This is a genomic window from Myxococcaceae bacterium JPH2, assembly GCA_016458225.1.
Lineage (GTDB): Bacteria > Myxococcota > Myxococcia > Myxococcales > Myxococcaceae > Citreicoccus.
Genome location: JAEMGR010000015.1, coordinates 1 through 113,896, shown reverse-complemented (window position 1 = coordinate 113,896; position 113,896 = coordinate 1). Strand labels below are relative to the sequence as shown.

The window sequence follows — 113,896 nt, the reverse complement described above, 5'->3', positions numbered from 1 at the left end:
CCTTCTTTTCTACGTCTTCGCTATGGACGAGCAAGGCCGCGCGAAAGGCTGTCACGAACGCTTCCGAATCAGCATCCAGCAGGGCTTTGGCACAAGCGGCGCGCTGCTCGTTTCCTGGGCCGCCCAGCGCCTCAAGGGACTCGGCGCACGCGAGGGCTGAGTCACGCGTTCCGGGGCCGACGAGTGCGCAGAGGAGCTGGGCTTGGGCGTGCTCCGTTCTGTACTCCTCGTCAGGAATCCAGCGCGTTTCGGAGAGTGCTGCCAGTTGTTCCGCGAGCGCCCAGTCTCCTGCGGTGAGGGCGCCCGCGAGTGGCGCGGTGTGTCGTGACGCAGGCATCGGAAGTCCCCTCGCACGCAGGGTCTTCAGCAGCCGTCGCCAGTTCTCTCCTGCCCGGCACAAGTTGAGGAAGAAACCCTGGGGGTTCCCATCCACCAGTAAGGTGGCAACCGCAATGACGTGGAAATGGACGCACAGTTCCTCCACGTCACGAATGAGGGACTCCCGGTTGGCGAGAGGATCAAATGAACGCAGCACCCGTTGGACGGCTCGCCCCGAGTCATTCCGCAGTGCAGCAAGTCGAGTCACCTCATTCTCCTCCGTGACCAGAGTGACTCTTATCCCACGGCCATTTCATTGTAGCCGTTGGCTGGAAGTGCCTTGAGCCCAGTCACGCCCGCCTTCTCGAGTGCTTCGAGGACGCGACCCGAGACGAGGATGAGTTCCATCATGTGCTTGGCGCGGAAGATGTCTGCCTTGGGGTCGATCTGGTTCTCGGTCAGCACCAAGTTTTTCATCCTCGCGATGTCCGTCTTCACGAGGTTGCTCATCCGATACTTCGACTTCTCCATGTCAATGGCGTCCTGGGCTCCGAGGACATTGAGAAGGCCATATCCGTCTGCGACGGGGTTCCATTGGTGGTCGCACAGTGTGACGGGGAGAAACTCCACGTTCTCCACCCTCAATTCGTCGAGCACCTGCTTCACACGGGGGGAGACGAGCAGCACTCCGACCGTATTGCGGACGAAGTCGTAGACCTTGCGTCGATCCGGGAAGTGGTCGGAGAAAGAGACCTTGCCGCCGGCCGGGAACTGCCGGCCCAGTGGCTCTCCGGTGCTGAACTTCCAGTGGGTTGGACTGTCCTTGGGAAGCGCATCAATGATGCCGCCGTCCGCTGACTCTGCTTTCAGGATCCAGTAATTCATGGGTGTTCGCTTCCTACCAGAGACTGCCCCAGTCGTATTGGGTCGTGCCGTCCTTGTTCGCGTAGCGGACGTGTTCGGAGCCGGCTCCGGTAAAGCGCACACCCGCGACCTTGGCCGCGACAATGGCCCGACTCAGCTCAACGAGAAATTCCCAGGAGTCCTCTTCAAGCGCCTTCAGCTCCTCGAACATCAATTCGGGGAGATTGCCATGGTCCTTGATGCTGTCGATGGTCTGTTGGAGCTTGGCGGATAACTTTCGCATTTCGTCCATGATCCGCATGGTGTAGGCGGCATGGTCGCTGGGGTGGCAGATGAGTGCGTGGACTGGCACGGCCCAGTCCTCGGACGGCAGGTTGATGACGTTGTGGCCGTGATTGATGTTGTACTCGGATACGAGAATCAGCCGAATCTGCTTGTAAGTGAAGGCGGGTTTCCCATCCTTCATCTCGTAATAGAATGCTGAACCCGGCAGCATGTGATGTGCTTCCCAGGGGTAGGGATGCTGCTGGGTATATGTCGGATTGAAGTTCTCCTTCGGCCCCCCGGGAAACTCCGCCCGCTCCTTCACCATGTCCCGGATTTCCTCCAGGTGGGCATGGCTGAAGTCGCGATATACGCCTCGCCCATTCTGCGCCTTGAGGTACAGATAACCCCGCCGCGCGTAGTTGTCCCCCTTGGCCAGGAGGCCCTTGAGCGGAGCATTCGGGTCGATGTGCCCATCCGCGGGCGCCGGAGGCTCATCCTTCTTTTTCTTCTTCTTCTCCTCTTTGGCCTTCGAACGCTTCTCGTCCTTGCGCTTGGCGTTGCGCTTGTAGATGTCGTTGAGCCGCTTGGCCAATTCCGAATTGGGTTCGTGACGAACTTCACCCGTACTCATGACTTTGCTCCCTTGTTGAGAGGGTGAGGCTCCGCCGACAGAAGGAATGCTGCGCGGCCAGCGTCGTCTGCACAAGACAGGACGAGGCAGGAGGTCGCGGGGGCATACCCGCGCTCCAGCCCACGTATGGCCAGGCAAGCTCCTACCGCGCCGGAGGCTGCTCCTACTTCGCCAAAACCGATGGCCGGATACCAAGTGGGGGGCGCGTCGAAGGCCGGCCCCAGCGCTCGCAATTGAAGCAATGCCATTCCCCACTCCCTCGCGCGCCACTCCTCACCATTGTGGTCACTCACCAGCAGAGGAGTTCCCTGGATGTGGCCGTCCACAGCTAGCGCATCGCGCGCGCATCCTGCCAGTGCTCGTCCATCAGAGGGTTTGTCTGCGCCACGTGAGAACGCCTCAACCCCCAAGCGGATCGCGCGAAGTTCCACGGCGGGCTTGTTGCGAGAGTCATTCACCGGGGGTTCCGTCGTGAGCAGGAGGGCCGCGCCTGCCTCGCCAGGGATAAGTCCGGTAGGGCGTGCGGGAGACTTCAGTCGCTGGTCGATGGCGAGCGACTGAATCGTGTCCTCCTCCACAAGGCAGTCGAGCCCCATGACCACGCAGGCCTTCATGCTCCGACGCATCAGTTCGACCTGTGCTGCGTGGAGGGCTTGAGTGAATGCGATGTGTCCTCCGCCAAAGAAGCGCAAGGGTCCCTTCCAGGAGAGTCCCAGGTTCCGCAGGCTCTGCGTCAGCACTCGCGTTCCCAGTCCATTCAAGCGGTCCTGGAGCGACTCGTCCAAGTCGCCGAGTTCAAGTCCTCGCTCGGACGGATCCGGGAGTGCGATGAAGAAGCCTGTGCTTGGTTCAATTGTCGCGAGGTCCACGCGCGAGCACAGATCCTTGAGTGTTTCACAGGTCAGCGCGACGAGTCTCCCGACGCCACTGAACCCGAACGTGGATATCGGCGCGCTGCAGATCGTGACCGGCTGCGGTGTATCGTCTCCTGGCTCCGCGACCTCTGCGTCGGGCGACTGCGATGGTTGAAAGAGATTGGCGCGAAACGCAGCGCAGGCGGGTGTGGCAGCACCGAGACACGAGACCATGCCCAATGCTTGGACGCGGACTCTCATGATCCTCGTCCCTCAACTACTCCTCGATAAGGTACCTCAACCATGGAGCACTTCCAGTGAGCGAAGGAACCGTGTCGTAGGAAGCCTCCGTGCGGTCTCCCATTGTGCGTGCTGGTCGCGCACCCAGACATCGAGATCGAGCACGCATTCACCCCGCGTCCGCAACGCGAGGGCCAGTGCCAATGGACGGCGGCGATACATGGAGCTCTCTCGAAGTGCGCCGAGGAGAGTCTCCTGCCCAAAGGGGCGTCCGAGCACATACCGAGTTGTGCGCTCGAAACGGCGGCTTTGAGTTCGCCACCAATGATCCGCCTGGGCTGCATCTGGATGGGGGAGATCATCCTCGGGGCTCGGTTCAGCGGGCTCTCTCGAGGTGCTCATTGCCTGTGGGTCCGGTTCGATCTCGGATGGCGCCACCTTCCATCCGGTCACCGTAGAGAATGCTTCGGCTGCCAGGGGCGCGAGCTCATCCGTCCGCATGAGGGCCAGTGCAGCCTCCGCAGCCTCTACGGTTCCTAGTAGCCCGAGTGCACGTAGGGCATGCCTCTGGAGCCCTGTGTCTTTCAGGGCATTGAGCACGGAGGCTTGCCCCGTTGGTCCTCCCATGATGGCCAGGGCATACAGTGCGAGTTCAGGGGAACTGTCGCGGGTCTCCACCCTGTGTCGACACTCATGCCAAGCGAGTTGCATGCCCGCGACGAGTCCCGCCTCCAGGGCAGAGTTTCTCACTTCGGGAAGTGAAGAACGTAGCCCCAACCTCAAGGACTCGTCCGACAATCGCGAAGGACATGTCCGCACGCAGCGGAAGGCTGAAGCTCGGATTCCCGGCTCCTCATGCGTCAACAGGGTGCGCAGTACGGGGCCGGGGTCTACTCGCCATGCTGCGAAGAGGTCGAGCACGGACATTGTCAGAAGAGCTGGCGTTGTCGCGGAATCCAGCAAAGGAAGCAGCCGCTGCTTCATGGACTCTGTGCCGATGAGTCTCAGCGCTGGGCGGAGCGCCATGCATGTCGCCTCGTCCCCCTCCAAGACTTGTTGAAGCACTGACTCGATGGATGCAGCCGGTGCGTCTTCCTGCATCAGCATCGCGAGGGTGGCAACCTCCACCACACCCGTTTCGTCGTGCAGGTCCAAGGCTGGCACCAGCAATCGGGCGGCGACCTTTCTACCTCCGAGTACCAGGGCGTCGACATGAGCGAGCAGTCTCCCTTCCAGCTCGGCCACCTCGTCGAGCACGTAGTCCGGACCCACGAGCGCGCGCGAACGCTGGCGCCACAGGAAGGAGCCCTCGTCGAGATGGGCTGCGTAGGTGTCCCAGGCGATAGGGAGCGCAAGATAGGGAGGCAGTGGCGCCATGATGCAAATCGAGGATGGGGGCTCGGTGGAAGAGCTGGTTGAAGGAGTTCCTGCTCGCTAGTTGATTTGAGTCTTGCCTCCCCGCAGGCGAAGTACTCGTCCAGCATCAATCTTCACGTCGTCCCCGCGGATGAGTACCTGGCCATTGCGTCGCAAGACCAGGCTCGCCTTGCCACAACGCAGGGAGATCTCGTCGGCGGTTTCGCCCACCATCTCGTCCAGAGAGAATCGTTTGCCATTGACGACCAGCTCGGACGTGCCCGTCTGAGGCTCGCTGAGCAGTTCATCCAGCAGGGGAGTCTCCGAAGGCTCCTGGACAAAGCCGAGGATGAGCGGGCGTGCGGGAAGTCCTCGCTCGAAGCAGAGGACGACCCCTTGGCGCTGCTGCACGGCCAGGCGCAGCGTGGCTGAATTCGCGGGCGTCGCCAATCGCGCATCAATCGGGCCTCGGTGGTTGCCCTCGAAGTCAACCTGCACGGCTCCTCTGGCTCCAAGTCCTGTGACCCAGCCCACGAGGTTCCCGAGAATGGGTTCATCCGTGTCGAGCGTGGCCTGCTGATTTTCCTGCTCACGTGAATGCATGTCCCCCTCCATCAGGATGCTGCAGGCGCCGCCTAGATTTCCTTGTCGCAGATCAGGCAGTTACACTTCCCCGACCCTTGGCCTACGGCGACCACGGGAGGTTGCATGACCGGCGACGGGGGCGTGTTCTTGTCGTTGTGTAGCATCAGGTCCATGGCGCGAGCGACGTTCTTTCCTTCGAATTGCACGTCGAAAGAGAAGTTGACGAACTCGGCTTTGCCTTGGGTCTTGGCTGAAACGACGCCGCCACCTGCGGTCCCCGCTTCATCGCCTGTGCTCGTGCTGAAGTTCGAGTCCTTCACGCACACGGGGTTGCCATCCACCGATACCTTCTTCGTGCCCTTGGCCGTATCCGACGACTTCGCGATGTTCGGATAAGGGAGGGGGATGGGCCCAGCTGGACTCGGTGTCTTGCAGACGTCTGGGAATGCGACGGAGACCCCACTTGAGTCTTGAGTGATGACGGAGAGCTTGTTGACTCCCACCGAGTTTGCCATGGCGGCTCCGGCGTTCTGTGGCTGGACAGGAATTTGAGTCTCGCATGAGGCCTCTCGGACGGGCAATCTGATGGTTCGGCTGGTCGTGTTTCATGGGCCGCGGTCGCGGGGTGGGTGCGCCGCGACATCTGCGATACGAAAGACTGCTTGGGGGGGGCGATGCTCAGTGCCGAAGCGCGAGCTCAGAGGCTTGTTCGGATCTTCTCCCGAACCGGTGGGGAGGGGCCGTCGACACGCGAGTTCGGTCACTTCCCGGAGGATGTGCGCACCCGGTTGGTCGAGAGTGCCTCTGTGCATGCTGGAGAGCTGCCTGTCATTGCGTTCTGCCGGAGCCCGGGGGAGTGGCTGCTCGTCACCACCGAGCGCGTCGTGCTGGACCGGGGACATGGCGTCACCTCCATCCGCTGGGAAGAGGTCGAGGATGCGACGACGGACGCCGCGCATGTCGGTGTCGCGCTGGGTTCGGGTGCTCAGGGGAAACTCGCCCTGAGCTGGCTGCGGATTCAGCGCCGCACGGGCGAGGACATCGTGATGGAGGTGGAGTCTGGGCCCGCGTTCTTTGGGCTCTGGAACGTCCTGAAGACCGTTGCCGCTCTGCGCAAGGCTTGAGCGGGCGGTGGCTCGGAATCCCTTGAGATTCCGGGGGCTTCTCCCAGGTGGGTTGCCAGGAGCGGCCGGGCTGGCGCTTGATTGAAATGCGACCGGCGCCCCGGGAGCTTATCAACTCAGGAAGGATGCCCCCGATGACCGCCCAGGAACGCGTCGAGCGCGCTGCCCGTGCCTCGCTCAAGGTCTTCCCCCTGCCCTCCGCTGTCTTGTTCCCCCACACCGTCATCCCCCTCCATATCTTCGAGCCTCGCTATCGCGCGCTCGTGAAGGAGGCCCTCGCCACCGACCGCGTCATGGCCATGGCGCAGCTCGTCCCCGGCTGGGAGGGCAACTACGAGGGAAAACCCTCGCTCCAGCCCATGCTCTGCGCCGGCGTCATCCTCTGGGATGAACAGGTCGAGGACGGGCGCTACAACATCCTCCTTCAAGGCATCAGCCGCGTGCGCTGCCTCGAGGAGCTGACCACCGAGCACCTCTATCGCGAGGTCCGCGGCGAGGTCCTCCCCGAGATGCCCTACTCGGGCCCCGAGGAAGAGCAGCTCCGTCAGGCCGTGTTCGAACTCGCCGGACGCGTGCCGCCGTCCTTCGCCGAGAACCTCCTGCCCGTGGCCGCGCGCGCCACCGGCGGCATGCTCGCGGACGTGGTCGCCTCCGCCGTCATTCCCGAGGCCGAACGCCGCCAGGAATTGTTGGAAGAGTTGAACGTGCGCCGCCGACTGGAGATGGTCCTCGAGGACGTGGGCGAACTCATCGGCCGCCTCCAGCCCATGCGGCCCAGCGGCCCGCTCAACTGACGGGGCGTGCCTCGGGGCTTGCCTCCGCGCCCGTCCCGGGCATTGCTGGGGCCCTCAACGTCAGCGACCGCCCGCTCCCTCGCGCGGCGGCATGAAGGAATCGACGCACCATGCGGCTCGTGAAGATTGGCATCGCCAGCGTCAACACCACCGTGGGCGCCTTCGCCCAGAACGTGGACCGGGCCCTCGCGCTCGCCCGACGGATGGCGGATGAGCAGGTGACGGTGGGCGTCTTCCAGGAGCAGCTCATCTCTGGCTACCCCGCCGAGGACCTGGTCCAGTGGCAGGGCTTCATGGACCACCAGTGGCCCGAGCTGGAGCGCTTCGCCAAGGAGACCGCCGCGTTCCCCACGGCGTTCGTGCTCGGCGTGGGCGTGCCTCACCAGGGCGTGCGCCTCAACTGCGCGGCCGTGGTCGCGGGCGGCAAGGTGCTGGGCCTCGTGCCCAAGGAGAAGCTGCCCACCTACAACATCTTCTACGAGGGCCGCACCTACGGCCGAGGCCAGCCGGGCATGGCGGAGGTCCATCGCGGCATCCCGCTGGGCGACTACGTCTTCCGCTTCGACTTCGGCGTGCTCGCCCCCGAAGTCTGCGAGGACATCTGGAGCGCGGATGGCCCCATGCGCCGCCGCACCTACTCGGGCGGCGAGCTGGTGGTGAACATCTCCGCCTCGCCCTTCCGCATCGGCTACGTGGAGACGCGCCGCGAACTCATCGCCACGCGCGCCTCCGACCATCAGTGCACCATCGCCTACGCCAACGCCGTGGGCAGCAACGACGGGCTCATCTTCGACGGCGGCGGCTTCCTCAACCAGAACGGCCGGCACGTGCTGGAGACGCCGCGCTTCCAGGAGGGCTACGCCTCCGCGGTGGTGGACCTGGACCGCACCGTGCGCCTGCGCGCCGAGGCCACCACGTGGCGCGTGGACCGCGAGGCCTGGTTGGCCTCGGGCAAGTCCCAGGTGCCCACGGTGGACTGCACGGGCGCGGTGCGTTCGCGCCGAGAGTCACTCACCTATCCCGTGCCGCCTCACCGCAGCTTCTTCTTGCCCGGCCCCGACACCCGCCGCTCGGCGCGCGTGGCCTTGTGTGAGGACGTGCTCGACGCGCTCGCCCTGGGCGTGGGCGACTACTTCGAGAAGACGCGCGCCTTCAAGTTGCTAGGCATTGCGTTGTCCGGCGGACGTGACTCGCTGCTGACCCTGCTCATCGCGCATCGCTACGCGAAGCGGGTGCGGCCCCAGAACCCGGGCTCGCTGCTCCAGGCCTTCTACATGCCCAGCCCGTACTCCAGTCAGCAGACGCGCGACGCGGCGGAGACCATCGCGCGCGAGCTGGGCGTGCCGTTCCAGGTGGTGTCCATCGAAGAGGCCTTCGCGCGCGAGCTCGCCGTCACGAAGACGATGCTCGGCGACACGCCCATCAGCCCCCTCACCGAGCAGAACATCCAGGCCCGCCTGCGCGCGCAGCGCATGTGGAACTGGAGCAACTCCAGCGGCGGCCTCTTCCTCCAGACGGGCAACATGAGTGAGAAGTCCGTGGGCTACACCACCATTGGCGGTGACCTCATGGGCGCGCTCGCCGTCATCGCCAACGTCCCCAAGACGGTGGTGATGTACCTCTTGGACTACCTGCTGGAGACGACGGGCCTGGAGGGCATCCGCAAGGTGTTGGCGAAGCCGGCCGGTCCGGAGCTGGCGCACAACCAGATGGGCGAGGAGGAGCTGATGCCCTTCCCCATCCTCGACGCGTGCTTCTACCTGTACGCGGGCGAGAAGCTGACGCCCTCGGAGATGCGCACGGCGCTCGCGGCCATGTTCCCGGAGGTCGAGGCCTCGCGCGCCGCGGCCTATGTGGAGAAGTTCGTCCGACTGTTCCAGCAGTCCATCTACAAGTGGGTGCAGTCGCCGCTGTCGCTGCACATTGGCAACCTGGACCTGGACCGCGAGCGCGCTCTGCAATTGCCTGTCGTCACCGGCAGCGGGTGGCTGAAAGACGCCTAGTTTTCGGCCCCGCCGTGCGCCCGCTCGCTGTGATGTCGGTCCCGCGCCACGTCTGACCGCCCGCCCCTCGGGCGAGCGGCCAGCGCTCATCCCTCGGGGCTGGGTGTGCCTTGTCGGATGTTCCGCCGGCAACAACCTTCTCGTCAGTCATTCGACGATGGAGGTCGGGATGAAAGCAGCGATTCTGTCGGGCGTGCTGGCGGCGCTCATGTATGGGTCGGGAGCGGTGGCCGCGGATTGTCCTCCGGGGCAGGTGAAAGCGGACCGCGCGAAGGATGCCGACAAGGTCGTGGCGCAGGCGCCCGATGTGGATGTCCAAGAGGACAGCCTCATCATCGAGCCGCAGGCGCAGGACCCATCCATGCAGCAGGACTCGGGCGTGGGTGGCAGTGGCAGCAGCGACTCGCAAGGGAGCAGCACCAGCAGTGCTTCCTCCAGCGCGATGCCGAGCGGCGCGAGCCAGGGCTCGCCGGGCACGATGTATATGAACGTGCCCTACCGGTGCGAGCCCGTGAACCAGAACTCGGGCGCTGGCGTGGGTGGCAGCGGCACGGGAGGCAGCGGCTCGGAGTTCCAGGGGAACAGTGGGTCCATTGCCCCCGCCCAGCCGATGATGCAGGCGCCGCCGCCGACGCCCCCGCCCCCGCCGCCGCAAGGCCAGTCGGAGAGCTACCCGAAGTCGCAGCAGGGGAGCCTCTCCGGTGAGAGCGGCACGGGCGGCAGTGGCTTGGCCCAGCCGCCTCCGGACTACCGGCCTTCGAACACGCAGGTCGTGAACGTGGAGCCGCCCAAGCCGGAGAAGGAGAAGAAGAACAAGGAGACCGGCGTCACGGTGCTCCTGGGCGCTGGTGTGGAGGGCTACACGGGCGCGCTGGCGCCGCAAATCCAGCCGGGCGCGACGGCGGGCGTGTCCGCGGCCATCCGTCCCAACTCGGTGCTGGGGGTGGAGGTCGGCTACACGGGCGCGCTCAACGACGTGAAGTCGCGTGACAACACCAACGTGGGCGTCAGCGGCCCGGACCTGGTCCGCAACGGTGGCCAGGCCGCGCTGACCCTGGCGGTGACTCCGGGCGCGTGGCAGCCGTATGTGCTGGGAGGGATTGGCGTGAGCAACTACCACTTCCGTGGCGGCCAGTCGCTGGGCTTCAAGGACGACACGGTGGGCAACGTGCCGGTGGGCGTGGGTCTGCGAGGCCATGTGGGCCACTTCACCGCGGACGCGCGCGTCAATTACAACCTCCTGTTCGACAAGCAGTTCGCCCCGGATATCTCCTCGGGCGGCGGTGACTTGAGCGGGGGTGGCAGCTACGCGGGCACGCTCAACCTGGGCGGTACGTTCTAGGCGCCAGCCCCGGCGAGTTCCCTGGTAGAGACAGCGGCGCGGTGCCCGGAATCCAACGGGGCCGCGTCGCTGCTCGCTTGGGAGCGGCGGCCGCCGAGACTCCGCGTTAGAGTGGGCCTTTCGGCGTTGAATCCAGAGGAGCCGCGAGCATGACGTTGAAGCTGGAAGACGTGAAGGTGGGCACGGGGACCGAGGCGACGGCGGGCAAGTCCGTCACGGTGCACTACGTGGGGACGCTGACCAATGGCTCCAAGTTCGACAGCAGCCGGGACCGCGGTCAGGGCTTCACGTTCAAGCTCGGTGCGGGTCAGGTCATCCAGGGCTGGGACAAGGGCGTGGCCGGGATGAAGGTGGGCGGTGTGCGCAAGCTCACCATTCCTCCTGAGATGGGCTACGGCGCTCGCGGCTACCCGCCCGTCATCCCGCCCAACTCGACGCTCCTGTTCGAGGTGGAGCTGCTCGAGGTCCGCTAGCACAGCCCCCGGGTTCCCCGGGAAGGAAGGTCCGTCATGGCGACGGTGGAAATCACGAAGGATAACTTCAAGGAGACGGTGTCGAAGGGCATCGTCATCCTGGACTGGTGGGCGGCCTGGTGTGGCCCGTGTCGCGCGTTCGCGCCCACCTTCGAGGCTGCGTCCGGCAAGCACGCGGACATCGTCTTCGGGAAGATTGATACGGACGCGCAGCCGGATTTGTCGGGCGCGTTCGCGATTCGCTCCATCCCGACGCTGATGATGTTCCGCGACGGCATCCTCCTGTTCGAGCAGCCGGGAGCGCTCCCGGCCGCGGCGCTGGAGGACCTGATTGGTCAGGTCCGCGCCCTGGACATGGATGAAGTCCGCCGCGAGATGGCCGAGCGACGCGCGAACGAGCCCCCCAAGGCCTGACGCGCTCCGAGACTCCCGCGGGCCCGGACGGTCGCGGGAGACTCTCCCTCTGACGCAACGCGCACCGCCGCTCCGGCCCTTCTTGTCTGGCCGCTATTGCGTGTTGTTGCGAGAAAGAGGATTGCTGGCCGAGCAGGGGATTCAGAAGATGGGTGCCGATGTCCTGGGCCCATCGGATGAGGTTCCTGTTCATGCGACTGCCGTCGTGGGTGTTGTGCGCCGTGGTGTCGGCTGTGTTCGTGGTACCCACGCTCGCGCACGCGGGCTCGTACCTGCGGGTGGTGAGCTGGAACCTGCGGCACGAGGGGTGGGCCGCGGAGCAGACCTATCTGGATGATGCCCAGCAGATCTGGAACCAGTTCGGCTCCACGAGCACGTCCAGCGCGGGTTGCGACGTCGTGTTCCTGCAAGAGGTGATGTACGCCTCGGCGGCGCAGGGCATCGCGCAATCGCTGACCCAGGTGTCGGGGGTGGCGTGGACGGCGGTGGTGACGCCGGCGCTGGGGCGCTCGTCCTACAAGGAGTCCTACGCGGTGCTGTACCGCGCGGACACGGTGGAGCTGCTGTCCTCCACGGTCTGGGATGACGTGGACGACGTGTTCGAGCGCGAGCCTCAAATCGTCAAGGTCCGTCACGTGCCCACGGGCGAGGACTACACGTTCCTCAACTGGCACACCGTGTTCGGCACGACAGCGGACCGCAAGGCGGAGGCCATGGCCATCCAGCCGGTGTTCGAGGCCGTGCAGTCCGAGAGCGGCACGGACCAGGATGTCATCCTCGTGGGCGACCACAACCAGGCGGGCACCGCGGCGGCCTGGGCTCCGCTGAAGGCCACGGTCCCGGCCGTGTCGTGCAAGCTGAACACGCCCACCACGCTCAACTCCTCGGGCGGCTTCGCGAGCGCGTATGACCACTTCTGGTTGCAGGACGCGTACGTGACGGAGTTCTCCAGCGCCGGTCGCGATTACGTCGAAGACACCTTGGACTTCGTGACGCGTGTCTCGGACCACGCGCCGGTGTGGATGTCTTTGTATTCCACCGGCGACACGGATTGAGGCGCGGTCGTCTCATCGCGCTGCTGAGTGTGGGGGTGGGCTTCCTGCTGCTCGCGGGATGGCTCGCCCTGCCTGTTGCTCGTCGCGCCGAGGGTGTCTTTCCGAGCGAGCCCTCGGCCCCGCCGGTCGCGACCGCGCCTTCGCCGCGCGTCGATGCGTCCGTGCCTTCGGGACTTCGCCTGCGCGCGACGTTGGCCGGAGACCATCCGTTCCGAGGTGAGGCGCGCTTGGGCGTGGCCTTCATCTCCGAGGCGGACCGGCTCACCTGGGAGCGCGCTCAGCGCGAGGGGGAGCGCGCGGGCCCGTCGCGGTTGGAGGAGCTGGCCAATGTCTCGACGTGGTCGCCCGTCGCGGTGGCGCCCACGGCGGGCGGTGGTCAGGTGGGGCCCGTGGACGTGCCTTCCGCGCCGCGCTACCGCGTGCTCGCGTGGGAAGAGGATGGGACTTCCTGGTCCGGGGACTGGATGTCGGGGGAGCCGCCGCGCTCGGGTGAGGTGGACCTGGGCGTGCTGCGCGCGACGCCGCCCACGGGTGTGCGGGTGCGGCTCTTGAGCACCCACGCCGACGCAGGGCCCTTCTCCCTCCGCGTGGAGCGCGGCGTGGATCCCCTGCCGGCCGAGGCTGAGCGGGCCAGCGCGTGGCTGTCTTTCGTGCGGTTGGCGGCGCCCGCGCTGGCGGCGGCGATGCGGGATGGCTCGCCGCTGCCTGTCTCGTCAGGGCAGGACGCGGTGCTCGCGCCGCTGCCCCCGGATCGACGGGTGCGCTTGTGGTTGCGGGCCCGCTCGGGACAGGAGGCGGGGCCCGTGGAGGTGCCGCTGCGCGAGGGCCGCATCGAGCCCGTGACGCTGGACGCGGACCGCCTGTTTCCCGGGGGCGTGGCGGGCACGGTGACGTTGCATGGCCGGGTGCTGCTGGGGGACTCGTCGCGCGCGCCGCCCGACGCGGTGGTGGAGCTGCCTGGAGGACGTACCCTGGCGGTGGCGTCGGATGGGCGCTTCCTCGCGCCGGAGCTGCCCGCGTGGCGGCCCACTCGCTTCACGCTGCGGGTGCCCGAGCCCTCGCGAGGCCGACCCGTGGCGCCCGCGCGCTGGGCCTTCACCTTCACCCCGACCGCTGGCCGCACGGAGGCGGAGGAGGTGTGGAAGGTGCCTGTGTATCGCTGGTTGCTCTTGCAACTGGATGGCTTCACGCAAGGACAGCTCGCGACGCGGACGCAGGCGCCCTTTCCCGTGTACGCGTTGCAGCGCCGAGACGAAGCGGGGGCGTGGCGTGACGTGGCGGCGGAGGCGTTTCTCCCGGAGCCCGAGGGCCTCGCGGTGTCGCTCACTTCGCCGGGGACATACCGAGTGCTCATCGCGACCTCGCCCGTGGCGGTGAGTCCGAGCCCGGCTGTCGCGCTCAACGAAGGGGACTCGGAGGTCGCGGTCTCACCTCGACTGGGAGAGGAGGGCGTGCCCTGCGAGGTGCAGGTCACCGAAGGAGGGCGGCCGGTGTACGGCGCCGAGGTGACCGCGGTGGGAGAGGTGGCCTCGCTGCCGCCGCTGCGCGGACACACCGACGCGGAGGGCCGATGGCGACTGGGCCGGGTGAAGGGGGGCGCGCTTCACGTGGAGGTGGGCGCGAGTGGACACGCGCCATGGGAGCGCGAGGCCGCGGCGGAGTGCCTGCGGTCCGGGCGCATCGAGGTGCGGTGGTAGAGGACCGGACTCGCGGTCCTCAGGCGGGGCTGGCAGCCAGCTCCACGCCGTCCGTCAACTCCACGGGGGCGGGAGGGGCCTCTTCGCACTCGGCGTTCTCGTTGGCGGCAAGCTCGTCCGCGCGAATCTTGTGTCCGAGCGCCTCCACCCACAGCTCCAGCATGTCCACCAGCGCGCTGCGCACCTCTCCGCCGAGGGGCGACAGCAGCTTGGCCATGCGCTCCTGGACGACGGAGTCTGCCTCGTCCGCGAGGGCGCGGCCCTTGTCGGTGAGCCGCACGCGCACGCGGCGCCGGTCGTAGCGCACCGAGCGCTCACGGCGCACGAGCTCGGCATCCTCCAGCCGGTCGAGCAGCCGGCTCAGGCGAGGCATGGCCATGCCTCCCAGGCGGTCCGCGAGGACGTTGACGGGCAGCAGGCTCTCCGCTCGGAGCCACCACAGGGCCTGCAGCTCCAAGGGCTCTACGTCTGCATGGGGCAGGGACGAGAGCGGACTGGCCAGCGCACCACAGCGGGCAACATCCACCAGCAGGTTGCGCAGCCGCGCCACCTGCACCCGCACTTCCGCCGAGAGTTCCGACATCTTCATGTCTCCATCTCTCGGGGGCCTGGGCTCCCCGCCGGCCCGCGGATGCCCTGGCGACCCGTATCGCGGGACTGGATGTCCCGCCCCTCCACAACGCCACATTCAAGGTGGCATATCGGTCCGACGGCCCAGGGGAGGGCCTCGGTGCCGCGTCAGCTTCCTGTCGCCTTCTTCTGCTGATGGACCTTCGCCTTGGCGTGAGCCTTGTCGAAGCCCTCGTAGAAGCGCAGCGCCTGCTCTCCCACCATCTGGATGTGCTGGTTGTTGAAGTAGGCGGTGATGGGCGCCGCGACGAGGGGCATGGCGCGTCCCAGCGTGGCCATGCCGCCGCGCTCCAGCATGATGGCCGCCAGCTTGCCCATCACCTTGGGTCCGGTGCGATGCAGCGGGCCCAGGCCGTTGGCGTAGCCGAACAGGTCCAACAGCTCGCCGCGCGCTCGCTCCGTCTTGAGGTTCGCCTTGTAGAGCGTGGCGACGTCCGTCAGGAGGACGAGCTGGAGGTAGGCCATGAACAGCAGGTCCGCGGGCAGCGACACGAGGCCGAAGACGCCGCTGATGCCGCCCACCATGCTGGCCAGGTTCTTCTTCTCGTCGATGAGGCGCTGCGCCAGCTCGCGCGTGGCCGCGGAGGGGTAGCGCTTCTCCAGGTTCGCCACGCGCACCTTGGCGCGCGCGACCTCCTGTTGGACCAGGTCCGACAGCCGCATCGACGCGAGCTTCTTCAGCTCAGCGGGCGACAGCTTCTTCATGAAGCGGAGTCGCTCGGTCACGGAATCGTAGATTGCCATGTGCCTCTCCTCGGAGCGCGGACGGTCCTTCTAGTAACCCCGCTCGGCCAGATAGAGGTCCACCAACGCGCCTTCTTCGTACCAGGCGTGCCGCATCTCCGCGTTGAACCAACGCGAGTCCGGCTTGGCGCTCCGCACCTCGAGCTTCACCATGTTGGTGTCAGTGTCGATGATGGCCGCGCGCGCCTTGCAGGCGGGGCCCACCTGCTCGCCATAGCCACCCTCGAGGCACACCTCGTCACCCACGGCGAGCCGGCGGGTGTACTCGGTTCCCAGATAGAGGGCTTCGTCACACGAAGCGCGCACGGAGGACTTGCCGTGCGCGGCACAGCGACTCGAGGCGGGCGCCTTCACGACGGGGATGTTCGTGGTGAGGGCATCCTCGTCGTTGGGGTCTCGTCGGAAGGACGAATCGTGAGTGCAGGCCGACAGCCACAGCGCGCCAGCGCCGACGCCCATCCACATCCGCCTCATCGAATCAGTGCCTCCGGGCCCGCGCCTGACGCGCGCCCTTCTGGAAGAAGAGAACGGCGAGGAGCATGGCAGACCCCTCGGGCCCGGCAAAGCACACAGGTTTTCAGGCGCTACGGCGGGCAGGACCGGGGACTTCCTCGGTGATGCCGTTGACCTGACGGTTCTTCGCGTCCACGAAGACGACGGTGGGCTTCCAACCGGCCAGCTCCGACTCCTCGACCTCCGCGAAGGTGGCGATGATGACGAGGTCGCCCGGCTGGTTCAGGTGGGCAGCGGCACCGTTGATACAGATAACACCGGAGCCCGCCTCACCTTCGAGTGCGTAGGTCTCCAGTCGTGTCCCGCGCGTGACATTCCAGATGGCAACCTTCTCGTACGGAAGGATGTCGGAGGCGCGCAGCAGGTTCCGGTCAATGGTGACCGAGCCCTCGTAGTCCAGGTCCGCCTGGGTCACGGTTGCTCGGTGAATCTTGGACTTGAAGAGGATTCGTCTCATGGTTGACACCCCGGTGGGCGCCGCAACGCTAACGGCTCCTGAAGCCGAGGACAACTCCGCAAGCGGGGGACTCCCCGCTCGCCTCGTCTCAGGTCGGGCTTTCTATTTAATGAAGTTGACCAGCTGGGTGAGGTTCAGGGGCACGGACTGGGCGTCGGAGGTCAGCCGGCCGTCCAGACGCACCTGTGTATTGCCGCCGGCTCGGACCGCCAGGGCGGCGGCCGCGGCGCGGGTCAGGTTGATGGTGAGGGGCAGGCGGACCTGGCGCGTCCCGCTGCCGTCGAGGGTGCCCAGGTTCCCGGTGGACAGGGTGCCGACGTCCGCGCCGGCGACTTTCAGGGCGCCGGTGATACCCGCGATGGGCAGCGCGAAACTGTTTCGGTTGGTGATGGCCAGGGGGAACTCGACCGTGGCGCTGGTGAGGCCCACCTGGGTGATGTGTGGCGCCTGGAATTCAACGTGCGGAATCTTGGGCACCTCGAAGGTGCCTTCCTTCTCCAAGGGGAAGGTCAGCACGCCGATGGGCGTCTGGATGCCCACGCTGCCCTGCGCCTTGTACGCGGCTTGATCCTTGTTGAGGAACGTCTCCACCACCGGGACGATGTCCGCGAACTTCACGTTGGCGGGGAAGACCAGCTCGCTCTTGCCGTGGGCCTTGAGGTCCAGGCCCTTGGGCGGCGAGCCCGCCACCACCTGCTTGCCCTCGACGAAGAAGGCGTAGCTCACCGAGGCGAGCTCCAGGCCGAAGCTGTTGGGGTTCTCCACCTCGTACACCAGGTTGACGGTGGCGTTGGACAGCGAGGCGTCCGCGAGCCGCGCGGTCTTGAAGCTGATGCGCGGCTTCTTGAACGCGTTCTTCATCAGGTTCTGGAGCGATGCGCAGCCGGCGAGCGTCGTGACGGCCAGAACGAACAGGACCAGGAGCGAGCGTTTCTTCATGGGCATGGGCGTACCACCGACGGACCGCGGTGGCTCGGGATTCAAGGGCAGGAGGCGGGGGCGGCAGGTGCGCGAGACGTGGGGCGATGCTATGCGGCGTGTCCCCGCTCCGCGATGGAGGTCGACGCCCGTGTCAGGTGGCATCAATTCGCACCCCCGCTTGCATCCACCTCGCGCCGCGCCCTTGGGTGTCTCGCATCGCCGGGGTGGAGGGCTGTGGGCGTTGGGGCTCCTCGTCCTGGGGGCCTTGGCGGTGGCCGCGTGCGCGCGCCCGTCGGGCAGCGTGGAGGGCGAGCGCCGGGTGCGGTTGACCCCGTGCCGACTGGAGGGCACCTCGGCGCCGGCCCAGTGTGGGACCTATGAGGTCTTCGAGGACCGGGCCGCGCGGACGGGGCGGAAGATTCCCCTGCACGTGGTGGTGGTGCCCGCGCTGTCCGCGGAGGCGGAGGCGGATCCGCTGTTCGTGTTGGCGGGAGGTCCGGGGCAGGCGGCCTCGCGCTCCGGTGTGTTGCCGGTGCTGGAGCAGATCCGCCGCCATCGCGACATCGTGCTCGTGGACCAGCGCGGCACGGGGGACTCGAACCCGCTGCGGTGTGACGCGCTCAGCGGCTCGCAGTCCTCGCTGGCCGCGCGCTTCGATGACCGCGGTGACGCCGAGGCCATGCAGCGCTGCCGCGCGAAGTGGGACGCGGACGTGCGCCTGTACACGACCTCCATCGCCATGGATGACCTGGACGACGTGCGCCAGGCGCTCGGCTATGCGCGGGTGAATCTCTGGGGAGTGTCTTACGGCACGCGGGCCGCGCTTGTTTACATGCGCCAGCATCCGGACCGCGTGCGCACGGCCATCCTCGATGGCGTGGCGCCCATGGGGCTGTATCTGCCGCTGTATGCCGCGCGCGATGGGCAGCATGCGCTGGACGCGCTGCTGTCTCAGTGTGAGCAGGATGTGACGTGCTCGGCGGCGTATCCATCGCTGCGTGCTCGCACGGAGGCGCTGCTCGCGCGCTTGGAGGCCGCGCCCGCGAAGGCCCGCGTCGCGCACCCGCTCACGGGTGTTCCCGAGGACTTCACCCTCACGCGCCGCGCCTTCCTCGCGGAGGTGTTCTCGCTCTTGTACAGCCCGGACCAGGCCGCGCTGGTGCCGCTGATGCTGGACCGCGCGACGCGCGAGGACTGGGCGCCGCTGGTCGCGCTGGCGCTGGGCGGCGGGCGCGCGTTGGAGAAGTCGATGAGCCCCGGTCTCTTCTTCGCGGTGGTCTGCGCCGAGGACGCGCCCTTCTTCACCGTGGCGGACGCCGAGCGCGAGGCGCGGGGCACGTGGTTCGGCGCGGACTCGCCGCGCTCGGTGCTGGAGGTCTGCTCGCGCTGGCCGAAGGCGACGCTGGTGCCGGGCTATCGCGAGCCGGTGGTGTCGGCTGTTCCCACGCTGCTGCTCTCGGGTGAGTTGGACCCCGTGACGCCGCCCGCGTGGGCCGAGGAGGCGAAGCGCACGCTGAGCCACTCGCTGCACGTGGTGGTGCCGGGCGTGGGCCACAACACGGTGGCCGCGGCTTGCGCGCGCACGCTCATGTCGGAGGTGCTGTCGCGGGGGAGCGTGGAGGGGCTGACCTCCACCTGCGGCGCGAATCTGAAGCGGCCTCCCTTCTTCACCTCGTTCGCGGGTCCCGTGCCCTGAGAACCGCTCGCCATGATTGAAGCCATCCATCTGCACAAGCGCTTCGGCGCCGTCACCGCCGTGGAGGACGTGTCCTTCACCGCGGCGGATGGCGTCATCACCGGATTGCTGGGGCCCAACGGCGCGGGCAAGACGACGACGATGCGCATGCTCTACACGCTGGTGCGGCCCGACAGCGGGACGGCGCAGGTGGACGGCGTGGACGTGGTGCGCGACCCCGAGGCGGCTCGGCGCGCGCTGGGCGTGCTTCCGGACGCGCGCGGTCTCTATCCGCGCCTCACCGCCCGCGAGCACGCGCGCTACTACGGCGAGCTGCACGGCCTGCGTGGCGCGGCGCTCGATGCGCGCGTGGCGGAGTTGGTGGAGCTGCTGGACATGAAGGACATCGCGGACCGGCGCACGGAGGGCTTCAGCCAGGGCGAGCGCGTGAAGGTGGCGCTGGCTCGCGCGCTGGTGCACGGCCCGCGCAACGTGCTCCTGGACGAGCCCACCAATGGGCTGGACGTGATGAGCACCCGCGCGGTGCGCGCGCTGCTGCGGCGCTTGAAGGCCCAGGGCTGCTGCGTGGTGTTCTCCAGCCACGTCATGCAGGAGGTGGCCGCGCTGTGTGACCGCATCGTCGTGGTGGCGCGGGGCCGCGTGGTCGCGGATGGCACGGCGGACGCGCTGCGGGCTCGCACGGGCAAGGACAGCTTGGAGGAAGCCTTCGTGTCCATCATCGGCAGCGAGCAGGGGTTGATGGAATGAGACGCCTGATCGGCACGGTCTTCCGCAAGGAGCTGCGGGACCACTTCCGCGACACGCGCGCGCTGGGGACCGCGGTGCTCTGGCCCTTGCTGGGCCCCGCCGTCTTCCTGGTGATGTTCAACCTCATGGCCTCCTGGTATCGCCAGGACCGTCCGCTGGAGCTGCCGGTGGTGGGCCGCGCGCACGCGCCGAGCCTCATGGCCTTCCTGGAGCGCTACGGCGCGCATCTGTCCGAAGCGCCCGCGGACTACGAGGAGCGGATCCGCGCGGGCTCGCTGGACGCGGTGCTGGTGGTGCCCGAGGACTACGCCCAGGACTTCTCGGCGGGCCACACCGCGTCGGTGAATCTGGTGGTGGACAGCTCGCGCAATCAGGCGCGCCACACCATCGAGCGCGCCCATCGTTTGCTTCAGGCCTATGGGCAACAGCTCGGCGGACAACGACTGTCCGCGCGCGGCGTGGTGCCCGAGCTGGCCGTGCCCGTGCAGGTGGAGGAGCTGGACTTGTCCACGCCCGAGCGCTCGGCGGCGAGCGTCCTCAACATGGTGCCGCTGTTCCTGGTGCTGGCCACGTTCGCGGGCGGCATGTCGCTGGCCAGCGACACCATGGCGGGAGAGCGCGAGCGCGGTTCGCTGGAGCCGCTGCTGCTCAACCCCGTGCCCCGAGGCGCGCTGGTGGCGGGCAAGTGGCTGGCCACGGTGTCGATGGCGTGTGGCGCGGTGCTGCTCAGTCTGGTGGCGTACATGCTCGTGGTGCGGCGGGTGCCCTTGGAAGACCTGGGCCTGAAGGCTCGCTTCGATGGGCCCGCCGCGCTGGGCATGCTGGCCGCGGTGTTGCCGTTGGCGCTGGCGGCGTCGGCGGTGCAGATGTGGGTGTCCACGTATGCGCGCTCCTACAAGGAGGCGCAGACGTACCTGTCCCTGCTGATGGTGTTGCCCATGCTGCCCGGCATGGTGCTGGCGCTGTCGCCGATGCAGAGCCAGACGTGGATGTTCGCGGTGCCCGTCTTGGGGCAGGAGCTGCTCGCGGGCGAGGTGATGCGCGGTGAGTGGCTGGGGCCTGTGCCCTTCCTCCTGGCGGCGCTTTCGAGCGGGGTGGCTGCATTCGTATGCCTGCGCTTCACGACGCGGCTCTTGTCGCGCGAGCGCATCATCTTCGGGCGCAGTTGAGGGAATTCGCGTCCGGCGCCGCACATTCTTGGGGAAGCGGCCGGGCGAGGAGGACTGTCCGGGCACATGCCCGAGCAGTAACTCCACGTGACAGGGTCAGGTGACTGGCCTCCAATGGTGGACAGATGACACTCGAATCCCACGCCATCCTTCCCGCTGCTCCCGCGTCCGTGGCCACGTCGCAGGGCGAGCCTCGGTTCGGCACGTACCAGGGCGAGCTTCCCGAGGTGGACCTCCCGCGACTGCTGGGCCCGTGGGCGCCCGCGCGCGTGAAGCGATTGCTCCGGCAGAAGCGGTGGCACTACGCCTTCGCGGCCACGCCCGAGGTGGCCGTGCTCTTCGCGGTGGTGGACCTGAGCTACTCGTCCAGCGCGTTCGCGGTGGCCGTGGACCTGAAGGAGCGCAAGCCGCTGTGTGACGTCAGCTTCCTGGGCGTGCCCGGCCCGCTGACGGTGGTGGGAGACAAGCCCGGCGCGGGCCTGGAGGCTTCCTTCCGGACGCTCGGGGGGCGCATGGCGGTGCGTCGGGGCGTGGACGATGAGCACTACCGCGTGGACCTGGACGTCAGCCGCCTGCGCACGAAGGGCATGCAGGCGTTCCGATGGACGGGCGAGCTGGCCGTGGCCGGTGGTCCTCCAGCGCTCACCGTGATTGCTCCCGTCGAGGGGGACGGGTTGGTGAACGTCACGCAGAAGCGCGGCGGGCTGTTGTCCTCCGGAACGTTGGAGGTGGCCGGGCGGCGCTTCTCGATGGACGGGGGCGTGGGCGGCATGGACTACACGCAGGGCTACCTCGCGCGACACACGTCGTGGCGCTGGGCCTTCGCGGCGGGAAAGCTGGAGGACGGGACGCCCCTGAGCCTCAACCTGGTGGAGGGCTTCAACGAGAGTTCCACCGAGGCCAACGAGAACGCGCTGTGGCTGGGTGACAAGCTGTATCCGCTGGGCCGCGCGCGCTTCGAATACAACGCGAAGGAGCTGTTGGACCCATGGCGTCTCACGACGGTGGATGGTGCGGTGGACCTGCGCTTCAGGCCGTTCTACGCGCACCGCGAGGACCGGAACCTGCGCCTCGTGGTGAGCCGCTTCGCGCAGCCGGTGGGCTCCTTCGAGGGCACCGTGCGCGTGGGCAATCGCACCCTCACGTTGTCCGGCGTTCCTGGCGTGACCGAAGACCAGGACATGCTGTGGTGAGCCCTCGGCTCAGGGCGCGCTGACCTCCACGGGGAAGAGCCGCTCGGAGGCGCGCAGTCCCTGGGCCGTGCGGGCCTCCTCTCGCTGGAGGTGGCCCGAGGTGTCCACAATGGCGCGCGTGGTTGTCTCGTGCGTGGTCGTGGTGAGCGCACGGGGGCCGCGGGGTGCGTCCTTGCGCAGCGTGAGCTGCACGGCGGCGGCGAGCGAGCCCTCCGGGCGATACACGTCGAGCACGCGCTCCGCGTCGCGCGAGGACTCGGCGAGCAGCTGTCGGGTGGCGAGGTCGGCGGGTTCGGCGGTGAGGCCTCGCTGGGTGGCGATGCTTCCCTGCACGGACTTCGCGCCCTGGCGTGCCTCGTACTTGTAGCCCTGCTTGGGGTCCTTGCGCAGCGTCACTTGAAGCGCGAGGACTCCGTTCTCCGCGCGGGCGGAGCGGTACTCGAGGAGCTGTCCCTGCGCATCCGCGAGCGCGGTGGTGGTGGTGTCCTCCGCGCGCAGGTCGCCCTCGGCGGCAGGCCAGAGGAGGCTGGTGGTGGACTGCGTGCGGTGTGGTGCGGCGGGCAGCGTGGGGAGGTCATCGCGGGTCCGCCACACGAAGCCCACGAGCTGGCCTTCGAGGCGCACGGCTTGGATCTCCTCCCACGGCTCGGGAGGACGACGCGGGCCGGGCACCTGGAGGGACGCGGCGAGGGCGGTGGTGATGCGGTGGAACGTGCGCGCATAGCCGGGCTCGTCGTGCGCGCAGAGCAGCGGGAGGTCCTTGTCCGCGTGCACCATCAGCTTGAGCTGTCCCGCGCCGCGCTCGCCTCCCTTCGTGGGGGCTTCGTAGTCCACGTCCAAAAAGAGCGCGGGCGTGTGCGCGACCTCCACCAGCTCCGTGAGTTCCATGTGCTTCACGGTGACGCCCGGGCCCTTCTTCACGGTGTCCGCCAGCGCGAGCAGGGCGCTGGCCGCGTCCAGGGGGCGCTCGTAGACGAAGCACACGAGGGGCGCGCTGGTGCCCAGCGGCACGGTGACCCGGACCACGCCTTCGCCGCGCGACAGGGTGGGAGGTGCCTTGCCTTCGACCTCCGCGATGAAGGTGCCCTCGGGCGAGGCGACGCGCTGGTGTGGCAGGTCGGGAAGCTCGCGCGCGGCGGGGCCCGTGGGCTCTGGTTTCGCGGGCGGGGTGGGGGACGTGGCTTCGACGACGGGCGCGGGTGTCGGCGCGGCGCTCGGCGCAGGAGCTTGCGTGGACGCGACGGTCATCCGCGTGGGCGCGGCGCAACCCGCGATGAGTCCCAACAGGAGAAGGGCACGCCACAGGCCGAAGTGAAAGGGGGCGCCAAGTCGCTCGCGATTCATCCGGGATAGCCCCTGTTCCCGCCCGTGGCGGAGGTGAGTGGTGAGGTCTCGGCGTTCGTGCCGGGGGGCGCAAGCTAACGCGGGAAGGCGTCAGCGTCATCGCGACGCCGCGTGCAGTCGCGGAGAGTGCGGGGGAGCAAGGAACCACGCGGGCATGGCGGCGGGATTGCCTGGCCCGAGGTCGGCGACGATGCGCCCGCGTGTTCAATGGGTGTGCTCGGGAAAGAGGAGCGGTGCTCATGGCACGGCCACACGACGGTGAGCGCGCGTGCTCGACGCGAGACCTCGCGAGGAACCGCGTGCTCAGCGCGCGGCGATGGGATGGGGCGTGAGCGAGGCTTGATGGCGAGCCCGCTGGGTCGTCACTCGTGACGAATGGACATGGGGTGCCGTGCTCTTCTTCGCGCCGCGACAGGCATCGTGAGAAGGGGTGAATGAATCCGCCGACACTGTGCCTGCTGTGCTCATGGCGTGGCGTCATGATGGCCACTGGGGGTGATGCGTGGTCCTGTCGCCGCGAAACGGTAGGCTGGCACCGCGCTCGCTGCTACGAGGCTTTCATGTCCTGTCCGTCTTGTGGTCAATCCTTGCCGTCGACGCCGAGCGAGGCGTGTCCCCACTGTGGTCATCCACTCGCTCCCGCGACGGGCATCGATGCCGTGGCGCCCATCGTCCAGGACGTGACCGAGGGCGCGCGTCAGGCAGCGGAGGCCACGGGGCGCGTGGTGGAGCGGGTGCTCGATGATCCGCGCCTTCGCGAGCGACTCCCGGGGGGGTCACTGCCATTGCTCGGCGCGGGGTTGGTGTCCACCGCGGTCGTGCTGCCGTGGGTGTTCGGACTGGCGTATGCCGTCCCCGCGCCCTGGGCCTTCGTCATGCTCGTGGGCAGCGCGATGCTCGTGGCTCGTGAGCTGCGCGCCTCGGGCCGTGCCTTGCCGGAAGCCATCGTTCGCATCGTGGACGTGGCGGAACACCGCGCCTTTCTTCCGCTCTTCACCGCGCTCACGCTCACGCATGCGTTCGTGCAGCTTGGGATGAGTCTGGCGTCGCTGTTGTGGCTCCTCGCCGCGGTCGTCCTCGGCTTCGTGCAGTGGCGCGCTTTCCGTGCCTCGCCCGCGTGGGCAGAGGAGGCTTCTCGCTCGCCCGAGGAAGTGCGCTTGCTGCGATGGGGGCTCGCGGGCGTCGCGGTGTGTGTCATGGCCTTGCTGCTCCCGTGGGGCACGGGCGTGGGCGTTCCCATCCCCGGCCTGCAGTTGCACAAGGAGCGCACCCTCTACGTGGGCCAGGACTTCAGCCACGACGTGGAGGACAAGGCCACGTGGAAGTGGGAGTCGGGCGCGGGGGGCTCGTGGCAGATCGCCATCCCGGGGCGGACGCGCCCCGGTGGTCAGTGGGTGGTGCTGAGCCTGCTGGCGCTCGCGATGCTGGTGTCCCTGCGCCGCGCTCGCGCCGCCGTGCCACCGCTCGTGCCGCTCCTGGTCGCGGGGGGCATCACCGTGTGGGGCCTGTTGGGAATGGCCTCACTGGTGGGCCCCTGGCTGTTCCTCGCGGGCGCGGTGCTCCTCAACGTCGCCGTGTGGCGTGACCGTCGCTAACCCGCGGCGAGGCGCGCGCGCCGTGACTCGACGATGGCTCGGAAGGAGCGACCGCGCAGCTCGTCCAGCGTGAGGCCGGTGCCGAGCACCTCCTCCTGCGTGAGCGCGCCGCAGCTCAGGCCCCGCAGGAAGAAGTTGAGCAGCCCCTGTCCGGTGGCCGCGTCGTCGAACACGTCTCCCAGCAGCGTCGCCTGGGCCGCCTTGTCCACGAAGGCCTTCAGGCGATGCGAGGCGGCGTCCAGTCCCTCCAGGAAGAAGGCATACACCGCCGCGTAGCGCACCGGGAGCTGCGCGGGATGCAGGTCCCACCCCTGGTAGTACGCGCGCTCCAGCGAGTGACGCGTGTGGCGATAGGCGAGCTGCCACGCGCGATGGACGGCCTCCGTGTTCTCTCGCTTCTGGGTGGCCAGCAGCTCGCCCTCGGCGGGCTTCTTGTGCGGACCCACGGGCAGGACGTTGGTGGCGCCGTCGGCCACCGCGACGCCCGTGCCCGCGAGCGAGACCTGCACCACGTCCCGCAAGAAGTTGCAGGCCGGGTGCAGCATGCCCTGGACGTGCGCGCTCACGCTGAGCGCCGCCGTGTAGTCATACACGCCCAGGTGCACGCTGGTGCATCGCCCCTTGGCGGCGGACACCAGCCGAGGCAGGTGCAGTCGCCCCGCGTGGTCGTACAGCGCCTGCGGGGTCTCCACCATCAGCTCCACGCCCAGCGCTCCGGGCGTGAGGTGGTGCGCGGACTCCAGCGCCTCCAGCAGCTCCGTCAGCGCTGCCACCTGCTCGGGCAGCGTCACCTTGGGCAGCGTGACGACGAAGGACGGCGGCACGCGTCCGGAGGTCCTCGTCACCAGCGTGGTGATGAACAGGTCGAGCGTGCGGGAGGCGCGCGCGAACAGCTCCTCGGTGAACGACTTCACCCGGATGCCGATGAAGGGCGGCAGGGTGCCTTGCATGAGTCCGCGCGCCATCTCCTCGGCGGCGGACACCGCGTGGCCGTCCTCCTCCGTGTCCGGGCGGTGCCCGTACCCGTCCTCGAAGTCGATGCGGAAGTCCTCGACCGGCTCGCGCTCGAGCTTGTCCACCACGCGCTCGTAGACGCGCTGGGCGAAGCGGCCCCGCTGCGGGAGGCCCAGGCTGTGGGCCAGCTCGGCGGCGTCGGGCGCGTACTCGCGCAGCGTCGCGAGCGCCAGGTCTCCCATCTTCCGCGCGGTCTCCGCGCGGAAGAGATGAGCGCCGCCATAGACGGAGTGCACCGGCTGGCGACGCGGCGAGTCCCCCGGATACGCGAGCGCGCTGGCGCGGTTGGCCTGGCGCAGTGCTTCGCGAGAGGGGACAGGGTGAGCAGGGTCGAGGGTGGTCTTCATGGGCGAGGAGCGGAGTGGCGCATCACGGCTGGCGCTTCAGCCACGCGGACACCTCGGTCGCCGCGCGCTCGCGCAGGGCCACGTCCTGGGCGAGGCGCTCCAGCGTCTGGCGCGTGGCCTGGTGGGCCTCGGTGATGGGCTGTGCGTCCAGCAGGGCGCGGGCCTGGTCGAGCTGCGTGCGCGTGCGCAAGAGGCCCAGGGCCTCCACCACGCGTCGCAGCAGCATGGGCGCGCCTCCCGCGCGGCCCACCACGTCCTTCCACTGCTGCTGCATGCGCTGCCACCACGCGTCGCGGCCGGTGCGGTTGGCCAGCAGCCCGGAGATGTAGCCCGCCGAGTCCTGCGTCTTCACCGTCTCCGTGAAGAGGAGCCCCTGCGCGCGCGAGGCCAGCGTGGCGTCCTCGAAGGCGGTGAGCGCCATCAGGTAGCGGCGCTGCGTCGCGGGGTCGGGCTCGGTCGGAACGCGCGCGAGGAGCTGCTCGAACAGCGCGGTGTCTCCGGCGCGGGCCACCATGCTGACCGCGGTGTCCAACAGGTTGGGCTCCAGCGCGTCCTTCTCGCCTTGGAGCATCCGCGCCACGCGGCCTCGGGCCTCGGCCACGGTCTCGGGGCTGCGAGCCAGTCCACCCACGGCGCGCACCAGCGCCGCGCGACGCAGCCGGTCCCGGTCGGACTCTCCGGCCGCGGGCTGCCACCCCAGCTTCTTCAGGCCGTCGCCCAGCAGGCGCTCCACCCAGCGGCGGAAGCGCTCCTGGTCGTCGCCTTCCACCAGCCGTCCCTCGACGTAGGCGAGCCGCCCCACCAGCTCGTCGAGGACCGCGTCGTCCTGCTCGCCGTGGTAGCGCCCCGCCAGGTCCAGGAAGTCCGACACGGACGCCTCACCCGCGCGCACGCGCGCCCACTGATCCGCGAGCAGCGAGATGCGCTCGGACGGAGCCAGCGCGGAGAGGTTCGCCGCCAGCCCCTTCATCGCGTTCGCGTCGTAGGCCACGCGGTAGAAGCCCGTGGCGCCCGCGTTGGCGCACAGCCAGCGCACCGGAGTCGCAGCGCCCTCCAGCGTCACCGTGGCCTGGGCGTCGCGCAGCAGCACGCGCTGCTCATGCACGCCCGCGGCATCCGCGAACCGCAGCACCACCGGCACCGGCCAGCGCTCGTCGCTGCGCATGCCGGGCTCCGAGTAGAAGCGCCGCTGCGTCAGCGTCAGCGTGCGACCCTCCACGCTCACGGACACGAGCGGATAGCCGCTCTGGCCAATCCACGCGTTGGCCAGCTCCACCACGGGCTGCTTCGCCGCGTCGCCCAGCGCGCTCCACAGGTCATTGGCCACCGCGTTGGCCCGCGCGTGCTTGCGCATGTACTGACGGATGCCGTCGCGGAAGGCGTCCTCGCCGAGGAAGCCTTCAATCATGCGCAGCACCGCGCCGCCCTTCTCGTAGGTGATGGCGTCGAAGTTCTCGCCCGCCTCGCCCGCGTTGCGCACCTCACCACGAATGGGGTGCGTGGAGCTGAGCGCGTCCAGGTGCAGGGCGCTGGCCTTGTGCGCGTCGAAGTCCAGCCACATGCGCCAGTCGGGGCGCCACTGGTCGACAATCTTGAACGCCATCCACGTGGCGAACGCCTCGTTGAGCCAGAGGTCGTCCCACCACACCATCGTCACCCAGTTGCCGAACCACTGGTGCGCCAGCTCGTGCGTCACCACCTCCGCCACGCGCTTCTGCACGGACAGCGGCGCGGTGGCCGGGTCCAACAGCAGCGCCACCTCGCGGTACGTGATGAGGCCCGCGTTCTCCATGGCGCCCGCCTCGAAGTCCGGGATGCCCACCTGGTCCACCTTGCCGTAGGCATAGGGCAGCCCGAAGTAGTCCTGGAGCCGAGGCAGCACGTGGAGCGCCACGTCCTGTCCGAAGCGCGTCAGGTGCGCCTTCTCCGTGAGGGCCCACGTGCGCACCGGCACGCCCTGCGCGCTCTCCGCGACAGTGCCCGACAGCGGGCCCACCACCAGCGCGATGAGGTACGAGCTGAGCACCTCCGTCTCCTGGAACGTCACGCGGCGCAGCGCCCCGTCCTGCTCTTCCTTCACCAGGGAGCCGTTGCTCAGCACCGTGTTGCCCGGGGGCACGCGCACGGTGAGCGCCCAGCGCGCCTTGAAGGCCGGCTCGTCGAAGCAGGGGAAGACGCGGCGCGCGTCGGCGGCCTCGAACTGGGTGGCCGCCACCTTGCCCGCCAGGTACAGGCCGCGCAGTCCCTCGGTGAAGCGCCCCGTCCACGCGACGTCCAGCGAGCCCGAGCCCGCGGGCAGCGCGTCCGTGAAGCGCAGCACCACCGTCTCGCTCTGCGGCATGACGTCGATGGAGGCGGGCTTGTGGGTCGCACCGCCGGCGCGGAAGGTGGCCTCGCTCACCTGCAGCGCGATGGCGTGCAGGATGATCTCGCGCGTGGGCTGCGCCAGCTCCAGGTCCACGGTCTGCTGCCCGCTGAGTGCCCGGGCCTCCAGGTCCAGCGTCAGGGTCGCCGCGTAGCGACGCGGGCGAACGGTGGTGGGCAGGCGGAAGTTCTTGTCTTCGGTCGGATGCGCCATAGGGAGGGGCAATCTAGCGCTGGCCGTGCCGGCTGCTCACCTCGCAAAGCGCGCCGGATGCAAAACACGCGTCCGGGGCCACCGAGGTGTCCGGCGCTACACGGCGCACCATCCCCTCGGGGCCCTGGGGTGGGACCTACCGGCGGCGTCGGGGGGACCGGCGCTCGCGCAGGAGCAGGCGCTGCTCGGCGGACGCGATGTGTCGCCGGGTGGCGGCCACGGCGTCGGGCGTGACGGAGATGGAGTCGATGCCCCAGTCCACCAGCGCCTCGGCGTAGTCGGGGTGGACCGAGGGGGCCTGCCCGCAGATGGAGGCCGTCATCCCCGCGCGCTGGGCGGCGCGGATGATGCGACGCAGGGCGTCCAACACGGCCGGATCCCGCTCGTCGTAGAGGGGGGCGCACCTCGAGCTGTCCCGGTCCACGCCGAGGATGAGCTGGGTCAAGTCATTGGAGCCAATGGACACCCCCGTGGCGCCCAGGCGCGCGTATTCGGGAATCCAATGCACCACGGAGGGGACCTCGGCCATCACCCAGAGCTGGAAGTGATGCCCGGGGCGCAGGCCGCTCTGGAGCACGAGGTCGCGGCACGCCTCCAACTCCCAGGCGGTGCGCACGAAGGGAATCATCAGGTGGAGGTTGTCCGAGCGCGAGCGCACGTCGCGCAGCGCCTCCAGCTCCAGCTTGAAGAGGTCCGGCTCGCTCACGTAGCGGAAGCAGCCCCGATACCCGATCATCGGGTTGGCCTCGGCGGGCTCGAAGCGCTCGCCGCCCTCCAGTCCTCGGAACTCGTTGGTGCGAAAGTCCGTGCTTCGGTAGATGACGGGGCGCGGGTGGAAGGCGCGGGCGATGGTGTCCAGCCCGTGCGACAGCCGCTCCACGAAGGCCCGTGACTGGCCGCGCTCCAGCAGCAGGCGCGGGTGTTTGCCTTCCAATGCTTCCAGCAGCAGGAACTCGGCGCGCAGCAGCCCCACGCCGTCCACGGGCAGCGCGCTCACCTCTTCGGCGCGCGAGGCCTCGCCCAGGTTGACGTACAGGCGCGTGCCGGTGACGGGCTCGACGCCGGAGGAGACCGGGGCTGTGCGCGGGGCCTTCGATGCCTCGGTGGCGCCCGCGCGGATGGTGCCCGTGCGCCCGTCCACCGTCACCACCGTGCCGTCGCGCAGCGCCGACGTGGCGGAGTGCGTGCCCACCACGCAGGGCAGGCCCAGCTCGCGCGACACGATGGCCGCGTGGCTCGTCATGCCGCCGCTGTCGGTGACGATGGCCGACGCGCGCCGCATGAAGGGCACCCAGTCCGGCGTCGTCATGCCCGTCACCAGCACCTCGCCGGGCTCCAGCTTCGGGCCCTCGTCGGGCGTGCGCAGCACGCGCACGCGTCCGCTGCCCACGCTGGGACTGGCCCCGAGTCCGCGCAGCAGCACCTCGCCCCCGCTCGACTTCGCGTCGGTGGGGCGTGCTTCCCCTTCCGCGGGAGCGCGCGGGCCCTTCGTGGTGACGGGCCGCGTCTGCACCAGATAGGTGTGGCCCTCCTCGATGGCGAACTCCAGGTCCTGCGGCCGGCCGTAGTGCTTCTCGGCGCGCAGACCCAGTCGGGCGAGGGCGCGCGCTTCATCCTCGGAGAGGCACGCCGCGTCGGCGCGCTCGGGCGGCACGGGGCGCATGCGCGTGACGCCGCTGTCCCGGTCGCGCACCAGCTCCCGCTCCTTGTGGGATACGACGCGCTCCTTCACGGAGAGGTCGCGCTTGTCGAGCACGATGCGGTCCGGCTCCACCTGTCCCGACACCACCGTCTCGCCCAGGCCCCACGCGGTCTCGATGACGACGCGCCCGGTGTCGCCCGAGGTGGGGTCCAGCGTGAACATGACGCCGGACTTCTCCGACGCCACCATCTTCTGGACGACGACGGCCACGAGCTGCTCGGTGGCGGCGAGCCCCTGCTTCGCGCGGTAGAAGAGGACGCGCGCGCCGAAGGCCGAGGCCCAGCAGTCCTGCACGCGGCGCAGCAGCTCCTCCGCGCCGCGCACGTTGAGGTGGCTGCGGAACATGCCCGCGAACGAGGACTGGGCCGCGTCCTCCACCGTGGCGGAGGAGCGCGCCGCGACCCAGGGAGAGGCACCCGAGTCCACCTTGCGACCCAGCTCGGCGTAGGCCTCCACGATGGCCGTGCGCACGGCGGGTGGCAGGGGCGCGCGACGCACGCGCGCTTGGAGCGTCTCCGCGGCGGAGTGGAGCGCGGCGGCATCATCCACGGGCAGCGTGTTCAGCTCCGAGCCGAGCGCCTCGCCCAGGCCGTTGTCGTGCACGAAGGTGCGGAAGGCCTCCACGGTGACGACGAAGCCCGGGGGGACGGGCAGGCCCGCGTGGGTCATCTCTCCCAGGTTGGCGCCCTTGCCTCCCACGGTGGGGGTGTCCCGGCGTCCCAGCGCTTCGAACCAGGCGATGAACCTCATGGTGGACCTCCCCAGCTGATGTCGCCAGCAAGGGATGGGGATGCGCGCGGCGCGCCACAAGCGAGGCGGCGCCCGAGGTGGGGGTGGGCTGCCGGCCTGCTCTGACAAAGCCTCCCAGGCGGACGGAGCATAGGTTGGAGCGGAGGAGGTGGCATGGAGGTCTTGCCCGGCGCATCCCGCGTGAGGGCCGCGCTGGGAGCGACCTGGGGACGCGCCCTCGCCCTGGGAGTCGCCTTTCTCGCTTTGCAGCGCATCAGCGCGCGCTTCCTCTTCGAGCCCCTGCGCGGCTCGGCGGTGTGGCTGCCCGCCGGCGTGAGCCTCGCCTTCCTGCTGCGCTCGCCCCTCCGCATGTGGCCGGCGCTCCTGACCGCCGTGCTGGGGGTGGAGTTCGGCATCGCCGTGGCGCAGGGCTTCCCCTCGCAGGTGGGCCTCTTGTGGGGACTGGGCAACGCGCTGCGCATGGGCCTGGGCGCGGTGCTGATGCGTCAGGTGCTGGGGACGCCCGTGCTGCTCATCCGGGTGCGGGAGGTCGCGGGCCTGCTGGTGCTGGGCTCGCTCGTCGCGGCGTTGCCGAGCGCGACGCTGGGCGCGCTCGCGTCCGTGCAGTGGTTGCAGTCTCCCTCGTTCTGGCGTGAGTGGGTGAGCTGGTGGCTCAGTGACGCCCTGGGCACCGTGCTGGTCGCGCCCGTGCTGCTGACGTGGTGGCCGCTGCGCTCGCGCGTGCCGCGGCTGGCCTCGGGGCTGGAGGTGGGGCTGGTGGTCGCGGTCGCGGTGCTCGTGACGGCGTTCCTCTTCCGTCAGCCCGCGAACGAGTCCTCGCCGGGCATCCTCGCCACGCTGCCCTACGCGGCGTTCCCCGTGGTCATCACCGCCGCGCTGCGCATGGGGCCGCGAGGCGCGGCGACGGTGGCCGCGATGATGGGCTCCGTCGCCATCTGGTACACGAGCCTGGGGCTGGGTCCCTTTGGCACGTTGAGCGTGGACAGCAATGAACAGGTGTTGTCCGTCCAGACGTTCCTCGCGGTGCTGACCTTGTCCGGGCTGACGCTCGCGGCGGTCGCGGCCGAGCGCAGTCGGGCCGAGAAGGCCCAGCGCGTCCTGGCCCAGGCCGGCGCGGTGTTGGGCGAGTCACTCGACTGGCGGGGCACGCTGCCGCGCGTGTTGGAGTTGCTGGTGCCGGAGCTGTGTGACGGCGCCGCCCTCTGGTTGATGCGACCGGACCGGACGATGGAGCCCCTGGCGAGCGCGGGCACGTGCTCCGCGCGCCCGCTGGATCCATCGCTGTCGGAGTTCAATCGTTCGTGGCGGGGACCGGGTGGCTCGGGGTTGGTGGCGCCGATGTGGACGGGAGGGCAGGTGGTGGGCGCGCTGACGGTGTGCACGGGGCCCGCGTCTCCGCCGTTGGGGCAAGGCGCGCAGGCGCTGGCGGAGGACCTGGCGCGCCGCTGCGCCCAGGCATTGGAGCGGGCGCGGTTGTTCGACGAGGCTCGCGAGGCCATCGCCGCGCGAGACGAGTTCATCGCCATCGCCGCGCACGAGATGCGCACGCCGTTGGCCGCGCTGACGCTGCGGGTGCACGGGCTGGAGGCTCGGCTGCGGCGGCCAGACGTTCCGGACGAGGTGCGGGACAAGGTGCAGCTGCTGGCGCGGCAGGTGTCGCGGCTCACGCAGTTGGTGGAGAACCTGCTGGACGTGGGGCGCATCAACACCGGTCGGCTGGAGCTGCGACGCGAGTCGATGGACCTGTCCGAGCTGGTGCTGGAGGTGGTGGAGCGCTTCCGCGACGCGGCGGCCCGCGCCGGCTGCGAGCTGCGCGCGTCGGTGGCGCCTCGGCTCATGGGGACGTGGGACCGGGCCCGGCTGGAGCAGGCGCTCACCAACCTGCTGGCCAACGCCATCAAGTTCGGCGCGGGTCAGCCCGTGGAGGTGTCCCTGGCGCGCGAGGGCGAGCGCCGGGTGCGGCTTCAGGTGTGCGACCACGGCATCGGCGTGCCGGAGGACGCGCTGGAGCGCATCTTCGGGCGGTTCGAGCGGGCCGTCTCCTCGCGGCGATATGGCGGGCTGGGGCTGGGCCTCTTCCTCACCCGGCAGATCGCCGAGGCGCATGGCGGCACGGTGTCAGCGAGCAGCCAGCCGGGCCAGGGCGCGTGTTTTGTCCTCGAGCTGCCGCTCGAATCGTGACGAGGCGGGAGGGAGGCGCTAGAGACAGGCCCCGATGGCCACCTCGCCGCCGGCGCGCCGGTCCAAGCCGGATTCTCGCCCCCCTTCCCAGGTCACCACCCGCAAGACGCGGACGGTGCGCCGTCGCTCGCAGACGCGCTGGGGACGCTGGCTGATGCTGGCGCTCGTGGTGCTGTTGGGCTTCGGGGCGCACGCCTACCTCACGTTGCCCGACGCGACGTGGCTGGCCGCGCAGAATCCGAAGACGACGGCGCTCATCGAGCAGCGCGCGGAGGAGGCTCGCGAGGAAGGGAAGAAGGCGCGCCGCCGCCAGCAGTGGGTGCCCCTGTCCTCCATCGCGAAGCACGCGGTGGACGCGGTGGTCATCTCCGAGGACGCCAGCTTCTACCTGCACGATGGCGTGGACACGGTGGAGCTGGCCCGCGCCGTGGAGGAGTCGGTGCGCAAGCACAAGCTGGGTCGCGGCGCGTCCACCATCACGCAGCAGCTCGCCAAGAACCTCTGGCTGTCCACGGACCGCAGCCTCTGGCGCAAGGGCAAGGAGCTGGTGCTGGCGCGTCGGCTGGAGGACGCGCTCACCAAGAAGCGAATCCTCACGCTGTACCTGAACGTCGTCGAGTGGGGCAACGGCGTCTACGGCATCGACGCGGGCGCGCGCGAGCACTTCGGCGTGCCCGCGGCCCAGGTCTCCGTGGCCCAGGGCGCCATCCTCGCCGCCATGCTGCCCGCGCCGCGCAAGCGCTCGCCCACCTCGGGCTCGCCCGCGCTGTGGCGCCACGCGCATCGCATCGTGACGCAGCTGGAGACGGTCCACCGCATCACCCACGCGCAGGCCGAAGAGGCGCACGGCGAGGTGGATCGCCTCCTGGGCCGCGCCCCGGCCGGAGCGGGTGACGCGGAAGAGCCTGTCGAGGAAGAGGGCTGAGCGCCTAGAGCCCGCCGACCTCCAGCGCGCCGCCGAGCCCGGGGAACTGCTTGGTGACGGTGGCGTGGAAGACGATGTCCTGGAGCTGGACGTTGACCGGCAGCGGCTCGAGCGGAAGTCCTCCCGCGCGCGCCACGGTGTTGTCGAGGATGAGCCACACCCGAGGCTTGCCCAGGGCCTGCGCGAGCGCGGGGCTCTCCAGGGTGAGCGGCGTGCGGGTGTTGGCCGCGAAGTCACGCGTGGGCAACAGCACCGTGGCCTGGTCGAAGTACGCGGGGCGGTTGATGTCCGTGTAGAGCACGGGCTCCGTGGGCGTGGCCTTGCCGGTGAAGGACAAGCGAGCCCCCAGTCGCAGCGTCAAGGTCTGGGTGGGGTTCACCACGGTGAGGGTGGAGGACACCGCGTTGACGGTGACGTCCACGCTGCGCGTCTCCTCGGGCAGGTCGATGGCCACCTCCGCGTAGACCGGGGCCAGCAATGACGTGACGGGCACCGATTGGTTGATCGGATCCGTCTGGACCTCGATCTCCGCGGAGCACGCGGACAGCATCAAGCACATCAGGGCGAGCGCGCGGGTCGTCATCGGAAGATCCAGGAGAGATCGATTACGGGGAGCACGGGTAGGTCCTTGCCCGGAAGCGCTGGGTCGCTGAGGTCCACGTAGGCCAGCCCCACGCCCAATCCCAGGTGCTCGCCGCCATACCGCACGCCGAGCGCGCCACGCGGCGTGTCGCCTCCCTTGATGCGCACGCCGCCCTCGGCGACGAGCGACCAGTGCCCCAGGAAGTTCCACGCGGCGGTGGCCGTGAGCGACAGGTAGTCCGTGTCAAAGGTGGCGTAGCGCGCCTCGCCTTGAATCAGCACCGAGCCCAGGCTCACGCCATAGACCGCGTAGAAGCTGGGGCCGGACAGCTCCGGAGAGAAGCGCTCGAGGGCCGGCTCCTTGGATGTGACGATGCTCGAGTACACCGAGCGGCCCACCAGGTGCGTGTAGCGCGCGCCGAGCACGAGCCGGTGCGGTCCGACCGCTCCTGACCAGCGCAGCCCCGCGTTGAGCGCGAGCAGCGCGTCGCCGTACACCGACGTGTCCACCGCGAGCCCCGCGACAAGCGGCAAGGCCGAGCGTTGGAGGCCGAGCACCGGCGCATCCAGCCCCTCGGCGGCGTCGGTGGTAAGCCAGCGCCCCACGTTGGTGCGCGGCTCCGCGAGCGCCTCGGTCGGGAGCCACAGCGCGCACCCGATGCACCACGACAGCACGGCCGCGCCACGCGCGCCGGTCATCCGGAAATGTCTCAAACCCCTCGCTCCTGGCTGGAGAGCCCTGGGTGTCCATACTGCGAGGCCCGGCGCGCCGGAGTCGTGCCCCCACCCTTTTGTTCATTGCCCAGCGCTGCGGGGAGCCAGCAGGTGGCCTAACGCCGCGCTGTCCGGAAGCCCTGCTTCAGGCCGAGCGCGCCCGCACTCCCGCTTGCGACGCGTGGAGCCGGCGCGTACCTTCCGCGCAAATATATGGGCTCCCATACAAAGCGAACGGAAGACCCAGCCGAGGTGCGCGCGGTGATGGATGGCGTGCGGCGGCTGGTGAGGCTGCTGCGCGTCTCCGCTCGGGCGTCGGAGCGGCTGGTGGGCATCAGCGGCGCGCAGCTCTTCGTGCTCCAGCAGTTGGCGGAGGGCGGGCCGTGCTCCATCAACGAGCTGGCCGCGCGCACGCTCACGCACCAGAGCAGCGTGTCCGTGGTGGTGACGAAGCTCATCGAGCGAGGACTCGTGAGCCGCGGAGCCTCCGCCGAGGACGGCCGTCGGGTGGAGGTGTCCCTGACGCCGGATGGACGCGCCGTGGTGCGGGATGCCCCGCCGATGGCGCAAGCCCGCCTCATCACCGGGCTGCGCGCCCTGGACCCCGCCACGCGCGCGGGGCTGGCGCGTGGGCTCACGGCATGGGTTTCCGAGCTGGGCCTGGAGGGTGACGAGGCCCCGCTCTTTTTTGAAGACGAGCCCCGTGCGCGGGGCAAGAGGACACGAGGTTCATCCCATGAAGAGGCCTGAGCTGGAGCGGGTAGAGGAAGGTCACGGAGAAGGGCCCGAGGCGCGGGCGCGCTTGCCGGTCGCGCCCTCCATGGGGCCCACGCTGGCGGATCAGCGCTGGCCTCGGGCCGTGGAGCCCGTGGATGGCCGCGTGGTGTTCATCAGCGGCATGGCGGTGCTGTTGGCGATCGCCGCGGGGCTGGTGGCCCAGGGCCTGGGGGCCCTCATCCACCTGTTCACCAACATCGCCTTCTTCGGGCGCTTGTCGACGGAGAACCTGTCTCCCGCGGACCACGCGCTCGGCCCGTGGGTCATCGGCGTGCCGGTGGTGGGCGCGGTGGTGGTGGGCTTCATGGCCCGCTACGGCTCGCGCGCCATCCGAGGCCACGGCATCCCCGAGGCCATGGAGCAGGTGCTCTACAACCAGAGCCGCATCCCGCCGCGCATGACGTTCCTCAAGCCGCTGTCCGCCGCCGTGGCCATCGGCACGGGCGGGCCGTTCGGCGCCGAGGGACCCATCATCGCCACGGGCGGCGCGCTGGGCTCGCTCTTGGGGCAGCTGCTGCGCGTGACGGCGGATGAGCGCAAGGCCCTGCTGGCCGCGGGCGCGGCGGCGGGCATGGCGGCGACGTTCGGCGCGCCGGTGTCGGCCGTGCTGCTGGCGGTCGAGTTGCTGCTGTTCGAGTACCGGCCGCGCTCGGTCATCCCCGTGGCGCTGGCCACGGCGACGGCCACGGGCGTACGCATGGCCTTCGTGGGCGGCGCGCCGGCCTTCGCCATGCCGGACCTGGTGGCGCCGTCGGGTCCCGCGCTGGCGTTCTACATCGTCATGGGCGCGGTGGTGGGCCTGGCCTCCATGGGCGCCACCAAGGCCGTGTATGCCATTGAGGACGCGTTCGAGAAGCTGCCGCTGCACTGGATGTGGTGGCCGGCGCTGGGCGCGGTGGTGGTGGGCGGGGTGGGCTGGTTCTCTCCGCGCACGTTGGGCGTGGGCTACACCAACATCGAGGACATCCTCTCTGGCCGCTTCGTGGGCTCGGCCATGTTGCTGTTCTGCGTGATGAAGTTCGTGTCCTGGTCCATCGCGCTGGGCAGCGGCACGTCCGGTGGCACCCTGGCGCCGCTCTTCACCCTGGGCGGCGGACTGGGCTCGGGGCTGGGGCTCCTGGCCACGCTGCTGGCGCCGCAGCTGGGCGTGGACGTGCGCATCGCCGCGCTGGTGGGCATGGCGGCCATCTTCGCGGGCGCCTCGCGCGCGCTGTTGGCCTCCGTCGTCTTCGCCTTCGAGACCACGCGTCAGCCCATGGGCCTCTTGCCGCTCCTGGGCGGGTGCTCGGCGGCGTACCTCGTGTCGTCGTTGCTGATGCGCCACTCCATCATGACGGAGAAGCTGGCGCGGCGGGGTGGGCGCGTCCTCACCGAGTACGGCGTGGATCCGCTGAGCCAGGCGCTGGTGAAGGACCATGCCGCGCGCCAGGTGGTGACGCTGGCCTCCGAGCGCACCTTGGAGGACGTGCGCGCGTGGTTCGGCTCGGGCGCGGAGGGCACCCGGCACCAGGGCTTCCCCGTGGTGGCGCCCGACGGCGCGCTGATGGGCGTCCTCACACGCAGGGACTTGCTGGATGGCGCGGTGCCCGGAGGCAGGCGGGTGGCCGAGCTGCTGAAGCGCCCGCTGGCGGTGGCCTTCGAGGACAGCTCGCTGCGCGAGGCAGCGGACCTGATGGTGGAGGAGGGCGTGGGCCGCCTGCCCGTGGTGCGCCGAGACGCCCCCACGCGCGTGGTGGGCATCGTCACCCGCAGCGACTTGTTGTCCGCGCATCGGCAGCGATTGGACAATGCGCGGCGGGTGGAGCAAGGCCTGAAGCCCACGCGCCCGTTGACGCCGCGCGCGACGCACGCGGGCTGAGGAGTCGCACCTCGTGGAGGACGCCATTCCATCCCGGCCGGACGTCGAGCGCGCCCGGGTGTTGTCGCTGCTGCGCCAGTACGGCTGGAACGCCACGTCGTTCCAGGTGCTCCAGCCCGGCTTCGCGTATTGGTTCGACGCGGCGGGCGACGGATGTGTCGCCTACGTGGACACGGGCGGCGCGTGGGTGGCGGCGGGCGCGCCCATCGCCGCGCACGAGCGGGTGCGCGAGGTGACGCTCGAGTTCCAGCAAGCCGCGCGAGACGCGGGCCGGCGCGTGTGCTTCTTCGCCACCGAGCCTCGCTTCGCCGAGCTGACCCAGGTGGAGCAGCTCTCCGTGGGCGAGCAGCCCGTATGGGACCCGGCGCGGTGGGAAGCGGTGGTGCGGGGCAGCCGGAGCCTCCGCGAGCAACTGCGCCGCGCCCGAGCCCACCGCGTCATCGTGCGTGAGGTCTCCGCCGAGGTGATGGAGGACGCGGCGCATCCCACGCATCGCGCGGTGGGGGCGTTGATGGAGCGCTGGTTGGCGGCGCGGCGCATGGCCCCCATGGGCTTCCTGGTGCGGCTGGCGCCTTCGGCCTTCGCACGAGAGCGGCGCGCCTTCGTGGCGGAGGTGGAGGGGCAGGTCCGAGGCTTCCTGTCCGTGTCGCCCGTGTACGCGCGCGACGGCTGGTTCCTCCAGGACCTGCTGCGGGACCCGAGCGCGCCCAACGGCACGGTGGAGCTGCTGGTGGACGCGGCGATGCGCGCGGCGGCATCCGAGGGACGTCGCTACGTGACGCTGGGCCTCGCACCCCTGGCGGGGCCGGTGCGGCCGTGGCTGCGATTGGCGCGGGCCTGCGGCCGTCCCCTGTTCGACTTCGAGGGGCTGCACGCGTTCAAGGCGAAGTTCCGACCGGACGCGTGGGTGCCCATCTCCTTGTCCTATCCACCCGGTGGGAGCGGGCCGCTGGCGGTGTACGACGCGCTGCGAGCCTTCGCCCAGGGCAGCCTCGTGCTCTTCGGGTTGGCCACGCTGGTGCGCCGGCCGCGCCTCCTCGTGCACCTGTTGGCCGTGCTGCTCGTGCCCTGGACGGCGCTGCTGGCCCTGCCGTTGAGTGCGCGTTGGTTCCCCTCCGCGTCCGTGCAGTGGGGTTGGGTGCTCTTCGATGTCGGGCTGGCCGCGGGGCTGTTCGCGCTCGTGCGTCGGTGGAGTGACCGGCTGGCGACCGCGCTGGGTGGGCTCACGGCGGCGGATGCGTGCCTGACCTTTCTCCAGGCCGCGGCCTTCAACGCCGCCCGCGCGCGAGGGCCCGGGGACTGGGCGGTCATCGTCGCGTCGGTGCTCGCGCCCGCCACCGCGTCCGGGCTGCTCTTCCGCTCGCGCGACCTGCGTTTGCCCGGCCGCTAGCGTCCCGGACGAGGGCCTGTAACAAGGCGTGATACAGGCCCGCATGGGATTGAGACGGGCCGCGCCACACGCGCCCGAGACACCTGTGCCTGTCTCACTCGGAAGCGCATGTCTCGCCGGGTGTTTCACGGCTTGGCGCGAACAGTGCAGTGAAGAGCCGCGACCGCCTGAAGAGAAACGCGAGCCACTGGGGGGCAGGGCTCACGGTTCTTGGAGGGCGGGGACGCTGGTTCTTCTCTCACCAAGAGGTATGACATGCAGTGGAAGCTGACCGGCCGCCTCATGACCGCGGCCATCCTGTCTCTGGCTGCGGGTTGTCAGGCTGGCCCCGACGATGCCAACACCAACCCTGAGATCGCGAACCAGGAGGCGAAGGCCGAGTCCTCCTGCGTCCAGCGGTTCGATGGTGTCTCTCATTGCGCGCTGGGCAAGGCGAGCGTGACCGCGTCCGAGAAGGGCGTGCTGGTCCAGGGGCTCGCGAGCGCGAAGTCCGACGGCGTTTCCAGCAACTTCGCCAAGGCCGTGCGTTGGTCGCAGACGTCCCAGGTTCGCCTCGAGGGCGACCAGGCCGCGCTGACCCTGGCTGCCCGCTCGGGTGACCAGGTGGTCAGCAGCCTCCAGGTCCTCCAGGGCAAGACGAAGGGCGAGGCGGTGCTGAAGCCTTCCTTCACGGGCGGCCCGGGCGGCTCGGGCTACATCATGAATGTCTATCACAACGGCACGCTGACGGGCTCGACCAGCCAGCCGGCGGGCATGGTCATCACCTTCACCAACTGGCGGGACTTCCTCAAGTGGATGGCCCTCCAGACGGACTTCTACCAGTTCGACGTGGACTTCCACTCCATCTCCAACCACGGCAAGGGCGCAATCGGCGCCTGCGCTTGGAGCGTGAAGACGGCCGAGCAGCCCTTCACGGTGAACATCGACGGCAAGGACATCGTCGGTGACGAGGTCGAGTTCATCGAGACCATCGCCCTGGGTGCGTATCCCTACCAGAGCTTCACGGGCATCGACGTGCGCGGCTCGGCCGGTGACATGAACATCACCAGCGAGTACGTCACGGCGGCTCGGTAATCCCAGTCATCGCGGTCTGAAGTCTCCGAGGTGCCGGGCAGGGGGGAGTCCTGCCCGGTGCCTCATGTCTGTTCATTCCCGGGAGGAACGCCGTGATGCGCGCCGCGTGGTGTGTGGGATTGCTCGCGCTGCTGGGGAGCGGGGCGGGCTGCCGGTCCGACGTGCTCGACCTGGGAGATATCCGCGCCTCGGTCGAGGAGGATGAAGCCCTCCTGGGCGGCGCCACCACGGTGGCGGACACGGGCATCAATTCCTTCGGGCGCTCGCCCATGAACCTGGACCCGTCCCGGTGGCCCTCGTTCTACGTGGGCAAGGGTGTCTTCGAGCGGGATTGGAGCGAGCCCCGCTTCGCGCCCATCCCCGTGGGGCCACTCTTCAGCGCCTCCTCCTGCATGACATGCCACGTGAAGGACGGCCGTGGACGTCCTCCGGCAGAGGCCACCGAGCGGCCTGTCTCACTGGTGTTTCAATTGAGCGCGCCCATGGGGGCGCTGCCTCACGAGCGATACGGCGGACAGCTCGATTCGCACGCCGTGGAGGGACAGGTCGCGGAGGGCTGGGTCGAGGTGACCTGGAACACGCGCACCGGTGCGTTCGCCACGGGCGAGTCCTATTCCCTGACCTCGCCGCGCTATCGCTTCATGGACGTGTCTCAGGGCGAGCTGGAAGAGGGCGCGCGTTTCTCGCCCCGGGTCGCGCCCGCCAATCCTGGATTGGGATTGCTGGAGGCCATCCCCGAGGAGATGCTCCTGGCGCGAGCGGACCCCGACGACGCGGATGGAGACGGAATCTCGGGGCGGCCCAACTGGGTGGAGGACGTCACCGAGCATCGGCCGCGCCTGGGTCGCTTCGGCTGGAAGGCGAACCAGCCGACGCTGCGTCAGCAGGTGGCGCACGCGCTCCTGGCGGACATGGGGATGACCACGACGCTCTATCCGCGCGAGCAGGGACACCGGGACGGCGTGGACGCGGAGGGCCCCGAGGTGTCCTCCGAGGACCTGGAGCGCCTGCTCTTCTACACGCGCCTCCTGGCGGTCCCGAGGCGCCGGGACGAAGGCGCGCCGAACATCCTGCGAGGCAAGGCCGTGTTCCGCGCGCTGCGATGCTCGGGCTGTCATGTGGACACGCCGATGGTGACCGGCGACGTGGATGGCTTTCCCGAGGTGTCGAAGCAGTCCATCCGCCCGTTCACGGACCTGTTGCTGCACGACATGGGCGAGGGGCTCGCGGATGGACGTCCGGATGGCGCGGCCACGGGCAGTGAGTGGCGCACGCCGCCGCTGTGGGGCATCGGGCTCACGGAGGCGGTGAGTGGGCATACGCGCTTCCTGCACGATGGTCGGGCGCGAAACCTGGAGGAGGCCGTGCTCTGGCATGGCGGTGAGGCGGCGAAGTCGCGAGACATGTATGTCCGTCTGTCTCGAGAGGACCGGAGCGCGCTGTTGGCATTCCTGGGCTCGCTCTGACCGTTCGATATGCCCTGTGCATCGGGCCGTTCATTCCTTGGGGCCCCGCATCCACTTCAGTGGGTCCTGGGAGCAAGGACATGACGCGAAGGCTCGTGGTGCTTGGGGGACTGGTGTTGGCGCTGGGGCTGGTGGGGTGCGCCAATGACCGGAAGATGCTCAAGGAGCGCACGAGCAGCTTCGTCGTGTATCACCAGGAACCCACCCAGGTGATGCACGCGGCGGAGAAGGTCCTGTCGGAGCAAGGCTATTCCTTGCTGCCGAGCACGGATCCGTACCTGCTCCACACGCCCTGGAAGATGAGCGGGAGCCACGACATGGGCGTGCGCTGGTCGAAGGCCATCATCCAGGGGTATCCGCTGCCGCGGGGCGGGATGGTGGTGCGGGCCTACAACATCACCGCGTTCTCCTTCGCTCGCCAGCAGTCCCTGCCCACCTTCCCGAGTTCCGGTCTGAACACGTCAACCGACGTGGCGAACCTGGGGCCGCGGGAACTCATCGCGGTGGAGCCTGGCATTCCGCGCTCGGCACACCCCACGCTCAATCGCTCCCTGGAGACCGAGTGGGAGATTCTCGAGGAGCTGGAGCCTCGGTTCACCGCGGCCGTGGACCGCGAGGTGGATCGCTACGTCGCCGCGCGAGAGCATTGAGGGTGCATGTAGCAAGTCTGGAGAGAGGGACTGTCGAGTTGATGACAGACAGATTCGAGACTGGGGTCTGAGGGTCCCACTCTGAGTCGAGGCTGACGTTCTCGACATACCTCTCCGAGGGGATTGGCCTTCGTGGTTCGACATGGCTGACTGTCTTCAGCGCGGGAGGGCGCATGAAGAACCGTCAGCCAGACACGGGGGCAGGGGAGGCACCGCGAGCGAAGCCGCCGGAGGAGCCGCTCGCGCACGCGACGCGGGATGGGCGCTTCCATTCGTTGTGGGAGCATCTCGAGGCGGTGGGGAAGTTGGCGGCGAGCCTGGCGCCTCGGCCGGACCTTGCGGGCGCAGCGCGAGCGGCGGGCCTCTGGCATGACCTGGGGAAGTACCTCCGGGACTTCCAGTTCCGCATCCGAAGCGAGAACGGCTTCGAGGCGCACCTGGAGAAAGAGGGAGAGCTGGAGCGCGACCACTCGACCGCGGGTGGCTTGTGGGCGCTGCGTCGGGATGCGCGGTGGCTGCCGCTCGCGCTGGCGATTCTGGGGCACCACTCCGGGTTGTCGGACCTGGCGAAGTTCAAGGCGCGCATCTCCAATCCGGAGAAGAAGGCACTGTTGGAGGAGGTGCTGAAGCAGGGGGTTCCCGCCGACCTGCTCGACACCCCGGTCGCTCTCGACATCCAGAAGTTGCTGTCGCTCAACAAGCTCCAATTGGAGATGTGGACGCGGATGCTGTTCTCCGTCCTCTGCGACGCGGACTTCCTGGACTCGGAATCGTTCTTCGACCCGGACAAGCACAAGAAGCGCAAGGTGGAGGTGACCCTCGCGCAGCTCGCGGGCCGGCTGCGCGCGTACCTGGACGAAAAGCAGAGCGGGGCACGGGACACCGAGGTCAACCGCGTGCGGCGCGAGGTGCTGAGTGCCTCGCTCTCGGCGGCGGCGCAGGCTCCGGGCGTCTTCAGCCTCACCGTGCCCACGGGGGGCGGGAAGACCCTCACGTCCATGGCCTTCGCGTTGGAGCACGCGCTGGCGCATGGCCATCCGCGCGTCATCGTCGCCATCCCCTACACCTCCATCATCGAGCAGAGCGCGGAGGTCTACCGGCAGGCCTTCGCAGGGCTGGAGTCCGGGCTCATCGAGCACCACTCCGCGATCGACCCCGAGCGCGAGACAGCGCTCAATCGCGTGGCGAGCGAGAACTGGGATGCGCCCGTGGTGGTGACGACCACGGTCCAGCTCCTGGAGAGTCTGTTCGCGAATCGCCCAGGAGCCTGTCGGAAGCTGCACCGCATTGCCCGCAGCGTCATCGTGCTCGATGAGGCGCAGACCCTGCCGCCGGGACTGCTGGATCCGATCCTGAGTGGGCTCCAGGCGCTCGTTGCGGACTACGGGTGCTCGGTCGTCATCTCCACCGCGACCCAGCCGGCACTGGGGCAACGGGCGGGATTGCCGCTCGGATTCCCTCACGTGAGGGAGCTGGTGCCCACGGAGCTGCGCGCCTTCGAGCGGCTGCGGCGCGTGAAGGTCTCCTGGCCGAAGCCCGAGGCCGCGCCCATGTCCTACGAGGCCCTGGCTGAGTCCATGGCGGGGGAGCGGGACGTCCTGGCCATCGTGCACCGTCGAGATGATGCGCGGAAGCTCTGTGAACTCGTGGACGCGCGATTGGGGAGCGCGGACACCGTGCACTTGTCCGCGCTCATGTGCCCCGCGCATCGCTCCGCGGTGATCGCGGACATCAAGGCCTGCAAGGCGCGCGGAGAGCCCGTGCGCGTCGTGGCGACCCAGTTGGTGGAGGCCGGAGTCGACCTGGACTTCGCCATCGTCTATCGCGCGCTAGGTGGACTCGACTCGATTGCCCAAGCAGCGGGGCGGTGCAATCGCGAAGGGCTCCTCGACGGGGTGGGAGAGCTGCGCGTCTTCGAGGCGGTGACTCGACCGCCCCGAGGTGTTCCCCAGGCGGCCCAGGATGTCACCCGCTCGTTGCTCGCGCAGCGGCCGGACCTGGACCTGTCTTCCCCTGAGAACTTCCGCCTCTACTTCGAGCGGCTCTTCGCGAACCAGAAGCTCGATGCCAAGGGCATCCAGGAGTTGAGAGCGAATCTCTCCTTCAAGGAGGTGGCGCAGCGATTCCAACTCGTCGAGAACGACTGGAGCGCCGCGCTGGTGGTACCCCATGAGGGCGTCGAGCCACACATCCAGGCCCTGCGCGAGTGGGGACCGTCCCGAGAGCGGCTGCGTGCCTTGCAGCGCTTCACGGTGACCGTGCCGCGCAAGGTCCGTGAGGAATGGCTGGCGGGCGGCATGGCTGAACTCATTCATGACACGGTGACGTTCCTGGGAACGGCGCACCGGTCTGCTTATGGCGAGCGCTTCGGCCTGGTCCCGGACCAGGTCGGTCTGCGCGACCCGTCATCCCTCATTCCCGCTTGAGAACACTTCAGGAGGCAGTGATGAGACCCGCTGCAAGCAAGCGGTTTCGTGTGCGCGCTGGAGGACCCATCGCGTGCTTCACGAGACCCGAGATGAAAGCCGAGCGCGTCAGCTACGAAGTCATGACGCCCTCGGCGGCCCGAGGTGTCCTGGAGGCCATCCTGTGGAAGCCAGCGATTCGCTGGCACATCCATGAGATCGCCGTCCTGGCGCCAGTGAAGTGGACCACCTTCCGACGCAACGAGGTGAACAGCCGAGCCACGGTGGGGAAGTTCGACTACGCGGCGGATGAAGACCGTGCCCAGCGCAACACCGTGGCGCTGAGCAACGTGGACTACGTCATCACCGCGTCGCTGACGATGGTCCCGGGCAAGGCAGGCCCCGAGGACAACGTCCGCAAGTTCGAGGAGATGTTCGAGCGGCGCCTGGAGAAGGGGCAGTACTTCCACGCGCCCTACTTGGGCTGCCGCGAGTTCGCCGCCCGCGTCGAGCCGGCGCCAGCGGACTTGCGCCCCGCCGAGTCCGAGCCGAAGCGCCCACTGGGGCTGATGTTCTACGACTTCGATTTCGGTGACGGCGAAGCCGCCGTGCGCCCGGTCTTCTTCGAGGCGTACCTGGAGCACGGCGTCCTGAAGGTGCCGCCCCGAGAGCAGGTGCTGGCGCTCGAAGGGAGTCACCCATGATGCTCGCGGCGCTCAATGCGTTCGCCCAGGCGCGCGGACTCGTGGATGACCCGCTGTACGAAACCAAGCCCGTGGACTTCCTCGTCCGCATCAACTCGAAGGGGAAGTTCATCAAGCTGGAGTCGCGACAGGATGAGGACGGACGTGGCGCCCCCATGTCCATTCCACGCTTGCCGATGCGTGCCGCCAACATCGCGGCGGGCTTCTTCGTGGACAACCCCAAATACGTCCTGGGCTTCGACAAGGATGATGGTGGCGCGGGGGCCAAGGCCAAGCGCGCGGAGAAGACCGCTGCTCGGCTGGCGGCGTTCCTGGTCCCTGTCCGGGCGGTGGCGGCCAGCACGGATGCTGCCGAGGTTCGGGCAGTCGCGGCCTTCCTTGAGAATGACGAAGCGCGAGCGGCGGTGCTCGCGGAGCGTCCCCTGGAAGAGTGGACGGGCTCGGAGCTTCTCGCCTTTGCCGTGGGGGATGCGACGGAGCCGGTCCATCAACTGTCCGCCGTCCGTGAGGAGTGGGCGCGCATCAACGATGAGAAGAAAGCCCAGGGGAGGACAGGGCGCTGCTTGGTGACGGGTCGGGAGGCTGTGCTCGCTCGACTCCACGAGAAGCTCAAGAATGTTCCCGAGGCTCAGGCAGCCGGCGCTTCGCTGGTGTCATTCAATGCCAAGGCCTTCGAGTCCCATGGCCTGGAGCAAGGGGACAACGCGCCCATCTCTCAGGACGCGGCGTTTGGCTATGCGATGGCGCTCAACTACCTCCTGAAGGGGACGGAGTCGCGCCGCTTCCGTCAGGGCATTCAGGTAGGGGATGACTCGGTGCTCGTGTTCTGGACGAACGCGTCCGAGAGCGCGGAGAGCCTTCTGCTCAGCTACATGGACCCCACCGAGGAAGACTTGAGGCGGGTCCTCGAATCGCCCCTCAAGGGCCTCGAGTCCATCGAACTGGATGACAAGCGCTTCTACGCGGTCACTCTCGCTGGCAACGCGGGCCGCGTGGTGGTGCGCGACTGGTTCGAGACATGCCTGGGGGACGTGGTCCGGAACATCCGGAAGTACTTCACGGACTTGCATATCGGTAACACGTCCGTGAAGCCGATCCCTGTCTGGAGGCTCCTCAGCGCGATCGAGGCGCCAGGAGGGCGTGGCCTCACGCCAGATGTAGCCACCCGCATGCTCGGGGCCGCGCTCCTGGGGCGTGCATTCCCCAGACAGGTTCTGGTCTCCGCGTTGGACCGCCTGCGACTGCCGCCAGGAAAACCCGAGCTGGAGCGCGAGCAACTGCGACTGCGCGTCTCGCTCATCAAGGCCTACCTGCTGCGCTTGCGAAAAGACAACCCCACTTCCCTGGAGGTCACCGTGTCATTGGACAAGACCCAAACGGCGCAGCCCTATGTCCTGGGCCGCCTCTTCGCCGTGCTGGAACGGCTGCAATCTGCCGCGCTGGGTAACGACCTGAACGCCACCATCCGAGACCGCTACTTCGGTGCGGCGTCGCGCAATCCCTTTACGGTATTCCCGCGCCTGTTGCAGTTGGCGGTGCATCATGCTGCCAAGGCGGACAACGGCAGGTGGCTGGAGCGAGTCCAGGGCGAGGTCATGGCGCTGCTTCCGGCTGAGCGCTTTCCGCGCATCCTTTCGCTGGAGGACCAGGGCCTGTTCGCGGTCGGCTACTACCACCAGCGCGAAGCCTTCTTCACCAAGCGCTCGCCCACCGAGGGCGGTGCGCCTCCCTCTGAATCCTGACATCCACTCGCTTCCCAAGGAATGACCATGAACGAGCTCAAGAACCGCTACGACTTCGTGCTGCTGTTCGATGTGCAGGATGGAAACCCGAATGGTGACCCGGACGCGGGGAACTTGCCGCGCATTGACCCGGAGACGGGCCATGGGCTGGTGACGGATGTCTGCCTCAAGCGCAAGGTGCGCAACTTCATCCAGCTCACCCAGGCGGGGAAGCCAGGGTTGGACATCTTCGTGAAGGAGAAGGCCATCCTCAATGTAACCATCGCGAAGGCCTACGAGGCACTGAAGGTCAACCTGAACGAGAAGCCGGAGAATGCCGAGGATGGCAAGAAGCGCAATGACAAGGGCACGGCTCAAGGCTCCGAGGTAGCCAAGGGCCGCGAGTGGATGTGCAAGACGTTCTTCGACGTGCGTGCCTTTGGCGCTGTGATGTCCACAGGAGCGAATGCCGGGCAGGTGCGGGGCCCAGTGCAAATCACCTTCGCTCGCTCGGTGGAGCCCATCGTCTCGCTGGAGCACTCCATCACTCGCATGGCCGTAGCCACTGAAGGAGAGGCGGAGAAGCAGGGCGGTGACAACCGCACCATGGGACGCAAGAACATCGTGCCCTACGGCCTCTATCGTGCCCACGGATTCATTTCACCGCACTTGGCGCGTCAGACGCGCTTCGAGATGCCGGACGTGGACCTGCTCTTCAAATCGTTTGAGCACATCTTCGAGCTGGATCGCAGCGCCGCGCGGGGACTCATGTCCATGCGGCAGGTCATCGTGTTCAAACACGCCTCCGATTTGGGCAATGCGCCAGCCCATGCGCTGTTCGACCGAGTAAGCGTGAAGCCCCTGCACGAGGGCCGGCCGGCACGCGCGTATTCCGACTATGCCGTCGCGGTGGACAAGGCGGGCCTTCCCGCGGGCATCGAAGTCATGAACTTGATGGGGTGAGTCATGGAGCGCGACACGTGGGTGACGCTGTCTGCGTTGCAGCACCTGCTGTTCTGTGAGCGGCAGGCGGCGCTCATCCACGTGGAGCGCATCTGGCTGGAGGACCTGCTGACTGCCTCAGGGCGGCTGCTGCACGAGCGTGTGGATCTGCCGGGGCACGACTCCCGGCGCACGAGTCGAGTGGAGCGCGCGGTGCTCCTGGGCTCGGATCGGCTGCGGGTGACGGGGCGCGCGGACCTCGTGGAGTACCTGCGCGATGCGACGACTCCCTCGGGATGGCGGCCGTATCCCGTGGAGGTCAAGCACGGCCGGAGGAAGTTGCTCGACGCGGACCGGGTGCAGCTCTGCGCACAGGCGCTGTGCCTGGAGGAGATGCACGGTGTGGAGGTTCCTGAAGGAGCCATCTTTTCGGGAGCGCAGCACCGGCGTCACGAGGTCCGCTTCGACGCGCCCCTGAGGCGCCTCACCGAGGAGTCCATCGAGCGGATGCATACCCTGCTGCGCACCCAGTCCGTGCCCACCGCCGTGCGAGCCCCGAAATGTGATGGCTGCTCCCTGGAGCCACGATGCTTGCCGCAAGTCACCGCGGGCCAGAAGCGAGTCCGCGATTACTTGAGGCAGCGAGTGACCGTGGAGACCTGATTCCTTTCCAGAAGGAGTGAGTGACCATGACGACCGCGCTCAACACCTTGTTCATCACTGTGGAAGGGACCCGACTGAATAAGGAGGGGGAGTGCGTGGTCGTCACCATCCAGGACGAGAAGAAGGCCGAGGTGCCCCTGCGGCATCTGCGCTCCGTGGTGTGTCTGTCGCGCGCCTGGCTCACGCCCGAGCTGATGGAGAGCTGCATCGAGTCGGGGATCCACGTGTCCTTCTTCGGGGTGACGGGGCGATTCCTGGCGAGGGTCGAGGGGGTGCCCGGAGGCAATGTCTTGCTGCGAAGGCAGCAGTTCCGAGCCGCGGACGATGCCGCGAGGACCCTGGAGCTGGCGCGGGCCCTCGTGATTGGAAAGGTGTCGAACGCGAGGCAGTTCATCCTCCATGCCCGGCGCGACGCGGAGGCCGCACACGCCTCGGAGCTTTCTGAGACAGCGAAACGACTGGCGATTCATCTGCGGACCCTGGAGTCGGTGTCGGACTTGGATGCGCTGCGCGGAGTGGAGGGCATCGCGGCGCGGGACTATTTCGAGGCGTTCCCCGCACTCCTCAAGAAGGGCGGCGCGGAGGGCTTCTCGTTCGAGGGACGGAACCGGCGTCCCCCGAGAGACCCCATGAACGCCTTGCTCTCATTTGGGTATGCGCTGCTGTTGCAGGACTGTGCGGGTGCCCTGTCGGGCGTCGGGTTGGATCCCGCCGTGGGGTTCTTGCATGAGGAGCGGCCCGGCCGTCTGTCACTGGCGCTGGACCTGATGGAGGAGTTCCGAGCGCCGGTGGTGGATCGACTCGTCTTCTCCTTGGTCAATCGTGGGCAGCTCAAGCCCGAGGACTTCCGGACAGAGTTCGCGGGGGCGGTGTTGCTGCGGGACGAGGCGCGCAAGGCGTTTCTGGTGGCATACCAGACCGCGAAGCAAGCGAAGGTGCGCCACGCGTTCCTGGAGCAGGAGACGACGTGGGGGATGGCGCCTCATCTTCAGGCGCTGTTGCTCGCGCGCACGGTGCGCGGCGAGTTGGATGCCTATCCACCGTTCGCCATGCACGGATGAAGAAGCTCACGGTCTTGATTTGCTATGACGTGCGCGTGTCGGACTCGGAGGGGCCGCGGCGCCTGAGGCGCATCGCGAGGGCCTGCCGAGACCATGGCGTACGAGTCCAGTTCTCCGTGTTCGAGTGCATCCTGGAGCCGAAGGACTGGGTGGTGCTCCGAGCGCGTCTGCTGAGCGAGTTCGACGCAGCCGGGGACAGCCTGCGGTTCTACTTCCTGGACGCGGATACGGCGAAGCGGACCGAGCACCACGGTGTCCGGCTGCCGCTGGATGTCGAGGGACCGCTCATCCTCTAGACTGCCCGGCGGCTCATGGAGCGCGCGCGAACCTCTGCCGGTGCGGGGTTCGTCGAGCGTTCGCGCTCATTGAAATCAACAATAGTCGTCAGGGGTTCCAAGAGAGTGGAGCCCTATTCCCGAGCGCCCGCAGCCTCAAAATTGGAGGTTCGCGGAAACCGGCCCAATTCGTCAGCAATCACGGTAAGTTGGTGAGGCAGAGTCGCTCCTCGTGTCCGCGAGGAGCGTGGGTTGAAACTCGAGATACCCGATGTTGTCGAAGAAGCTCGCACCGTCGCTCCTCGTGTCCGCGAGGAGCGTGGGTTGAAACGCGCCACGGCGGCAACGGACCTCGGCGCGGCGCTGTCGCTCCTCGTGTCCGCGAGGAGCGTGGGTTGAAACCTGGGCGGCCTCGCGCTCGGCGGGCGTCCGGATGGTCGCTCCTCGTGTCCGCGAGGAGCGTGGGTTGAAACACGAATGGCATCAATTGCCACTCACCACCGACCCAGTCGCTCCTCGTGTCCGCGAGGAGCGTGGGTTGAAACGACTTCGACGTGGACGAGCCGAAGTCACACAGCCCGTCGCTCCTCGTGTCCGCGAGGAGCGTGGGTTGAAACTCACCGTTCGGAACGCAGGTGATGGACACCGTCGTCGCTCCTCGTGTCCGCGAGGAGCGTGGGTTGAAACATGGATGGTTCCTTTCGTGATGGGTGAGGGGGGCTGTCGCTCCTCGTGTCCGCGAGGAGCGTGGGTTGAAACGAGTGACCTGTGACGGCGTGATGCTACGGATCAGGTCGCTCCTCGTGTCCGCGAGGAGCGTGGGTTGAAACGCGATGTAGTCCTGCGCCTTCGCCTGCAGCGCGGTCGCTCCTCGTGTCCGCGAGGAGCGTGGGTTGAAACGCCGCGCCGCAGCTCCAGCAGTCGCGCGCCGTAGCGTCGCTCCTCGTGTCCGCGAGGAGCGTGGGTTGAAACGCTCCCGCGTGCCCGGAGCTGCGCGAGCAGCAGGGTCGCTCCTCGTGTCCGCGAGGAGCGTGGGTTGAAACCGGCAAATGCCGGTGGGGTCGACCTTCGCCAGACGTCGCTCCTCGTGTCCGCGAGGAGCGTGGGTTGAAACAGCTCCAACGGCTCCATCATCCTGAAGCCGCACAGTCGCTCCTCGTGTCCGCGAGGAGCGTGGGTTGAAACCTGTGTTCGGAGGTCGCTCCGGGGCGCGTCGTGGTCGCTCCTCGTGTCCGCGAGGAGCGTGGGTTGAAACGGAACGTCGCAGATCAACGCGGAGGCAATGGCCAGTCGCTCCTCGTGTCCGCGAGGAGCGTGGGTTGAAACACACTGCGGGCACCCTCGGGGACAAGGGGGCTACGTCGCTCCTCGTGTCCGCGAGGAGCGTGGGTTGAAACTAGACCAAGTTGCATCCAGTCGTAAATTTCCCAGTCGCTCCTCGTGTCCGCGAGGAGCGTGGGTTGAAACTCGGCCGAGTACACGCTGAAGAAGCTGACCACCGTCGCTCCTCGTGTCCGCGAGGAGCGTGGGTTGAAACCAGCAGGTGCGCTCAAGAGCGTGCACGGGCTCAGTCGCTCCTCGTGTCCGCGAGGAGCGTGGGTTGAAACCCGATGGGCCGCCAGTTCGTCTCGGGGGGCCCGGTCGCTCCTCGTGTCCGCGAGGAGCGTGGGTTGAAACCTCGCCCGAGCGGGACGCGCATGGGGTCGTGGAAGTCGCTCCTCGTGTCCGCGAGGAGCGTGGGTTGAAACCCGATGGGCCGCCAGTTCGTCTCGGGGGGCCCGGTCGCTCGTCGTGTCCGCGAGGAGCGTGGGTTGAAACTCGGCCGAGTACACGCTGAAGAAGCTGACCACCGTCGCTCCTCGTGTCCGCGAGGAGCGTGGGTTGAAACCTCGCCCGAGCGGGACGAGCATGGGGTCGTGGAAGTCGCTCCTCGTGTCCGCGAGGAGCGTGGGTTGAAACGTAAGAACATGGCGAACATGGACATCACCGGCAGTCGCTCCTCGTGTCCGCGAGGAGCGTGGGTTGAAACTCCACGGGCTTGTAGCGCGCGTACTGGGCATCAGGTCGCTCCTCGTGTCCGCGAGGAGCGTGGGTTGAAACGCGGTCACGTTCGCTTCCACGAGGCTGGCGGTTGTCGCTCCTCGTGTCCGCGAGGAGCGTGGGTTGAAACGCGCGCCGCGGCACCGGGTTCGCCATCCTGCGGATGTCGCTCCTCGTGTCCGCGAGGAGCGTGGGTTGAAACGACAGCGCCTGACTCCCGCGCGGGAACAGCGACGGTCGCTCCTCGTGTCCGCGAGGAGCGTGGGTTGAAACTGCTCGAAGCACTGATGAATCAGGCCCTGATAGTCGCTCCTCGTGTCCGCGAGGAGCGTGGGTTGAAACCGGCAGAATGCTCAAGGACTTCCGAGCGACATGGTCGCTCCTCGTGTCCGCGAGGAGCGTGGGTTGAAACTGCTCGAAGCACTGATGAATCAGGCCCGGATAGTCGCTCCTCGTGTCCGCGAGGAGCGTGGGTTGAAACTGCTCGAAGCACTGATGAATCAGGCCCGGATAGTCGCTCCTCGTGTCCGCGAGGAGCGTGGGTTGAAACCGGCAGAATGCTCAAGGACTTCCGAGCGACATGGTCGCTCCTCGTGTCCGCGAGGAGCGTGGGTTGAAACTTGATATCGGCTGGCATCTTGGTTTGGCTCCATGTCGCTCCTCGTGTCCGCGAGGAGCGTGGGTTGAAACAGGAGGGGACCGAGGAGTAGTCCTTGACTCCATGGTCGCTCCTCGTGTCCGCGAGGAGCGTGGGTTGAAACTGATGAGTGGCTGCCAGTCGTGCGCGGAACTGGTCGCTCCTCGTGTCCGCGAGGAGCGTGGGTTGAAACTGGACTGGCTCCTTCACGGCCGATCGCCCGTGGATGTCGCTCCTCGTGTCCGCGAGGAGCGTGGGTTGAAACATCACCGAGGAAATGAGGCGACAGCTCCTCCAGGGTCGCTCCTCGTGTCCGCGAGGAGCGTGGGTTGAAACTTCGCCAGTCCCTCGTGCTGGTGAATGGCGCTAGTCGCTCCTCGTGTCCGCGAGGAGCGTGGGTTGAAACCGCGGAATATGCGGTGAGGCTCGCCAGAGGCCAGTCGCTCCTCGTGTCCGCGAGGAGCGTGGGTTGAAACCCACTGGCGACGTCCCCATCCCGTAGTCCTGGAGGTCGCTCCTCGTGTCCGCGAGGAGCGTGGGTTGAAACCTCGACATGCGCGGTGCGGTTGACGAGTTCATGTCGCTCCTCGTGTCCGCAAGGAGCGTGGGTTGAAACCAGGCTATCACCCAGGCGTTGGACTGGGCGGGGCGTCGCTCCGCGTGTCCGCGAGGAGCGTGGGTTGAAACCGCGGAATATGCGGTGAGGCTCGCCAGAGGCCCGTCGCTCCTCGTGTCCGCGAGGAGCGTGGGTTGAAACCTCGACATGCGCGGTGCGGTTGACGAGTTCATGTCGCTCCTCGTGTCCGCAAGGAGCGTGGGTTGAAACCAGGCTATCACCCAGGCGTTGGACTGGGCGGGGCGTCGCTCCTCGTGTCCGCGAGGAGCGTGGGTTGAAACCGTCGCGTCCAGGAGGAGCGAGACGAGGCGCGGCGTCGCTCCTCGTGTCCGCGAGGAGCGTGGGTTGAAACTCAACAAGTCATTCGCTCATTCCGCGCGACAACAAGTCGCTCCTCGTGTCCGCGAGGAGCGTGGGTTGAAACCTTGGCGAGTCGAATCTGCACGGCCAGCCACCCGGTCGCTCCTCGTGTCCGCGAGGAGCGTGGGTTGAAACAGTCCAAGAATCGTTGGGCGATGGGTGGTGGGAGTCGCTCCTCGTGTCCGCGAGGAGCGTGGGTTGAAACAAACCATGCGCCGGGCTGCGAATGAGCTGGGGCTGTCGCTCCTCGTGTCCGCGAGGAGCGTGGGTTGAAACCTGGACCGCGCCAAGGCCGACGGTATGACGGGAGTCGCTCCTCGTGTCCGCGAGGAGCGTGGGTTGAAACCGCCCGCTGCGTGGCGCGCATGAGCGGAAGAGTCGCTCCTCGTGTCCGCGAGGAGCGTGGGTTGAAACTTGGTCAGAACGCCTACGACCAAATTCAAAAGGGTCGCTCCTCGTGTCCGCGAGGAGCGTGGGTTGAAACCGCCCGGCGAGTAGCGCGAGCACCATCGGCGCGTCGCTCCTCGTGTCCGCGAGGAGCGTGGGTTGAAACGGGCTATGTTCCGGCTCTTGGTCGAGGATGGAGTGTCGCTCCTCGTGTCCGCGAGGAGCGTGGGTTGAAACCCCGATGCCTTGCGCCCGGAGGTGCTCATTGTGTCGCTCCTCGTGTCCGCGAGGAGCGTGAGTTGATACGTCAAGGCGCGACTGAGTGGTCGCTTTGTTCGTGGCTCCTGACGATGCGACTCAGGGCTTTGGGGCGGGTTGGGTCACCCGGTGGTACGTGATGGGCTTGTCTGGGGTGGCTTGCTGCAACTCTGCTGGCGTGGTGCCGTTCTTCACGTAGGTCTCGCTTCGGATGAACGAGTCCTTCCCGCCTAGGGACACCCAGAATGCGTGCTGGTGTGACTTGTCTTTGATCTGCAAGTTCGTCCCATCTCGGAAGACGAAGGACAGCTTGTCCGTGCTGCTTCCCTTCGCAAGCTGGAGGCGGGGTGTGTTGCCTTGCGGGCAATAGTGGTCCGCTACCAGGGCGTCGCCGTCCAGATGGTAGAGCGTCAGGGACTCGCGTCCGGGTCCGAGCGCCCAGGTCTCAACGAGCGTGGTGCCTCCCGCTGTGAGGCGGTACGTCACGCTGTGCGGTCGGCCGTCCTCGAACTTTCCTTCCCAGATCCCCACCAGGGTCGTCAGTTGGTGGAACGCCTGCTCCGCGTTCAATTGGGGCTCCGCGGCTTGCAGCCCCATCGGCGACAACAACGCCAGCATGGCGAACCAGGACCTTCGACTCGAACGCATCAGTTTCTCCTGGGCAGGACGGTTTGCCTGCGCTTCGCGGACCATAGGTTGAATGGCTTTCGTGTGCCTGTAGGTTCTTGCTTCAGATTGGGCCTGCGGGCTTGCTAGCGCTTTCGTCTCGGATTTGGGACGAGTGGTGGTTCCGGTTCGGTGAGGACTGTCAGGGCGTCTAGGAAGACTCGGACCTTGGCTGGGAGGTTTGTACGGCTTGGGTAGACGGCGTGAATGGCTCGCATCATCGCGGGCTTGGGGCCGAAGAGGACCTTCAGGCGGCCGTCTTGGACGGCTTCTCGGATGAGCGGGACTGGGACTCTCGCGATACCGACCCCGGCCAGCGCTGCCTCGCAGGCGAGTTCCAGGTCATTCAGCGTCAGGACCGGATCGATTCGAGTCTTCACTCCCGCGGCCTCCCATGTCTCGAACGCTCCGATGCCAATGCAGCGCGCGGAGCCGAGGTCCTTGGGGCTCGGGGTTCCGTACTTCGACAGGTAGCGGGGGCTCGCGACGAAGTGGAACGGAATCTCGGCGAGCTTCTTCGCCACGAGCGACGAATCGTCGAGTGGCCCGATATGAATCGCCAGGTCCAGTCCCTCTTCGATGAGGTGGATGCGCCGATTCGCCAGGACCAGCTCCACGCGCGCCTGCGGATGGCGGACCAGATAGTTCGCAATCACGGGCGTCAGAAAGCGCCGCCCGTAGAGCGACGGCGAAGCGATTCTCAGCAGTCCTGAAGGTTCATCCTGCCGCTGCTGTATTTCGCTGTTTGCTTCTTCGATCTGCGCGGCGATGGCGGAGCAGCGCTCGTAGTACGTCACTCCGGCTCCGGTGGGTCTCAGGCGTCGCGTCGTTCGTTCGAGGAGGCGCACCCCGAGCCGTTTCTCCAGATTGCCAATGCGCTCGCTGACGGTCTGTTTCGTGATGCCGAGCTGGCTCGCGGCTCGCGTGAAGCTCTCCGCTCGGACCACGGTGACGAAGAGCATCATGTCGGCGGGGGAGATCATGGTCGTCAAGTTTAACCTGACAATGTGTTCGGAGAAGGGCGCATTGTCAGGACGGCTCGGCCACGTCACCTTGGCGCTCGTTCAATCCCAGGAGCGTGCACATGAAGCTGTACTTTGCCCCTCGAAGCCGTGCGACCCGTGTCCGTTGGCTGCTCGAGGAGATTGGTGTGCCTTACGAATTGGCGCGCGTCGACCTTTCCCAGAAAGAGAACCTTGCTCCCGACTATCTGGCGGTCCACCCGCTGGGCGAACTCCCTGCCCTCGTGGATGGAGACCTCACGTTGCTGGGGCCCATGGCCTGCTGTCTCCATTTGACAGACATGTTCCCGGAGAAGGCCCTGTCCCCACGGTTGGGCACTCCAGAGCGTGCCCGCTATTACCAGTGGTTGGCGTTCGTGGACGGGGTCCTCGAACCCGTGGTGCTCGAGTTCTATTGGGACGCGCAATCGTCCGAGGACCCATCGGTAAGCCCGCGCTCGCCGGAGGAACTCGCGAGACACCGGGAGCGCTTGGTGAAGGTGCTCGACATGATCCTCGCGGGCCTGGGGGGGCGCGAGAACATCGTCGGAGCCTCGTTCACCACCGCGGACATCGCGCTCGCGTCCATTCTTCATCTCGCGAACAGGTTGATGCTGCTCACCCAGCATCCTCCTTTGGTGGAGTACGTCATGCGGCACGCCCAGCGCCCGGCTGTGCGGCGCGCGATTGTTTGAAGGCGCTGGCGAGATTCCTTACCGGGCTCCCTCCGCCGAGATTGTCTGTGCATGGGTCTCCAGCGCGAGGAGGCTCGCGGCGAGGTCCCAGCATGCGTAGCCCACGCTCTTGAAGACCACGGGCGCGTGCGGATGGTCGCGTAGGGGGGCGATGTCCTGGAGCGCACGCACTCGCTCCCAGTCCACATGGGCTTGGATCAGGTCCCCCGCTTCGTCCTTCACTCCGAAGAGCGTGTCCACGCGCAGGCGCTCGTGGTCCGCGGCGAGCCGCACCAAGCCTGAGGGCAGCTCTCGCATCTCCGGACGGAAGGCTCCGATGGCCGCGACGAAGTGCCGTCCTCGCCAGCAGCCCGCGTCCAGGTCCGGCAGCACGGGCGCATGGCTCGTGGTGGCGGTGACGACCAGCCCCACGCGCTCCAGGACCTCGGGGAGGGCGCTGGCTCGTGGCTCTACCTCCACGTGCGCCCCTTGCTCGCGCAGATGCCTCGCCAGGGCCTCCGCCGGGCCCGGTGAACGGGAGTGGATGACCACGCGCCTGGTGCTTCTCGCAGCGAGGAAGGCCTCCGCATGGGCTCGGGCCTGCACTCCGGCGCCCACGAGCAGCAGGTCATCGTCGGGCCTGGGTGCGAGGCGCTGGGCGGCCAGCAGCGTCACGGCGGCGGTGCGGCGCGCGGTGACCGTGGCGCCATCGAGCACCAGCCGGCGCGCTCCCGTGGCCGCATCCAATACGAGCACCTCGGCTTGGATGGCTTTGAGTCCTCGGGAGGGATTGTCCGCGTGCACCGTCACCAGCTTGGTGATGGCCACCCGCTCGTTCGTGGCGGGCATCACCAGCAACGTCCCGCCCGGCAGGTCCACCGCCAGCCTCGGCGGCGCGTGCGCGCGGCCCTCGCGCAGCTCCCCGAGCATCGCGTCGAGCGCGCGCACCAAGCCGGGATAAGGCAGACACGCAACGGTTTCAGCCGCGGAGAGCCAGGGCAGGGACATGCCCTTGAGTGTAGCGAACGCGCACTCAGGGAGAATGCCCGCAAAGACAATCGGCGCCGGCCTGCGAGGCCCGGCGCCGATGTTGTGCCACGACAGGGAAAGACTTCAGCCTGGCTGGCAGACCTGCCGGAGGATGTCGAGCGACTCGAGCGCCTTGCCCGCGCCAATCACGACGGCGGAGAGCGGATCCTCGGCGAGGAACACCGGGAGGCCCGTCTCCTCGCGCAGCAGCGTGTCCAGGTTCTTCAGGAGGGCGCCGCCACCCGCGAGCACGATGCCGCGGTCCGCGATGTCACCGGCCAGCTCGGGCGGGGTGCGCTCCAGGGTGAGCTTCACGGCCTCGACGATGCCGTTGACGGGCTCGGCGAGCGCGTCACGCACCTCGTCGCTGGAGACCGTCAGCGTGCGCGGCACGCCGGCCACGAGGTCGCGACCCTTGATCTCCATGGTCATGACTTCGTCGGTGGGGTACGCGGTGCCGATGCCCATCTTGATGAGCTCGGCGGTGCGCTCTCCGATGAGCAGGTTGTACTTGCGCTTCACGTACTGGATGATCGCCTCGTCCAGCTTGTCGCCGCCGATTCGCACGGACTTCGCGAACACGATGCCGGCGAGGCTGATGACCGCGACGTCGGACGTGCCGCCGCCGATGTCGACAATCATGTTGCCGCTCGGCTCCGTCACCGGCAGGCCCGCGCCAATGGCCGCGGCCATGGGCTGCTCGATGAGGTAGACCTCGCGGGCGCCCGCGTTCGCCGCAGCCTCACGCACCGCGCGCCGCTCCACCTCGGTGATGCCAGACGGGATGCCGATGATGATGCGCGGATTCACCAGCGTCTTGCGGTTGTGCGCGCTCTGGATGAAGTAGCGCAGCATCGCGGCGGTGATTTCGAAGTCCGCGATGACGCCGTCCTTCATGGGACGGATGGCCACGATGTTGCCCGGCGTCCTGCCGAGCATCTCCTTGGCCTCCTTGCCCACGGCGAGCACCTTCTTGCCCCCGCGCGAGTCCTGCTGCACGGCGACCACCGAGGGCTCATTGGACACGATGCCCTGGCCGCGGATGTAGATGAGCGTGTTCGCCGTCCCCAGGTCGATGGCGAGATCGCGCGAAAACAGGGTGTGAAGCCAGTCGAACATACGCGGGCGGAAACTTTCGAGGGGGCGGCGGAATTTCCCCTCAACGTGGGAAGAATGCGCGGGGCAAGGTACTACGCGCCGCAGCACGGAGGAAGAAAAGCCGAAACGCTCGGGGGATTCAGCCTGCTGGGCAACCAGGCCCGCCAGGGGCCGTGCTCCTTGTGGCTCTACAACGGGCGGCTCTACAGCAGGCGGCTCAGTGCATCACTGACGCGGCCTCGTCCCGAGCCGTGTCGCGCGTGCCCGCGACCTGCTCCAGGCACTCAGGCGGCGCTTCGGTCGGAGCCCACCCGGGCCCCGGGCCCAGCGGCAGCGCGGCGGGCGTGGGCCTCGCTGTCGAGCGGGTGGCGTAGAGCAGCGCGTCGCGCACGGGCTCGAACGCGAGCGCCGTGAGGTACCAGGCCGGGGCGTAGTCCAGACGCACCAGCCCGTTCACGTTCCAGCCGCTGTGGGAGTAGTCCCAGGGGCACCGGCCGAGCAGGCGGCGCAGCGTCCACCCGGTGCCGTACTCGGCCGCGTAGATGACGGCGGTGTAGGCGAGCGCCCTCACGGGCCGGGGCAGGTGCTTGAGCCGCTCGGAGACACCCTCCAGGGCCAGCGCCGTGAGGCCGTAGATGGGGTGCATCCACAGGTACGTCTTTGACGTGGCGCTCCGGTCCTTCTTCAGGGCCGCCCCCGCACCGGTGAAGAGGACCTCGAGCACCCAGCCTGCGCAGCCGTAGAGCAAGAATCGCGAGAGCACGGAGCAAACTAAGGCATCCCGTGTCTCGGGGCAGGCCTCCCTCGAAGCCATGGAGCCCGCCCCGGCGGTGTCGTCCAGTGGACGCTCGGGCGGGAGGGGCCCTCGCGACACCCGGGTGTCTAGCTTCGCTTCACCGAGTACTTCGCGATGGCGTAGAGGGCGCGCACGCCGTCCTTCCAGCCAATCTTCTTGCCCTCCTCGTAGGTGCGCCCGTGGTAGCTGATGGGCACCTCGAAGACGCGCCAGCCACCGCGAGCCACCTTGGCGGTGATTTCCGGCTCGAAGCCGAAGCGGTCCTCCTCCACGTTGACGTTGCGCAGGACCTCGGTGCGGAAGGCCTTGTAACAGGTCTCCATGTCCGTGAGGTTCAGCCCGCTCGTCATGTTGGAGAGCGTGGTGAGCAGGTTGTTGAGCACGGTGTGCCAGTAATACAGCACGCGCCGCGGCGAGCCGATGAAGCGGCTGCCAAAGACGACATCCGCTTCGCCGTCGATGATGGGCTGGATGACGCGGGGGATGTCGCGCGGGTCGTATTCCAGGTCCGCGTCCTGCACGAGGATGATGTCCCCGGTGGCTTCGGCGAAGCCCCGACGCAGCGCCGCGCCCTTGCCCTGGTTCTTCTCCTGGAACAGCACCCGCAGCTCGTTGCGGTTCTGCGGCGTGGCGCCCAGCATCCCCAGGCCCTGCTCGGACAGCTGCTGGAGGAACTCCCGGCTCCCGTCCTTGGAGCAGTCGTCCACGAGGACCAGCTCCTTGGGGAAGTCCACGGCAGCGCAGCGACGGAGGATTTCCGCCAGGGTGGGAATCTCGTTGTAAACGGGGATGACGAGTGACACGAGCATGATGTGCCGCCGTCTACCTGATTTCGCTACGGCGGGCGACTGTCCTGCGCTGGACCCGCGGATGGGGGGCTGGGCCTCGGGAGGGGGGCTGGGGGCGTCATGAATGTGGCGGTGGGCGCTGGATTTGCGTGGAATGTGCCCACGCTGGTGGCCGGTGGGCGGGGGCGAGGGGCCAGCCAGGGAGTGACCAGGGATGAGTCACCAGCTCGAACGCGCCAGCCAACTGCTGGGCCCCGGTGGAGGGGAGGGCGGGTTGGCCGAGGGAGGGGGGTTGTCCTGGCTGCTCGACGGCGCGTGGTTCATGCCTCACGGGCACTGCTACCTGTGGAAGCCCGAGCTGATGTGGCTGCACATCGCCTCGGACTCCCTCATCGCGGCCGCGTATCTGTTCATCGCGCTGTCGCTGTGGCGGTTGGTGCGCCGGGGGCGGTTGCCCTTCAGCGGAATGATTGTCTCGTTCGGGGTCTTCATCGGGGCGTGCGGCCTCACTCATGTGATGGAGGTCTGGAACGTCTGGCACTCCGCCTACTGGCTGTCGGGGAGCATCAAGCTGCTCACCGCGCTGGCCTCGGTGGCCACCGGTCTCTACCTGGTGCCGCTGCGCGGGCGCATCATGGATGTGGCACAGACTGCGCGCATGTCGGAGGACCGGCGCGCGCAGCTGGAGATTCGCAAGGCGGAGCTGGAGACGTTGTACGGGCGGCTGCAGGAGTCGGACGCGCACCGCACGGAGTTCTTCGCCAACATCAGCCATGAGCTGCGCACGCCGCTGGCGCTCATCCTGGGGCCGCTGGAGCGATTGATTCAGCGCGAGGGGTTGGCGGCGGCGGACCGCAAGGACCTGGAGGTGGTGCGGCGCAACGCGCGCGTGTTGCTGCGGCACGTGAACTCGCTCCTGGACGTGGCGAAGCTGGACGCGGGGATGATGCGGCCGGCCTATGCGGAGGCGGACCTGTCGACCCTGGTGCGCCTGTGCGCGGAGAACTTCCAGGGGCTCATCGCCGAGCGCGCGCTGAACTTCCAGCTGGACCTGCCGGAGGCGCTGCCGGGGCAGGTGGACCCGGACCAGGTCCAGCGCGTGGTGCTCAACCTGCTCTCCAACGCGGTGAAGTTCACCCCGCCCGGCGGCATCCTCCGGGTGGAGCTGACCGCGCGCGAGGGCGCCGCGCAGTTGGTGGTGGAGGACTCGGGGCCGGGCGTGCCGCCGGCGCTGCGGGAGATCATCTTCCAGCGCTTCCGCCAGGGCGCGCCGGTGGAGGCCAGCGTGCTGGGCGGCACGGGGCTGGGGCTCGCCATCGCGCGAGACTTCGTGGTGCTGCACGGGGGCCGCATCCTGGTGGAGGACCGGGCTGGAGGCGGTGCGCGCTTCGTGGTGACGCTGCCCTTGCGCGCGCCCGAGGGCGAGGACGTGCGCGGGCGCACGGAGCTGGATGCGAGGGCGCTGGGCGCGGTGGCGCGGGAGACGGCGGCGGCGACTCGGGAGCTGGGCGAGGATGCGCCGACCTCGCCCGAGACACCGGAGGATCCGCTCCGGCCCCGCGTGCTGGTGGTGGAGGACACGCGCGAGATGCGCCGCTTCGTGGCGGACACGCTGGCGGCGGACTTCCGCGTGGAGACCGCCGTGGATGGCGAGGAGGGGCTGAGCAAGGCTCGCGCCCTCAAGCCAGACGTCATCGTCAGCGACGTGATGATGCCGCGCATGGGCGGGGAGCGGCTGGTGCGCGAGGTGCGCGCGTTCGAGGAGCTGTCGGGCACGCCGGTGCTGCTGCTCACCGCGCGCGCCGACGATGCGATGCGCGTGGAACTCTTGCGTGCGGGGGCGCAGGACTACGTGGTGAAGCCCTTCGTCGCCGAGGAGCTGCTGGCGCGCGTGCACAACCTGGCGGTGATCAAGCGCACGCGCGAGGTGCTCCAGTCGGAGGTGTCCGAGCGCTCGGAGGACGTGGTGCAGCTGGCGCGCGAGGTGGGGTTGCGGCGCCGCCAGTTGGAGGTGGCGCTGGAGTCCACCAGCGCGGCGCGGGTGGTGGCCGAGCGCGCCAGCGAATCCAAGAGCACGCTCCTGCGGCTGGTGTCGCACGAGCTGCGCACGCCCTTGTCGGTGCTGCACCTGACGCAGCACGCGTTCCTGCGTGAGCTGGGGCCGCTGTCGCCCCGGGCCTCGGAGATGTTCGACCGCATGGGCCGCTCCGCCTCGCGTCTGCGGGACATGGTGGAGATGGTGCTCCAGTACACGCAACTGGAGGAGGGACAGCTCGTGGTGCGCCGCGGGCCGGTGGACCTGGTGGCGGTGGCCGAGGAGGTGCTCGAGGAGTGTCGCGCCGAGGCCGAGCGCAAGCAGCTCACCCTGGAGCTGGAGCGGCCTCCGGGGCCAGTGGTGCTGAGCACGGACGCGCGCATGGTGCAGCTCGTGCTGCACAACCTGGTGCTCAACGCGGTGAAGTATACGCAGCACGGCGGCGTCCGCGTCTCCGTGGAGGTCGTCCCCGATGTGCGCCGGTTGGTGGTGCGCGACACCGGGCCGGGGATTCCCGTGGAGGCCCAGACGCGCATCTTCGAGCCCTTCCAACACCTGGAGCCGCTCGACCACAAGTCCAAGCCCGGCGTGGGCCTGGGCCTGACGCTGGTGCGCGAGCTGACGGCGGTGCTGGGGGGCAAGGTGATGCTGCGCTCGCTGCCCGGTCACGGGAGCGTCTTCACCGTCGACCTGCCGTCGTGAGGGCGTCCCGGGCGTGCGCGCCCCGCGCTGGCCGCTGGTTCAACGCCCGATTGGAATCGTGGCGCGTGGGCCCCTGCATTCCTGCGTCTGTCGTGGAGTGAACGCGCGTCTGCTCGGCCTTCTTGGGTCAGCCGGGCGAGCGGGCCCCGGGAGGGGTGGCCTGGAGGAGGGGCGCGCTCCAGGTTGAGGGGGACGGAGGGGGTCCGATGGAACTGGAAGCATCGCCGTTCGAGCGTCGCTCCATCGTCCAGGGCATGCGCGTGCGGGACGAGGACGGCGCGTTGCTCGGGTACGTGGCCTTCATCGGGCAGGAGCACCTGTATGTGCGCCGCTGGCCGTTCTCGCGGCGGTGGGGCGAGGTGCCGCTGTCGGCGGTGCGTCAGGTGCTGGCGGGCACGGTGCGGGTGGAGGGGCGCGGCCCGGTGGTGATGACGCCCGCGCCCCCGGGGCTGCATGGGGAGATTCCCACCCAGACGTTCCCCGTGACGGTGGGACCGGACGCGTAGTCCGGGCGCGCACGCGGGTGCGGCGCGGGGGCCGGAAGTGTGATTCAAGAGGGCGACATGGCCTCCATTGAAGAGCTGTCGCAGAAGGTGTCCGCGGCATTCGCGGACCGCACGAAGCTGAAGGACCCGGAGTTCGTGGCCGCGGTCCGCGAGACCGTGGCGCGCCTGGACGCGGGCGAGCTGCGCGTGGCGGAGAAGGGCCCGGAGGGCTGGCGGGTCCACGCGTGGGTGAAGGAGGCCATCCTCCTGTTCTTCGCCGTGTCGGAGATGCGGGTGATGGAGATGGGCCCCTTCGAGTTCTACGACCGGGTGCCGCTCAAGAAGGGCCTGGAGCAGGCGGGCGTGCGCGTGGTGCCGCCGGGCACGGTGCGCTATGGCGCGTTCGTGGAGCGGGGCGCGGTGGTGATGCCCGGCTACGTGAACATCGGCGCGCGCGTGGGCGCGGGGACCATGGTGGACACCTGGGCCACGGTGGGGAGCTGCGCGCAGGTGGGCCGCCATGTCCACCTGTCCGGCGGCGTCGGGCTGGGCGGCGTGCTCGAGCCACCTACCGCGTCGCCTGTCATCATCGAGGACGGGGCGTTCCTGGGCAGCCGCAGCATCGTGGTGGAGGGCGTGGTGGTGGAGGAGGAGGCGGTGCTGGGCGCCAACGTGGTGCTCACCGCGTCCACGCAGATTATCGACGTCACGGGCCCCGAGGAGCGCGTCTACAAGGGCCGCGTCCCCGCTCGCAGCGTGGTGATTCCCGGCATGCGCGAGAAGCAGTTCCCCGCCGGCAAGTACATGGTGCCCTGCGCGCTCATCATCGGGCAGCGGACTGCCTCCACGGACCAGAAGACGAGTCTCAACGCCGCGCTGCGCGACTTCGGCGTGCAGGTGTGACGCGGAAATCCGCGGGCCCCCGCGCTCCCGTATAGCCCTCCGAGCGGGACGCCACCGGCCGAGACGATGATGCATCTGGACGACATGCTGCCCGGCTGGCTGCTCGGGACCCTGGAGCCGGAGGAGCGGCGGGCGGCCGAGCGTCACCTCGCGGGGTGTGGCGGGTGCCGCGCGGCGGCGGAGCGCCTGCGTCCCGTGGTGGACGCTCTCGGGGCGACGGTGGTGCCGGTGTCGCCGCCGTCTGGAGGGCTCGCGCGGTTGATGGGCGCCATGGAGGGGCCGGGCCGGCTGGCGCGCTTCGCTGGGCCCGTCGCGACCTTGTTCGACGTGACGCGGGAGCGAGCCACCGCGCTGCTCGCGTCGCTCGGTCAACCCGAGGCGTGGATGCCCGGCCCGGTGTCGGGTGTGGAGCTGGCGCCGGTCGAGCCAGGGCCGGGGCGCGAGGGGATGATGGCCGCCTTCGTGCGGTTGCATCCCGGCGCGCGCTACCCCCGGCATACGCACCTGGGGCGTGAGTGGAACCTGGTGCTGGAGGGGGGGCTGCGCGAGCAGGACGGGCGGGAGGTGTGGCCCGGCGAGGCGCTCGACAAGGCGGAGGGGTCCTCCCACGACTTCACCGCCCTCATGGGTCCTGCGTGCATCGCCGCCACGGTGCTGGACGGGGTGGTCCAGTTCGAGCCGGAGCCGTCCACGGCGCCCTGAGCCGCCGTTGCTCCTTCTGCGCCCGCGTCGGGTCGGGGTTATGGTCGGGGCCGCATGTCCCCCACCGACCTCGCCGCCCGCCTCGCCCACAAGACGCTCGAGTTGTGTCGCATCGCCAGCCCCATCACCCAGGAGGGGCCTCTGGCTGACCATGTCGAGCGCTGGGCCCTCGGGCACTTCCCGCGGGAGCAGGTGTTCCGGGTGGGCCACACGCTGCTGGTGGGAACGCTGGACGACCCGCGCCCCACGGTGGCGCTCATTGGACATCTGGACACGGTGCCGATGCACCCGAGCGACGCGGGCCGCGAGCCGCGCATCGAGGGCGAGCGCGTGTTCGGCCTGGGTGCGTCCGACATGAAGGGTGGGCTGGCCGTGATGATGGCGCTGGCCGAGGACCTGCGCCGCGACACGCTCCCGGTCAACATCGCCTTCCTCCTCTATGAGCGCGAGGAGGGGGCCTATGCGGAGAGCGGCCTCATCCCGCTCTATGAGAAGCGGCCGGACCTGGCGCGCGTGAAGTTCGGCATCGCGATGGAGCCCACCGACGGCGTCGTGCAGGTGGGGTGCGTGGGCTCGATGCAGGTGACGGTGCGCTTCACCGGGCGCAGCGCTCACTCCGCGCGGCCGTGGCAGGGCGAGAACGCCATCCACAAGGCGGGGCCGTTCCTCTCGGAGCTGCTCGCTCGCCCGCGCGTGGAGGTGGATGTGGCGGGCTTCCCCTTCTACGAAGTGATGAGCGCCACGCTCGCCAAGGGCGGCCGCGCGCGCAACGTCGTGCCGGACGTGTTCGAGCTGAACCTCAACTACCGCTTCGCGCCGGGCAAGAGCATCGCTCGGGCGCGCGAGGATGTGCTCGCGCTGGTGGCGGGCCGCGCCGAGGTGGAGGTCACGGATGCCTCGCCCAGCGGACCCGTGGCCGCGAGCAACCCGCTGTTCCAGAAGTTGATGGCCCTCACGGGGCTGCCCGCCGCGTCGAAGCAGGCCTGGACGGACGTGGCGCGCTTCGGTGAGTGGGGCGTGGACGCCATCAACTTCGGCCCGGGCGAGACGGCGCAAGCGCATCAAGTGAACGAGAGCGCGCCCATCCCTCCGCTCGCGGTTTCCTACGAGAAGCTGGCCGCGTTTCTGCGGGGCGCGACGTAGCGCGACGCGAGGAGCCGGAAACTCGGCCTCCGCGCGCGTTCGCCTTCTGACCTCCCGACGCGCGCGCATGGCGTGATTCGTCCGATGGTGTTCACCCGTGCGGGCTCACGTGCGCGAGTCGCGCGCGATGAGGCGTACCCTTCAGATGGTTTCACCCCTGGAGGATATGGATGACCGACGAGACGCGTTCCACGGATGCGAGCAGCACCTCTTCCACTGATGGCCTGGCGGGACTGCCGGGCGCGACGACTCCTTCTCGCCGTGGACGCGGCGCCACGCGGCGCAAGACGGGCGGCACGCGCCGCGCCACGAAGAAGACCTCCGCTCGGAAGAAGACGGGGGCTCGGGCCAAGCGCCCCGCGCGCAAGGCCACGGCGAAGCGCGGTGCCCCGGCGCGCAAGGCCAGCACTCGCAAGGCGACCACGCGCAAGGCCAGCACGCGTCGCGCCGCCGCGGGGAGGACGGCGCGCAAGGGCGCTCGCAAGAGCACGGCCAAGCGCGGGGCGCGCAAGAGCACGGCCCGCAAGTCCACGCGCCGCTGAGCGCGGGCGCGGCCTTGCCCCCTCGTGACGAGGCCCGCACGCACGGAGACGTGCTCACGTCACGAGGTCGGAGCCTCCGGCCTCTTGCCCATGCGACGAGCGCGGTGCACGCGGCCTCTTGCCCACGCGATGCGCGGCGCACCCGTCCTGATGCGCGGGGTGTCACGCGCCAGCGTGGCGGGTCGGGCTCAGTGCTTCACGCGCAGGAGGAACACGTCCGAGCGCGCGGGCGTCTGGTGGCCGGTGCCGAAGTCGGTGTCCCGGTCCGAGTGGCCAAAGAGGACCGCATCCCCATCGGCCAGCACCGCCATGGCTGGCACCGCCTCGAGTCCGAACAGCTCTCCACGCGCTATTGGCGGCTCCGCCAGATACAGGCGCGAGGCGAGTGACTGGCCCGTGGCGTCATAGCCGAGCGTGAACAGCTGCGCGGCGCCCAGGCCATCCTGGCTGGCCGCGCCGTTCTCCAGCATGGAGTACGTGAAGCCCGCCACCGTGGCCTCGCCCGTGGGCCTCACCGCGAGCGCGCCCACCTGGACGTCGCTGCCCAGGCTGTGTGCCCAGTGCTCGGTGCCGTCCGCGCCCACCGCGAGGACGAAGGCGCTGAGCCTCGGCGGCGGTCCCGACAGGTGGGCATCACCCCACGAGATGCCGCCGAGGAAGGCCCCCGCGGCGAGCACCTCGCCCGCGGCGCTCACGCCCACGCTGTCCACCGTGCCTCGCGCCGACTGGAGCACGCGGACCCACGCCAGCGTGCCGCTCGCGTCGTACACGGCGACGAAGGGACTGCCCTCCTTCTGCGCCACGGTGGACTGCGCACCGAAGTGCACCGGCCCTTGGCTGTTGCCCGCGACGATGGCGCGCCCGCTCGCGTCCAACGCCACCGTGGTCAGCGCGACGCCCGCGTCTCCTCGGTCCGGCTGTCCCACCATCACGGTGGCCGTGGCGTGACCGTCCGGGGTGTACGCCACCACGCCGGGACGCGAGGCGCGCGCCCCCCCGAAGTCCACTCCGCCCGAGGTGTTGAAGGCCACGCGAGCCTGTCCCCCGGCATCCACCGCGACGTCCACGAAGGTGACCGCCGCGCCTTGCGGCGTGCTCACCCACTGGAGCGTCCCCGTCGAGTCCAGCTTCGCGAGGAACGCGGTGTCGTGCAGGGGACCGGAGCCCAGGTCCACCGTGCCGTGCACGTTGCCCGCCATCAGCAGGTTGCCCGCGCCGTCCGCCGCCAGCCGCACGCGGATGTCCGCGCGAAGCGTGGGAGGTGTCGCGGGCACGCGCACCTCGAAGGTCTTCACCCAGCGGTTGGCGCCATCGGGTGAGCGTCGCGTGAGCACCAGTCGCACCGTGTCGTCCGACGGCTGGTGCGACTGGAGGCCATCCACGCCCTCCACGGACGCGGTGAGCAGGTCGCCCGAGGCATCCACCGCGAGGTCCTGGGCGAGGTCATCCTGCGGCGTGCCCTCGTGCACCAGCCACAGCGTGGTGCCGGAGGCGGGCAGCACGGGCGGCGGAGGCACGCCCACGGGCGGAGGCACCGACGGCGCGGGGGGGCCGTCCTGCGTGCCTCCCACGGGCGGTGGCGTCGTGGAGGGATCGCGGGTCGGCGGCGTGTCCGCGGGAGGTGTCTCGCAGCCCGAGCCCTCGCAGTCCTCCGCTCCGGGCGTGCTGGCCTGTCCGCCACATCCCCAGGTGGCCCCCACCATTCCGAGGATCGTCGCGCTCGCGACAGTCGTCCGCCATCGTCGGCCCAGGTGCATGGCATCCTCCTCGCTGCCCTGGACGTTCTCCACGCTGGAGGAGGCCCGCAACGCGAGGCCGCGCGGGTTGGCCGGCCGGTCGCCGATGGTGTGGCGACTCCCGGACTCCTGGGGCCTCGCGTCCCCCGCGAGGCAGGCACGCCACGAGGGCGGGGCGAGCGGCCCAGCGCGTCCGTCCGCCGTTACCGCCAGAACCCGATGGACAGGCCCACGTTGCTGTAGCGGCTGGCCATGTCGAACGAAGCGGTGAGGGACCAGTCCTCCCAGTATCGGAGGATGAACAGCTCGAAGCCGCCCGTCACATGGGGACGCGGATTGCGCCCCTCGAAGGGCGAGGGCTCCAGCCAGGTTCCCGCGCGCAGCCGCAGCAGCCCCACCAGCGCATCCCACTCCGCGCCCAGCCGCGGCTGGATGGTGGAGGTGGCGCCCACGCGCGAGGACTCCGCGGTGGAGGCGAAGGTGCGCACCGGCACCGCGTTGTCCACGCCGGAGATGAGGTCCACCTGCGCGGTGACGAGCCACCGGCCCGCGGGCGCGTTCGGAGACTCCTCATCCGGCACCGTCAGCGCATCTCCATCCACGAGCAACTGCCGCCGCGCCGCGGGGGCCAGCCGGTTGTAGTGGTGCGCGCCGTCGCCCAGTCGCCAGCTCGCGCCAATCGACAACACCGCGGGCGCCACCACGGCGGAGTAGAGCCTGCGTCCGGCGATGACCGGGAGCTGTCCCTCGTCGCGGCGCCAGTCCGCCACCACCTCTGGACGCACCGACACACCGATGCGGTACGGCCGCCCATGGGGCCGGTACAGCATGTCCACCGCCACGCCCGTGTCGCCGTAGCGCCAGGACTCATCGCCGAGCTGACTGAAGCTGGCCTGCGCGGAGAACAACCCGAGCGCGAGGATGAAGTCGTCCTGGCCAAAGGCCACCGAGCCCGCGAGCACCGACTGCGTGAGCGACACGCGCAGCCGCCCGCCCTCGCCCGCGCACGCGTCGGTGAGGCAATAGGCGGAGCGGGTGTTGCGCCACGAGAAGCCGATGCCGAAGCGCTTGTATTGCAGCGTCAGCGCGCCCAGAAGCTGCCGGCTCTCCACGGACTCGTCCGGCTGCCCGTCGTTGTCCACGTCGCGGCGCCGCGTGCCCGTGAAGGGCAGGTCCAACCAGGACAGCGTGACGCCTACGTCCCAGTCGCGGTCCAGCGCGGGCGCCCGTTGCGCCAGCGCCGTGAGGTTGCTGGGGAAGCCCGCGGCGCCCTCGGCGATGCCCACGTAGGCGCCGCCCAGGGCCACGACTCGCGCCGAGCCCAGCAGCGTGCCGGAGTTGAAGTACAGCCGCTCGGGGAGCGGCGTGGACGTGTCCTCTTGGGCCCACGCGGCGGAGCTGGCCGTGCACAACGCCAGCGCGCAGCCGAGCGCGCGCCATCCACCTGGGTGCCGACTCACTTCGAGCGCACCACCTCCGCGAAGAGGCGGTCCGCCTCGGCGGCGAGGTCCGTATCGCGGTGCGTGAGTCCTCCAGCATCATGCGTGACGAGCGCCAGCGTCACCTTGCGCCACCGGATGTCGATGTCCGGGTGGTGGTTCGCGGACTCGGCCGCGTGCGCGACGCGCTCCACGAAGGCGATGCCGGCGAGGAAGTCAGGCGCCTCGTAGGTGCGCCGGATCATCCCGCCCTCGTGCTTCCAGTCCGGATGCCGCGCGAGGAAGGACGCCAGCGCGGCGGGAGCAATCAACGAGAGGTCGTCGGTGGCCATGGGCGCTTTTTAGGGGAGCGTGTCCCGCGAGTACACCCACGTATCGCGTCTGCCGAGCGTGTCGAGGCCCCACACCCAGCGCGCATTGGCGTGCACGGACTCCGTGCGCAGGTCGGGGAGTGCCTCCAGCGAAAGTTCCGTGCGCGTTGCATCCCAACGGACCACCGCCGTCTGCGTGGGCCTGGAAGACGACGTGTCGTCGATGATGGGCGAGACGGGCCCGTTCTTCATGAGGGCCGGGTCTAACGAGAGCGCGAAGGGCAATGCGATGGAGGCCACCTCTACGAGCTGCCCCGCGCGAGCCTCCAACCGGCGCAGGGGGAAGGCCGAGCCGGACGAGTCCGGCACCGCATCGCGCAGCCACACCGCGCCCTCCTCGAAGCCCACCACCATCCCGCCGAAGCTCTGGCATGGACGCACCGAGCGGGACCAGTTGTCCCCGGTGCTCCGCTGGAACTCACACGCGAGCACGGTCTGCGTGCCCTGGTTCGGATTCCGCGACGGGCCCAATGCGAGGAGCTGGTCGTGGCCTGCGCGCAGCAGGAGCACTCCGGCTGGGGCCCCCGGGGGAGGGGTCTCGATGGGGTCCTGCCAGCGCGTGGTGGAGGTCTGCACCAGGCCCTGCGACTCCGTGAAGGTGATGCGGGAGAGGTTGGTGGAGACGAGCACCAGCAGTTCGTCCTCGCTCGCGAGCTGCATCGTGTCCGGTCCCAGCATCAGGGCCAGCGTGCCGGTGAGCTTCAGCTCCGTGCCCGTGTCCACGTAGCGCTTCACCTGGCGGTCATCCACCGTCCAGACCACGTCACCGGAGACGGACACGCGCAGGTCGTTGCCCAGCCGTTGATCCGTGCGGGTCCCCCGCAGCGCGAGCCCGTCGCAGAGCCAGGTGCCCTGGGTGGTTTGGGCGACGGTGTTGCACGCATCCGTCTCGCTGAGGCTCGCCACGGGATTGACCTGTGAGCGATCCGCCATCGCGAGCACGTCTTGTTGCAGCACTCCGCCCACGGGCGCGAACCGGATGATGACGTGGTAGTGCCCGGGCTTGGGCGGGACGAAGGAGACCTCCGCGTCAGGGCTGGGGATGATCAGCTTGGCCGTGGCGGGGACGGGTTGGTTGTCCGGCCCATACACCTGGATCTCCACGGACTCGGGGGACTGCGGAGCTCGGTCGGACCCGCAGTCGGCGGAGAGCGTTGCCTGGACGATGAAGGTGGTCTCGCGTCCCGTGCGGACCAGGGGCGAGTGCGCCGGCGGGCCGGGGGGCAACCCGAAGAAGCATGGGTCGGAGGGGTCGGGGCCCGTGCTGCATTCGCAGGCGGAGAGGGCCAGCAGCGTCAGCGCGGCGAGGCGCGCCCAGCCAAGGCGCTTCATGCGCGCTCCACCGCCTTGCGCCACTTGCTCAGATGCTGCTCACGCTGCGCGGCCTTCATCTTCGGCTTGAAGGTCTTGTCCGCCTTCCACGCGCGGCGGATGGCGTCCGGGCTGTCCCAGACCCCCGCGCCCAGTCCGCCGAGGAACGCCGCGCCCAGGCTCGTGGTCTCCAGGTTGCGCGGGCGCACCACCGGCGTGCCGAGCACGTCCGCCTGGTACTGCATGAGCAGGTTGTTGGCCGCCGCGCCGCCGTCCGCCTTCAGCACGGGGATGTCCCGGCCGCTGTCGCGCCGCATGGCGTCCGCCAGGTCATGAATCTGGAGCGCCACGCCTTCCAACGTCGCGCGCGCCAGATGCGCCACCGTGGTGGAGCGGTCGATGCCGGCGAAGAGCCCTCGCGCCTCGGGCCGCCAGTGCGGCGCGCCCAGACCCGCCAGCGCGGGGACGAACACCACGTCCCCCGTGTCCTTCACGCTGGCCGCGAGCGCCTCCACGTCCGGGGCCTTCTTGATGACGCGCAGGCCATCGCGCAGCCACTGCACGGCGGCGCCCGCGATGAACGAGCTGCCCTCCAGCGCGTAGTGCGTGGTGTTGCCCAGCTTCCACGCCACGGTGGTGATGAGGCCCGCGGTGGAGCGCACCGGCTGCGTGCCCGTGTTCATCAACAGGAAGGCGCCGGTGCCGTACGTGCACTTGGACTCGCCGGGCTCGAAGCAGGCTTGTCCGAAGAGGGCCGCCTGCTGGTCGCCCGCCATGCCCGCCACCGGCACGCCGTCCGGCAGGCTCCGCATGCCGCGCGTGGTGCCATACACCTCGGCCGAGGCGCGGATGCTCGGCAAGCACGCGGCGGGCACCCCGAGCAGCGAGCGCAGTTCGTCATCCCAGGTGAGCGAGCGCAGGTCCATCAACAGCGTGCGGCTGGCGTTGGACACGTCCGTCACGTGGGCCTTGCCGCCGGTGAGCTTGTAGACGAGCCACGTGTCGATGGTGCCGAAGGCCACGTCGCCCTTCTCGGCGCGGGCGCGCGCGCCCTTGATGTGCTCGAACATCCACGTGAGCTTCGTTCCGGAGAAGTACGGGTCCAGCACCAGCCCCGTCACCTCGCGCACGCGCGGCTCCACGCCCTTGGCCTTGAGCGCCTGGCAGATGTCGGCGGTGCGGCGGTCCTGCCAGACGATGGCGCGGCCCAGGGGCTTGCCGCTGTCGCGCATCCACAGGCCCGTCGTCTCGCGCTGGTTGGTGATGCCCACCGCGGCGATGTCCCGTCCCGTCAGGCCCGCGTCCTTCAGCGCCTTCGCGATGCACCACTCGCTCGTCGCCCAGATTTCATCCAGGTCGTGCTCCACCCAAGAGGGCTTGGGGAAGTGCTGGGTGAATTCCTTGTATGAGCGACCCACGACGCGCAACTGCTTGTCGAGGATGGAGACATGCGTTCCGGTGGTGCCCTGGTCCAGGGCCAGGACGTGGTGCTTTGCCTTCGCCATGCGGTGAACCTACTCCAAGCCACCGCCGGGCGGGACTCCCGGTGTGAGGACGTTCAGCGCGCGGGCACGAGCCCTTCCTGGCGCAGGAAGGCGACGGTGCGGGCCACGCCTTCGGTGAGCGACGTGGGCTGGAAGCCCAGCTCGCGGCGGGCCTTGCTGGCGTCCACGTGCGCATCCCAGAGCAGGAACGAGAGCTGTCCTGGCGCGATGAGCGGCGTGAAGCCGAAGCCTCGCGCGAGCGGCGCCGAGATGCCCGCGAGCGCATGCAAGAGGAACGCGGGCGCGGTGGGCGGAGGACGGCGTCCGGTGCCCGCGGCCTGGAGGATGGCCTCGGCGAACGCCGCGGGGCTCACGTGCGTGTCGGCCACGAGGTAGCGCTCGCCGTTCACGCCCCGCTCCGCCGCGGCGAGGTGCACGTCGGTGACGCCGTCCACGTAGACCACGGACACGCCGCCCGGAGGCAGCACCGGCGCCTGTCGGTTGAGGACCTGGAGGAACAGCGAGTTGATGGCGACGTGGACCGGGCTGGGGCCGTAGACCGCGGCCGGGTTGACGTAGACGACGTCGAGTCCGCGCTGGCGAATCACCTCGGCCTCGCGCTCCGCGGCCTGCTTGGAGCGCTCGTAGGCGGTGGGCTTGGGCGCGGTGTCGAGGTTCGTCTCCACGACGACGCCACCGCGCGGGGCGGCGAACACGTCCATGGTGGACGTGTAGACGACGCGACGCACGCCAGCGTCGAGCGCGGCTTGGAGCACGTGGACCGTGCCCTGTCGGTTGACCTGGTCGAAGAGGCGCTCGTCGCGCAGCCACTGCTCGGGCATGCCCGCCGCGTGGAAGACACACTCCACGCCCCGCAGGGCCGAGGGCAGCGAGGTGGGCTCGGTGATGTCACCGCGCACCAGCTCCACGTCGCCAGGCAGCAGCCGCGCGGCCTTCACCGGGTCCCTCACGAGCGCGCGCACCCGGTCTCCTCGCGCGGCGAGCCGGTGGGCGATGGCGTTTCCAATGAGGCCGGTGGCCCCGGTGACGAGCACGTCCATGGCGGTGTGGTCCTCCCCGAGGGCCGGGTTGTAGCACCGGGAGGGCCTCCGCGCGGTTGCCCGCGTCCGAAGCCGCGTAGTAACACGCGCGCTTCTTTCGAGCGGCGGGAGCGCCTCGCGGCAGTGCCGCTGGGGAGCCCGGCGTTCTCCTCCCCCGTGGGTATGACCGCAGACCGAGTCGCCCAGCTCTATCGCCTCTACGGCCCGTCCATCTACGCCCGGTGCCAACGGGTGCTGGGGGATGGCGCCGCGGCCGAGGACGCCACGCAGGAGACCTTCATGCGCGTGCTGCGTCAGCTGGAGAAGGCGCCTGATACGCGCACCGGCCTGCGGTACATCTACCGGGTCGCCACGCATTACTGTCTCAACCAGCTCCGCGACGCGCGGCTCCGCCCCGAGCCCCTCGCCGAGCTGCCCGACCTGCCCACCGGCATCAACGTGGAGCGCGCGCTGCTGGAGCGCGACTTCGCGGTGAGGTTGATGGCGCGGCTGCCCGAGAAGCTGCGCGCCATTGTCTGGCTTCACTACGTGGACGGTCTCGACCAGGGCGAGGTGGCGCGTACGCTCGATGTCTCGCGGCGTACCGTGGTCAACCGGTTGGCGGACTTCCACGAGCGCGTCGAGCGCTTCTCGCGAAAGGACCTCACATGAGCCACCTGTCGCAGCTCGACCTGGATGCACATGTCTTGCGGGCGCTGACGCCCGAGCTCGCCGCGCACGCCGAGGCGCACCTCGCCGCGTGTGCCGAGTGCGCCGCCGCGCTCGCCTCGCTTCAGGCCGCGCACCAGCGCTTCGACACGGAGGTGCTGCGTCGCACCTTGCCGGCGGTGCGCGAGCGCGGAGAGGCGCGCGTCGTCCGGAGCTGGAGGTGGTTGTTGGCGCCCGCGGCGCTTGTCGCCGTCGCCTCCGTGGCCGCGCTCGTGTTCCGCGGCCCGTTGGAGGGCGAGCCTTCGGATGCGTATGGCATCAAGGGCGGCGCGGTGTTGCGTGTGTACGCGAAGCGGGGCGCGCAGGTGGACGCGGTGAAGGACGGGGTGCGGCTGTCCGCGGGAGACGCGCTGCGCTTCAGCCTCGTGTCGTCCGGTGGGTTGCCCTACGTGCTCCTCGTCTCCCTGGATGGCGCGGGCGCGGTGAGCGTCTACTACCCCGCGCAGGGCGAGCTGAGCGCGGAGCTGCCCCATCGGGGCCACATGGCGGATCCGGTGGAGCTGCCCGGCGCCATCGTGCTCGACGCGGCCCAGGGGCCGGAGCGCATCTGGGCGTTGTTCTCCCGCGCGCCCCTGGCGCTCTCGGATGTGGAGCCCGCGCTGCGAGCGCTGCATGCCCGTGGACCGGAGGCCGTGCGCGCCTCGCGGCAGGTGGCCATCCCCGGCGTGGAGGCGCAGGACTCGTTCCTGCTGGAGAAGTCCTCGCCGTGAGGCAGGGGCTCGCTCCGTGGATCATCGCGACGCGGTGTCACCAGGCACGCGCGCGTCCGCGTAGCCGGTGAGTTCCACGTAGCCGTGCCCCTTCACGGGCTGGCCCTCGCGCGTCCCCTCCAGCGACACGGCGCCCTCCCAGTAGCGGAAGCTCAACACCAGCTCCTGGTCGGCCACCTTTGGCGTCACCGTCATGTCGAGGCGGAGCTTGGGCACCTGCACGCGCCAACGCGACGGATACGTGGCGCCGCGTGGACTGCGCCACGTGTCCAGCACGTCGAGCTTCACGTCCTCGCGCGTGAGCCGCATCGGCTCGCCCGTGGGCGGTATCCACAAGCCCGAGCTGAATGGATCCGCCGTGCCGTCCTCGCGCCGGAGCTGGTACTCCATCAGCTCGCTCCCGTCGGAGAACTGGAGCGAGAACCAGTCCCAGCCCACCTGCCCGGTACCGAGCGCGCTGGTGCTCCACTCGCGATCCATCCAACTGTCGCCCGTCACGGTGAACGACTCGCTCCCCACCGTCACGGTGCCCCGCGAGGGCATGCGCGGAAACGAGTAGTAGTACGAGGCGTTGCCTTTCTCGGGACCCTTCTGGCTGAGTCCCCGGTCTCCTTGCGCCACCGCGGCCTTGCCCGGCTCCAAGGTCAGCGCCAGGGACACGCCGTCCGCTTGGGCGCGCAGGTGCATGGGCCACGGCTCCGCGTCGCTCGCGCCACGGACCTCCCAGTCCTGAAGCCAGACATGGAACGGGCTCGCGGTGGCGCCGGCCAGCCCCACGGCCTCTCGGCTGAAACGCTCGGCGGCGTGGAAGCGGCCCGCGCTCACGTCCGTCAGCGTGAAGTGCCCCATGAACACCTGCCGCGAGCCCCAGGCGGAGTCTCGTGCGGGGGCCTGGGCCGCGAGCGCGCTGCGGAAGAGGGTGAACTGATAGCCGAACGCGCGCCCGTCGGCGGTCTCCAGATTTCCGGTCCAGTACCACCACTCGGCGCGGTACTCGGGGTGGGGACCGTGGTCCTCGGGAAAGTGGAAGGGCCGGGGTTCGAGCGCCCGCGCGAAGTCGTCCGCGCCCCCATCCGTTCCACCCAGGACACCCGCCACGGTGAGCGCGCGCGGGCGCGCTGTCTCCGCGACATCCGGCTCGCGCGTGACGAGGACCACCGCCACCGCGAGCCCCGCCAGCACCACCGCCGTCCCGATGACGAGTCCGCGTCCCTGGCTCACCCGTTACTCCTCTCGCAGCGCCAGCGCGGGTCGCGCCCGCGCCATCTTCCAGGCCGGGTACAGGCCCGCCAGCGCCGCCGCCACCAGCGCGAGCAGCACCGCTTGCCACAGCACACCTGGAGAAACCGTGAGCCGCAGCGTCCACCCGAAGGAGCGCTGATTGATGACGTGCACCAGCACGTACGCCAGCGCGCCTCCCAGCGGCACGGAGAACAGTCCCGCCAACAAGCCCATCAGCCCCGTTTGCAACGACACCATGCCCCAGAGCTGCCCAGGCGTGAGCCCCATGGCGCGCAGCACCGCGTACTCGCGCGCGCGCTCCAGTTGCAGCGCCATGAGCGCGCTCAGCACGCCGACGAAGGCGACGGCGATGGCGAGCAGCCGCAGCACCTGGGTGATGGTGAAGGTCCGGTCGAACACCTCCATGGAGGTCTGCCGCAGCACCCGATTGGCGCGCACCTGGAGCGCCTGGGTGCCCGCCGCGCGCTCGCGAACGCGTGACACCAGCGCGTCCACGTCCTGGCCCGGCTGCGCGTAGAGCGCGACGCCGCTGACGCCTCGGTCATCGAACCACCGCGTATAGGTGGCGCGGGGCATCAGCAGCGTCCCCACGTCCGAGCCATAGTCGAAGTACACCCCCACCACGTGGAAGGCATGCGGCCCTCGGTCCGTGGCCAACGTCACCGTGTCACCCAGGTGCACGTCGCGGTGGAAGCCGAAGGGCTCGGAGACGAGCAGGGCGTCGGGAGATGCATCCAGCTCGCGCCACACCCGCTCCGCGTCTCCTTCCTTGAGGCGATAGGGCCGATGCCCCTTGGCGAAGTCGATGGCCATCAGGTCCGTGGGCACGCCTTGGGCGCGCACCTGCGTCACGCGGATGCTGCTGCTCGTCTCGACGCCGGGCGTCGCGCGCACCTGCTCGGCCAATCCAGGCAACAGCGTGGCGTCCCCGCGTCGGGCGACCAGTGACGGCGGCGAGATGAACACATCGGCTTGCAGCGAGGCCTCCAGCCACGACTCCACCGTGCCTCGGAAGCTGGACACCATCAGGCCCACGCCCACCGTGGTGGCCACCGCCACCATCAGCGCCGCGAGCGCCACCGCGGTGCGCGACAGGCTCGCCGTCACCCCGCGCGCCGCCATGCGCCCCAGCGGACCGAAGAGGGCCCCGAGCGGCCGCGCCGCGCCCGCTGTCAGCTTCTCCGTCACCCAGGGCACTTCCAACGACGCGCCGAGCAACACCGCGAACAGGCCGGCATAGGCCGGAGTCAGCGCCTGCGTGGGCCACGCGAGCAGCCCCACGCCCACGGCCAGCACGCCCAGCCCCAGCAGCGCGAGCCCCGGCGCGCGTCGGCGTGAGGTGTCCTCCAACGTGGAGCGCCGCATCGTCGTCACGGGCGTCGAGCGCGCCGCTTCCCACGCGGGCACCAGCGCCGCCGCCAGGGTGGCGCCCAGGCCCAAGGCCAGCCCCTTCCCCAGCGTGAAGGGCGTGAGCGCCAGCCGACGCGCGTCGACCACGAAGTACAGGTCGTTGATGGTCTGCGTGACGAGCCCCAGCAGCCCTCGCGCCATCAGCACGCCCATCAACATGCCGGCCGTGGTGCCCACCAGCGCGAGCACGGAGGCCTCACCCAGCACCATCGCGAACAGCTCGCCGCGCGTGAGGCCCATGGCGCGCAGCCGTCCGAGCTGTCCGCGCCGCTGCACCACCGAGAACGTCATCGTGTTGTAGATGAGGAACATCCCCACCACGAGCGCCAGCAGGGACAGCGCGGTGAGGTTGGTGCGGAACGCGCGTGTCATCTGCTCCACCGTGCCCGCGCGCGCCGAGGGCCGTGTCAGCTCCACGCCTGGAGGCAGCGTGGCCGTCAGGCGCTGGGCCTCGGCCTCGCCGTCCGTCAGCCGCAGGTCGATGCGCGTCAGCCGGCCCACCTGACCGAGCAGCTCCTGCGCGGAGGACACATCCATCAGCACGAGCGACTCCAGCGCCCGCGCCGCGCGCTCGTCTCGCGGCGTCAGCAGCGCCACCACGTGCAGGTCTCGGCGCGTGCCCGCCACCGTCACCGGCAGCGTGTCGCCCGCGCTCAGGCCGAGCGCCCGCGCGGCGCGCTCGCCCAGCAGCACCGCGCCGGGTCGGGTCAGGAGCGCGGTCACGTTGCCCACCGCGCCGCCGCTGGCGAAGTCTCGGAAGGGAGCCTCCGCGAAAGGGTCCACGCCCAACACGGTGAGCGCGCGGCGGTCACCCAGGTCCGCCTGCACGGTGCCCTCGACGACGGGCGCGGCGAGTGGCGCATCCGCGCGCAGGCGCAGCGCGGTGTACACGCTCTCGGGGAGCCCGGACGTGCCTCCCACGAGCTGGTGCGTGGCTCGCCCCGCCACCAGGTCCGTCGAGCGCTCGAAGGCGCTCAGCGCGCTGCCGCTCGCCAGGTCGATGGACACCACCACGGCCACGCCCAGCGCGATGCCCAAGAGCGACAGCGCCGTGAGCCACGGATGCTTGGCCAGGTGGCGCAGGCTCGCGCGCCGCAGCAGGGCCTTCATGGCTGCTCCCGCCGCGCGCCGCCCGGTCGCTCGACCAGACGTCCCGCCTCCATCGTCAGCACCCGGTCCGCGCGCGCCACCAGCCCGGGCTCATGCGTCACGACGAGCGCGCAGGCTTGCCCCTCGCGCGTCAGTCCTTCCAGCAGGTCGAGCACGCGCTTGCCGGTGGTCTCGTCGAGGTTGCCGGTGGGCTCGTCCGCCAAGAGCAGCGGCGGCGCGTGCGCCAGGGCTCGGGCCACGGCCACGCGCTGTTGCTCACCGCCGGACAGTCGATCGGGAAAGCTGTCCGCGCGGCCCGCCAGCCCCACGTGCTCCAGCAGCGTCTTGGCCCGCTCGTGGGCGGACGCGCCGGTGCGTCCGGTGAGCTCCAGCGGCAGGCGCACGTTCTCCTCAACCGTCAGCGTCGGCAGCAGGTTGAAGGCCTGGAAGATGAAGCCCATGCGCTCGCGGCGGAGCAGCGTGCGCTCGCGCTCGCTCATCCGTCCCAGGTCGCGGCCCTCCACGCGCACCTCGCCGCGCGTGGGCAGGTCGATTCCGCTGATGAGGTTGAGCAGCGTCGACTTGCCCGAGCCGCTGCGACCGAGCAGCACCACGAACTCACCACGTCTCAGGTGGAGCGACGCGCCCGCGAGGACCTCTCTTACGGAGTCACCCTCCTCATAGGACTTGGTGACGTCACGCAGCTCGACGAGGGGTGCGGGCTCGGAAGGAGAGGTCATACCGGGCTCACGACATAGCCGATGCACCGCCCGTCGTCGCCTGAGGACGGTGCCCGTTTCCGGACGCGAGTTGGAGGAAAGAGCCCATCCGCCGACAGTCAGTTGCCTTCCAGGGGTGCTTTTTGTGCAGGCACGGTGCACTCCGCGTTTAATGGCGGAGGGGAAGGCCTCCGCACCGGGAGGGACGCGTGGACGATGCCCAGGGCGGGCGGCGGCAGTCGCCAGTCGATGAGCGCGAACGCATCCAGGAGCTGCTCGCGCAGCTGCCTGCCTTCTTCGCGTTGCATCGAGGCCCCACGCACCTCATCGAATTTCTCAGCGACACGCGGCTGGCGTTCCTCTCGCGAGGCGCCGCGCCCGGCGTGACGCTGCGCGAGGCCTGCCCGCAACTGGAGGGGCAGGGTTGGTACGAGGCCTGGGACCGCGTCTTCGCCACGGGCCAACCGCTGCACCTGCGTGAGGCCTCCGCGCGCCTGTGCCCCGAGGATGAAGAGCTGTTCTTCAACCTGTCGCTCCTGCCGCGCCGCGATTCCCACGGACAGGTGGAGGGCGTGCTGGCCTTCGCGGTGGACGTGACGGAGTTGGTCCACACGCGCCGCGCCGCGTGGGCCACCGCATCGTGGCGCACCGAGCGACTCCAAGCGATGACGGCCGCCCTCTCCGAGTCCCTCACGCCGGGGCAGGTGGCGGAGGTGGCCGCGCGCGATGGGGCCCTGGCGCTGGGCGCTGTCGCGGGCCTGGTGGTGGTGCCCGTCGCGGGCGATGCGTTCGAGCTGGCCGCCTCCCATGGCTATCCCGCCGGAAGCCTGGAGGGATGGCGGCGCATCTCCGCCCACGACAAGCTGCCCATGACGGACGCGGCGCGCACCGGAGACCTGGTGGTGCTGGGCTCTCAGGAGGAGATGGTCGCGCGCTATCCGCTGGTGGCCGCGGTCGCGCAGCAGGGCGCCGCGGGCGCGTGGGCCGCCATTCCGCTGCTGAGTGGGGGACGCTCGTTCGGCGTGTTGGGCTTGGGCTTCTCGGATGCGCGCGTCTTCGATGCGTCCGAGCGCGCCTTCCTCATGACGGTGGGCCGTCAGTGTGCCCAGGCATTGGACCGAGCGCGCCTCTACGACGAGGAGCGCGCCGCCCGAGCCGCCGCCGAGGCCGCCAGCCGCGCCAAGGACGAGTTCCTCGCCATGGTGTCCCACGAGCTGCGCACGCCGCTGACCTCCATCCTCGGCTGGGCGCAGATGATGCGGCAGGGGAGGCTGACGGACGAGAAGCTGCCGCGCGCATTGGAGGCCATCGAGCGAAACGCGCGAGCGCAGCGCCAGCTCATCGAGGACCTGCTGGACATCAGCCGCATCGCCAGCGGGCGGCTGCGCCTGGAGATGGGGCCGCTGGAGATGGCGCACGTGGTGGAGGCCGCGCTGGACGCGGTGCGCCCGGCCGCCGCCGCGCGAGAGCTGGAGCTGGTATCGCTGGTGGACGTGGACGGCGTGCCCATGTGGGGCGACCCGGATCGTCTCCAGCAGGTGGTGTGGAACCTGCTCGCCAACGCCATCAAGTTCACGCCCGCGGGTGGGCGCGTGGAGGTGTCCGCCCGCCGCCGCGAGAGTGGCGTTGAAGTGGTGGTGCGCGACAACGGCGAGGGCATTCCGCCGGACTTCATGCCCTTCCTCTTCGAGCGCTTCCGCCAGGCGGACACGGGCGTCAGTCGTCGCCACGGTGGACTGGGCCTGGGGCTGTCCATCGTGCGTCACCTGGTGGAGCTGCACGGCGGCACCGTGACGGTGTCGAGCGAGGGCCAGGGGCAGGGCACTGCCTTCAGCGTGTGGCTGCCGCAGGCGCGCACGGGCATCAGTCGCGGTGCGCAGGGGGTGGCGGACCTGGTGCTGCCGCCGTTCCCGGAGCTGGAAGGGCTGCGCGTGCTGGTGGTGGACGATGAGTCGGACGCGCGCGAACTCATGGCTGCGTTGCTCACCCGGGTGGGCGCGCAGGTGCAGCTCGCCTCCAGCGTGCACGAAGCCCTGGAGCACGTGCGGCGCTCGCCCCCCACGGTGCTGGTGACGGACGTGGGATTGCCCGGAGATGACGGCTACGCGCTGCTGTATCGCCTGCGCGAGCTGCCCTGGGATTCGGGCGGAGGCGTGCCCGCGCTGGCCATCACCGCGTTGGCGCGGCGCGAGGACCGCGACCGTGCGCTGCGCGCGGGCTTCAGCGCGTTCGTGGCCAAGCCGCTGGACGCGGTGGAGTTGCTCACGGCGGTGGCGCGTCTGGCGCCGCCTCTTCCTTCCAAGGGCTGAGCCCCGCGTCTCGCCACGCATCCAGGAACGTGCCCACCTCGTCGGACAGGCGTGGGCCGCTGGTGTCGCGCGGGATGATGTGGAACCCCTCGCGGAAGGAGATGAACCGCACCTCGGGCGCGCCCGTCAGTCGCCGCGCCAACCAGCGCCCACCCTCCGGATCCACCACGTGGTCCTGCTCGGCCACGGCCACCAGCACGGGACAGCGCACGCGCGTGGCATCGGGCCCCACACTGTCTTGCAGCGCGCAGACATCGCGCAGGCGCGCCACGGGGAAGGCGGGCAGGTGAGGCGCTGCCTCGCGCGCCACGGGGTCGCAGATGTCCGAGCCAGACTTGTCCGCCCACGGCTTCGCCCAGGCGAGCAGCGGCGTTCGCGCCAACTGCCGGATGACCGCCATGCGCGGGCCTCGGAAGCGCACCGCGGGCGCCACCAGGGCCAGGGCCGCCACGACCCCCGGGTGTCGTGCCGCGAGCCCCAGCGCCAGCAACGCGCCCACGGACAGCCCGCCCACGAAGATGCGCCGGTGTCCGTGCAGCGAGGCCAGCGCTGAATCCGCCGCGTCGCGCCAGTCCCGGTGCGTCACCTCCAGCAGCGCCTCGGGCGTGGTGCCGTGACCGGGGAGCCGAGGCGCCACCACGCGCAGGCCCCGCGTCGCCAGGGACTCGCCCAGGGGCCGCAGGTCCCACGGGCTGCCGGTGAAACCGTGCAACAACAGGCACGCGTCCGGGCCTCGCCCGAGGTCGAAGGGGGCCGTCTTGACGGGGTCCATGGCTCGGGCGGGCGCGCTCACCCCATGACACTGGCCATGGCCTCGCGCAGGCGCTATGCCGCCTGACACATGGCGGACACTTCGAAGCCCCCGGACATGCCGTTGCAGATACAAATCGATGAGGATGTGGCCAACGGCCAGTACTGCAACATGGCGCTGGTGAACCACACCGACACCGAGTTCGTGCTGGACTTCATCTTCGTCCAGCCGCAGCAGGCCAAGGCGCGCGTGCGCTCGCGCATCGTCACCAATCCCAAGCACATGAAGCGCCTGCTCTTGGCCATGCAGGACAACCTCCAGCGCTACGAGGCGCGCTTCGGCGCCATCGTGCTGGGCGAGGACGATGGTCCGGTGCATTGACGCGGTGCCCCCGCGCGGGCCCTTTGCCTGGAGCCGGGGTGCGGCGCAGACTGCGTCCACCGTGCTTCGCGCTCTCCTTGTCCTCCTCGCGCTCGTGTGCGCGCCGGCCGCCTCGGCCCAGTGTCTGGGTGACGGCGTGCAGCTGTTCCCCACGCCGGGCGCCGTCGTCCCCACCAACACGCGCTTCCTCTTGGAAGGCGTGGGCACCGCGCGCTCGCCGGTGTCGGCGCTGCCAGGGCGCACCGTGCGGTTGTCGGCGCCAGGGCACTCGGTGGAGCTGAAGGTGACGCGCGGCTGGGAGAGCAGCCTGGGCCGCGTCACCGTCGTCCTCCAGTCCTCCGAGCCGCTTCAGCCCGGCAAGCGCTACGAGATGCACCTGGACAGCGTGTTGCCCAATGTCACGCTGCTCAACGGCCGAGGCTCGGGCCTTCCGGGGTGGCTCACGGGCAAGGGGCCGGACAAGAGTCCGCCGTACTGGCAGAAGAAGCCCGCGGTGTCGGAGGGCTTCTTCCGCCGCTCCGCCCAGGGCATCTCCCGCTTCGTGAAGCTCAACCTCGCCCTGCGCGAGGAGAGCCCCGCCTACCTCGTGGTGAAGCTGACGCCGCGCCGCGCGGGCATCGCGCCGCAGACCTACGTGCTGCCCGTGGTGCACGGCAACGCCGCGTTCCTCGGCCACGAGTCCTGCGGTGGCGCCTTCGCGCTGGAAGATGGGCGCAGCTACCGAGCGCGAGTAGATGCCTTTGACGCCGCGGGCAATCCAGCGCCTGGGACGGCCTCCGTGGACTTTGAAGCCCCTTCCGCTCAGACCGCCCAGCAGTAGCATCCACGCCCGTCACGACTGGCATGGGGAGACGTGCATGACGGTGGACGTGGAGAGCCTGAAGACGCGCATGTCGGCCTTCATCCACGCGCTGCAGGACGACATCTGCGGCGCGCTGGAGCGGCTGGATGGACCGGGTCGCTTCCGCGAGGACGCTTGGACTCGCCCGGGTGGTGGTGGCGGACGCAGCCGCGTGCTGGAGGGCGGCGCCGTGATTGAGAAGGGCGGCGTCAACATCTCCGTGGTGCACGGCGAGCTGGAAGAGGCCTTCGCCAAGCGGCTCCAGGGTGAGGGGCGCACCTTCTGGGCCGGCGGTCTCTCGCTGGTGCTGCACCCGCGCAACCCGCATGTGCCCACGGTGCACGCCAACTACCGCTTCATCCACCAGGGCGGCAAGGCGTGGTTCGGCGGCGGCGCGGACCTGACGCCCTACTACCTCCAGGACGAGGACGCGGCGCACTTCCACCGCGTGCACAAGGCCGCGTGCGACGCGCACGACGCCACCTACTACCCGCGCTTCAAGCAGGCCTGCGACGCGTACTTCCACGTGCGCCACCGAGGCGAGGCGCGCGGCGTGGGCGGCATCTTCTTCGAGAACATGGGCGGCGACCTGGAGAAGGAGTTCGCCTTCGTCCAGGAGTGCGGCAAGGCCTTCCTGCCCGCGTACCTGACCATCGCCGAGCGCCGCAAGGACACGCCCTTCACGGAGGCGCAGCGCTACTGGCAGGAGATCCGCCGCGGGCGCTACGTGGAGTTCAACCTCGTCTACGACCGAGGCACCATCTTCGGCCTGGAGACGCAGGGGCGCACCGAGTCCATCCTCATGTCGCTGCCGCCGCAGGTGCGCTGGCTCTACGACTACCACCCGGAGCCCGGCACCCCCGAGGCCCGGCTGGTGGAGGTTCTTCGTCAGCCGCGGGAGTGGGCCTGATGGAGCCCGTCGCGGCGCCCCCTCCCTCCACGCGGAGCCGGCGCCTCCTCGTCGTCTTCGGATTGGCGGGGCTCGTCCTGGTGGCCGCGGTGGCGGGCTTCCTCGCGAGCCACGCGTCCTCCGTCTCGCCCGAGCAGCTCGCGAACGAGGCGCGCGTGCAGGTGCTGGCCTTGTGCGACGGGGTGCAGGCGTTCCGCGACGAGCACGGCAACTACGTGACGGCGGGTCCCCTGCCTCGCCCGGTGCCCCAGCACGGCGAGGCGGTGGCCTTCCCGAGCGACGACGAGGCCTTCCGGCGCATCGGCTTCAACCCCGGGCCGAGCGTGCACTTCCAATACGAAGTGACGGTGCAGGAGAGCCCGGTGGGGGAGCCCGAGGTCTCCTGCGTCGCGCGCATCGACACGAACGGAGACGGGCACAACGCCGTGTACCGCGTGCGGTTGGATGCCAACGGGATGACCAGCCCCGTCGAGGTTCAACACGAGGGCGAGTAGGCCCTCGCGCTCAACTGGCGATGGAGCCTCGGGCCGTGCGCAGCAGACGCACGAGCCCACTCCGGGCCCGAGCCCGCTCCTCGCGATTCTCGTCGTCCAGGTCGCGCGCCATCAGCCACGACGACACCATGGCCTGGGACGCGGCCTGGGCGCGGCGCCAGGGGTCGGTCTCCTCGTCCATTTCGCCTGTCTTCACCGCGGCCCACACCTCGCAGAGCTGCGCGGCCGCGTCCGCGAACGCGGCCACCGCGGGCTTCTTGTCGAGGATGTTCCGGTTGACGAGGTCCCCCAGGGCGCCCGCGCTGATGTGCCCCTGGCGAGGGCCGCCGCCTCGGGCCTGGGCGAAGAGGTCGGGAACCTCGCTGGCGCCGGGGACCTCCATCGCGCACAGGCGCAGCCACTCCAGGCAGACCTCGAAGGCATCGTCCTCGGGGAAGCGCGCCGCGAGCCACCCCAGCAAGGGGAAGAGGGGCTCGGCCCGCTGCCACGCGTCCTCGGCGGACTCGAACGTGATGCCGTTGTGGCGGAAGAGGGCGAGCAGGGCTTCGTCGACGGAGTCGTTCGGTGCCATGTGCCCCGTCTATCATCTGGAAGGGCGGGGCGCGCCACGCCTCAGGTGTCGCGGCGAAGCGCTTCGAGTGGGGACACCCGGGTCGCGGCGCGGGCGGGCCACCAGCTCGCGGCGAGTGCGACGACGAGCAGCAGCGCGGGGGCGCCCACGAAGATGAGCGGGTCGTGCGGGGCGACGCCGTAGAGCACGGCGCTCAGCGCGCGAGACAGGACGCCCGCGGCCACGAGCCCCACTCCGAGCCCGATGCTCGCGAGCCCCAATCCCTGGCGCACCACACCGCGCAGCAGGTGCGCCGGGGTCGCGCCGAGAGCGCCGCGAATGCCCAGCTCGCGCGTGCGCTGCGAGACCCAGAACGCGAGCAACCCATACAGCCCCACGGCGGCCAGCACGATGCCCAGCACCGCGAAGGCGCCCAGGAGCCCGCTCAGCACGCGCATGCGCGCATCGCTGTCCGCCACGACGTCGTCCAGGGTCCGCACCTTGAGCAGTCGCAGCTCCGGGCTCGTGGCGCGCACCTCTTGCTGCATCCGCGCGAGCAGCTCCGGCGCGGGCAGCGAGGACTTCACCGCGAGCTGGAGGCTCTTTCGCATGTCCTGTCCCAGCGGCAGGTAGACGTCTCCGGAGCGCTCCTCCGTGCGCGCCCCCATGGGCACGTCGCCCACCACGCCAATCACCTCGCGAGCCACGGGCGGACCGCCGTCGCTGTCCGTGTCGAGCAAGAGCCTCGCGCCCACGGGCTCCTGCCCCGCGAAGTGCCGCTGCGCGAAGGACTCGGAGACGAGGACGACGGGCGGTTGATCCGCGGTGTCCGTCGCGCTCATCCAGCGCCCTCGCTTCAGGGGCAGCCCCAGGGCCTGGAAGTAGCCCGCATTGGCCACGAGCAGCCCCACGCGGGGCCGCGCGCCCTCGGGCGCCGGCGTGCCTTGGACGCGGACACCGGTGGTCTCGCGCCACACCTCGCCGGAGAACGGCAGCGCGCTGGTGATGCCCACGGCGCTCACTCCGGGCACGGCCTCCAGCCGAGACGTCAGCTCCTGGGCGAGCACCGGGGCGCGTGACGCATCGGGGAGCCTCTCCAGCGGGAAGAACACCTCCGCGACGGTGACCTGCCGAGGCTCGAAGCCGAGCGGAACGTCCTGGAGCTTCCAGAGGCTGCGCAGCATGAGCCCCGCGCCCACCAGCGGCACCATGGCCAGCGAGAGCTGCGTGACGACGAGCACCGAGCGCATCCAACCCACGGATGAACCGCCCGAGGCCCCCAGGTTCCGAGGACCGAGCACCGTCCCGCCCCGCGACGCATGGAGCGCGGGAAGGATGCCCACGAGCATCGCGGTCATCAGGGACGTCACGGTGGTGATGCCCAGGACGAGGGGCTCCTTGTCGGGGCCGGTGACGAACTGCGGCGGGATGAAGGCCTGGAGCAGTCCGCGCCCCCAGAGCGCGATGAGCCACCCGAGCGCGCCGCCGAACAGGGCCTGGAGCCCGTTCTCCACGAACACCTGCCGGACGAGCTGCGCGCGGGTCGCTCCCAATGCCACGCGGACCGCCAGCTCGCGCAGCCGCGTGCTGCCTCGGGCCAGGAGGAGGTTCGTGAGGTTGGCGCAGCCGAGCAGGAGCAGCAGCAGGGCCACGCCGCTGGCGATGTGGAGCTGCGTGCGGGACTGCTCGACCCAGAGCGCGTGAAGGGGCTCCACGCTGATGCCCGTCATCGTCACCCCTGCGACGTGCGGGGTGTCCATCGCGAGGGACTGGAGCTCCGCCTGGGCCTGCTTCAGCGAGACACCTGGGCGCAGACGTCCCACGACGCGCAACACGCTCTCTTGCTCGCGCAGGAGGTCCAGGGCCAGGGGCTTCCAGACCTCCACGTCGGGCTCGAAGCGGAAGTCCTCGGGCAGCACGCCCACGATGGTGTGCGCCACGTCGTCGAGCAGCAGGTGTCGTCCGAGCACCGCGGGGTCGCCGCCGTACAGCCGTTGCCACACCGCATGCGTGAGGACGAGCTCCCGGTCACGTCCTGGCACCTCCAGGTCCGAGCCCCAGAGCCGGCCCAGCGGCGGCTGGACGCCGAGCATGGGCAAGAGCCCCGCGGAGGCCCTCCCCACCGTCAATCGCGCATCGACCCCGGCGCCGCCGAGGACGCGCTTCTCCGCGCGCAGACCCTCGATGCCCGAGACACTCCGGGCTCGCTCGCGCCAGGCGCTCCACACGGGCGAGGTGACGCGCGTGCGGTCCTTGTGAGGACCCGCGCCCGCGCCCGGGGTCGTCGTCTGGAAGAGGCGGACGAGCTGGTCCGCGTCCGGGTAGGGCAGCGGCTGCCAGAGCACCGGATACACCACGCTGAAGACCGCGGACGTCGCGCCGATGGTGAGCGCGAGCGTGAGCACGACGACAGCGGTGAAGGCCCGCTCCCGAACCATCGAGCGGAGCGCGCGGCGGACTTCCATCCAGAGCATGGGTCTCGGTCAGCGTGGCAGGGGACGCGCCACGCGAAGCAACGAGAGTGCCAGGGGAAGCGGCCCCCGCGATAGACACAGCGGGCACTTCAGGGACCCGGTGCGCGACCGGAAATGGGAACCCGTCATCCCATTTCTGGGCGCTCGCGCCGTCGGCGGTCGCAGACGGAGTCATGCCCTCGCGAGGGCGGGTGGGGCTCAGGGGCTCGGAGGGGGCGGCTTCGCGCTCTGGCCGAAGTCGGCGCCTCGGAGCTGGAGGGCGCAGTCCACGGGCGGCGCGTGGGTCGGGTCGCGGAGGAAGGCGAGGGTGATGCTCCGGCCGCAGAGGTTGAAGCCCGCGCCGTGGCTCAGTCCGCGCATCTCCACGAAGTACGCATGGGGCATGTTCTCCAGGAGCTGGCGTCCCCAGTCCGGCGGCGTGTCGGGGTCGAACTCACCCGCGTAGATGAGCGTGGGGATGTCACTGCGGACGAGCTCCTTCATTCGGGCGGGCGCGGGGGAGACATTCCAGACGCGGCACACCTCGGTCGGCACGGTGCGCCCGTCGATTCCACCCAAGCCCATCGCGGGCGAGAGCTGCGCGGTGGCGCGGGCCACGTTCGCGAACGGATTCTCCTCCGCGCACGTCACGGACAGGCGCAGGCCCCACGTGAAGCTGGACGGGCCCTGCGTGTCCTTCACCAGCGCGGCCAGCTCCTCGGGATGGCCCGAGGCGGCGCGGGAGATGATGCGCGGGAGGCGGGGAATCGTGTCGCGCTGGTGCAATCCGGTGGCGAGTGCATCGGCCACCTGCGCGCCACGAATCTCCAAGGGGCGTCCTCCCGAAACGGACAGGTCCAGCCCGAGCGCCAGCGGTCGCGTGTCCGCGCTGGAAATCAATCGTGCGAACTGCGCGCGGAGCTGCGGATACGCGGCGCCGCACTCCGGATCCGCCGCGCAGCCATCGAACACGAGGTTCAGCGAGCGCATCAGGTTGGTGGCCGGGTACTCATCGAACACGACGTTGGGCGCGAACACCGAGTCCATGATGGCGCTCTGGATTCCCTCCGGGTGGCGGCGCATCAGCTCCAGCATCGGCCGGGCTCCGTACGACAGGCCCATGAGGCTCCACTTCTCGATGCCCAGCGCCCGCCGCAGGTCCTCGAGGTCGTCGGCGATGGCCTCCGTCGTGTATCCGTCGAGGTCCACGCCCGCGCCGGTGAGGGTCGCGCGGCAGCGCCCCGCCGCGCCCACCAGCGCATCGACGAGCTTCTTGCCGCGCAGCCGGCCCGCGGACGCCTCGGCGGTGAGCGCGTTGATCTCCGGGCACTCCAAGTTGGGCTGCGCGTGCTTGCCGCCTCGCGGCTCCAGGAGGATGAAGTCGTGCTCCTCGACGATGGGGTTGGTCTTGCCCGAGCGCTGGCGATCCACCGCGCTGACGCCCGGTCCTCCCGGGAGGAACACGAACGGAATGCCCGGCTTCTCGGCGCGGCTGCGCAAGCGCATCACGGGGAGCTGGATCATCCGGGACGCGGGCTTGCCTCGGTTCTCCGGAACGCTCAGCACGCCGCACTCGATGGGCTCGTCCTTCGCGACCTCCTCACCGCAGGCGGTGCGCTCGTAGCGGGAGGCCCGGGGCTCCGAGGCGGGAGGCGGAGTCGCGGTGGACAGGGACAGCATCAACAGCGCGGACGTGGCGGCCTGAATCATGGCGCCGTTAGAGCAAGAGCGCGCATGGGGGTCCAATATCGGCTTTGATGCCTGTGATAACGAAATGCTCTCACCGACCCTCGACTCCCGCCGCCTCGCGTACTTCATCGCTGTCGCGGAACTGCTCCACTTCCGCAAGGCCGCCGAGCGCCTCCGGCTGGCTCAGCCCGCGCTCAGTCAGCACATCCGTCGCTTGGAGGAGGAGCTCGGCTGTCAGCTGTTGAAGCGAGACCGCCGACGCGTGGAGCTCACGCCCGCGGGGGCCGCGTTGCTCGACACCGGTCGTCGCGCGCTCGCGCAGCTCTCCCACGCCGCCGATGCCGCGCAGCGCACCGCCGCCAATCAAGTGGCGCTGCTGCGCGTGGGCTTCCTCAGCCCCGCCGCCTTCGCGCTCGTGCCGGAGGTCCTGCGTCTGCTGCGTCAGGCACACCCGGATGTCCACCTGGTGCTCCGCGAGGCGGACAGCGTGACGCTGCTGGAGGAGGTGCGGCTCGGGCAGCTCGACGTGGCCTTCGTGCGCGGCCCCATTCCAGCGCCGGGCATCCGCGTGGACACGCTGTACGAAGAGCCGCTCGTGGTGGTGTTGCCCTCCAGCCACCGCCTCGCGCGCCGAGCCCGCGTGCCGCTCGCGGAGCTGGCGGACGCGCCGTTCATCGGCTTTCCGCGCGAGCCTGTCCCGCCATTGCATGACGCGATGATGGCCATGTGCGCCACCGCGGGCTTCGCGCCGACCTTCGTCACCGAGGCGAGCGAGTGGTACACCATCGTCAGCCTCGTGGTGGCCGGCATCGGAGTGGCCATCCTCCCCGAATCCGTCCGCACCTTCAGTCGCAAGGGCGTCGTCTACCGCCCGCTCCAGGGAGAGCAGCGGCATGTGGCGCTGACCATCGCGCGCCCCCTCGCGCCGCCGGGTCCGGCCCTGCGCGCCTGTCTTCAGATTGTCTCGCGGCTCACCGGCGTCCGGCTCTCGTAGCGAGGGGTGGTTGGAACTTCGCGCAACGGGCGCCGCAGGCTCGGCGAGAATGGGGACATGGGACACGTCGGTGAGGTGAAGGGGCCGCGAGGTCGGCCGGGCGAGCCTCGGCAGGGCTCCGGCGCGGACGGTCCTTCCGATGGGCGTGTGTCCACCGGTGAACAGGGCAGGTCCGAGGACGGCGGCGCTTTCCGCGGGCCCCAGTCGGGCGGACCGGGGCGCTCGCCACGCGGGCAGGGTGGCCGTACCCTCGGGGGCGACGGACCCCAGGACGGCCGCACCCGTCCCGCCACCGAGGCAGCTCCCATGTCTTCCCGCATCTCCGAGGGCGCTCGCGGCGTCCGTGTCTCGCAGCCGGGGGAGTCACCCGCCACGCCGCGTCCCCGAGGAGGAGGCGCACCGACGGGGGAGCCGCAGCCCGTTCCCGATGGCTTCCTCCTGTCGAAGTCCGGCACGCCCGCCTCCCGCCCGGCGCTGGGCGCCACCGCGCGCGAGCCCGTCCTGGACGTGCGCGAGCTGCTCCCGCCCGGGCTGGAGGGACTGGAGGGGCAGGAGTCGTTGGCGAGCCGCTTCGCCTCGGACTCCGCGCTGCTGGCGCCTCGGCTGAGCCCCGCGTCGCTGCCGCCCTCGGAGCGGGTGGCGCGCCTGTGGTCCTTCTTCGCCGCCTACGCCGAGGCCGCCGCCGCGCACCCACCCCAAGACGAGGCGCGCGCCGCGTTTCGCGAGGCGCTGGACGACCAGGGCTTCGCCACCTTCCACGACGCGGACACCGGGCAGGATGGCGTGACAGCGGCGCTGTGGGTGCTCGACGCGGACAGCCCCGAGGAGGCTCGCCAGCGCGCGGAGACCGTCCGGTTGGAGCCGCCCCCCGAGGTGCTGCGCTCGGAGGCGGCCTTCGTGCCTCAGAAGGACGCGCCCCCCACCGAGGAGCTCGCCCGGGAGCGCCCCGCCGCCGAGCAGCGAGGCCCCGAGCGGTTCGAGACGCCCGGCCTCACCGCGGGCCAGCTCGCCGCGGCGAACCTCGCGCGGGGACTGGGCGCATCCGTTCCGTTGGAGCGCCGCGACCGCTTCGATGCCTCACCGTCGCCCGCTGACCCGAGTGAGCGACGAGGCAGCGCTCGCAAGCTCGGTGGCCCCATGCTGTGGAACGTGTTGCACCGCTTCCGCGCCGGCCCGGAGGAGGACGGGGCGGTGGCGAAGGCGCAGTGGGAGCGCATGGCCTTCGGGGCCATGCTGGCGCTCGTGGGCATCGCCCTGGTGGCGGTCGCCCTCATCAGCAGCCTCTAGGGTCCCCCTCGACGCAGCCCTCGGCTCGCCCTCCAAGGTGCCAGGGGCATCGTGGAGCGGGGCCGCGTGATTCGCTTGGGAGACAGCAGGCTTGTGGTACGGTGCCGCACAAGTTGGCCACCGACGACCTCACACTCGTCAAGCGCGTCCGTAGCGGGGACCAGCGCGCTTTCAAGCTCCTCGTCGAGCGCTATCAGCGCAAGGTGTATGCCGTTGCGTTGGGAATGCTGAAGGACAAGGAGGAAGCGATGGACGTCTCCCAGGAGGCGTTCGTCAAGGTCTACAAGTACCTGGACCACTTCAAGGGCGACGCCTCCTTCTATACGTGGCTCTACCGCATCACCTCGAACATCTGCATCGACGTGCTGCGCAAGCGCCGCGGGGGTGGGGGAGACCCCATCGAGTTCGATGAGACGCAGGCGGTGGACCTGACCGAGGCGCGCATCGGCGCGCTGGGCAGTCGGCTGGGGACCAATCCGCAGAAGAGCGCGCTCCGAAAGGAGCTGGCCGAGAAGATTCAGGAGGCCCTCGCCACGGTGCCGGAGAAGCACCGCGCCATCCTCCTGCTGCGGGAGATCGAGGGCATGTCCTACGAGGACCTGGCCCGCACCCTGGACATTCCCAAGGGGACGGTGATGAGCCGCCTCTTCCATGCCCGCGCCAAGGTGCAGAAAATCCTCAGCGATTACCTGGAATTGGACGAGGCGAAGAGCGGGGTCGGCGGTGAGTGAGAGGGCGTCGAATATGCGGGGAGCGCCCCCGTCTCACCGCGGCACCTTCACTGATTCTGCAGGGTGAATCCATGGCCGGAAATCCCGCGTGCGAGCGCTTCATCCCGCTCCTGTCCCCCTACATCGACGGAGAGCTTCCCGCAGCGGAGCGCGTCACCGTCGAGCGTCACCTGACGGCATGCCGTGACTGCACGGGCCGCGCGGCGGACCTCCGCGCGGAGTCGGGCCTGTTGCGCGTGGGCCTGGACCTGGCGGTGGACGATGTCGACTTCAAGGACTTCGCCCAGAAGGTGATGGCGCGGGTGACGCCGGAGAAGCCGCCGCTCCTGGAGCGGCTCAAGCTGGCGCTCTCCGAGATGTTCCTCTACCAGCGCACCGCGATGCTCTCCTCGCTGGCCACCGCGGCCGTGCTGGTGCTGGTGGGCCTGCCCCTCCTGCTCTCGCAGCGCGCCCCGGTGGGTTACGCCGGCGAGCGCATGACGGTGAAGGCCATCCAGCCCTACGCGGGGGCCCACGTCGCGCCGGTGGTGATGGAGACGGACAACGGCGGCTCCATCATCTGGATGGTGGACGAGCAGGAGGCCCCCGACGCGAACGGCGCGGGCGCCCGGCAGCCGCGCGACGAAGCGGACACCGAGGAGCTGGGCATGGAGCCGGACACCCAGGCTCCGGGTACGACGCAGGCGAAGCCCGCGGGCCCCGGGACGCCGCGTCCCACGGGAGGAGCACTATGAGAATGCACTTGGTGGCGGGCCTGGCCCTGCTGGGCGCGCTGGTGCTGGTGCTCGCGCCCGGCGCGGCTCGCGCTCAGGACGACAAGGTGAAGGTGCAGGTGGAGGTGGTGCTGGCCTCCAACAAGGGCACCGCGGTGGAGCCCGCCGAGCTGAGCAAGATGAAGGAGACGTTCCAGAAGCAGAACTTCAGCTTCACCTCCTTCAAGCGCCTGTCTCAGGAGGTGCTGGAGGTGGGCACCGACAAGGCCACCGAGGTGAAGCTCCCCAACGGGGTGAACGCCTCGCTGAAGCTGTTGGCCATGAAGGGCGGCATCGCCACGGTGCGCGTGGACATCCCGCGGCAGTCATCGCTGGACGTGGAGCTGGGCCGTCAGGGCTCGGTGTACCAGAAGGCTGGTCGGCACGTGGGCGGCGAGCTCATCCTCGTCCTGTCCCCGCCGCCCAAGTAGTCCACGTCCCGCTCGCGGCCCGCGCCTCGCCGCTGTTGGCGCGCGCGCCCCGGGACGTGTCGTTCGCGTCTCACTTCCATGCCCGAGGCGTCGCCTCCCTGTCGGGGACGTGACGGCGCTTGCGCCTGGAGGCCCTGAAGAAATGCCAGTCCTCCGACGGCCCTGGGCGGGTCGGTCCACGCCACTCCCTGCGAGCACGCGGGGTTGGCTACCGGCACGGGCGTTGCTCGATGCCTGGGCCGCAGGGCGGCAATCCTCAACCCAGGGAGAAGCGAGCATGGCGAAGGCTCAGCAGGGTGGTCAGGTCATTCGTCGGAAGGCCCGGCAGGTGAAGCTGGGGACGGCGCGGGCGATGACAGGGGCGGGGCGGCGAGCGCGGCGGGTGCAGGTGACGTTGGGGGACCTCATCGCGGCGGCCTTCGACACCGTTGGCGACGAGGCGCGCAAGGTGGCGCAGGTGGTGTCGTCCCGTGACATGACCGTCGCCACCGGCAAGCACATCGTGTTCGTGGGGTGAAGCGCGGAGGCGAGCCTGCTTGCCTGGTTGCGAGCAGGGTGTGGCGCGGCCTCCCACACGAAGGATGCGTTCAGCTTCTTCGTTGCTCCAGAGGGGCGGGTAGAGTGCAGGTCAATGACTGGCGCCGCCCCCTTCATTGCCCTCCTCGCGTTGATTCACACCCAGTCCTCCTCGGTGCAAGAGCTCCCCAGCGAGCCGAGCGCGCCCTATCCGTCCACGCCGGTGGCGGAGAGCGGGCCCAGTGAGAGCCCGAGCTGGCCCAGTGGGCCCAGTAGCGACTCCAGCGAGCCCCGCGGAGGCTCCAAGGGGGGCCTCGGCTTCCGCGCGCTGCTGGAGGTGGGGCCATTGAGCTTCCCGTCGGGAACGCGGGGCGGGAAGCAGGACCTGTTCGCCTACGCCTATCCGTCGCTGGGCGTGGATGGCGGCGAGGACTTCGCGTTCATGCTCGGCGCGCCGCTGCGCTTCCGACTGATTGATGAGGCGCCGAAGCAGAAGGACCAGGACTACGGCGCCTATCTGCGGCGCGAGGACTGGGACGAGCGCAGCGACTACGGGCAGGTCGTGCGCCTGTTGCGCATTGGCAGCGAGGATGGCCGCGGCAGCCTGCGCATCGAGCCGTTCCTGGAGGAGTCCCTGGGGCGCGGCTACCTGGTGAACCGCTACGACAACCAGCTCTCGGCGGACTACCACCCCGCGGGAGGCACGCTGGCGTTCACCGCGGGCCCCGCGCGCGTGGAGTTGCTCGCGAGCGACGTGCTGGCCGCGCGCATCTTCTCGGGCGAGCTGCTGCTGGACATCGGCCGCCTGGTGAGCAGCAACGAGCAGCGTTTCGATCGCTACCTGGTGCGCGCGTCGGCGGCGCATGACTTCGGTGAGGCGGGCGGCATTACGCCCGAGGTGACCCTGGCTTCGATCGCAGGCGAGGTCGCCATGTACAAGGGCGAGCGGCTGCGGGCCTGGGTCCTGGTGGCGGGCGGCGGGCGCCTCAATGGCGATTCACAGGACCTGGGTGGGCTGCTCGGGCTCGCCTTCGAGGGGACGTTCAAGGGGACGCAGATCAGCACCACCATCCAGGGGCGCCGCCAGGGTGGTGGCTTCCGGTTCGGCTTCTTCGGCGCGGGTTACGAGCTGGCGCGCTTCTCCGCGCAGGGCCTGTCCCAGGAGCCGGCGGCGCGCGAGGACCTGCCCGAGGACTTCTCGGGCTACCTGGAGGTGTCCATGGCGCGTGGCTCCGCGACGGACTCCACCGAGGTGGTGGCGAGCGGCTCGGTGGAGTACTTCGCCTTCGGCCGCACGGACGCGGACCTGTCGCTGAGCTTCAGCACGCCCGGGGGCAAGTCGCGAGGCATCGCGCGGGTGGTGGTGATGGGACTGGGCTCGGCGCCTCGCTACTCGGTGGGCATCGAGGGACGTCAGCGCATCCTCCCCGCGCTGTACCTCTGGGCCGCGGGCAACACGGTGCACTTCCCGCAGCCGGATGGGACGCTGGTGCGCGGGGTGAGCGCGGGCGCGGGCGTGGGCGTGGACTTCGCGCGCCACTGACACCATGGGCCGCATCCAGGCGATTCGCGCAGCGGTGTCCGCGGGCTCGCTGCGCACGTGGCGCCCCGCGCTCCTTCCCGGCGTGGAGGTGACTCGCGTGGAGGAGGACGTCCGGCTGTGGGCGGGACACTCCACGCGCTACGCGCTGCTGGCGACGGACGCGGGCGCCTTCGACTTCTGGTACCGCAAGCGCGTCTGGACGCAGGGGCCGGGGCGGCTGAAGCTCAAGCAGCCCGGCGAGGTGCACCGCGACCTTCGCGTGCATGCCCCCGTGACGGCGCTGTCCCTCTCGTTCGAGCCCACGCTCGTGGAGAACGCGGCGCGGATGTTGGGCCTGCGCGCACCCCTCGCGTTCCGCGAAGTGCTCACGCGAGGCACAGGACACACCGAGGCCGCGCTGGTGAAGCTCCGCGCCGTGCTCTCGGATGCGGACGTCGGGCCGCTCGAGGCGGAGTCGGCGCTGGCCGAAACGGTCGAGGCGATGCTGCGCGAGTACGCCGAGGAGGCTCCCTCGGAGACGGGTGACGCGCGTCATCATCCCGCGATGCGCCGCGCGCGGGACTTCCTGCACGCGCGCTTCACGGACGCCGTGGGCTTGGAGGCGCTGTCGTCCGCGGTGGGGCTGAACCGCTTCCACCTGCTGCGCCAGTTCCGGGCGGAGTTCGGTCTGCCGCCGCACGAGTACCTCACGCACCTGCGCGTGGCGCGGGCCCGCGTGCTGCTTGCCCGGGGGCGTCCCGCGGGCGACGTCGCGCTGGAGGTGGGGCTCTACGACCAGAGCCAGCTCAACCGCCACTTCAAGCGCATCGTGGGCCTCACGCCGGGCCAGTACGCCCGCGCACGTCAATAACGCCCAAGCGGCGCACGCCGCGGCCCGCCTATCTCCGGGAGCGCTGGACTCTCGCGCCGCGTCGTTCGCGCGGCCGCGCTCTCCGAGGTGATTCGAATGCGTGCTTCCCTGTCCGGGCCCGCGTGGCTCGTCTTCTGTTGCGTGTCCCTCTCCGCTCTCGCCGCGCCGCCTGCCACTCCCGCGCCGCCCCGCACACCGGTGCAGGTGACCTGGTTGGGACACGCGGCCTTCGAGGTCGTCTCGCCCGGAGGCACGCGGCTTCTCATTGACCCGTGGCTGAAGGAGAACCCCGAGACGCCGCCCGCCTGGAAGGACGTGACGCGCTTCACGCGCGAGCGGCCCACCGCCATCCTCGTCACCCACTCGCATGGTGACCACGCGGACGACGTGCCGGCGCTCGCGTGGATGACCGGTGCGCCCGTGGTGGCCACCGGCGAGCACCTGCGCGCCATGAAGATCCCCGAGGCGCGGCAGCACAGCGTCAACGTGGGGGGCACGTTCCAGCTCGGAGATGTGACGGTGAACGTGGTGCCCGCCATGCACTCGAGCGAAGCCGGAGGCCGGCCCCTGGGCTACGTGCTCACGTTCGCGGATGGGCGCTCGCTGTACCACACGGGGGACTCGTGGCTCTTCGGGGACATGGCCCTCATCCAGGAGCTGTTCCACCCCGACATCCTGCTGCTCAACGTGGGCGGCGGTCGCTGGGGCATGAACCCCAAGACGGCCGCGCTCGCCGTGCGCAAATACTTCCGGCCCTCCCTCATCATCCCCATGCACTTCGGCACCTTCGAGCCGCTCTCCGAGGAGCCCGAGGTGCGCGCCGCCTTCGCTGGAGACTCCCGGCTGCGCGTGCTCACCCCCGGACAGCCCGCGTCGCTGTAGCCCGCTCGCGGCAGGGCCTCTTGACTACGGCTGTAGTCACGCGTACTTTTCGCCGTGACTACAGATGTCGTCACGCGAGGCCCCGATGAAGAAACCCGTGGGAGAGCAGGAGCTGGCGGTGCTCCGGCATGTGGCGGAGCACGGACCGGCGACGGTCGGCGAGGTGGCCGAGCGCTTCGGTGAGGCGCAGGGGCTGGCGCGCTCCACCATCCTGACGATGATGGAGCGGCTGCGGCTGAAGGGCTACCTGACGCGCCGCAAGGTGGAAGGGGTCTTCCAGTACGTCTCGCCGGTGCCCGCGGGCGAGCTGCTGCGGGGCGTGGTGGGGGACTTCGTGGAGCGGCAGCTCTCCGGCTCCCTGTCCCCCTTCGTCACCTATCTGTCCGAGGCCGAGGATGTGACCGACGAGGAGCTGAAGCAGCTCCAGGACGTCGTGGCGCGGCTGCGGCAGAAGAAGCGGAAGGAGTGAGCCATGGGCCTGCTCTGGGAAGGGTTGTGGCGTGCGTCGTGGCAGGGCGCGGTGTGCGCGCTGCTCGTCTGGGCGGTGCTGCGCGTGGTGCCGAGCCTGCCCGCCTCGCTGCGCGCGGGGCTGTGGTGGTTGGTGGCGCTGAAGTTCGTGCTGTCCCTGGGCTGGCCGCATCCGGTGGCGCTGCCCCTCTTGTCGGCCGAGCCGACTCCCGTCGCGAGCCCGAGTCCTCAAGGCGCGCAGGGGGAGGCGCCCGCTGCGCTCCATGACGTGTCGCCGGGCGCGCGCGTGGTGACGCGGTGGGAGCAGGGCACGAGCGCGGATGCGCCCGTCATTCCCTTGCGCGCGGGCGGCGCGGTCTCGGCGCCTCGGATGGGTGCGACTCCTCCGACAGCCTCGGGCATGGCGTGGGGCATGGCGCTGCTGCGGGACGTGCTGGGCCTTGCGCTGCTCGCGTGGGCCGTGGGCATCGCCTGGCAGGTGCGCATGCAGGTGAATGCGTGGCTGCGCGTGCGGCGCATGTGCCAGCGCGCGAGGCCGCTCCAGAACGCGGAGCTCGCGGAGGAGTTGGAGTTCCTCTCGGCGGAGGCGGGCCTGCGCGCATCGCCTCGGCTGCTCGTATCGGACGAGGTGGCGAGTCCGTTGGCGGCGGGGCTCTGGTCTCCGGTCGTGGTGCTCCCGTCCAAGGCGGTGCGCTCGTTGCCGGTGGAGGTGCTGCGCATGGCGCTCGCTCACGAGGTGGCGCACTTGCGACGCGGGGACCTGTGGTTGGGTTGGGTGCCGGCCCTCGCGGAGACGATCCTCTTCTTCCATCCGCTCGCGCGCCAGGCGGCCCGCGAATACGCGCTGGCTCGCGAGGAGGCCTGTGACGCCGAGGCCCTCCGCCTCACGGGCGCCGAGCCCGCGGACTACGGCGATCTGCTCATTGCCTTTGGAGTCACACGGGCTCCCGGTACCGCGGCGGCGAATGGCGCCTCCGCTCATCTCCACGCACTGCACAGGAGGCTTCGCATGCTCGAACACGTCGATGTGGTCGTCCCTCGTTCTCGCCGGTGGTTGAAGGGGGCACTGGGATTGTTGGGCGCCGTGGCGCTGGTGCCTGTCACCGTGGTCGCCCGACCCGCGGAGCCCACGCCGGCTTCCACGCGGACCCAGGCGACGCCGGTCGTCGCGGTGAGTCCGACCGCGCCAGTGGCTCCGGTGACGCCGCGTGCGCTCACTGCTCCCATGACTCCGGCCACGCCGCGTGCGCTCGTGACTCCCGTGACCCCGGTCACCCCTGTGACTCCGCGCGCGCTCGCCGTTCCCGTGCCTCCGGCCCCTCCGCGTCTCGCGATGGCTCCTCCGCCGCCGGTGCCTCCTCGGGCGGTGGTTCCGATGACGGCGCCCGTGCCGCCTCCCGCGCCTCCGGCGCCGCGGTACCCGGTCGATGACGACAACGAGGACAGCTACGTCCTCATGTCCGATGGCCACATCAACATGTCGGGCTCCTCGGACGACGTGAACCTGGCGCGCACCTTCAAGCAGCCGGGCAAGGACCTGCTCTACGTGCGCCGCGGCGGCAAGTCGTACCTCATCCGCGACAACGGCATCATGAAGCGGATGCGCGACGCGGCGGTGCCCTCGAAGGAGCTCGCGGACGCGCAGTCCGCGCTGGGGGACAAGCAGGGCGCCCTCGGCCGACAGCAGGCGGAGCTGGGCCAGCAGCAGGCCGCGCTGGGTGAGCAGCAGGCCGCCGTCGGCGTGAAGCAGGCGGCACTGGGACACAAGCGCGCCCTGCTCGCGATCGAAGAAGCGTCCGTCGATCAGCTCTCCGACGAGCGCGAGCGGGACCGCCGGCACGCGGAGCTCGCGAAGAAGGAGTCGGAGCTGGACCAGCAGGAGGCGGCGGTGGAGCGCGAGCAGTCCAAGCTGGGCGAGAAGCAGGAGGCGCTGGGGCGTGAGCAGGAGAAGCTCGGCGAGAAGCAGGAGGTGCTGGGGCGTGAGCAGGAGAAGCTGGGCGAGAAGCAGGAGGCCATGGGCCGCGAGCTGAACCGGAAGACGTACGAACTCATCGACGAGGCGATCCGCCAGGGCCTGGGCGAACCACTGCCCACCTGACGACGAAGTCTCGCATCCGCGTGACGCCTGACGCGGGCTTCTCCTATACCTTCGGGAGAGCCCATGCCGTCGGAGGTCGTCACCATGTCCGTCGCCGTTCCGCGGTCCACTTCCAGTCAGGCACTCGAAACCGTGGTGCGCCGAGTCCAGGAGGGCTCGCGCGCGTGGGTGAAGCGCGGCCTGAAGGAGAAGATCGCCCTGCTGGAAGAGCTGCGCCGCGCCTACGGCGTCATCGCCGAGCGGAGCGTGCGCGCGGCGTGCGAGGCCAAGGGCATCGACCCCGCGAGTCCCCTGGCGGGCGAGGAGTGGCTCTCCGGTCCGCTGCCGGTGCTGCGCAACCTGCGCCAGCTCGTGGACTCGCTGAAGGACGTCCAGCGGCACGGCGCGCCCGTCATCCCCCGTTCGCGGCTGCGGACGCTGGATGACGGGCGGCTCGCCGCGCGGGTGTACCCGATGAACGCGCTCGACGGGATGCTCCTGCCGCGCAACGTGGGCGAGGTGTACTTCCAGCCGGGCGTCACGGCGGACAACCTGCGCGAGCACCAGGCCTCGTTCTACCGCAAGCCACACGGCGGTCGGGTGTGCGCGGTGCTGGGCGCGGGCAACGTCAACTCCATCCCGCCGCTGGACTGCCTCTACAAGCTCTTCGTCGAGGGCACCGCGTGCGTGCTCAAGATGAACCCGGTGAACGGCTACCTGGGGCCCTTCCTGGAAGAGGCCTTCTCCGTCCTCACGAACCAGGACGTCTTCGCGGTGGTGTACGGCGGCGCGGAAGAGGGCGCGGCGCTGGTGCACCACCCCGCGGTGACCGAGGTCCACATCACCGGGAGCGACCGGACGCACGACGCGCTCGTGTGGGGACCTCCGGGGCCCGAGTCCGACGCGCGGCGCGCGCGCAACGAGCCGCTGCTCAACAAGCCCCTCTCCAGCGAACTGGGCAATGTGTCCCCGGTGGTGGTGGTGCCCGGCCCGTATTCGGAGGGCGAGCTGCGCTTCCAGGCGAACGACATCGCGGGCATGGTGTCGAACAACGCGTCGTTCAACTGCAACGCGGCCAAGCTGCTGGTGCAGCCCGCGGGGTGGGCGAGGCGGGGGCAGCTCGTGGACGGCATCCAGGCGGGCCTGGGCCGCGCCGCCGTGCGCCGCGCGTACTACCCGGGCGCCGAGCTGCGCTGGAAGCAGTTCACCGAGGGGCGCGGCGGCCTGCGGTTGGTGGGCTCGGCGGGCGAGGGCGAGCTGCCCTACGCGCTGATTCCCGGCGTGGATCCAACCCATCTGGACGACCGCGTCTTCCGCCAGGAGCCCTGGTGCACGGTGCTGTCCGAGACGGGCCTGCCCGGGGGCGATGACCCGGTGGCCTTCCTGGACGCGGTGGTGCCCTTCCTGAACGAGAGGGTCTGGGGCACCCTCAACGCGACGCTCATCGTCCACCCGAAGACGCTTCAGGACGCGCGGGCTCGGGCCGCGGTGGAGCGCGCGGTGCGCGAGCTGCGCTACGGCACGGTCGCCATCAACACCTGGCCCGCCGCCGGCTACGTGCTGGGCAGCCTGCCCTGGGGCGGCCACCCCTCGTCCACGCCCCAGGACATCCAGAGCGGGCTGGGCTGGGTGCACAACACCCTGATGCTGGAGGACATCGAGAAGGCGGTGCTGCGCGCGCCCCTGACGAACCTGCCGCCCCCGCCCTGGGTGCCGGGGCACCGCGGGGCGCTCGACCTGGGGCGTCGGCTGGTCCAGTTCGAGCTGGGGCCCTCCTGGCTGAAGGTGCCGGGCATCGCCGCCGCCGCGCTGCGGGTGTGAGGGGCGGGCGGATGGCGGGTGAAGCGGCCAGGGCGCGCGCCGCCGAGTAAGCGGCGCGGCGGGAGCGTGGTAGGTATCGCGGCATGGCATCGATGCACGCGCGAGAAGGTGGCCGGCTCTTGCAGATGGGTGTGCCTCAGGAGGCCGTGAAGGCCTTCCAGAAGGGCCTCTCCATCGACCCCCACGACGTGGACTGTCTCCTGGGGCTCGTGCGCACGCACCTGAGCACCGGGGCCGCCGCCGAGGCCGAGGCCGCCGTCCTGCGCCTCCTCAAGGTCAAGCCGGACCACGTGGAGGGACAGGGGCACCTGGCCATGCTGCGCGCCCAGGCGGGCAACGCCGAGGCGCTGGAGGCCCTCAAGGTGCTGGCCGCCGCGCCGGACGCGGGCTACTTCGAGCGCTTCAACCTGGGCTCGCTCCTCTTCGAGCGGGGGGACCTGGCCGGCGCTCGGGCGGCCTTCGCGTCCGCGCTGGAGGTGGTGCCGGGCAGCGCCCACACCCACTTCGAGCTGGGGCGCATCGGGATGCAGTCCGGGGACCTGTCGTCCGCGGTGACGCACTTCCAGAAGGCCTCGGAGCTGGCGCCCCAGGAGGCCATGCCGCTGCTCATGCTGTCGCGCGCGCACGCGGCGCGGGGCGACGTGGGGCTCGCGCTCCAGACGGCGACGCAGGTGCTGGACAAGGCCCAGGGCGCCACGCAGCGCGCGGCCTTGGAGGACCTCTTCAAGCTGTACCTCGCCGCGGGCAGCCCGGATGGCGCCAAGCGCGCGGTGCAGGAGCTGCGGCGCCTGGAGCCCACCAACGTCAACTACGTCTACCTGCACGGCGTGGCGATGATGAGCGCGGGCCAGGGCGCGGAGGCCAAGGCCCTCTTCGCCGAGGCGCTCCAGGGCGCTCCGTCGAGCTGGCAGGTGCGCCACGCGCTGGCGCAGGTGTGCACGGCGCTCGGCGAGCGCGACATGGCGCGCTCGCTCCTGCAAGAGGTCGTGAGCGTCGTGCCGCGCGAGCTGGGGCCGGCCAATGACCTCGCGGCGCTCCTGATGGCGGAGAACGCGCACGCGCTCGCCCTGCCGGTGTTGGAGCGGGCGCTGGCGGCGCATCCTCGGGACGCGGGCACGCACCTGAACCTCGCGCGGGCCACGCAGTCGGTGGACGCCGTCACCGCGGCCCACCACGCACGGCAGGCCCAGGCCCTGGGCGACAGCGACATCCAGGCGCAGGCAACGCAGCTGCTCGAACAACTGGGCGCCTGAGCGCGCGAGTGCCTCAGAGCACGCGTCTTCGATGCGGCATGAGCTGATCCGCGCGCCGGAGTTCCTCGGGCGTGGCGCGCGGTGCCCTGCTTCGCGTCAGCGGCCGAACAGGCCGCGGCGCTTCGTCGTCGGCGCGTTGCTCTGCGCGCGCGTCAGGCGCTGCCCGAGGATGCGGCTCATCTCCAGCGCCACGGAGGGGTTGGCCATCACCACGCCGCGGAAGTCCTCGCGGCCCACCGCGGCCAGCTCGCACGCGGTGGAGGCCACGGCGGTGGCCGTGCGGGGCTCTCCGGTGAGCAGCGCCAGCTCGCCGAAGAACCCGCCCGAGGGCACGGTGGACACCGTCTGTCCCACGTTGTCCTTGAGTGCCACCTCGCCGGTGAGCACGACGTAGAACGTCTCGCCCGCGTCGCCTTGGTGGAAGATCTGCTCGCCCGCGGCCTTGGGGAGGAACTCGGCGCCGCGCGCCACGGCCTCGACCTCGTCGTCGCTGAGCGGGGTGAGGAAGTCCACCTTGCGCAGCGTCTGCGCCAGCGAGGACGTCACGCCGGTGCCCTGCACGGGCTCGTAGGTGAGGAACTCCACCGCCTGCGCCACCTGCGCCCGGCGCGCCACCAGGATGGCGGTGTGGCCGCCGCGCAGCACCGTGCTGCCCTCCGGGAGCGCCGTCTGGCCCTGCGAATCCAACAGCGCGATGAAGATGCACTCGCGAGGAAACCCCGCCGTCGCGCGCACCTGCGCCACCGTCTGCCCGGCCACTCCGGCGCGCGCGGGGATGGCCAGCTCGAAGAGGAGCGCGTCGCCGCTCGTCAGCGGCAGCGAGCCCGCGACCTGCGGAAAGTCGATGGCGGTGGTCATCTTCGCCACCACCACGTCCGCCTCGGCCACCAGCTCCTTCACGCCCGCCATGCGGTAGGCCTCGCGGTAGCTGGTGTCCAGCATGCGCACCATGACGCGCGCGCTGGACACGGAGCGCGCCAGCATGGCGAACGCCAGGTTCTCCGAGTCGCGCGCCAGCACGCCCGCCGCGATGTCCGCCGAGCCAATGCCCGCGGCCTCCAGCGTCTTGGGATTGGTGGCGTCTCCGCACACCGTCACCACGCCCACCTCCTCGAAGAGGCGGGTGCACGTGGCCGGGTCCCGCTCGATGACCGTCACCGCGTGCTGCTCGTCCACCAGCCGCGCGGCCAGCACGCTGCCCACCCGACCGCCCCCCGCGATGACAATCCTCATGACGCCTGCTCCTTCTTCGTGTCCGAGTCCGAGCGGCCGCGCAGCACGTGCTCCAGGTCGAGGATGCGCTCGTCGAGCTGCCCGAGCATGTGCTCCGCGGTGGCCTCGGGGATGAGGCCGTTGCGCCGCGCGCCTTGAAGCGCGGTGCGCTCCGCGTCGATGAGCCGCCGACGCATGGCCAGCAGGTCGCGCGCGCCCTCCGCGAGGTGCTGCTCCCCGATGCGACGCAGCTCCCGCTCCGCGCGCGCGATGTTCACCTGGTACTCGCTGCGCAGGTGCTCGTAGGCGCCGCGAGGCAGCAGCCCCTGCGAGTGCAGCGCCTCCAGCTCCACGTGCGCGGCGCGGCTCGCGATGAGCCGACCGCGCTGCTCCGCCATGGCCAGCGCCACCGCGTCCTCCTGGATGAGGCCCAGCTTCTTGAGCGCGCCCGTCAGGAGCAGGCCCTGGCCCACCAGCGACACCAGCGTGACGCCGAACGAGAGCGCCACGAGCTGCTCGCGCGCGGGCGTGGACTCCGGCATGCCGAGCGCCAGACCGATGGACAGCGCGCCCTTGATGTTGCCCACCAGGAAGACGTGCTGCCAGCGCGGCGGGATGCCCTCCGCGGGCCGCAGCCAGCGCAGCAGCAGGAAGGGGATGTACACGCCCACCGCGCGCCCCACGAAGACGCTGAGCACCGCCAGCCCCACCTCGGGCAGGTAGCCGCGCAGGTCGCCCGGATGCGTGGTGAGTCCCACGGAGAGGAACAGGAAGGTGTTCACCCCGAAGGCGACGTACTCCCAGAACGTGTGGATGGAGAGCTGACTCTGCGGCGTCACGTCGCGATGCAACGTCACGCCCACCGCCAGCCCGGAGGTGACGGCGGAGATGGCGCCGGACAGGTGCAACTGCTCGGCGAGCACGTACGAGGCGAGCGCCACGGCCGTCGTCACCATGATGTCCGCCAGCGGCTCCTCGGTGCGGCGGATGATGAACGCGCCCAGCATGCCCAGGGACAGGCCCACCACGGCGCCGCCCATGGATGCCAGGAGCATGCGCGCGCCCATGGACGCCAGCGTGGGCGGTGCGCCTCCCGCCACCACGGCCGCGATGGCCGAGTACGCCACCAGCGCGGTGCCGTCGTTGAAGAGGCTCTCGCCCTGCACGATGCCGGACAGCCGCGCGGGCACCGGCGCCTTGCGGAACGCGTAGAGGATGGAGACGGTGTCCGTGACGGACAGGATGGCGCCCAAGAGCAGCGCGGGGCCCCAGTCCAGCCCCACCAGCGCGTGCAGCATGCCGCCCGTCGCGCCGATGGCCAGCACCATGCCCAGCGTGGACAGGAGGCTGATGGGCGCGGCGTTGGCGCGGATGCTCGCCAGGTCCGCGGTGATGCCGCCCTCGAACAGGAGCAGCGGCAGGCAGACCAGGAACACCACCTCCGGGTTCAGAGGTGGCACGCCCGGCAGCAGGTGTCCCACGGAGATGAGCAGCCCGCCCACCACCAGCGCGACGTTGTAGGGCACGCGCACGCGCTTGGCCGCGATGGCCAACGCGATGGCCGCCACCATGAGGCCAATGAGCAGGGGCATCTCGAGGAGCACGACCCCAGCGTCTCAAATGGAGTCGCGCGGCGCACCCCTCAAATCCGCCGCGAGCGCACGGCCGGGCGGATGCCCCCCGCGGTGTTCGTCAGTGGTCGCCCGCGCGCTTCTCACCTGCCTCCACGCGCAGGGCCAGCCGGTTGCCACGCGGCGGCAGCGGGCAGGTGGCGAAGCGCGTGAACGCGCAGGGCGGGTTGTACGCGCGATTGAAGTCCAACGTCACGCGTCCGTCCTTGTCCGGCAACTCCGCGGAGAGGAAGCGGCCCGCGCCGTAGGTGGTGTCGCGGTTGGTCTCGTCCGCGAAGATGATGAACAGCTGCTTCTCGCCCTCCTCGATGACGGGCATGAGGCGGTACTCCTTGCCGTTCACCGTGAACACCAGCGTGCCCGGCGACTGCATCTCCTCCACCATGCCCAGCACGTTGGGGACGGCGAGCGTGTGGGGCGCGGCCGCGGGCTCCAGATGCGCCTGCACGCGCCACGCGGCGCTCGGCTCGTACGTGGGGATGCCGTGGAACGCCTTGCGCGTGGGCGCCTCCGAGTCCTTCACGCGCACGCCCAACCGGTCTCCGCGCTTGATGACCTGGAACGTGACGCTGCCCACCTTCAGCACGTCGGGCTCGCCCTTCGCGTCCGACTGGAGCGCCCCGCCGGTGAACGGCTGTCCGTTGCGCGTGAGCGTCACGCCCGGCGCGGGCTGGAAGGTGACGGCCTCGCCCGTGCGCGTGAAGGTGCCCACGCGAGCCGGCGTGGACGCGGGGAGCGGCACCGCGCTGTTCGCCGCCGAGCCAGCGGTCTGCTCGCCCTCCTTCAGCCACGACAGGCCCACGAGGGTGAGCCAGCCATCCTCCGAGGACAGCCGCTGGATGCGGGTCTCGTTCCAGGCGCGCGTGGACGCGACGACGTCTTCAACGACGGGGGCCGCCGCCTTGGGCGCGGGAGGTGGAGGGGTCTTCTTGGGCGGCTGCGGGGTGGCGTGGAGGGACAGGGCGAGAGCGAGGGCGAGGGTGCTCATGGGAAAGGGGCCTCGAGGCGAGAGGGACCGACCTGCGGCTTCCTGTCTAACAGGGCGGCAGGTGGGTTGCAGGGGAGACTCGGGCGTGCGATGGCCGGAGCCGAGCGTGAACCTGGACCTCCAGCCGGCGCGGACCCCCAGCGCCTTTCGCAAGCTCGCGCTGGGCACGTGGCGCACGCCGCGCGACCCCAGCGCGTATGCGTCGTTGGAGGTCCGCATGGAGCGCGCGCTGGCCTTCATGGCCGCGCGGCGGAGGCACTCGGGCCCGCGCCTCACCGTGACGCACCTGGTGGCCAAGGCCGCGGCGGACGCGCTCGCGCGCTACCCCGAGGCGAACGTGCTCCTGCGCCACAACCGCCCCTGGCTGCGCCGTGACGTCGGCGTGTGCGTCATGGTCGCGCAGCCCGCCGAGGGCACGGGCCGTGTGGACCTCACCACCGCCACCGTGCACCGCGCGGACGCGATGTCGCTGGAGGCGATGGCCGAGCAGCTCGAGGCGCGCGTGTCCGAGGTCCGCGCCCGCCGGGACGCCGTCATCGAGCGAGGCAAGCGCCGCTCCTCGCTCATCCCGGGTTGGCTGATGGGGCCGGCGCTGCGGCTGCTGTCCTTCGTCTGGTTCGGGCTGAACGTGGACCTGCGCGCGGTGGGGATGCCCCAGGACCCCTTCGGCTCGGTGGTGGTGACCAACCTGGGCTCGCTGGGGCTGGAGCGTGGCTATGTGGCCATGGCTCCGTACACGCGGGTGCCGCTGTTGCTCGCTCCCGGCGCGGTGCGCGACGAGCCCGTGTTGGAGGACGGCGCGCTGGTGCCGGGCAAGCTCATGACGCTGACGTGCACCTGGGATGCGCGGCTCATCGACGTGACGCTGGCCGCGCGCGTCCTGCGACATCTGGGCGAGGCGCTGGAGGACCCCGAGCGCGCCTGGGGTGCGCTCGGCCTGGAGCCGGGGTAGAAGAGGGGACAGCCGGAGGCGCCGCCATGCCCGTGGATACCAATCGCCGCGTCAGCTCATCCCGTCCCGTGGGCCGGGTGCTGGGGGGACAGGATCGCTTCGAGAAGGAAGGCGTCGAAGGGCCTCCAGAAGGCGGGCTCGCGGCGACTCGACGCGAGCGGCTGTCGGGCGGTCCTCCGTCGCCCGCGGGCGAGGAGAGCCCCTTCGCCGCGAAGCTTCGCCGGCTGTCGGATGGCGCGGCGAAGAAGCCCGACGGCGGACGCTGAAACGCGCGTCGGCCGCCGAGGCGGACCCCGGCGGCCGGTTTCGTCACGGCGCTCGCGTCACCGTGGCGCCACGCGCTGCGGGGGCAGCACGAGCACGCGGGTCAGGTAGTTGTCCCCGCTGGCGGTCAGGTTGTACGCCGCGCGCACCTGACTCCCGGGTGGCAGGCCCTGGATGAGCGGCGAGCCCTGGCTCGTGCGCAGGTCGTAGATGGCGCCCGACTCACTGTCGCGCAGCGCCAGCCGGTCCCTGCCCACCGCGGCCACCTGGCCCTCCATCACCACGCTGGCCACCACCGTCTTCGGGCTGGCCTTCGCCGAGCCGGCCGAGCTGCCCGAGCCGCCCGTGCCCGCGTTCTCGCGTCGCAGAGAGGTGACCTCCTGCTGGAGCGAGTGCACCGTGGCCCTCAGCTGGGAGACCTCGTGCTGCAGTGGCTCTAACTCGGTCGCCCCTTGCCGCAGCGCCACCGTGGAGTCGGCGCGAGTGCTCGCGGCCTCGGCCCGACCCCCGCCACCGCTCGTCCCCGAGCCGCCCGACGTGCCGCCACCGCTCGTGCCGGTGCCGCCCTGGCCCGTGCCTCCCGGGTTCACCGTGTCCTGTCCATCCATGCTCGCGGGCGGAGTCCCGGTACTTCCCGTGCCGGTCGAGTCATTGCCCAACGTGCCCGTGCTGCCCGAGCCGCCCGTGCCACCGCCGGTGGTGCCCGTGCTGCCCGTGCCGGTGCTCCCGCCATAGGTGCCCGTGGAGCCCGGGTTGCTCGTCCCCGTGCCGGTGGTGCCCTGCGTGCCACCGCCCGGCGTGGTGCCCGTGCCGGTGCTCGTGCCCGTGGACCCGGCGCCGCCCGTGCCGCCATCCGTCGTCATGGACGCGCCCGAGCCGCCGGTGCCCACGTCCATCCCAGAGGCGCCTGAGCTACCCGTGGAGCTGGGAGGCGTGGAGATGGAGCCTCCAGTGGTGTCGCCCGTCGAGGAAGAAGTTCCCGTCTGGCCGGTTCCTTCTTGCGTGCCGGTGGCGCTCCCTCCTTGGGGCGCGGCGGAGGCGTGGGTCGCGAGCACGAAGCTGAAGGCGAGGGCTGCTGCGATGAGGGTGCGGCGCATGGTCGGCTCCTTTCCAGCGTTTCCAGGCGCAAAGGTGCGGACACGGATGGGTGGGACAACCCAAGGGCGAACGGCCTGGGCATCGGAAGCCCGGTGGCCTGCTCCGGCTGGATTCCCGCTGCCCGGCCGCTGTGGTGTGCTGCCCCGCATGCCCGCGCGCGGCGAGCGTGGGGAGGAGTGGCGGTGAGTGGACGTGACGGCCCGGGGGCGCAGAGGCGCGCGGCGCGTGCGCCGGGACGGCTGTTCGCGCTCGCCCAGCTCCGCGCATGGTCGCTGACGGTCGTCTCCGCCGCCGCGCTGGGCCTGCTGCTCTACGTCGTCTCCTCCAGCCTGCCCTTCGTCCTCGTCCCGCCCTCCAGCGATGTGAATCTCGGCGTGCTCAACCGCTGCCTGTCCCGGGCGATGGGCGAGAGCACGCGGCTGGGGTGGGCCGTCTCGCCCGATGCCTCGCGCGCCGCGGTGTTCGGTCCGCGCGTGGTGGTGGTGTGTGATCGCCAGGGCGGCCTGTTTCGCGAAGAGGTCCCCGGCGCCACGGCGCTCACGTTCGATGGCGCCCACCACCTCTGGGTCGCGGCGGGCCACCGACTGCTGCGCGAGGAGCGCGGCGCGCTGCGCCCCGTGGGTGACTTCTCGCCGCCGGTGTCGCTCGCGGGGCATGCCTCGGGTGTGCTCGCGCTGGATGCCTCGGGCCAGCTCGTCTCCGTGTCTCCCGAGGGCGACGTGCTCGGCCAGGTGATGTTGCCGGGGCCTGGAGGTCGGCTGTCCGTGGGACCCGGTGGCACGCTGGCCGCCGTGGTGTGGGGCGGCTGGGTGCTGGCCTACGAAGCCCGCACGCTGACGCCCCTCCTCCCCGAGCACGCGCCGCCCTGCCCGGTGGAGTCCCTGTGGTGGCTGGATGCGCCGTCCGAGGTGCTCGTGGCCTGCGTCGCGGGCACGTCCCCGGACGCCGGTGCGCCCGAGTCGTCCTTCATCCTGGATGTCCGCCTGGGCACCTCGCGGGTCGCTCCTTCACGACCGCGCGCCCCTGCCCGTCGCCTGCTCGGCCGCGCGCTCTACGTGCATGCCTGCGACGGGTTCCCCTGCACGGCCCCCGCGCCCTGATTCCCCAGGACAAGGCGTCCTCCTTCCGGCTGTTGCACCGAGAGTCGGAGGGCGCTCCATGGAGATTGTTTAGCTCAAAGCAGTTGGGTGAATTGCGGGGCTTTTGAGTCGACAAGCCCGCGTACTTCCTGGAGATTCAGGCAGCCCGTCCCTCCGCTGCGCATCTTCGCAACGTACATCTCCGACCCGAGGTTTCAGCCGTGGACGAGAACAAGGCTGGCAGGACTTCCCCTGGAAGGAAGCGCGCCGTCAGAGGCGTGGGCAAGGGGGCTCCTCATCCCCTCCAGGCGCTGCTCACCGCGCTGCGGGCGGTGCACGACGGGGACTTCGGCGTGCGCCTGCCCATCGAGTCGGGTGACCCGGTGATGGGCGAGATTGCCCGGGCCTTCAACGCGCACGTGGCGCTCAACGCGCAGCTCACCCAGGAGATGGTGCGGGTGGCGCGCGTGGTGGGCCGCGAGGGGCGCATGGCGGAGCGCGTGTCGCTGGGCGACGTGCGCGGCGACTGGGCCACCAGCGTCCAGTCCATCAACGCGCTCATCGGCGACCTGGTGCAGCCCACCACGGAGGTCGCCCGCGTGCTGGTGGCGGTGGCCGAGGGCGACCTCACCCAGAAGATGGCGCTGGAGATTGACGGCCAGCCCGTCAAGGGCGAGTTCCTGCGCATCGGCACCACCGTGAACGCGATGGTGGATCAGCTCAACTCGTTCGCCGCCGAGGTGACGCGCGTCGCGCGCGAGGTGGGCAGCGACGGCAACCTGGGAGGACAAGCGGTCGTCAAGGACGTGTCCGGCGTGTGGAAGGACCTCACGGACAACGTGAACTTGATGGCCGGCAACCTCACGGCCCAGGTGCGCAACATCGCCGAGGTCTCCACGGCGGTGGCCAACGGAGACCTCTCCAAGAAAATCACCGTGGACGCCAAGGGCGAGGTGCTCGAACTCAAGAGCACGCTCAACACCATGGTGGATCAGCTCCGCGGCTTCGCGTCCGAGGTGACGCGCGTCGCGAAGGAAGTGGGCACCGACGGGAAGCTGGGGGGACAGGCGGACGTGCGGGGCGTGTCCGGCGTGTGGAAGGACCTCACGGACAACGTGAACTTGATGGCCGGCAACCTCACCAGCCAGGTGCGCGGCATCGTGCGCGTGGTGACGGCGGTGGCCAACGGCGACCTGTCCCAGAAGCTGTCCATGGAGGCGAAGGGAGAAATCGCCGCGCTGGCGGACACCCTCAACGGGATGACGCAGACGCTGTCCATCTTCGCGCAGCAGGTGACGGACGTCGCTCGCACGGTGGGCGTAGAGGGGAAGCTGGGCGCCCAGGCGGAGGTGCCGGGCGTCGCGGGCACGTGGAAGGACCTCACCAACAACGTGAACCTGATGGCCAACAACCTCACGGCCCAGGTGCGCAACATCGCGGAGGTCTCCACCTCCGTCGCCAACGGGGACCTCTCCAAGAAAATCACCGTGGACGCCAAGGGCGAGGTGCTCGAGCTCAAGAGCACCATCAACACCATGGTGGATCAGCTCCGCGGCTTCGCGTCCGAGGTGACGCGCGTCGCGAAGGAAGTGGGCACCGAGGGCCGCTTGGGAGGACAGGCGGACGTGCGGGGCGTGTCCGGCGTATGGAAGGACCTCACGGACAACGTGAACGTGCTGGCCGGAAACCTCACGGACCAGGTGCGCAACATCGCCAAGGTGACCACGGCGGTGGCCAACGGT

The 113,896-nt window shown here is 69.8% G+C and carries 100 protein-coding genes and 1 CRISPR repeat array (1 of these 101 cut by a window edge); of the genes, 59 read left to right on the top strand and 41 right to left on the bottom strand.

Going from position 1 to position 113,896, the window contains the following annotated elements; genetic code table 11:
• The 7 genes in view from JGU66_22510 to JGU66_22480 are tightly spaced (at most 57 nt apart) and all read right to left on the bottom strand, a layout consistent with a single transcriptional unit that may run on beyond the window.
• Positions 1-586: the 5' portion of an immunity 49 family protein gene (locus tag JGU66_22510; GenBank protein MBJ6763551.1), read on the bottom strand. 197 nt of this gene lie to the left of the window's left edge; only the first 586 of its 783 coding nucleotides appear in the window; it begins with the start codon at positions 584-586; its stop codon lies beyond the left edge, outside the window.
• Positions 587-615: 29 nt separating this feature from the next.
• Positions 616-1,203 (bottom strand): hypothetical protein, encoded by a 588-nt coding sequence (locus tag JGU66_22505; protein ID MBJ6763550.1) that lies wholly within the window; start codon positions 1,201-1,203, stop codon positions 616-618.
• 13 nt (positions 1,204-1,216) lie between these two features.
• Entirely contained in the window at positions 1,217-2,080 is an 864-nt protein-coding gene (locus JGU66_22500) for an AHH domain-containing protein (GenBank protein ID MBJ6763549.1), read from the bottom strand.
• Positions 2,077-3,195, bottom strand: a complete 1,119-nt coding sequence (locus tag JGU66_22495; GenBank protein MBJ6763548.1) for a hypothetical protein — start codon at positions 3,193-3,195, stop codon at positions 2,077-2,079. Before JGU66_22495 ends, JGU66_22500 begins: the two co-directional genes overlap by 4 nt.
• Positions 3,196-3,231: 36 nt before the next feature.
• Positions 3,232-4,551 (bottom strand): TIGR02270 family protein, encoded by a 1,320-nt coding sequence (locus tag JGU66_22490; GenBank protein ID MBJ6763547.1) that lies wholly within the window; start codon positions 4,549-4,551, stop codon positions 3,232-3,234.
• A 57-nt stretch (positions 4,552-4,608) separates the two neighbouring features.
• Positions 4,609-5,133 carry a hypothetical protein gene (locus JGU66_22485; GenBank protein ID MBJ6763546.1) on the bottom strand — a complete coding sequence of 175 codons (525 nt, stop codon included), beginning with the start codon at positions 5,131-5,133 and terminating at the stop codon, positions 4,609-4,611.
• Positions 5,134-5,165: 32 nt separating this feature from the next.
• Complete coding sequence (locus JGU66_22480) at positions 5,166-5,630, bottom strand: DUF4150 domain-containing protein (protein MBJ6763545.1); 465 nt, start codon at positions 5,628-5,630, stop codon at positions 5,166-5,168.
• A 114-nt stretch (positions 5,631-5,744) separates the two neighbouring features.
• On the opposite strand from JGU66_22480, the gene JGU66_22475 reads away from it, so the two are divergent.
• From JGU66_22475 to JGU66_22440, 8 genes are all read left to right on the top strand, one after another.
• Positions 5,745-6,239 (top strand): hypothetical protein, encoded by a 495-nt coding sequence (locus tag JGU66_22475; GenBank protein MBJ6763544.1) that lies wholly within the window; start codon positions 5,745-5,747, stop codon positions 6,237-6,239.
• Positions 6,240-6,373: 134 nt separating this feature from the next.
• A complete protein-coding gene (locus tag JGU66_22470) occupies positions 6,374-7,033 on the top strand; it encodes an LON peptidase substrate-binding domain-containing protein (GenBank protein MBJ6763543.1) in 660 nt (219 codons plus the stop codon).
• 110 nt (positions 7,034-7,143) lie between these two features.
• Positions 7,144-9,036: an NAD(+) synthase gene (nadE, locus tag JGU66_22465; protein ID MBJ6763542.1), complete on the top strand. Its 1,893-nt coding sequence runs from the start codon at positions 7,144-7,146 to the stop codon at positions 9,034-9,036.
• Between the two features lie 169 nt (positions 9,037-9,205).
• Entirely contained in the window at positions 9,206-10,378 is a 1,173-nt protein-coding gene (locus JGU66_22460) for a hypothetical protein (GenBank protein ID MBJ6763541.1), read from the top strand.
• Positions 10,379-10,527: 149 nt separating this feature from the next.
• Positions 10,528-10,851 carry an FKBP-type peptidyl-prolyl cis-trans isomerase gene (locus JGU66_22455; protein ID MBJ6763540.1) on the top strand — a complete coding sequence of 108 codons (324 nt, stop codon included), beginning with the start codon at positions 10,528-10,530 and terminating at the stop codon, positions 10,849-10,851.
• 36 nt (positions 10,852-10,887) lie between these two features.
• Positions 10,888-11,265: a thiol reductase thioredoxin gene (locus tag JGU66_22450; protein MBJ6763539.1), complete on the top strand. Its 378-nt coding sequence runs from the start codon at positions 10,888-10,890 to the stop codon at positions 11,263-11,265.
• 191 nt (positions 11,266-11,456) lie between these two features.
• A complete protein-coding gene (locus tag JGU66_22445) occupies positions 11,457-12,320 on the top strand; it encodes a deoxyribonuclease I (GenBank protein ID MBJ6763538.1) in 864 nt (287 codons plus the stop codon).
• A gap of 68 nt (positions 12,321-12,388) precedes the next feature.
• A complete protein-coding gene (locus tag JGU66_22440) occupies positions 12,389-14,017 on the top strand; it encodes a carboxypeptidase regulatory-like domain-containing protein (GenBank protein MBJ6763537.1) in 1,629 nt (542 codons plus the stop codon).
• Between the two features lie 19 nt (positions 14,018-14,036).
• Here the strand turns inward: JGU66_22440 and JGU66_22435 are convergent, their stop codons facing one another.
• From JGU66_22435 to JGU66_22415, 5 genes are all read right to left on the bottom strand, one after another.
• Complete coding sequence (locus JGU66_22435) at positions 14,037-14,600, bottom strand: winged helix-turn-helix transcriptional regulator (protein MBJ6763536.1); 564 nt, start codon at positions 14,598-14,600, stop codon at positions 14,037-14,039.
• Positions 14,601-14,755: 155 nt separating this feature from the next.
• Positions 14,756-15,391 (bottom strand): EcsC family protein, encoded by a 636-nt coding sequence (locus JGU66_22430; protein MBJ6763535.1) that lies wholly within the window; start codon positions 15,389-15,391, stop codon positions 14,756-14,758.
• A 30-nt stretch (positions 15,392-15,421) separates the two neighbouring features.
• Positions 15,422-15,865: a hypothetical protein gene (locus JGU66_22425; GenBank protein MBJ6763534.1), complete on the bottom strand. Its 444-nt coding sequence runs from the start codon at positions 15,863-15,865 to the stop codon at positions 15,422-15,424.
• A gap of 103 nt (positions 15,866-15,968) precedes the next feature.
• A complete protein-coding gene (locus JGU66_22420) occupies positions 15,969-16,361 on the bottom strand; it encodes an aspartate 1-decarboxylase (protein ID MBJ6763533.1) in 393 nt (130 codons plus the stop codon).
• Between the two features lie 102 nt (positions 16,362-16,463).
• Complete coding sequence (locus tag JGU66_22415) at positions 16,464-17,306, bottom strand: LEA type 2 family protein (protein ID MBJ6763532.1); 843 nt, start codon at positions 17,304-17,306, stop codon at positions 16,464-16,466.
• Positions 17,307-17,391: 85 nt separating this feature from the next.
• Here JGU66_22415 and JGU66_22410 point away from each other — a divergent pair, with 85 nt between their 5' ends.
• From JGU66_22410 to JGU66_22395, 4 genes are all read left to right on the top strand, one after another.
• On the top strand, positions 17,392-18,978 hold the full coding sequence (locus JGU66_22410) for an alpha/beta fold hydrolase (GenBank protein ID MBJ6763531.1): 1,587 nt from the start codon (positions 17,392-17,394) through the stop codon (positions 18,976-18,978).
• Positions 18,979-18,990: 12 nt separating this feature from the next.
• The gene (locus JGU66_22405) at positions 18,991-19,725 is read left to right on the top strand and encodes an ATP-binding cassette domain-containing protein (GenBank protein MBJ6763530.1); all 735 of its coding nucleotides are present in this window, start codon (positions 18,991-18,993) and stop codon (positions 19,723-19,725) included.
• Positions 19,722-20,894, top strand: coding sequence for an ABC transporter permease (locus tag JGU66_22400; protein ID MBJ6763529.1), 1,173 nt, complete (start codon positions 19,722-19,724; stop codon positions 20,892-20,894). The genes JGU66_22405 and JGU66_22400 overlap by 4 nt, the downstream gene beginning before the upstream one ends.
• A gap of 125 nt (positions 20,895-21,019) precedes the next feature.
• The gene (locus tag JGU66_22395; GenBank protein ID MBJ6763528.1) at positions 21,020-22,087 is read left to right on the top strand and encodes a DUF2804 domain-containing protein; all 1,068 of its coding nucleotides are present in this window, start codon (positions 21,020-21,022) and stop codon (positions 22,085-22,087) included.
• Positions 22,088-22,096: 9 nt separating this feature from the next.
• Here the strand turns inward: JGU66_22395 and JGU66_22390 are convergent, their stop codons facing one another.
• Positions 22,097-23,431, bottom strand: a complete 1,335-nt coding sequence (locus tag JGU66_22390) for a hypothetical protein (protein ID MBJ6763527.1) — start codon at positions 23,429-23,431, stop codon at positions 22,097-22,099.
• A gap of 560 nt (positions 23,432-23,991) precedes the next feature.
• On the opposite strand from JGU66_22390, the gene JGU66_22385 reads away from it, so the two are divergent.
• A complete protein-coding gene (locus JGU66_22385) occupies positions 23,992-25,026 on the top strand; it encodes a zinc ribbon domain-containing protein (protein MBJ6763526.1) in 1,035 nt (344 codons plus the stop codon).
• On the opposite strand, the gene JGU66_22380 is transcribed toward JGU66_22385, so the two are convergent.
• The 3 genes from JGU66_22380 to ppsA form a co-directional block, all read right to left on the bottom strand.
• Positions 25,023-26,387, bottom strand: a complete 1,365-nt coding sequence (locus JGU66_22380; GenBank protein MBJ6763525.1) for a phosphoenolpyruvate kinase — start codon at positions 26,385-26,387, stop codon at positions 25,023-25,025. The genes JGU66_22385 and JGU66_22380 overlap by 4 nt on opposite strands.
• Before the next feature lie 22 nt (positions 26,388-26,409).
• Entirely contained in the window at positions 26,410-28,965 is a 2,556-nt protein-coding gene (locus JGU66_22375) for an ERAP1-like C-terminal domain-containing protein (GenBank protein MBJ6763524.1), read from the bottom strand.
• Positions 28,966-29,101: 136 nt separating this feature from the next.
• Complete coding sequence (gene ppsA, locus JGU66_22370; GenBank protein MBJ6763523.1) at positions 29,102-31,417, bottom strand: phosphoenolpyruvate synthase; 2,316 nt, start codon at positions 31,415-31,417, stop codon at positions 29,102-29,104.
• Between the two features lie 153 nt (positions 31,418-31,570).
• Between ppsA and JGU66_22365 the strand changes: the two genes are divergently transcribed.
• Together JGU66_22365 and mtgA are read left to right on the top strand one after the other, a co-directional pair.
• Complete coding sequence (locus JGU66_22365; GenBank protein MBJ6763522.1) at positions 31,571-33,598, top strand: MASE1 domain-containing protein; 2,028 nt, start codon at positions 31,571-31,573, stop codon at positions 33,596-33,598.
• A 34-nt stretch (positions 33,599-33,632) separates the two neighbouring features.
• A complete protein-coding gene (mtgA, locus tag JGU66_22360) occupies positions 33,633-34,523 on the top strand; it encodes a monofunctional biosynthetic peptidoglycan transglycosylase (protein ID MBJ6763521.1) in 891 nt (296 codons plus the stop codon).
• A gap of 4 nt (positions 34,524-34,527) precedes the next feature.
• Here the strand turns inward: mtgA and JGU66_22355 are convergent, their stop codons facing one another.
• On the bottom strand, positions 34,528-35,106 hold the full coding sequence (locus JGU66_22355) for a hypothetical protein (GenBank protein MBJ6763520.1): 579 nt from the start codon (positions 35,104-35,106) through the stop codon (positions 34,528-34,530).
• The gene (locus JGU66_22350) at positions 35,103-35,804 is read right to left on the bottom strand and encodes a hypothetical protein (GenBank protein ID MBJ6763519.1); all 702 of its coding nucleotides are present in this window, start codon (positions 35,802-35,804) and stop codon (positions 35,103-35,105) included. Before JGU66_22350 ends, JGU66_22355 begins: the two co-directional genes overlap by 4 nt.
• Before the next feature lie 279 nt (positions 35,805-36,083).
• On the opposite strand from JGU66_22350, the gene JGU66_22345 reads away from it, so the two are divergent.
• The 13 genes from JGU66_22345 to cas2 all read left to right on the top strand — a co-directional run bounded on the left by JGU66_22345 (position 36,084) and on the right by cas2 (position 50,826).
• Entirely contained in the window at positions 36,084-36,569 is a 486-nt protein-coding gene (locus JGU66_22345) for a winged helix-turn-helix transcriptional regulator (protein ID MBJ6763518.1), read from the top strand.
• Entirely contained in the window at positions 36,556-38,454 is a 1,899-nt protein-coding gene (locus tag JGU66_22340; protein ID MBJ6763517.1) for a chloride channel protein, read from the top strand. Before JGU66_22345 ends, JGU66_22340 begins: the two co-directional genes overlap by 14 nt.
• 13 nt (positions 38,455-38,467) lie before the next feature.
• Positions 38,468-39,844, top strand: coding sequence for a DUF2156 domain-containing protein (locus JGU66_22335; GenBank protein ID MBJ6763516.1), 1,377 nt, complete (start codon positions 38,468-38,470; stop codon positions 39,842-39,844).
• A gap of 255 nt (positions 39,845-40,099) precedes the next feature.
• A complete protein-coding gene (locus JGU66_22330) occupies positions 40,100-40,918 on the top strand; it encodes a hypothetical protein (GenBank protein MBJ6763515.1) in 819 nt (272 codons plus the stop codon).
• Positions 40,919-41,013: 95 nt separating this feature from the next.
• On the top strand, positions 41,014-42,384 hold the full coding sequence (locus JGU66_22325) for a c-type cytochrome (GenBank protein MBJ6763514.1): 1,371 nt from the start codon (positions 41,014-41,016) through the stop codon (positions 42,382-42,384).
• 80 nt (positions 42,385-42,464) lie between these two features.
• Positions 42,465-43,034 (top strand): hypothetical protein, encoded by a 570-nt coding sequence (locus JGU66_22320; GenBank protein ID MBJ6763513.1) that lies wholly within the window; start codon positions 42,465-42,467, stop codon positions 43,032-43,034.
• A gap of 173 nt (positions 43,035-43,207) precedes the next feature.
• Positions 43,208-45,460, top strand: coding sequence for a CRISPR-associated endonuclease Cas3'' (locus tag JGU66_22315; GenBank protein ID MBJ6763512.1), 2,253 nt, complete (start codon positions 43,208-43,210; stop codon positions 45,458-45,460).
• A 20-nt stretch (positions 45,461-45,480) separates the two neighbouring features.
• Complete coding sequence (gene cas5c, locus JGU66_22310; protein ID MBJ6763511.1) at positions 45,481-46,143, top strand: type I-C CRISPR-associated protein Cas5; 663 nt, start codon at positions 45,481-45,483, stop codon at positions 46,141-46,143.
• Entirely contained in the window at positions 46,140-47,885 is a 1,746-nt protein-coding gene (cas8c, locus tag JGU66_22305) for a type I-C CRISPR-associated protein Cas8c/Csd1 (GenBank protein MBJ6763510.1), read from the top strand. The genes cas5c and cas8c overlap by 4 nt, the downstream gene beginning before the upstream one ends.
• A 27-nt stretch (positions 47,886-47,912) precedes the next feature.
• Entirely contained in the window at positions 47,913-48,827 is a 915-nt protein-coding gene (cas7c, locus tag JGU66_22300) for a type I-C CRISPR-associated protein Cas7/Csd2 (GenBank protein MBJ6763509.1), read from the top strand.
• A gap of 3 nt (positions 48,828-48,830) precedes the next feature.
• Positions 48,831-49,469, top strand: a complete 639-nt coding sequence (gene cas4, locus JGU66_22295) for a CRISPR-associated protein Cas4 (GenBank protein MBJ6763508.1) — start codon at positions 48,831-48,833, stop codon at positions 49,467-49,469.
• A gap of 26 nt (positions 49,470-49,495) precedes the next feature.
• Complete coding sequence (cas1c, locus tag JGU66_22290) at positions 49,496-50,530, top strand: type I-C CRISPR-associated endonuclease Cas1 (GenBank protein ID MBJ6763507.1); 1,035 nt, start codon at positions 49,496-49,498, stop codon at positions 50,528-50,530.
• Positions 50,527-50,826: a CRISPR-associated endonuclease Cas2 gene (cas2, locus tag JGU66_22285; protein ID MBJ6763506.1), complete on the top strand. Its 300-nt coding sequence runs from the start codon at positions 50,527-50,529 to the stop codon at positions 50,824-50,826. The genes cas1c and cas2 overlap by 4 nt, the downstream gene beginning before the upstream one ends.
• A gap of 201 nt (positions 50,827-51,027) precedes the next feature.
• Positions 51,028-55,151: direct repeats of the CRISPR family, unit length 37 nt; unit sequence GTCGCTCCTCGTGTCCGCGAGGAGCGTGGGTTGAAAC.
• A 51-nt stretch (positions 55,152-55,202) separates the two neighbouring features.
• Here the strand turns inward: cas2 and JGU66_22280 are convergent.
• Together JGU66_22280 and JGU66_22275 are read right to left on the bottom strand one after the other, a co-directional pair.
• Positions 55,203-55,751 carry a hypothetical protein gene (locus JGU66_22280; protein ID MBJ6763505.1) on the bottom strand — a complete coding sequence of 183 codons (549 nt, stop codon included), beginning with the start codon at positions 55,749-55,751 and terminating at the stop codon, positions 55,203-55,205.
• Positions 55,752-55,855: 104 nt separating this feature from the next.
• Entirely contained in the window at positions 55,856-56,752 is an 897-nt protein-coding gene (locus JGU66_22275) for a LysR family transcriptional regulator (GenBank protein ID MBJ6763504.1), read from the bottom strand.
• Positions 56,753-56,853: 101 nt separating this feature from the next.
• On the opposite strand from JGU66_22275, the gene JGU66_22270 reads away from it, so the two are divergent.
• On the top strand, positions 56,854-57,465 hold the full coding sequence (locus JGU66_22270; protein MBJ6763503.1) for a glutathione S-transferase family protein: 612 nt from the start codon (positions 56,854-56,856) through the stop codon (positions 57,463-57,465).
• A gap of 18 nt (positions 57,466-57,483) precedes the next feature.
• Here the strand turns inward: JGU66_22270 and JGU66_22265 are convergent, their stop codons facing one another.
• The 4 genes from JGU66_22265 to JGU66_22250 form a co-directional block, all read right to left on the bottom strand.
• Positions 57,484-58,452, bottom strand: coding sequence for a delta(1)-pyrroline-2-carboxylate reductase family protein (locus JGU66_22265; protein ID MBJ6763502.1), 969 nt, complete (start codon positions 58,450-58,452; stop codon positions 57,484-57,486).
• Between the two features lie 105 nt (positions 58,453-58,557).
• Entirely contained in the window at positions 58,558-59,592 is a 1,035-nt protein-coding gene (locus JGU66_22260; GenBank protein ID MBJ6763501.1) for a rod shape-determining protein, read from the bottom strand.
• 196 nt (positions 59,593-59,788) lie between these two features.
• Complete coding sequence (locus tag JGU66_22255; protein MBJ6763500.1) at positions 59,789-60,334, bottom strand: putative ABC transporter permease; 546 nt, start codon at positions 60,332-60,334, stop codon at positions 59,789-59,791.
• A 119-nt stretch (positions 60,335-60,453) separates the two neighbouring features.
• Positions 60,454-61,176 carry a glycosyltransferase family 2 protein gene (locus tag JGU66_22250; GenBank protein ID MBJ6763499.1) on the bottom strand — a complete coding sequence of 241 codons (723 nt, stop codon included), beginning with the start codon at positions 61,174-61,176 and terminating at the stop codon, positions 60,454-60,456.
• 193 nt (positions 61,177-61,369) lie between these two features.
• Here JGU66_22250 and JGU66_22245 point away from each other — a divergent pair, with 193 nt between their 5' ends.
• From JGU66_22245 to JGU66_22220, 6 genes are all read left to right on the top strand, one after another.
• Positions 61,370-63,892, top strand: a complete 2,523-nt coding sequence (locus tag JGU66_22245; GenBank protein ID MBJ6763498.1) for a response regulator — start codon at positions 61,370-61,372, stop codon at positions 63,890-63,892.
• A gap of 206 nt (positions 63,893-64,098) precedes the next feature.
• Positions 64,099-64,398, top strand: coding sequence for a hypothetical protein (locus JGU66_22240; GenBank protein MBJ6763497.1), 300 nt, complete (start codon positions 64,099-64,101; stop codon positions 64,396-64,398).
• Positions 64,399-64,455: 57 nt separating this feature from the next.
• Positions 64,456-65,280: a 2,3,4,5-tetrahydropyridine-2,6-dicarboxylate N-succinyltransferase gene (locus JGU66_22235; protein ID MBJ6763496.1), complete on the top strand. Its 825-nt coding sequence runs from the start codon at positions 64,456-64,458 to the stop codon at positions 65,278-65,280.
• 66 nt (positions 65,281-65,346) lie between these two features.
• A complete protein-coding gene (locus tag JGU66_22230) occupies positions 65,347-65,982 on the top strand; it encodes a cupin domain-containing protein (protein MBJ6763495.1) in 636 nt (211 codons plus the stop codon).
• Between the two features lie 54 nt (positions 65,983-66,036).
• Positions 66,037-67,125 carry a succinyl-diaminopimelate desuccinylase gene (locus JGU66_22225; protein MBJ6763494.1) on the top strand — a complete coding sequence of 363 codons (1,089 nt, stop codon included), beginning with the start codon at positions 66,037-66,039 and terminating at the stop codon, positions 67,123-67,125.
• Between the two features lie 170 nt (positions 67,126-67,295).
• Positions 67,296-67,667 (top strand): hypothetical protein, encoded by a 372-nt coding sequence (locus JGU66_22220; protein MBJ6763493.1) that lies wholly within the window; start codon positions 67,296-67,298, stop codon positions 67,665-67,667.
• Positions 67,668-67,855: 188 nt separating this feature from the next.
• Here JGU66_22220 and JGU66_22215 read toward each other — a convergent pair whose 3' ends face one another.
• The 6 genes from JGU66_22215 to JGU66_22190 form a co-directional block, all read right to left on the bottom strand.
• Complete coding sequence (locus JGU66_22215) at positions 67,856-69,145, bottom strand: hypothetical protein (GenBank protein ID MBJ6763492.1); 1,290 nt, start codon at positions 69,143-69,145, stop codon at positions 67,856-67,858.
• Positions 69,146-69,606: 461 nt separating this feature from the next.
• Complete coding sequence (locus JGU66_22210; protein MBJ6763491.1) at positions 69,607-70,863, bottom strand: hypothetical protein; 1,257 nt, start codon at positions 70,861-70,863, stop codon at positions 69,607-69,609.
• The gene (locus JGU66_22205; protein MBJ6763490.1) at positions 70,860-71,174 is read right to left on the bottom strand and encodes a 4a-hydroxytetrahydrobiopterin dehydratase; all 315 of its coding nucleotides are present in this window, start codon (positions 71,172-71,174) and stop codon (positions 70,860-70,862) included. The genes JGU66_22210 and JGU66_22205 overlap by 4 nt, the downstream gene beginning before the upstream one ends.
• 9 nt (positions 71,175-71,183) lie before the next feature.
• Complete coding sequence (locus JGU66_22200; protein MBJ6763489.1) at positions 71,184-72,545, bottom strand: hypothetical protein; 1,362 nt, start codon at positions 72,543-72,545, stop codon at positions 71,184-71,186.
• Positions 72,542-74,029 (bottom strand): glycerol kinase GlpK, encoded by a 1,488-nt coding sequence (gene glpK / locus JGU66_22195; protein ID MBJ6763488.1) that lies wholly within the window; start codon positions 74,027-74,029, stop codon positions 72,542-72,544. The genes JGU66_22200 and glpK overlap by 4 nt, the downstream gene beginning before the upstream one ends.
• Before the next feature lie 53 nt (positions 74,030-74,082).
• Positions 74,083-75,069 (bottom strand): NAD-dependent epimerase/dehydratase family protein, encoded by a 987-nt coding sequence (locus JGU66_22190; protein ID MBJ6763487.1) that lies wholly within the window; start codon positions 75,067-75,069, stop codon positions 74,083-74,085.
• A gap of 162 nt (positions 75,070-75,231) precedes the next feature.
• Between JGU66_22190 and JGU66_22185 the strand changes: the two genes are divergently transcribed.
• Together JGU66_22185 and JGU66_22180 are read left to right on the top strand one after the other, a co-directional pair.
• Positions 75,232-75,720 (top strand): sigma-70 family RNA polymerase sigma factor, encoded by a 489-nt coding sequence (locus JGU66_22185; GenBank protein MBJ6763486.1) that lies wholly within the window; start codon positions 75,232-75,234, stop codon positions 75,718-75,720.
• Entirely contained in the window at positions 75,717-76,487 is a 771-nt protein-coding gene (locus JGU66_22180; GenBank protein ID MBJ6763485.1) for a hypothetical protein, read from the top strand. Before JGU66_22185 ends, JGU66_22180 begins: the two co-directional genes overlap by 4 nt.
• 21 nt (positions 76,488-76,508) lie before the next feature.
• Here the strand turns inward: JGU66_22180 and JGU66_22175 are convergent, their stop codons facing one another.
• Genes JGU66_22175 through JGU66_22165 form a run of 3 tightly spaced genes read right to left on the bottom strand, consistent with a single transcriptional unit; the run spans position 76,509 to position 80,968 of the window.
• Positions 76,509-77,708 (bottom strand): carotenoid 1,2-hydratase, encoded by a 1,200-nt coding sequence (locus tag JGU66_22175; protein MBJ6763484.1) that lies wholly within the window; start codon positions 77,706-77,708, stop codon positions 76,509-76,511.
• Positions 77,709-77,711: 3 nt separating this feature from the next.
• The gene (locus tag JGU66_22170) at positions 77,712-80,249 is read right to left on the bottom strand and encodes an ABC transporter permease (GenBank protein ID MBJ6763483.1); all 2,538 of its coding nucleotides are present in this window, start codon (positions 80,247-80,249) and stop codon (positions 77,712-77,714) included.
• A complete protein-coding gene (locus JGU66_22165; protein MBJ6763482.1) occupies positions 80,246-80,968 on the bottom strand; it encodes an ABC transporter ATP-binding protein in 723 nt (240 codons plus the stop codon). Before JGU66_22165 ends, JGU66_22170 begins: the two co-directional genes overlap by 4 nt.
• Before the next feature lie 188 nt (positions 80,969-81,156).
• On the opposite strand from JGU66_22165, the gene JGU66_22160 reads away from it, so the two are divergent.
• On the top strand, positions 81,157-83,256 hold the full coding sequence (locus tag JGU66_22160) for a response regulator (GenBank protein MBJ6763481.1): 2,100 nt from the start codon (positions 81,157-81,159) through the stop codon (positions 83,254-83,256).
• On the opposite strand, the gene JGU66_22155 is transcribed toward JGU66_22160, so the two are convergent.
• Positions 83,210-84,028 (bottom strand): alpha/beta fold hydrolase, encoded by an 819-nt coding sequence (locus JGU66_22155; GenBank protein ID MBJ6763480.1) that lies wholly within the window; start codon positions 84,026-84,028, stop codon positions 83,210-83,212. The two genes, JGU66_22160 and JGU66_22155, sit on opposite strands and share 47 nt — an antisense overlap.
• Positions 84,029-84,097: 69 nt before the next feature.
• Here JGU66_22155 and JGU66_22150 point away from each other — a divergent pair, with 69 nt between their 5' ends.
• The 4 genes from JGU66_22150 (at position 84,098) to JGU66_22135 (ending at position 86,633) form a co-directional block, all read left to right on the top strand.
• A complete protein-coding gene (locus JGU66_22150; GenBank protein ID MBJ6763479.1) occupies positions 84,098-84,388 on the top strand; it encodes a DUF3467 domain-containing protein in 291 nt (96 codons plus the stop codon).
• A 61-nt stretch (positions 84,389-84,449) separates the two neighbouring features.
• Positions 84,450-85,208 (top strand): hypothetical protein, encoded by a 759-nt coding sequence (locus JGU66_22145; protein MBJ6763478.1) that lies wholly within the window; start codon positions 84,450-84,452, stop codon positions 85,206-85,208.
• 37 nt (positions 85,209-85,245) lie between these two features.
• The gene (hemF, locus tag JGU66_22140) at positions 85,246-86,139 is read left to right on the top strand and encodes an oxygen-dependent coproporphyrinogen oxidase (GenBank protein MBJ6763477.1); all 894 of its coding nucleotides are present in this window, start codon (positions 85,246-85,248) and stop codon (positions 86,137-86,139) included.
• Positions 86,139-86,633: a hypothetical protein gene (locus tag JGU66_22135; GenBank protein ID MBJ6763476.1), complete on the top strand. Its 495-nt coding sequence runs from the start codon at positions 86,139-86,141 to the stop codon at positions 86,631-86,633. Before hemF ends, JGU66_22135 begins: the two co-directional genes overlap by 1 nt.
• Positions 86,634-86,643: 10 nt before the next feature.
• On the opposite strand, the gene JGU66_22130 is transcribed toward JGU66_22135, so the two are convergent.
• The 3 genes from JGU66_22130 to JGU66_22120 all read right to left on the bottom strand — a co-directional run bounded on the left by JGU66_22130 (position 86,644) and on the right by JGU66_22120 (position 91,346).
• Positions 86,644-87,204, bottom strand: coding sequence for a hypothetical protein (locus JGU66_22130; GenBank protein ID MBJ6763475.1), 561 nt, complete (start codon positions 87,202-87,204; stop codon positions 86,644-86,646).
• Positions 87,205-87,245: 41 nt separating this feature from the next.
• Positions 87,246-89,657 (bottom strand): ABC transporter permease, encoded by a 2,412-nt coding sequence (locus JGU66_22125; GenBank protein ID MBJ6763474.1) that lies wholly within the window; start codon positions 89,655-89,657, stop codon positions 87,246-87,248.
• Between the two features lie 198 nt (positions 89,658-89,855).
• A complete protein-coding gene (locus tag JGU66_22120; protein MBJ6763473.1) occupies positions 89,856-91,346 on the bottom strand; it encodes an alpha/beta hydrolase in 1,491 nt (496 codons plus the stop codon).
• Between the two features lie 64 nt (positions 91,347-91,410).
• Here JGU66_22120 and JGU66_22115 point away from each other — a divergent pair, with 64 nt between their 5' ends.
• The 13 genes from JGU66_22115 (at position 91,411) to JGU66_22055 (ending at position 104,930) form a co-directional block, all read left to right on the top strand.
• Positions 91,411-92,319, top strand: coding sequence for a LysR family transcriptional regulator (locus JGU66_22115; GenBank protein MBJ6763472.1), 909 nt, complete (start codon positions 91,411-91,413; stop codon positions 92,317-92,319).
• Positions 92,320-92,625: 306 nt separating this feature from the next.
• On the top strand, positions 92,626-93,606 hold the full coding sequence (locus tag JGU66_22110; protein MBJ6763471.1) for an Immediate early protein ICP0: 981 nt from the start codon (positions 92,626-92,628) through the stop codon (positions 93,604-93,606).
• A 113-nt stretch (positions 93,607-93,719) separates the two neighbouring features.
• The gene (locus JGU66_22105; GenBank protein MBJ6763470.1) at positions 93,720-94,337 is read left to right on the top strand and encodes a sigma-70 family RNA polymerase sigma factor; all 618 of its coding nucleotides are present in this window, start codon (positions 93,720-93,722) and stop codon (positions 94,335-94,337) included.
• Positions 94,338-94,408: 71 nt separating this feature from the next.
• The gene (locus JGU66_22100; protein ID MBJ6763469.1) at positions 94,409-95,071 is read left to right on the top strand and encodes a zf-HC2 domain-containing protein; all 663 of its coding nucleotides are present in this window, start codon (positions 94,409-94,411) and stop codon (positions 95,069-95,071) included.
• On the top strand, positions 95,068-95,520 hold the full coding sequence (locus JGU66_22095; GenBank protein ID MBJ6763468.1) for a hypothetical protein: 453 nt from the start codon (positions 95,068-95,070) through the stop codon (positions 95,518-95,520). Before JGU66_22100 ends, JGU66_22095 begins: the two co-directional genes overlap by 4 nt.
• Before the next feature lie 277 nt (positions 95,521-95,797).
• The gene (locus JGU66_22090; protein MBJ6763467.1) at positions 95,798-96,037 is read left to right on the top strand and encodes a chaperonin; all 240 of its coding nucleotides are present in this window, start codon (positions 95,798-95,800) and stop codon (positions 96,035-96,037) included.
• 114 nt (positions 96,038-96,151) lie between these two features.
• The gene (locus JGU66_22085) at positions 96,152-97,579 is read left to right on the top strand and encodes a hypothetical protein (GenBank protein MBJ6763466.1); all 1,428 of its coding nucleotides are present in this window, start codon (positions 96,152-96,154) and stop codon (positions 97,577-97,579) included.
• A gap of 4 nt (positions 97,580-97,583) precedes the next feature.
• On the top strand, positions 97,584-98,429 hold the full coding sequence (locus JGU66_22080; protein MBJ6763465.1) for a helix-turn-helix transcriptional regulator: 846 nt from the start codon (positions 97,584-97,586) through the stop codon (positions 98,427-98,429).
• 96 nt (positions 98,430-98,525) lie between these two features.
• The gene (locus JGU66_22075; protein MBJ6763464.1) at positions 98,526-99,311 is read left to right on the top strand and encodes a metal-dependent hydrolase; all 786 of its coding nucleotides are present in this window, start codon (positions 98,526-98,528) and stop codon (positions 99,309-99,311) included.
• An 85-nt stretch (positions 99,312-99,396) separates the two neighbouring features.
• The gene (locus JGU66_22070; GenBank protein MBJ6763463.1) at positions 99,397-99,780 is read left to right on the top strand and encodes a BlaI/MecI/CopY family transcriptional regulator; all 384 of its coding nucleotides are present in this window, start codon (positions 99,397-99,399) and stop codon (positions 99,778-99,780) included.
• 3 nt (positions 99,781-99,783) lie between these two features.
• The gene (locus JGU66_22065) at positions 99,784-101,877 is read left to right on the top strand and encodes a biotin transporter BioY (protein ID MBJ6763462.1); all 2,094 of its coding nucleotides are present in this window, start codon (positions 99,784-99,786) and stop codon (positions 101,875-101,877) included.
• Between the two features lie 84 nt (positions 101,878-101,961).
• On the top strand, positions 101,962-103,677 hold the full coding sequence (locus JGU66_22060) for an aldehyde dehydrogenase family protein (GenBank protein MBJ6763461.1): 1,716 nt from the start codon (positions 101,962-101,964) through the stop codon (positions 103,675-103,677).
• Between the two features lie 83 nt (positions 103,678-103,760).
• Positions 103,761-104,930, top strand: a complete 1,170-nt coding sequence (locus JGU66_22055; GenBank protein ID MBJ6763460.1) for a tetratricopeptide repeat protein — start codon at positions 103,761-103,763, stop codon at positions 104,928-104,930.
• Between the two features lie 96 nt (positions 104,931-105,026).
• Here JGU66_22055 and JGU66_22050 read toward each other — a convergent pair whose 3' ends face one another.
• The 3 genes from JGU66_22050 to JGU66_22040 form a co-directional block, all read right to left on the bottom strand.
• Positions 105,027-106,163, bottom strand: a complete 1,137-nt coding sequence (locus JGU66_22050; GenBank protein ID MBJ6763459.1) for an NAD-binding protein — start codon at positions 106,161-106,163, stop codon at positions 105,027-105,029.
• A complete protein-coding gene (locus tag JGU66_22045; GenBank protein MBJ6763458.1) occupies positions 106,160-107,734 on the bottom strand; it encodes a cation:proton antiporter in 1,575 nt (524 codons plus the stop codon). Before JGU66_22045 ends, JGU66_22050 begins: the two co-directional genes overlap by 4 nt.
• 100 nt (positions 107,735-107,834) lie before the next feature.
• Complete coding sequence (locus JGU66_22040; GenBank protein MBJ6763457.1) at positions 107,835-108,761, bottom strand: DUF1684 domain-containing protein; 927 nt, start codon at positions 108,759-108,761, stop codon at positions 107,835-107,837.
• A gap of 106 nt (positions 108,762-108,867) precedes the next feature.
• Here JGU66_22040 and JGU66_22035 point away from each other — a divergent pair, with 106 nt between their 5' ends.
• Positions 108,868-109,713, top strand: coding sequence for a 2-oxo acid dehydrogenase subunit E2 (locus JGU66_22035; GenBank protein MBJ6763456.1), 846 nt, complete (start codon positions 108,868-108,870; stop codon positions 109,711-109,713).
• A 26-nt stretch (positions 109,714-109,739) separates the two neighbouring features.
• Positions 109,740-109,979, top strand: coding sequence for a hypothetical protein (locus JGU66_22030; protein MBJ6763455.1), 240 nt, complete (start codon positions 109,740-109,742; stop codon positions 109,977-109,979).
• 57 nt (positions 109,980-110,036) lie between these two features.
• Here the strand turns inward: JGU66_22030 and JGU66_22025 are convergent, their stop codons facing one another.
• Positions 110,037-110,408 carry a hypothetical protein gene (locus tag JGU66_22025; protein ID MBJ6763454.1) on the bottom strand — a complete coding sequence of 124 codons (372 nt, stop codon included), beginning with the start codon at positions 110,406-110,408 and terminating at the stop codon, positions 110,037-110,039.
• Between the two features lie 849 nt (positions 110,409-111,257).
• Here JGU66_22025 and JGU66_22020 point away from each other — a divergent pair.
• Positions 111,258-112,175 (top strand): hypothetical protein, encoded by a 918-nt coding sequence (locus JGU66_22020; GenBank protein MBJ6763453.1) that lies wholly within the window; start codon positions 111,258-111,260, stop codon positions 112,173-112,175.
• Positions 112,176-112,375: 200 nt separating this feature from the next.
• On the top strand, positions 112,376-113,896 hold a 1,521-nt coding region (locus JGU66_22015), incomplete at its 3' end, for a HAMP domain-containing protein (GenBank protein MBJ6763452.1).

Bases quoted from the DNA above. Each gene is read 5' to 3' on its own strand.
- JGU66_22505 (MBJ6763550.1), bottom strand. From the start codon at position 1,203: ATGAATTACTGGATCCTGAAAGCAGAGTCAGCGGACGGCGGCATCATT.
- JGU66_22500 (MBJ6763549.1), bottom strand. From the start codon at position 2,080: ATGAGTACGGGTGAAGTTCGTCACGAACCCAATTCGGAATTGGCCAAG.
- JGU66_22495 (MBJ6763548.1), bottom strand. From the start codon at position 3,195: ATGAGAGTCCGCGTCCAAGCATTGGGCATGGTCTCGTGTCTCGGTGCT.
- JGU66_22490 (MBJ6763547.1), bottom strand. From the start codon at position 4,551: ATGGCGCCACTGCCTCCCTATCTTGCGCTCCCTATCGCCTGGGACACC.
- JGU66_22485 (MBJ6763546.1), bottom strand. From the start codon at position 5,133: ATGCATTCACGTGAGCAGGAAAATCAGCAGGCCACGCTCGACACGGAT.
- JGU66_22480 (MBJ6763545.1), bottom strand. From the start codon at position 5,630: ATGGCAAACTCGGTGGGAGTCAACAAGCTCTCCGTCATCACTCAAGAC.
- JGU66_22470 (MBJ6763543.1), top strand. From the start codon at position 6,374: ATGACCGCCCAGGAACGCGTCGAGCGCGCTGCCCGTGCCTCGCTCAAG.
- nadE (MBJ6763542.1), top strand. From the start codon at position 7,144: ATGCGGCTCGTGAAGATTGGCATCGCCAGCGTCAACACCACCGTGGGC.
- JGU66_22460 (MBJ6763541.1), top strand. From the start codon at position 9,206: ATGAAAGCAGCGATTCTGTCGGGCGTGCTGGCGGCGCTCATGTATGGG.
- JGU66_22455 (MBJ6763540.1), top strand. From the start codon at position 10,528: ATGACGTTGAAGCTGGAAGACGTGAAGGTGGGCACGGGGACCGAGGCG.
- JGU66_22450 (MBJ6763539.1), top strand. From the start codon at position 10,888: ATGGCGACGGTGGAAATCACGAAGGATAACTTCAAGGAGACGGTGTCG.
- JGU66_22445 (MBJ6763538.1), top strand. From the start codon at position 11,457: ATGCGACTGCCGTCGTGGGTGTTGTGCGCCGTGGTGTCGGCTGTGTTC.
- JGU66_22435 (MBJ6763536.1), bottom strand. From the start codon at position 14,600: ATGTCGGAACTCTCGGCGGAAGTGCGGGTGCAGGTGGCGCGGCTGCGC.
- JGU66_22430 (MBJ6763535.1), bottom strand. From the start codon at position 15,391: ATGGCAATCTACGATTCCGTGACCGAGCGACTCCGCTTCATGAAGAAG.
- JGU66_22425 (MBJ6763534.1), bottom strand. From the start codon at position 15,865: ATGAGGCGGATGTGGATGGGCGTCGGCGCTGGCGCGCTGTGGCTGTCG.
- JGU66_22420 (MBJ6763533.1), bottom strand. From the start codon at position 16,361: ATGAGACGAATCCTCTTCAAGTCCAAGATTCACCGAGCAACCGTGACC.
- JGU66_22415 (MBJ6763532.1), bottom strand. From the start codon at position 17,306: ATGCCCATGAAGAAACGCTCGCTCCTGGTCCTGTTCGTTCTGGCCGTC.
- JGU66_22410 (MBJ6763531.1), top strand. From the start codon at position 17,392: ATGCGGCGTGTCCCCGCTCCGCGATGGAGGTCGACGCCCGTGTCAGGT.
- JGU66_22405 (MBJ6763530.1), top strand. From the start codon at position 18,991: ATGATTGAAGCCATCCATCTGCACAAGCGCTTCGGCGCCGTCACCGCC.
- JGU66_22400 (MBJ6763529.1), top strand. From the start codon at position 19,722: ATGAGACGCCTGATCGGCACGGTCTTCCGCAAGGAGCTGCGGGACCAC.
- JGU66_22395 (MBJ6763528.1), top strand. From the start codon at position 21,020: ATGACACTCGAATCCCACGCCATCCTTCCCGCTGCTCCCGCGTCCGTG.
- JGU66_22390 (MBJ6763527.1), bottom strand. From the start codon at position 23,431: ATGAATCGCGAGCGACTTGGCGCCCCCTTTCACTTCGGCCTGTGGCGT.
- JGU66_22385 (MBJ6763526.1), top strand. From the start codon at position 23,992: ATGTCCTGTCCGTCTTGTGGTCAATCCTTGCCGTCGACGCCGAGCGAG.
- JGU66_22380 (MBJ6763525.1), bottom strand. From the start codon at position 26,387: ATGAAGACCACCCTCGACCCTGCTCACCCTGTCCCCTCTCGCGAAGCA.
- JGU66_22375 (MBJ6763524.1), bottom strand. From the start codon at position 28,965: ATGGCGCATCCGACCGAAGACAAGAACTTCCGCCTGCCCACCACCGTT.
- ppsA (MBJ6763523.1), bottom strand. From the start codon at position 31,417: ATGAGGTTCATCGCCTGGTTCGAAGCGCTGGGACGCCGGGACACCCCC.
- JGU66_22365 (MBJ6763522.1), top strand. From the start codon at position 31,571: ATGGAGGTCTTGCCCGGCGCATCCCGCGTGAGGGCCGCGCTGGGAGCG.
- mtgA (MBJ6763521.1), top strand. From the start codon at position 33,633: ATGGCCACCTCGCCGCCGGCGCGCCGGTCCAAGCCGGATTCTCGCCCC.
- JGU66_22355 (MBJ6763520.1), bottom strand. From the start codon at position 35,106: ATGACGACCCGCGCGCTCGCCCTGATGTGCTTGATGCTGTCCGCGTGC.
- JGU66_22350 (MBJ6763519.1), bottom strand. From the start codon at position 35,804: ATGACCGGCGCGCGTGGCGCGGCCGTGCTGTCGTGGTGCATCGGGTGC.
- JGU66_22345 (MBJ6763518.1), top strand. From the start codon at position 36,084: ATGGATGGCGTGCGGCGGCTGGTGAGGCTGCTGCGCGTCTCCGCTCGG.
- JGU66_22340 (MBJ6763517.1), top strand. From the start codon at position 36,556: ATGAAGAGGCCTGAGCTGGAGCGGGTAGAGGAAGGTCACGGAGAAGGG.
- JGU66_22330 (MBJ6763515.1), top strand. From the start codon at position 40,100: ATGCAGTGGAAGCTGACCGGCCGCCTCATGACCGCGGCCATCCTGTCT.
- JGU66_22325 (MBJ6763514.1), top strand. From the start codon at position 41,014: ATGCGCGCCGCGTGGTGTGTGGGATTGCTCGCGCTGCTGGGGAGCGGG.
- JGU66_22320 (MBJ6763513.1), top strand. From the start codon at position 42,465: ATGACGCGAAGGCTCGTGGTGCTTGGGGGACTGGTGTTGGCGCTGGGG.
- JGU66_22315 (MBJ6763512.1), top strand. From the start codon at position 43,208: ATGAAGAACCGTCAGCCAGACACGGGGGCAGGGGAGGCACCGCGAGCG.
- cas5c (MBJ6763511.1), top strand. From the start codon at position 45,481: ATGAGACCCGCTGCAAGCAAGCGGTTTCGTGTGCGCGCTGGAGGACCC.
- cas8c (MBJ6763510.1), top strand. From the start codon at position 46,140: ATGATGCTCGCGGCGCTCAATGCGTTCGCCCAGGCGCGCGGACTCGTG.
- cas7c (MBJ6763509.1), top strand. From the start codon at position 47,913: ATGAACGAGCTCAAGAACCGCTACGACTTCGTGCTGCTGTTCGATGTG.
- cas4 (MBJ6763508.1), top strand. From the start codon at position 48,831: ATGGAGCGCGACACGTGGGTGACGCTGTCTGCGTTGCAGCACCTGCTG.
- cas1c (MBJ6763507.1), top strand. From the start codon at position 49,496: ATGACGACCGCGCTCAACACCTTGTTCATCACTGTGGAAGGGACCCGA.
- cas2 (MBJ6763506.1), top strand. From the start codon at position 50,527: ATGAAGAAGCTCACGGTCTTGATTTGCTATGACGTGCGCGTGTCGGAC.
- JGU66_22280 (MBJ6763505.1), bottom strand. From the start codon at position 55,751: ATGCGTTCGAGTCGAAGGTCCTGGTTCGCCATGCTGGCGTTGTTGTCG.
- JGU66_22275 (MBJ6763504.1), bottom strand. From the start codon at position 56,752: ATGATCTCCCCCGCCGACATGATGCTCTTCGTCACCGTGGTCCGAGCG.
- JGU66_22270 (MBJ6763503.1), top strand. From the start codon at position 56,854: ATGAAGCTGTACTTTGCCCCTCGAAGCCGTGCGACCCGTGTCCGTTGG.
- JGU66_22265 (MBJ6763502.1), bottom strand. From the start codon at position 58,452: ATGTCCCTGCCCTGGCTCTCCGCGGCTGAAACCGTTGCGTGTCTGCCT.
- JGU66_22260 (MBJ6763501.1), bottom strand. From the start codon at position 59,592: ATGTTCGACTGGCTTCACACCCTGTTTTCGCGCGATCTCGCCATCGAC.
- JGU66_22250 (MBJ6763499.1), bottom strand. From the start codon at position 61,176: ATGCTCGTGTCACTCGTCATCCCCGTTTACAACGAGATTCCCACCCTG.
- JGU66_22245 (MBJ6763498.1), top strand. From the start codon at position 61,370: ATGAGTCACCAGCTCGAACGCGCCAGCCAACTGCTGGGCCCCGGTGGA.
- JGU66_22240 (MBJ6763497.1), top strand. From the start codon at position 64,099: ATGGAACTGGAAGCATCGCCGTTCGAGCGTCGCTCCATCGTCCAGGGC.
- JGU66_22235 (MBJ6763496.1), top strand. From the start codon at position 64,456: ATGGCCTCCATTGAAGAGCTGTCGCAGAAGGTGTCCGCGGCATTCGCG.
- JGU66_22230 (MBJ6763495.1), top strand. From the start codon at position 65,347: ATGATGCATCTGGACGACATGCTGCCCGGCTGGCTGCTCGGGACCCTG.
- JGU66_22225 (MBJ6763494.1), top strand. From the start codon at position 66,037: ATGTCCCCCACCGACCTCGCCGCCCGCCTCGCCCACAAGACGCTCGAG.
- JGU66_22220 (MBJ6763493.1), top strand. From the start codon at position 67,296: ATGACCGACGAGACGCGTTCCACGGATGCGAGCAGCACCTCTTCCACT.
- JGU66_22205 (MBJ6763490.1), bottom strand. From the start codon at position 71,174: ATGGCCACCGACGACCTCTCGTTGATTGCTCCCGCCGCGCTGGCGTCC.
- JGU66_22200 (MBJ6763489.1), bottom strand. From the start codon at position 72,545: ATGAAGCGCCTTGGCTGGGCGCGCCTCGCCGCGCTGACGCTGCTGGCC.
- glpK (MBJ6763488.1), bottom strand. From the start codon at position 74,029: ATGGCGAAGGCAAAGCACCACGTCCTGGCCCTGGACCAGGGCACCACC.
- JGU66_22190 (MBJ6763487.1), bottom strand. From the start codon at position 75,069: ATGGACGTGCTCGTCACCGGGGCCACCGGCCTCATTGGAAACGCCATC.
- JGU66_22185 (MBJ6763486.1), top strand. From the start codon at position 75,232: ATGACCGCAGACCGAGTCGCCCAGCTCTATCGCCTCTACGGCCCGTCC.
- JGU66_22180 (MBJ6763485.1), top strand. From the start codon at position 75,717: ATGAGCCACCTGTCGCAGCTCGACCTGGATGCACATGTCTTGCGGGCG.
- JGU66_22170 (MBJ6763483.1), bottom strand. From the start codon at position 80,249: ATGAAGGCCCTGCTGCGGCGCGCGAGCCTGCGCCACCTGGCCAAGCAT.
- JGU66_22165 (MBJ6763482.1), bottom strand. From the start codon at position 80,968: ATGACCTCTCCTTCCGAGCCCGCACCCCTCGTCGAGCTGCGTGACGTC.
- JGU66_22155 (MBJ6763480.1), bottom strand. From the start codon at position 84,028: ATGGACCCCGTCAAGACGGCCCCCTTCGACCTCGGGCGAGGCCCGGAC.
- JGU66_22150 (MBJ6763479.1), top strand. From the start codon at position 84,098: ATGGCGGACACTTCGAAGCCCCCGGACATGCCGTTGCAGATACAAATC.
- hemF (MBJ6763477.1), top strand. From the start codon at position 85,246: ATGACGGTGGACGTGGAGAGCCTGAAGACGCGCATGTCGGCCTTCATC.
- JGU66_22135 (MBJ6763476.1), top strand. From the start codon at position 86,139: ATGGAGCCCGTCGCGGCGCCCCCTCCCTCCACGCGGAGCCGGCGCCTC.
- JGU66_22130 (MBJ6763475.1), bottom strand. From the start codon at position 87,204: ATGGCACCGAACGACTCCGTCGACGAAGCCCTGCTCGCCCTCTTCCGC.
- JGU66_22125 (MBJ6763474.1), bottom strand. From the start codon at position 89,657: ATGCTCTGGATGGAAGTCCGCCGCGCGCTCCGCTCGATGGTTCGGGAG.
- JGU66_22120 (MBJ6763473.1), bottom strand. From the start codon at position 91,346: ATGATTCAGGCCGCCACGTCCGCGCTGTTGATGCTGTCCCTGTCCACC.
- JGU66_22115 (MBJ6763472.1), top strand. From the start codon at position 91,411: ATGCTCTCACCGACCCTCGACTCCCGCCGCCTCGCGTACTTCATCGCT.
- JGU66_22110 (MBJ6763471.1), top strand. From the start codon at position 92,626: ATGTCTTCCCGCATCTCCGAGGGCGCTCGCGGCGTCCGTGTCTCGCAG.
- JGU66_22100 (MBJ6763469.1), top strand. From the start codon at position 94,409: ATGGCCGGAAATCCCGCGTGCGAGCGCTTCATCCCGCTCCTGTCCCCC.
- JGU66_22095 (MBJ6763468.1), top strand. From the start codon at position 95,068: ATGAGAATGCACTTGGTGGCGGGCCTGGCCCTGCTGGGCGCGCTGGTG.
- JGU66_22090 (MBJ6763467.1), top strand. From the start codon at position 95,798: ATGGCGAAGGCTCAGCAGGGTGGTCAGGTCATTCGTCGGAAGGCCCGG.
- JGU66_22085 (MBJ6763466.1), top strand. From the start codon at position 96,152: ATGACTGGCGCCGCCCCCTTCATTGCCCTCCTCGCGTTGATTCACACC.
- JGU66_22080 (MBJ6763465.1), top strand. From the start codon at position 97,584: ATGGGCCGCATCCAGGCGATTCGCGCAGCGGTGTCCGCGGGCTCGCTG.
- JGU66_22075 (MBJ6763464.1), top strand. From the start codon at position 98,526: ATGCGTGCTTCCCTGTCCGGGCCCGCGTGGCTCGTCTTCTGTTGCGTG.
- JGU66_22070 (MBJ6763463.1), top strand. From the start codon at position 99,397: ATGAAGAAACCCGTGGGAGAGCAGGAGCTGGCGGTGCTCCGGCATGTG.
- JGU66_22065 (MBJ6763462.1), top strand. From the start codon at position 99,784: ATGGGCCTGCTCTGGGAAGGGTTGTGGCGTGCGTCGTGGCAGGGCGCG.
- JGU66_22060 (MBJ6763461.1), top strand. From the start codon at position 101,962: ATGTCCGTCGCCGTTCCGCGGTCCACTTCCAGTCAGGCACTCGAAACC.
- JGU66_22055 (MBJ6763460.1), top strand. From the start codon at position 103,761: ATGGCATCGATGCACGCGCGAGAAGGTGGCCGGCTCTTGCAGATGGGT.
- JGU66_22050 (MBJ6763459.1), bottom strand. From the start codon at position 106,163: ATGAGGATTGTCATCGCGGGGGGCGGTCGGGTGGGCAGCGTGCTGGCC.
- JGU66_22045 (MBJ6763458.1), bottom strand. From the start codon at position 107,734: ATGCCCCTGCTCATTGGCCTCATGGTGGCGGCCATCGCGTTGGCCATC.
- JGU66_22040 (MBJ6763457.1), bottom strand. From the start codon at position 108,761: ATGAGCACCCTCGCCCTCGCTCTCGCCCTGTCCCTCCACGCCACCCCG.
- JGU66_22030 (MBJ6763455.1), top strand. From the start codon at position 109,740: ATGCCCGTGGATACCAATCGCCGCGTCAGCTCATCCCGTCCCGTGGGC.